Source organism: Shewanella sp. UCD-KL12 (genome assembly GCF_001957125.1).
Classification (GTDB): Bacteria; Pseudomonadota; Gammaproteobacteria; order Enterobacterales; family Shewanellaceae; genus Shewanella.
In genome coordinates this window covers 1-115,343 of the sequence record NZ_MPHJ01000015.1, presented here as the reverse complement: position 1 = coordinate 115,343, position 115,343 = coordinate 1, and the positions used below count along the sequence as shown (strand labels likewise).

General features: G+C 42.2%; 106 protein-coding genes and 8 tRNA genes (1 of these 114 running past the window's edge). 71 read left to right on the top strand and 43 right to left on the bottom strand.

What is annotated here, in order from left to right:
- Together BM736_RS20180 and corA are read left to right on the top strand one after the other, a co-directional pair.
- On the top strand, positions 1-109 hold the final stretch of the coding sequence (locus BM736_RS20180) for a hypothetical protein (RefSeq protein ID WP_076415491.1). Its footprint begins 251 nt before the window's first position; only the last 109 of its 360 coding nucleotides appear in the window; its start codon lies off the left edge, out of view; its stop codon occupies positions 107-109.
- A 129-nt stretch (positions 110-238) separates the two neighbouring features.
- Entirely contained in the window at positions 239-1,186 is a 948-nt protein-coding gene (gene corA / locus BM736_RS20175) for a magnesium/cobalt transporter CorA (RefSeq protein ID WP_076415489.1), read from the top strand.
- A gap of 7 nt (positions 1,187-1,193) precedes the next feature.
- Here corA and BM736_RS20170 read toward each other — a convergent pair whose 3' ends face one another.
- Both BM736_RS20170 and BM736_RS20165 read right to left on the bottom strand, forming a co-directional pair.
- Complete coding sequence (locus tag BM736_RS20170) at positions 1,194-1,511, bottom strand: DUF3135 domain-containing protein (RefSeq protein ID WP_076415487.1); 318 nt, start codon at positions 1,509-1,511, stop codon at positions 1,194-1,196.
- Between the two features lie 433 nt (positions 1,512-1,944).
- Positions 1,945-3,204: an HD-GYP domain-containing protein gene (locus BM736_RS20165; protein WP_076415484.1), complete on the bottom strand. Its 1,260-nt coding sequence runs from the start codon at positions 3,202-3,204 to the stop codon at positions 1,945-1,947.
- A gap of 153 nt (positions 3,205-3,357) precedes the next feature.
- Here BM736_RS20165 and BM736_RS20160 point away from each other — a divergent pair, with 153 nt between their 5' ends.
- Positions 3,358-4,056, top strand: a complete 699-nt coding sequence (locus BM736_RS20160) for a 2OG-Fe(II) oxygenase (RefSeq protein WP_076415481.1) — start codon at positions 3,358-3,360, stop codon at positions 4,054-4,056.
- Between the two features lie 74 nt (positions 4,057-4,130).
- Here the strand turns inward: BM736_RS20160 and BM736_RS20155 are convergent, their stop codons facing one another.
- Positions 4,131-5,483, bottom strand: a complete 1,353-nt coding sequence (locus tag BM736_RS20155; protein ID WP_076415479.1) for a sensor histidine kinase — start codon at positions 5,481-5,483, stop codon at positions 4,131-4,133.
- Entirely contained in the window at positions 5,474-6,148 is a 675-nt protein-coding gene (locus BM736_RS20150; RefSeq protein ID WP_076415477.1) for a response regulator, read from the bottom strand. Before BM736_RS20150 ends, BM736_RS20155 begins: the two co-directional genes overlap by 10 nt.
- A 228-nt stretch (positions 6,149-6,376) precedes the next feature.
- On the opposite strand from BM736_RS20150, the gene BM736_RS20145 reads away from it, so the two are divergent.
- Genes BM736_RS20145 through BM736_RS20135 form a run of 3 tightly spaced genes read left to right on the top strand, consistent with a single transcriptional unit; the run spans position 6,377 to position 9,484 of the window.
- On the top strand, positions 6,377-7,231 hold the full coding sequence (locus BM736_RS20145; RefSeq protein WP_076415475.1) for a putative selenate ABC transporter substrate-binding protein: 855 nt from the start codon (positions 6,377-6,379) through the stop codon (positions 7,229-7,231).
- Positions 7,232-7,242: 11 nt separating this feature from the next.
- Positions 7,243-7,932, top strand: a complete 690-nt coding sequence (locus tag BM736_RS20140; protein ID WP_076415472.1) for an ATP-binding cassette domain-containing protein — start codon at positions 7,243-7,245, stop codon at positions 7,930-7,932.
- A gap of 4 nt (positions 7,933-7,936) precedes the next feature.
- Complete coding sequence (locus BM736_RS20135) at positions 7,937-9,484, top strand: ABC transporter permease (RefSeq protein ID WP_076415469.1); 1,548 nt, start codon at positions 7,937-7,939, stop codon at positions 9,482-9,484.
- Positions 9,485-9,555: 71 nt separating this feature from the next.
- Here BM736_RS20135 and BM736_RS20130 read toward each other — a convergent pair whose 3' ends face one another.
- Both BM736_RS20130 and BM736_RS20125 read right to left on the bottom strand, forming a co-directional pair.
- Positions 9,556-9,900 (bottom strand): hypothetical protein, encoded by a 345-nt coding sequence (locus BM736_RS20130; protein ID WP_076415466.1) that lies wholly within the window; start codon positions 9,898-9,900, stop codon positions 9,556-9,558.
- A 223-nt stretch (positions 9,901-10,123) separates the two neighbouring features.
- The gene (locus BM736_RS20125; RefSeq protein WP_076415464.1) at positions 10,124-10,960 is read right to left on the bottom strand and encodes a hypothetical protein; all 837 of its coding nucleotides are present in this window, start codon (positions 10,958-10,960) and stop codon (positions 10,124-10,126) included.
- 371 nt (positions 10,961-11,331) lie between these two features.
- Here BM736_RS20125 and BM736_RS20120 point away from each other — a divergent pair, with 371 nt between their 5' ends.
- The 4 genes from BM736_RS20120 to BM736_RS20105 all read left to right on the top strand — a co-directional run bounded on the left by BM736_RS20120 (position 11,332) and on the right by BM736_RS20105 (position 17,368).
- On the top strand, positions 11,332-12,951 hold the full coding sequence (locus BM736_RS20120) for a HAMP domain-containing sensor histidine kinase (RefSeq protein ID WP_076415461.1): 1,620 nt from the start codon (positions 11,332-11,334) through the stop codon (positions 12,949-12,951).
- Positions 12,948-14,300, top strand: coding sequence for a sigma-54 dependent transcriptional regulator (locus BM736_RS20115; protein WP_076415458.1), 1,353 nt, complete (start codon positions 12,948-12,950; stop codon positions 14,298-14,300). Before BM736_RS20120 ends, BM736_RS20115 begins: the two co-directional genes overlap by 4 nt.
- A gap of 876 nt (positions 14,301-15,176) precedes the next feature.
- On the top strand, positions 15,177-16,451 hold the full coding sequence (locus BM736_RS20110; protein WP_076415455.1) for a magnesium transporter: 1,275 nt from the start codon (positions 15,177-15,179) through the stop codon (positions 16,449-16,451).
- Positions 16,452-16,495: 44 nt separating this feature from the next.
- Positions 16,496-17,368: a hypothetical protein gene (locus BM736_RS20105; RefSeq protein WP_143562448.1), complete on the top strand. Its 873-nt coding sequence runs from the start codon at positions 16,496-16,498 to the stop codon at positions 17,366-17,368.
- Positions 17,369-17,481: 113 nt separating this feature from the next.
- On the opposite strand, the gene BM736_RS20100 is transcribed toward BM736_RS20105, so the two are convergent.
- Positions 17,482-18,147 (bottom strand): LysE family translocator, encoded by a 666-nt coding sequence (locus BM736_RS20100; protein WP_076415450.1) that lies wholly within the window; start codon positions 18,145-18,147, stop codon positions 17,482-17,484.
- A 131-nt stretch (positions 18,148-18,278) separates the two neighbouring features.
- Positions 18,279-19,103: an AraC family transcriptional regulator gene (locus tag BM736_RS20095; protein WP_076415448.1), complete on the bottom strand. Its 825-nt coding sequence runs from the start codon at positions 19,101-19,103 to the stop codon at positions 18,279-18,281.
- Positions 19,104-19,288: 185 nt separating this feature from the next.
- Here BM736_RS20095 and nadE point away from each other — a divergent pair, with 185 nt between their 5' ends.
- The gene (gene nadE / locus BM736_RS20090) at positions 19,289-20,119 is read left to right on the top strand and encodes an ammonia-dependent NAD(+) synthetase (RefSeq protein ID WP_076415446.1); all 831 of its coding nucleotides are present in this window, start codon (positions 19,289-19,291) and stop codon (positions 20,117-20,119) included.
- 76 nt (positions 20,120-20,195) lie between these two features.
- On the opposite strand, the gene BM736_RS20085 is transcribed toward nadE, so the two are convergent.
- The gene (locus BM736_RS20085) at positions 20,196-20,681 is read right to left on the bottom strand and encodes a hypothetical protein (RefSeq protein WP_076415443.1); all 486 of its coding nucleotides are present in this window, start codon (positions 20,679-20,681) and stop codon (positions 20,196-20,198) included.
- Between the two features lie 132 nt (positions 20,682-20,813).
- Here BM736_RS20085 and BM736_RS20080 point away from each other — a divergent pair, with 132 nt between their 5' ends.
- Positions 20,814-22,283: a carboxylesterase gene (locus BM736_RS20080; RefSeq protein ID WP_076415441.1), complete on the top strand. Its 1,470-nt coding sequence runs from the start codon at positions 20,814-20,816 to the stop codon at positions 22,281-22,283.
- On the opposite strand, the gene BM736_RS20075 is transcribed toward BM736_RS20080, so the two are convergent.
- Entirely contained in the window at positions 22,280-24,454 is a 2,175-nt protein-coding gene (locus BM736_RS20075; RefSeq protein WP_076415439.1) for a diguanylate cyclase, read from the bottom strand. The genes BM736_RS20080 and BM736_RS20075 overlap by 4 nt on opposite strands.
- Positions 24,455-24,815: 361 nt before the next feature.
- Between BM736_RS20075 and BM736_RS25240 the strand changes: the two genes are divergently transcribed.
- Positions 24,816-24,977, top strand: a complete 162-nt coding sequence (locus BM736_RS25240; RefSeq protein WP_179079088.1) for a hypothetical protein — start codon at positions 24,816-24,818, stop codon at positions 24,975-24,977.
- 11 nt (positions 24,978-24,988) lie between these two features.
- On the top strand, positions 24,989-25,234 hold the full coding sequence (locus BM736_RS20070) for a hypothetical protein (RefSeq protein ID WP_076415437.1): 246 nt from the start codon (positions 24,989-24,991) through the stop codon (positions 25,232-25,234).
- An 89-nt stretch (positions 25,235-25,323) separates the two neighbouring features.
- Here BM736_RS20070 and yeiP read toward each other — a convergent pair whose 3' ends face one another.
- Complete coding sequence (yeiP, locus tag BM736_RS20065) at positions 25,324-25,899, bottom strand: elongation factor P-like protein YeiP (RefSeq protein ID WP_076415435.1); 576 nt, start codon at positions 25,897-25,899, stop codon at positions 25,324-25,326.
- A 93-nt stretch (positions 25,900-25,992) separates the two neighbouring features.
- Entirely contained in the window at positions 25,993-27,615 is a 1,623-nt protein-coding gene (locus BM736_RS20060; RefSeq protein ID WP_076415433.1) for an ATP-binding cassette domain-containing protein, read from the bottom strand.
- A gap of 575 nt (positions 27,616-28,190) precedes the next feature.
- Here BM736_RS20060 and BM736_RS20055 point away from each other — a divergent pair.
- Positions 28,191-28,415, top strand: coding sequence for a cytochrome c3 family protein (locus BM736_RS20055; protein WP_076415431.1), 225 nt, complete (start codon positions 28,191-28,193; stop codon positions 28,413-28,415).
- 201 nt (positions 28,416-28,616) lie between these two features.
- Here BM736_RS20055 and BM736_RS20050 read toward each other — a convergent pair.
- From BM736_RS20050 to BM736_RS20040, 3 genes are all read right to left on the bottom strand, one after another.
- Positions 28,617-28,693 (bottom strand) — tRNA-Pro (locus BM736_RS20050).
- 214 nt (positions 28,694-28,907) lie between these two features.
- Positions 28,908-30,689: a DUF3413 domain-containing protein gene (locus tag BM736_RS20045; RefSeq protein WP_076415429.1), complete on the bottom strand. Its 1,782-nt coding sequence runs from the start codon at positions 30,687-30,689 to the stop codon at positions 28,908-28,910.
- 101 nt (positions 30,690-30,790) lie between these two features.
- Entirely contained in the window at positions 30,791-31,006 is a 216-nt protein-coding gene (locus BM736_RS20040; RefSeq protein ID WP_076415427.1) for a YejL family protein, read from the bottom strand.
- 327 nt (positions 31,007-31,333) lie between these two features.
- Between BM736_RS20040 and yejK the strand changes: the two genes are divergently transcribed.
- The 6 genes from yejK (at position 31,334) to BM736_RS25325 (ending at position 35,438) form a co-directional block, all read left to right on the top strand.
- Positions 31,334-32,365 (top strand): nucleoid-associated protein YejK, encoded by a 1,032-nt coding sequence (yejK, locus tag BM736_RS20035; protein ID WP_076415425.1) that lies wholly within the window; start codon positions 31,334-31,336, stop codon positions 32,363-32,365.
- A gap of 272 nt (positions 32,366-32,637) precedes the next feature.
- Positions 32,638-33,519, top strand: coding sequence for a 6-carboxytetrahydropterin synthase (locus BM736_RS20030; protein ID WP_076415424.1), 882 nt, complete (start codon positions 32,638-32,640; stop codon positions 33,517-33,519).
- 193 nt (positions 33,520-33,712) lie between these two features.
- Positions 33,713-34,465 carry a M23 family metallopeptidase gene (locus BM736_RS20025; RefSeq protein ID WP_083700408.1) on the top strand — a complete coding sequence of 251 codons (753 nt, stop codon included), beginning with the start codon at positions 33,713-33,715 and terminating at the stop codon, positions 34,463-34,465.
- Positions 34,466-34,541: 76 nt separating this feature from the next.
- A complete protein-coding gene (locus BM736_RS20020; protein ID WP_076415422.1) occupies positions 34,542-34,892 on the top strand; it encodes a hypothetical protein in 351 nt (116 codons plus the stop codon).
- Between the two features lie 13 nt (positions 34,893-34,905).
- Positions 34,906-35,139 (top strand): hypothetical protein, encoded by a 234-nt coding sequence (locus BM736_RS25330; protein WP_218638773.1) that lies wholly within the window; start codon positions 34,906-34,908, stop codon positions 35,137-35,139.
- Positions 35,136-35,438: an MAPEG family protein gene (locus tag BM736_RS25325; protein ID WP_218638774.1), complete on the top strand. Its 303-nt coding sequence runs from the start codon at positions 35,136-35,138 to the stop codon at positions 35,436-35,438. The genes BM736_RS25330 and BM736_RS25325 overlap by 4 nt, the downstream gene beginning before the upstream one ends.
- Positions 35,439-35,586: 148 nt before the next feature.
- On the opposite strand, the gene BM736_RS20010 is transcribed toward BM736_RS25325, so the two are convergent.
- Positions 35,587-36,375, bottom strand: a complete 789-nt coding sequence (locus BM736_RS20010; protein WP_076415420.1) for a phytochelatin synthase family protein — start codon at positions 36,373-36,375, stop codon at positions 35,587-35,589.
- Between the two features lie 138 nt (positions 36,376-36,513).
- Here BM736_RS20010 and BM736_RS20005 point away from each other — a divergent pair, with 138 nt between their 5' ends.
- The 14 genes from BM736_RS20005 to BM736_RS19940 all read left to right on the top strand — a co-directional run bounded on the left by BM736_RS20005 (position 36,514) and on the right by BM736_RS19940 (position 49,506).
- Positions 36,514-38,604: a TonB-dependent siderophore receptor gene (locus tag BM736_RS20005; RefSeq protein ID WP_076415418.1), complete on the top strand. Its 2,091-nt coding sequence runs from the start codon at positions 36,514-36,516 to the stop codon at positions 38,602-38,604.
- 514 nt (positions 38,605-39,118) lie between these two features.
- Positions 39,119-39,727, top strand: coding sequence for an LON peptidase substrate-binding domain-containing protein (locus tag BM736_RS20000; RefSeq protein WP_083700402.1), 609 nt, complete (start codon positions 39,119-39,121; stop codon positions 39,725-39,727).
- A 60-nt stretch (positions 39,728-39,787) separates the two neighbouring features.
- Positions 39,788-40,414, top strand: coding sequence for a sigma-70 family RNA polymerase sigma factor (locus BM736_RS19995; protein ID WP_076415417.1), 627 nt, complete (start codon positions 39,788-39,790; stop codon positions 40,412-40,414).
- A complete protein-coding gene (locus BM736_RS19990) occupies positions 40,407-41,156 on the top strand; it encodes a ChrR family anti-sigma-E factor (protein WP_076415415.1) in 750 nt (249 codons plus the stop codon). Before BM736_RS19995 ends, BM736_RS19990 begins: the two co-directional genes overlap by 8 nt.
- 10 nt (positions 41,157-41,166) lie before the next feature.
- Positions 41,167-42,114, top strand: a complete 948-nt coding sequence (locus BM736_RS19985) for a YbgA family protein (RefSeq protein ID WP_372828709.1) — start codon at positions 41,167-41,169, stop codon at positions 42,112-42,114.
- The gene (gene phrB / locus BM736_RS19980; RefSeq protein WP_076415411.1) at positions 42,114-43,523 is read left to right on the top strand and encodes a deoxyribodipyrimidine photo-lyase; all 1,410 of its coding nucleotides are present in this window, start codon (positions 42,114-42,116) and stop codon (positions 43,521-43,523) included. The genes BM736_RS19985 and phrB overlap by 1 nt, the downstream gene beginning before the upstream one ends.
- Positions 43,524-43,550: 27 nt before the next feature.
- Positions 43,551-43,982 carry a nuclear transport factor 2 family protein gene (locus tag BM736_RS19975; protein WP_076415409.1) on the top strand — a complete coding sequence of 144 codons (432 nt, stop codon included), beginning with the start codon at positions 43,551-43,553 and terminating at the stop codon, positions 43,980-43,982.
- Positions 43,979-44,695: an SDR family NAD(P)-dependent oxidoreductase gene (locus BM736_RS19970; RefSeq protein WP_076415407.1), complete on the top strand. Its 717-nt coding sequence runs from the start codon at positions 43,979-43,981 to the stop codon at positions 44,693-44,695. Before BM736_RS19975 ends, BM736_RS19970 begins: the two co-directional genes overlap by 4 nt.
- 6 nt (positions 44,696-44,701) lie before the next feature.
- Positions 44,702-45,955 carry an NAD(P)/FAD-dependent oxidoreductase gene (locus BM736_RS19965; RefSeq protein ID WP_076415406.1) on the top strand — a complete coding sequence of 418 codons (1,254 nt, stop codon included), beginning with the start codon at positions 44,702-44,704 and terminating at the stop codon, positions 45,953-45,955.
- Positions 45,952-46,671: a DUF1365 domain-containing protein gene (locus BM736_RS19960; protein ID WP_076415404.1), complete on the top strand. Its 720-nt coding sequence runs from the start codon at positions 45,952-45,954 to the stop codon at positions 46,669-46,671. The genes BM736_RS19965 and BM736_RS19960 overlap by 4 nt, the downstream gene beginning before the upstream one ends.
- A 40-nt stretch (positions 46,672-46,711) precedes the next feature.
- Positions 46,712-47,974, top strand: coding sequence for a cyclopropane-fatty-acyl-phospholipid synthase family protein (locus tag BM736_RS19955; protein WP_076415403.1), 1,263 nt, complete (start codon positions 46,712-46,714; stop codon positions 47,972-47,974).
- On the top strand, positions 47,952-48,467 hold the full coding sequence (locus BM736_RS19950; protein WP_076415401.1) for a DUF2878 domain-containing protein: 516 nt from the start codon (positions 47,952-47,954) through the stop codon (positions 48,465-48,467). Before BM736_RS19955 ends, BM736_RS19950 begins: the two co-directional genes overlap by 23 nt.
- Complete coding sequence (locus BM736_RS19945) at positions 48,464-48,973, top strand: chalcone isomerase family protein (protein ID WP_076415399.1); 510 nt, start codon at positions 48,464-48,466, stop codon at positions 48,971-48,973. Before BM736_RS19950 ends, BM736_RS19945 begins: the two co-directional genes overlap by 4 nt.
- A complete protein-coding gene (locus BM736_RS19940; RefSeq protein WP_256717974.1) occupies positions 48,970-49,506 on the top strand; it encodes a DUF3833 domain-containing protein in 537 nt (178 codons plus the stop codon). The genes BM736_RS19945 and BM736_RS19940 overlap by 4 nt, the downstream gene beginning before the upstream one ends.
- An 81-nt stretch (positions 49,507-49,587) precedes the next feature.
- Here the strand turns inward: BM736_RS19940 and BM736_RS19935 are convergent, their stop codons facing one another.
- Together BM736_RS19935 and BM736_RS19930 are read right to left on the bottom strand one after the other, a co-directional pair.
- Positions 49,588-50,163 carry a VOC family protein gene (locus tag BM736_RS19935; RefSeq protein WP_076415398.1) on the bottom strand — a complete coding sequence of 192 codons (576 nt, stop codon included), beginning with the start codon at positions 50,161-50,163 and terminating at the stop codon, positions 49,588-49,590.
- Between the two features lie 27 nt (positions 50,164-50,190).
- The gene (locus BM736_RS19930) at positions 50,191-50,655 is read right to left on the bottom strand and encodes a murein L,D-transpeptidase family protein (protein WP_076415495.1); all 465 of its coding nucleotides are present in this window, start codon (positions 50,653-50,655) and stop codon (positions 50,191-50,193) included.
- 315 nt (positions 50,656-50,970) lie between these two features.
- Here BM736_RS19930 and BM736_RS19925 point away from each other — a divergent pair, with 315 nt between their 5' ends.
- Both BM736_RS19925 and BM736_RS19920 read left to right on the top strand, forming a co-directional pair.
- Positions 50,971-51,810 (top strand): ion transporter, encoded by an 840-nt coding sequence (locus BM736_RS19925; protein ID WP_076415396.1) that lies wholly within the window; start codon positions 50,971-50,973, stop codon positions 51,808-51,810.
- 54 nt (positions 51,811-51,864) lie between these two features.
- Positions 51,865-53,397, top strand: coding sequence for an MATE family efflux transporter (locus tag BM736_RS19920; RefSeq protein ID WP_076415395.1), 1,533 nt, complete (start codon positions 51,865-51,867; stop codon positions 53,395-53,397).
- Positions 53,398-53,530: 133 nt separating this feature from the next.
- Here BM736_RS19920 and BM736_RS19915 read toward each other — a convergent pair whose 3' ends face one another.
- From BM736_RS19915 to BM736_RS19900, 4 genes are all read right to left on the bottom strand, one after another.
- Complete coding sequence (locus tag BM736_RS19915; protein ID WP_076415393.1) at positions 53,531-53,761, bottom strand: DUF2986 domain-containing protein; 231 nt, start codon at positions 53,759-53,761, stop codon at positions 53,531-53,533.
- A gap of 125 nt (positions 53,762-53,886) precedes the next feature.
- Positions 53,887-54,327, bottom strand: coding sequence for a hypothetical protein (locus BM736_RS19910; protein ID WP_076415392.1), 441 nt, complete (start codon positions 54,325-54,327; stop codon positions 53,887-53,889).
- Positions 54,328-54,683: 356 nt separating this feature from the next.
- On the bottom strand, positions 54,684-55,040 hold the full coding sequence (locus BM736_RS19905) for a glutathione S-transferase N-terminal domain-containing protein (protein ID WP_076415390.1): 357 nt from the start codon (positions 55,038-55,040) through the stop codon (positions 54,684-54,686).
- 68 nt (positions 55,041-55,108) lie between these two features.
- Positions 55,109-58,171, bottom strand: coding sequence for a DUF748 domain-containing protein (locus BM736_RS19900; RefSeq protein ID WP_306170168.1), 3,063 nt, complete (start codon positions 58,169-58,171; stop codon positions 55,109-55,111).
- 169 nt (positions 58,172-58,340) lie between these two features.
- Between BM736_RS19900 and BM736_RS19895 the strand changes: the two genes are divergently transcribed.
- Entirely contained in the window at positions 58,341-59,357 is a 1,017-nt protein-coding gene (locus tag BM736_RS19895; RefSeq protein WP_076415386.1) for a 2Fe-2S iron-sulfur cluster-binding protein, read from the top strand.
- Positions 59,358-59,368: 11 nt separating this feature from the next.
- Here the strand turns inward: BM736_RS19895 and BM736_RS19890 are convergent, their stop codons facing one another.
- Positions 59,369-59,761, bottom strand: coding sequence for a VOC family protein (locus tag BM736_RS19890; RefSeq protein WP_076415384.1), 393 nt, complete (start codon positions 59,759-59,761; stop codon positions 59,369-59,371).
- A 227-nt stretch (positions 59,762-59,988) separates the two neighbouring features.
- Here BM736_RS19890 and BM736_RS19885 point away from each other — a divergent pair, with 227 nt between their 5' ends.
- From BM736_RS19885 to BM736_RS19870, 4 genes are all read left to right on the top strand, one after another.
- A complete protein-coding gene (locus tag BM736_RS19885; RefSeq protein ID WP_076415382.1) occupies positions 59,989-60,387 on the top strand; it encodes a GNAT family N-acetyltransferase in 399 nt (132 codons plus the stop codon).
- A gap of 160 nt (positions 60,388-60,547) precedes the next feature.
- The gene (locus BM736_RS19880) at positions 60,548-61,255 is read left to right on the top strand and encodes a DUF445 domain-containing protein (RefSeq protein WP_076415380.1); all 708 of its coding nucleotides are present in this window, start codon (positions 60,548-60,550) and stop codon (positions 61,253-61,255) included.
- Between the two features lie 103 nt (positions 61,256-61,358).
- Positions 61,359-61,709 (top strand): VOC family protein, encoded by a 351-nt coding sequence (locus BM736_RS19875; protein WP_076415378.1) that lies wholly within the window; start codon positions 61,359-61,361, stop codon positions 61,707-61,709.
- A 25-nt stretch (positions 61,710-61,734) separates the two neighbouring features.
- Positions 61,735-62,079 carry a 5-carboxymethyl-2-hydroxymuconate Delta-isomerase gene (locus tag BM736_RS19870; RefSeq protein WP_076415377.1) on the top strand — a complete coding sequence of 115 codons (345 nt, stop codon included), beginning with the start codon at positions 61,735-61,737 and terminating at the stop codon, positions 62,077-62,079.
- A 93-nt stretch (positions 62,080-62,172) separates the two neighbouring features.
- On the opposite strand, the gene asnB is transcribed toward BM736_RS19870, so the two are convergent.
- From asnB to BM736_RS19850, 4 genes are all read right to left on the bottom strand, one after another.
- Complete coding sequence (asnB, locus tag BM736_RS19865; RefSeq protein WP_076415375.1) at positions 62,173-63,846, bottom strand: asparagine synthase B; 1,674 nt, start codon at positions 63,844-63,846, stop codon at positions 62,173-62,175.
- 477 nt (positions 63,847-64,323) lie between these two features.
- On the bottom strand, positions 64,324-66,015 hold the full coding sequence (locus tag BM736_RS19860) for a M28 family metallopeptidase (RefSeq protein WP_076415373.1): 1,692 nt from the start codon (positions 66,013-66,015) through the stop codon (positions 64,324-64,326).
- Positions 66,016-66,164: 149 nt separating this feature from the next.
- Positions 66,165-66,911: an HAD-IIA family hydrolase gene (locus BM736_RS19855; protein WP_076415372.1), complete on the bottom strand. Its 747-nt coding sequence runs from the start codon at positions 66,909-66,911 to the stop codon at positions 66,165-66,167.
- Between the two features lie 281 nt (positions 66,912-67,192).
- Positions 67,193-68,569, bottom strand: a complete 1,377-nt coding sequence (locus tag BM736_RS19850) for a GntP family permease (RefSeq protein ID WP_076415370.1) — start codon at positions 68,567-68,569, stop codon at positions 67,193-67,195.
- 163 nt (positions 68,570-68,732) lie between these two features.
- On the opposite strand from BM736_RS19850, the gene BM736_RS19845 reads away from it, so the two are divergent.
- A complete protein-coding gene (locus tag BM736_RS19845; protein ID WP_076415369.1) occupies positions 68,733-69,251 on the top strand; it encodes a gluconokinase in 519 nt (172 codons plus the stop codon).
- A 13-nt stretch (positions 69,252-69,264) separates the two neighbouring features.
- On the opposite strand, the gene BM736_RS19840 is transcribed toward BM736_RS19845, so the two are convergent.
- Both BM736_RS19840 and BM736_RS19835 read right to left on the bottom strand, forming a co-directional pair.
- Positions 69,265-70,107: a universal stress protein gene (locus BM736_RS19840; RefSeq protein WP_076415367.1), complete on the bottom strand. Its 843-nt coding sequence runs from the start codon at positions 70,105-70,107 to the stop codon at positions 69,265-69,267.
- An 894-nt stretch (positions 70,108-71,001) separates the two neighbouring features.
- Positions 71,002-71,571 (bottom strand): TetR/AcrR family transcriptional regulator, encoded by a 570-nt coding sequence (locus BM736_RS19835; RefSeq protein WP_076415365.1) that lies wholly within the window; start codon positions 71,569-71,571, stop codon positions 71,002-71,004.
- A 141-nt stretch (positions 71,572-71,712) separates the two neighbouring features.
- Between BM736_RS19835 and BM736_RS19830 the strand changes: the two genes are divergently transcribed.
- Entirely contained in the window at positions 71,713-72,276 is a 564-nt protein-coding gene (locus BM736_RS19830) for a dihydrofolate reductase family protein (RefSeq protein ID WP_076415363.1), read from the top strand.
- Positions 72,277-72,306: 30 nt separating this feature from the next.
- On the opposite strand, the gene BM736_RS19825 is transcribed toward BM736_RS19830, so the two are convergent.
- Complete coding sequence (locus BM736_RS19825) at positions 72,307-72,711, bottom strand: NUDIX hydrolase (protein ID WP_076415362.1); 405 nt, start codon at positions 72,709-72,711, stop codon at positions 72,307-72,309.
- A 645-nt stretch (positions 72,712-73,356) separates the two neighbouring features.
- Between BM736_RS19825 and BM736_RS19820 the strand changes: the two genes are divergently transcribed.
- Both BM736_RS19820 and BM736_RS19815 read left to right on the top strand, forming a co-directional pair.
- On the top strand, positions 73,357-73,932 hold the full coding sequence (locus BM736_RS19820; protein ID WP_076415360.1) for a YdeI family protein: 576 nt from the start codon (positions 73,357-73,359) through the stop codon (positions 73,930-73,932).
- 129 nt (positions 73,933-74,061) lie between these two features.
- A complete protein-coding gene (locus BM736_RS19815; RefSeq protein ID WP_076415358.1) occupies positions 74,062-74,592 on the top strand; it encodes a GNAT family N-acetyltransferase in 531 nt (176 codons plus the stop codon).
- A 217-nt stretch (positions 74,593-74,809) separates the two neighbouring features.
- On the opposite strand, the gene BM736_RS19810 is transcribed toward BM736_RS19815, so the two are convergent.
- The 6 genes from BM736_RS19810 to purM all read right to left on the bottom strand — a co-directional run bounded on the left by BM736_RS19810 (position 74,810) and on the right by purM (position 80,071).
- The gene (locus BM736_RS19810) at positions 74,810-75,670 is read right to left on the bottom strand and encodes a PD40 domain-containing protein (protein ID WP_076415356.1); all 861 of its coding nucleotides are present in this window, start codon (positions 75,668-75,670) and stop codon (positions 74,810-74,812) included.
- A gap of 173 nt (positions 75,671-75,843) precedes the next feature.
- Positions 75,844-76,848 (bottom strand): LacI family DNA-binding transcriptional regulator, encoded by a 1,005-nt coding sequence (locus tag BM736_RS19805; RefSeq protein WP_076415355.1) that lies wholly within the window; start codon positions 76,846-76,848, stop codon positions 75,844-75,846.
- Positions 76,849-77,240: 392 nt separating this feature from the next.
- Positions 77,241-77,624 carry a hypothetical protein gene (locus tag BM736_RS19800; RefSeq protein WP_076415353.1) on the bottom strand — a complete coding sequence of 128 codons (384 nt, stop codon included), beginning with the start codon at positions 77,622-77,624 and terminating at the stop codon, positions 77,241-77,243.
- A 150-nt stretch (positions 77,625-77,774) separates the two neighbouring features.
- Positions 77,775-78,179 carry a hypothetical protein gene (locus BM736_RS19795; protein ID WP_076415351.1) on the bottom strand — a complete coding sequence of 135 codons (405 nt, stop codon included), beginning with the start codon at positions 78,177-78,179 and terminating at the stop codon, positions 77,775-77,777.
- Positions 78,180-78,389: 210 nt separating this feature from the next.
- Entirely contained in the window at positions 78,390-79,034 is a 645-nt protein-coding gene (gene purN / locus BM736_RS19790) for a phosphoribosylglycinamide formyltransferase (RefSeq protein WP_076415349.1), read from the bottom strand.
- A complete protein-coding gene (purM, locus tag BM736_RS19785) occupies positions 79,034-80,071 on the bottom strand; it encodes a phosphoribosylformylglycinamidine cyclo-ligase (protein WP_076415345.1) in 1,038 nt (345 codons plus the stop codon). The genes purN and purM overlap by 1 nt, the downstream gene beginning before the upstream one ends.
- Before the next feature lie 213 nt (positions 80,072-80,284).
- On the opposite strand from purM, the gene upp reads away from it, so the two are divergent.
- Positions 80,285-80,911 (top strand): uracil phosphoribosyltransferase, encoded by a 627-nt coding sequence (gene upp, locus BM736_RS19780; RefSeq protein ID WP_076415343.1) that lies wholly within the window; start codon positions 80,285-80,287, stop codon positions 80,909-80,911.
- 215 nt (positions 80,912-81,126) lie between these two features.
- Here the strand turns inward: upp and BM736_RS19775 are convergent, their stop codons facing one another.
- A complete protein-coding gene (locus tag BM736_RS19775; protein ID WP_076415341.1) occupies positions 81,127-82,446 on the bottom strand; it encodes a Na+/H+ antiporter family protein in 1,320 nt (439 codons plus the stop codon).
- Between the two features lie 331 nt (positions 82,447-82,777).
- Between BM736_RS19775 and BM736_RS19770 the strand changes: the two genes are divergently transcribed.
- Positions 82,778-83,383, top strand: a complete 606-nt coding sequence (locus BM736_RS19770; RefSeq protein ID WP_076415339.1) for a peroxiredoxin C — start codon at positions 82,778-82,780, stop codon at positions 83,381-83,383.
- A gap of 131 nt (positions 83,384-83,514) precedes the next feature.
- On the opposite strand, the gene rnt is transcribed toward BM736_RS19770, so the two are convergent.
- A complete protein-coding gene (gene rnt / locus BM736_RS19765) occupies positions 83,515-84,186 on the bottom strand; it encodes a ribonuclease T (RefSeq protein ID WP_076415337.1) in 672 nt (223 codons plus the stop codon).
- A gap of 141 nt (positions 84,187-84,327) precedes the next feature.
- Here rnt and BM736_RS19760 point away from each other — a divergent pair, with 141 nt between their 5' ends.
- The 17 genes from BM736_RS19760 (at position 84,328) to BM736_RS19680 (ending at position 96,516) form a co-directional block, all read left to right on the top strand.
- Complete coding sequence (locus BM736_RS19760) at positions 84,328-85,197, top strand: OmpA family protein (protein WP_076415334.1); 870 nt, start codon at positions 84,328-84,330, stop codon at positions 85,195-85,197.
- 633 nt (positions 85,198-85,830) lie between these two features.
- Complete coding sequence (locus BM736_RS19755; protein WP_076415332.1) at positions 85,831-87,981, top strand: prolyl oligopeptidase family protein; 2,151 nt, start codon at positions 85,831-85,833, stop codon at positions 87,979-87,981.
- 171 nt (positions 87,982-88,152) lie between these two features.
- Positions 88,153-88,551, top strand: coding sequence for a tol-pal system-associated acyl-CoA thioesterase (gene ybgC, locus BM736_RS19750; RefSeq protein ID WP_076415329.1), 399 nt, complete (start codon positions 88,153-88,155; stop codon positions 88,549-88,551).
- A complete protein-coding gene (gene tolQ / locus BM736_RS19745; protein ID WP_076415327.1) occupies positions 88,541-89,230 on the top strand; it encodes a protein TolQ in 690 nt (229 codons plus the stop codon). The genes ybgC and tolQ overlap by 11 nt, the downstream gene beginning before the upstream one ends.
- Complete coding sequence (gene tolR / locus BM736_RS19740; protein ID WP_076415324.1) at positions 89,230-89,664, top strand: protein TolR; 435 nt, start codon at positions 89,230-89,232, stop codon at positions 89,662-89,664. Before tolQ ends, tolR begins: the two co-directional genes overlap by 1 nt.
- Positions 89,665-89,667: 3 nt before the next feature.
- Entirely contained in the window at positions 89,668-90,627 is a 960-nt protein-coding gene (tolA, locus tag BM736_RS19735; protein ID WP_076415322.1) for a cell envelope integrity protein TolA, read from the top strand.
- 10 nt (positions 90,628-90,637) lie between these two features.
- Positions 90,638-91,966 carry a Tol-Pal system beta propeller repeat protein TolB gene (tolB, locus tag BM736_RS19730; RefSeq protein WP_076415320.1) on the top strand — a complete coding sequence of 443 codons (1,329 nt, stop codon included), beginning with the start codon at positions 90,638-90,640 and terminating at the stop codon, positions 91,964-91,966.
- A gap of 34 nt (positions 91,967-92,000) precedes the next feature.
- Positions 92,001-92,543, top strand: coding sequence for a peptidoglycan-associated lipoprotein Pal (gene pal / locus BM736_RS19725; RefSeq protein WP_076415318.1), 543 nt, complete (start codon positions 92,001-92,003; stop codon positions 92,541-92,543).
- A 19-nt stretch (positions 92,544-92,562) separates the two neighbouring features.
- Entirely contained in the window at positions 92,563-93,291 is a 729-nt protein-coding gene (gene ybgF / locus BM736_RS19720; protein WP_076415316.1) for a tol-pal system protein YbgF, read from the top strand.
- Between the two features lie 185 nt (positions 93,292-93,476).
- Positions 93,477-93,552 (top strand) — tRNA-Lys (locus BM736_RS19715).
- 117 nt (positions 93,553-93,669) lie between these two features.
- A tRNA-Lys gene (locus BM736_RS19710) sits at positions 93,670-93,745 on the top strand.
- A gap of 44 nt (positions 93,746-93,789) precedes the next feature.
- A tRNA-Lys gene (locus tag BM736_RS19705) sits at positions 93,790-93,865 on the top strand.
- A gap of 193 nt (positions 93,866-94,058) precedes the next feature.
- Positions 94,059-94,134, top strand: a tRNA-Lys gene (locus tag BM736_RS19700).
- A gap of 44 nt (positions 94,135-94,178) precedes the next feature.
- Positions 94,179-94,254: transfer RNA gene (locus BM736_RS19695), tRNA-Lys, on the top strand.
- Between the two features lie 45 nt (positions 94,255-94,299).
- Positions 94,300-94,375, top strand: a tRNA-Lys gene (locus BM736_RS19690).
- A 43-nt stretch (positions 94,376-94,418) separates the two neighbouring features.
- Positions 94,419-94,494 (top strand) — tRNA-Lys (locus tag BM736_RS19685).
- Between the two features lie 879 nt (positions 94,495-95,373).
- Complete coding sequence (locus BM736_RS19680; protein WP_076415314.1) at positions 95,374-96,516, top strand: DcaP family trimeric outer membrane transporter; 1,143 nt, start codon at positions 95,374-95,376, stop codon at positions 96,514-96,516.
- Positions 96,517-96,642: 126 nt separating this feature from the next.
- Here BM736_RS19680 and BM736_RS19675 read toward each other — a convergent pair whose 3' ends face one another.
- The 3 genes from BM736_RS19675 to acs all read right to left on the bottom strand — a co-directional run bounded on the left by BM736_RS19675 (position 96,643) and on the right by acs (position 101,151).
- On the bottom strand, positions 96,643-96,912 hold the full coding sequence (locus tag BM736_RS19675; protein ID WP_076415312.1) for a GrxA family glutaredoxin: 270 nt from the start codon (positions 96,910-96,912) through the stop codon (positions 96,643-96,645).
- A 154-nt stretch (positions 96,913-97,066) separates the two neighbouring features.
- Complete coding sequence (locus BM736_RS19670; RefSeq protein WP_076415310.1) at positions 97,067-98,809, bottom strand: DEAD/DEAH box helicase; 1,743 nt, start codon at positions 98,807-98,809, stop codon at positions 97,067-97,069.
- Positions 98,810-99,198: 389 nt separating this feature from the next.
- Positions 99,199-101,151, bottom strand: coding sequence for an acetate--CoA ligase (acs, locus tag BM736_RS19665; protein ID WP_076415309.1), 1,953 nt, complete (start codon positions 101,149-101,151; stop codon positions 99,199-99,201).
- Positions 101,152-101,328: 177 nt separating this feature from the next.
- Between acs and BM736_RS19660 the strand changes: the two genes are divergently transcribed.
- The 3 genes from BM736_RS19660 to BM736_RS19650 all read left to right on the top strand — a co-directional run bounded on the left by BM736_RS19660 (position 101,329) and on the right by BM736_RS19650 (position 106,995).
- Positions 101,329-104,751, top strand: coding sequence for a PAS domain-containing hybrid sensor histidine kinase/response regulator (locus tag BM736_RS19660; protein WP_076415307.1), 3,423 nt, complete (start codon positions 101,329-101,331; stop codon positions 104,749-104,751).
- Between the two features lie 165 nt (positions 104,752-104,916).
- Entirely contained in the window at positions 104,917-105,528 is a 612-nt protein-coding gene (locus tag BM736_RS19655) for a fumarylacetoacetate hydrolase family protein (protein WP_076415305.1), read from the top strand.
- Positions 105,529-105,705: 177 nt separating this feature from the next.
- On the top strand, positions 105,706-106,995 hold the full coding sequence (locus BM736_RS19650) for an FAD-binding oxidoreductase (protein ID WP_076415304.1): 1,290 nt from the start codon (positions 105,706-105,708) through the stop codon (positions 106,993-106,995).
- A gap of 56 nt (positions 106,996-107,051) precedes the next feature.
- On the opposite strand, the gene BM736_RS19645 is transcribed toward BM736_RS19650, so the two are convergent.
- Positions 107,052-108,254, bottom strand: a complete 1,203-nt coding sequence (locus tag BM736_RS19645) for an EAL domain-containing protein (RefSeq protein ID WP_076415302.1) — start codon at positions 108,252-108,254, stop codon at positions 107,052-107,054.
- Between the two features lie 2 nt (positions 108,255-108,256).
- Positions 108,257-109,921, bottom strand: a complete 1,665-nt coding sequence (locus tag BM736_RS19640) for a response regulator (protein WP_076415301.1) — start codon at positions 109,919-109,921, stop codon at positions 108,257-108,259.
- A gap of 172 nt (positions 109,922-110,093) precedes the next feature.
- On the opposite strand from BM736_RS19640, the gene BM736_RS19635 reads away from it, so the two are divergent.
- The 3 genes from BM736_RS19635 to BM736_RS19625 form a co-directional block, all read left to right on the top strand.
- Positions 110,094-113,498 (top strand): ATP-binding protein, encoded by a 3,405-nt coding sequence (locus tag BM736_RS19635; RefSeq protein ID WP_179079086.1) that lies wholly within the window; start codon positions 110,094-110,096, stop codon positions 113,496-113,498.
- On the top strand, positions 113,495-114,988 hold the full coding sequence (locus BM736_RS19630; protein ID WP_076415298.1) for a hypothetical protein: 1,494 nt from the start codon (positions 113,495-113,497) through the stop codon (positions 114,986-114,988). Before BM736_RS19635 ends, BM736_RS19630 begins: the two co-directional genes overlap by 4 nt.
- Before the next feature lie 139 nt (positions 114,989-115,127).
- The coding region (locus tag BM736_RS19625) for a transposase domain-containing protein (protein WP_179079089.1) at positions 115,128-115,343 on the top strand (216 nt) is incomplete at its 3' end.

Sequence of the window (115,343 nt, the reverse complement as noted above, 5' to 3'; positions counted from 1 at the left end):
TTACCAAGTAAGAAAGAAGGATATTTTGAATCAGCAGATCACGACTGTCGATGGCATTAACATACGGTTATCCAATCAAGAACGTGTCATTATCGCAAATGCTAAATAATTAGAATTTTATTTAGATAGTCGTTTTAAAGGCTTTTCAATATTATCGTTTGCGGTAGAATAGCCAAGTTTTTTACCCTGCGCTTTGAGATACTTACTCTTTTTTCAAAGTGTTTTTTCAGGAGGTACTATGATTACAGCTTATGTCTATGAAGATCGTAAATTATCGATCACAGAACTACAGATAGAAGATGGTGTCCCCCCCAGTACCTTGTGGCTAGACCTTTTTAAACCCACTGATGAAGAGCGTGATTGGTTAAGCAAGTACTCAGTTGAAGAAGTGCCTGAAGAGGATGATATCAATGAGATTGAAGCTTCGGCGCGTTTCTATCAAAACAGTGATGGCTTACATATCAACTCTCTATTCCCACAGCGAGTGGGACAAGATGTTAAAGGGGTCAATGTATCATTTAACTTAAGGCAAGACTTTCTTCTAACGATTAGAGAGGAAGATGTAGGCCTTATCCGCTTATTGCGTAACTATTTACGTCTTGGACGTATCGATGCAGCCACGCCTCAAGCATTACTACTCGAACTGTTTAATCTTAAAGTCGATTACTTGTCGGATCTTATTGAAGATGTTTATTCAGTTGTAGATGGTGTCAGTGAGTTAGTTTTTGATAATAATGAATTAGATGACGTATTTAAGCTGATCACGTTACAGGAAGACTCGAATGGTAAAATTCGCTTGAGCCTTCTAGATACGCAACGATCTTTGAGATATTTACAGCGCTATTATCGTGGCCAGTTAACTGAGGATAACCTCAAAGATCTGCGTGAAATGTTGCTAGATATTGAATCATTAATGCCACATAGCCAGTTTATTTTCGACAAGTTAAATTTCCTTCTCGATGCTGCAATGGGCTTTAGTGGGCTTCAGCAAAATAAGATCATTAAAATATTCTCAGTTGCTGCAGTAATATTCCTGCCTCCAACGGTTATAGCGAGTGCCTATGGTATGAACTTTGTCGCTATGCCTGAACTTGAGTGGCAGTATGGCTACCCGATGGCGATAATTATGATGCTTGCAAGTGCTGGCGGAACCTATGCTTTTTTCAAAAGAAAAGGTTGGCTGTAGCCGTTAATTAGCTTGATTTTTTCGCTGGTAACTCAAGAATTTCGGCTGTCTGCTGTCGAAACTCTTGGGGGTTATTCATTATGGTATTTAGAGCAAGAAATTTATCATTCATGATGCTGATAGCTAAGTAGCATCTATGGTAAGGGTTACTACAGCGGGATAGTTGCTGTTCAAGATGATGCTGCATTGAGATGAGTTGCTCTTTATTAGATTCAGGGCAGCAATCTATCGCTTCTCTGCACAATGTTCTTTGTAGTTCTTCTAACTCATCGGGCTCGTTTTCAGCGAGCCATTTCAACATATCGAAGTTCGGTAACTTTGTCATATCCTCTTCCCCCGGAAGATATCCTTACTTTCAAATTAGCCAATAGTTTTGTTTTCAGCAAGAAAACTTGTAAATAACAGTGGGGAATAACCGTTATTTATACCAATTGTACTAAAAGTTTGACCATTCAGCGGGAGTTCAAAGCGCTGTTAGCAAGGCGAGGGGATGAAGCTAATAGTTATTCTATAACGAAAACCCGTAACGAAGCTTAAAGTGCTTTGAAACCTGCACTGCGTGAGCGTCTCAAATTCTCCACTTCTGCTTTACATTAATTTAAAAGGAAATAGCCATTTCTTCATCAATGCGCCTTGAATTGAAAATTTGAGGAGTTCTGAATTGGTCAAATACTTAATACAATTCGTATTAGTTATAAGGACGCTTTGTCGATTTGGCTAGCTTGCTTGTTCAATTATCATTAAACGGCAATTCAGGGCTAAGTATCAGAACCTATGTAGTAGCTTACTCTTTCTCTAGGGTTCAAATATTTAAAGATTTTTTCAGGTAGCGCGGCAGGCTGAATGCAACGGACAATGCTGAGTCCTTCGACTTCGAGATCGACGATCGGCGCTTGATCTTTTGGTACCATCGCATCGTAAACTAAAATTCGTGGGAATAATATTTTGTCTAAATTCACTGACATCACCATAGCAAATTGCCCTGATGATAACTCAACGATGCTCCCTGGAGGGTAGATTCCAAGCATCTTAATCATTTTACCTGTCACTTCCTGATTAAGCTGGGTCTTATAGTTCTTATAGATATGACCTAACGCTGAATAAGGGGTGCGGGCTTTAGTATGTGCATCGGGGTGGCAAAGGGAGTCGTATAAATTGACGACGGTAACAAGTTGGCAGCGTTTATCTAATTTGTCAGCTTTAAGCCCCCGCGGATATCCTGAGCCATCTAGATATTCATGGTGGTTGAGTACAATCGGCGTTGCGCCTGCAGGAAAGTTCTCTGCCAGTTTGAGTAAATCTGCGCCCATAACAGGGTGCTGCTTCATAAAATTGACTTCAGGTGGAGTTAGAGGCGTTTTTTTTCTGAGCAGTTGCTGGGGGACTTTGAGCTTTCCTGTGTCATGAAAGAGTGAGCCCATGCCAACTAACTCGATATCAGATCTATCCCAGCCTAGCTCTTTTGCCATCAGCATAGATAACACTGCAACATTGAGAGAGTGGTAATAGATAGATTCATCATCTTTGGCTTCTCCCATCAAGTGAAGCACTAAATTGTCAGAGTTAAGTAACTGCTCACTCATTGAGGTGACAAGATCTTTAGCATCATCGATGGCATTTAACGGACGACTACGTAGCTTGGATACTAGATTACGCATTTTTGCGATAGAGCGATCGAACTCCTGTTCTGTTTTTTGAAGATCTCTGCGCATCTGTTTGAGTTTTTCTATTCGCTCATTTTTGGTTTTTAGCATCTCACTGGTGAGAGAGTCGAGGTCCTCTTTTTGTGGCGGCGGTGTATTCGTTTTTGCAACCTCTTCAGTAAGAGGGGGGATATCGCTGCGCTCGAGATCGACGAAAACATAGTTTATTGCGAGTTTTTTGATCAGCTCTATTTGTGCTTGCTGTTTCAACCTAAAACTACTGAACAGGAAGGGGTGGTCTTTCCATGAAACGGGAAGACGGATGAAATTACCGACTTGTAATTGGTTAACGGCTACTTTGCGGCTTTTAGTCATATTTTTCTTGTTATATTTCCCTTATCTTTTGAAGCAATTATTTCAGAATACACCCAAAAGTTGTAGCAATATTTTAACTGAAGTCGATGGCTTTACAATCACTTAACCTGTATGTCAGCATAGAGAGAACAGCAAATAGTCAAAGTGATACAGATGGACTTTATAGAAGTATACCCTAATGCTTTACCCGATGAGTTATGCGATCGCTTAATCAACTCCTTTGAAACTCATAGTGGTGTAAGTGAAGGCCGGACAGGCCATGGTGTTGATTTAGCGAAAAAGGTAAGCCGAGATTTAACCTTAGATAGCTTTGAAAACCTACAAGGCATTAGAAACGAGCTACTTGGATATACGCTCAAATACTCCTCTAAATATTTTAATCAATATGCTATGGCTTTGATGGGGGGCGTGTCTGTGCAGGTGGCTGATGAAGAAGGCAAAAGTGTCACCCTTACTCCAGAGAACTACGCACGTTTAGGTGAGTCAAGAGCTGAGGCTTTGGTTAAGTACCTTTATCGCAGTGGAACCATCAATATTCAGAAGTATCAGCAAGGTAAAGGCGGCTATCCTCACTGGCATTCAGAGCAGTTTCCTCAGTCAGGACATAATGAAGCGCTCCATCGAGTTGTACTGTATATGTTTTATCTAAATGATGTGGAGGAGGGCGGGGAGACAGAGTTTTATTATCAGAATAGAAAAGTTAAACCTGCTAAAGGAACGATGGTTATCGCTCCAGCTGGTTTTACCCACTCTCATCGCGGTAATACCCCTATCAGTCAAGATAAGTACATAGCAACATCATGGATGATGTTTAATCGTGCAGAACAGCTATATGCCCCGATTAAAAAGTGAAACGTATTCGACAAAGCTGAGGCTCATTGTTGTGAGCCTCTTCTTTAAGAGTGAGGTGGAAAGTGATACTCGCACTATATGGGAATAGTTATCCTAAACTTTGCTCCTTCAAGTTCAGAGGTTTCTATCGATAACGTGCCGTCATAACTGATGACAATCTCATTACAGACGGCGAGACCTATACCTTGCCCCGCTTTTTGCGTATCGGCTCTGACACCGCGTTGAATAATTTTCTGACGTAGGCTCTCTTCAACACCTGGTCCATCATCTTCAACAATAAGCTCAAATTCACCTGCATCGCTGTAACTTGCGGTAACCTTGACTTGGCTAATACAGAGTTTAAATGCATTTTCCATCAAGTTGCCGCACAGCTCCATTAAGTCACCTTTATCACCAGGGAACACATGTTCAATAGGGATATGGGACTCAAAAGTCACTTGCTTATCACGATAAACCTTGAACAACATCTGTGAAAGTTGATCGACCAAAGGGGCGACGAGTGTTTGCTCTTGTTTGAGGCCTTTACGGCCGAGCATGGCACGTTTTAACTGATATTTTACCAGCAGATCCATTTGACTGACCTGCTCCATGATGCGCTCACTCGCTCCCTGCTTATCTAAGGTCGCATCATCTGTGATGGCATGAACTGCAGCTAAGCGTGTCTTAAGACTATGTGCTAGATCGTTCATCGCATTTTGGTATCTTTGTTGCTGAGCACTCGATTGCGATAATAGTTGGTTTAGTGCTTGGGTAACACCTTCTAGCTCAACCGGATAATCTTGTGATAAAGCTGAAGATTTTCCGCTATTGACACTTTCAAGTTCATTTCTCATTCTGGCTAACGGACGCATTCCCCAATAACCCGCACTGATGAGTAATACGAGTGCTAAAGCGAGAACCATACCTAATCTAAAATAGGTCCGACGGCTAAACTTGTTTAGCTCCTCCTCAAGCTTTTCAGCATCTTTCATCACTAGCAAGTTGTACTTTATACCTGTTATCTCAAGTGAGAGTAGGTAGAGGAAATAACCTTTATCGTCGGCAAGTGTGAGGTAATAGGGGGGAGAATCGTTTCTTATCTCGTTGAAGCGTTCACACGTATCAAAAAGGCCTTTATCGACAGCGAGTGATGAGGTCCATACTTGCTTATAGTCGATGTTACAGCTGGCAATAATATAACTTTCAGGGGTGTTGTTCTCATCTAACCATTCGTCACTACTTTCAGGAATGAGATCATGTTCTCTGAGCTCTGCCGCAACTTTAGGGATCTCTGCAATCAGTTGGGCTGTTTCTTCATTATAATTATCTTGGGCATGAAGGATATTGACTAGCCAAGCCAGTCCAAAGCCTACTAGCGCAATGATAGAGAGTGAGGTAAGAAACATCCGCGTGAGCAGACGTTTCTTAAATCTAAGCTTTAACTGCATGGTAAGTTAAACTTATAACCTTGGCCGCGAATGGTAGCGATGGGATTTTCAAGCCCATCTTTGGTGAGCTTCTTTCTAAGGCGAGAAACCATCACTTCTATGGTGTTAGGATCGCCCTCTTTATCACCATAAATCACATCGAGCAGTCGCTGCTTTGCTACAACTTCATGGCAGTGGCGCATCAGATATTCCAAAATGAGATATTCAAAGGCGGTCACTTCCATCGGCTCATTGTTCATGCTCACCTGTTTAGCCGCAAGGTCTAATTCCAGAGGTCCACTGGTAATTTGTGGTTTAACAAACCCCGCACTGCGTCTAACGAGTGCATCTAAACGAGCAACCAACTCCTCTTTTTGGAACGGTTTTACAAGGTAGTCATCGGCGCCTGCGTTTAAACCTTCAACTTTATCTTGCCAGTTAACCCGTGCAGTTAAGATCAATACCGGCGCCTTGAGCCCTTCATTACGTAGGTTTTGGATAAGACTAATGCCGTCTTGATCTGGCAGTCCTAAGTCGACGATAGCAATGTCTATGGGGTAATTGGTTGCTTGGTAAAATCCCTCTTTTGCCGTTAATGCTACTTGAACCTGATTCCCTAATTCACTCAGTTGTACTTTTAAGTGGTGAGATAAAATAGGATCATCTTCAACAACCAATATTCTCATAATTTAATGCCTTTATAATTCTTTTAAACAGTTTACTTAGATATAAGCTTAAAGCCAATATCGTTCTTTCCCATTATTTTACTTGGGCTTAACTTAATGCCAGCTGACTTGTTTTAATTTTAATTTGCCACAAAGCGTGAGCATGTCCTGTTTTTCCAATAAATTGCTTTGTTTCTCCCTGCTTTATCGTTAAGATCCTGCACAATTTTTACCTAAAGGAAACATTTCATGAGGCTAATGACCCTAGTCGTATTAACAATTTTAAGCACATTTTCAATCCGTGCTGATGCGACTGAATTTACTTTCACGGCCATTCCTGATGAAGATGAGAGTCAACTGAAAACACGGTTCGAAAAAGTGGCCGAATACCTTGAGTCCCAACTTGGTGTCGATGTGAGGTATATTCCTGTTAAGTCATATTCAGCTGCAGTAACCGCGTTTAGGAATAATCAGGTTCAGTTAGCCTGGTTTGGTGGATTATCAGGTGTTCAGGCTCGTCGCCTGGTACCTGGCTCTGAAGCGATAGCTCAAGGCTATGAAGATCAATTTTTCAAAAGCTACTTTATCGCACACCACTCAACAGATATTTTACCCTCTGAGAGTTTTCCAAATATCAATGGTTATAGCTTTACCTATGGTTCTAAAGGTTCGACATCAGGCCGCTTAATGCCACAGTTTTTTATCGAAAGAAACTTAGGTAAGAAAGCGGACGATGTATTTTCTCGCGTTGGTTTCTCTGGCGATCATAGCCGCACTATTGCACAAGTTCAGGCGGGGGCTTATCAAGTTGGTGCCGTTAACTATAAAGTGTGGGATAGGGCGCTTGCAAATGGGACTGTTGATTTAGATAAGGTTAAGGTGATTTGGCAAAGCCCCGCTTATCCTGATTACCAGTGGACAGTCCGTGAGGGACTCGATGACACATTTGGTGATGGTTTTAAAGCTAAGCTTAAAGAGGTTTTGATAGGGATGTCAGATCCTGAGTTACTCAATAGTTTTCCAAGGAAATCATTTGTAGAGGCTGAGAATTTAGACTATCAACCCATTGAAAATATTGCTAAAGCAATTGGTCTGATTGATTAAGGTGATATTCAATGATAACACTTGATAACCTCACCCTTAAGTACGCAGATAAGCTGGCTATTGATGAAATATCCTTAAGTATTAAAGCTGGTGAGAAAGTGGCTATCATAGGGACATCTGGTGCGGGAAAATCAACCCTGTTGTCTCACTTATATCAGCTGCTAAATGACAATGCTGCATACTGTTCTCAGAAACAGGGGCTTGTTGACAGCTTAAGTACTTTTCATAATATCTATATGGGTGCCCTTGATAGGCACCACTGGACCTATAACTTAGTTAACCTGTTACGGCCATTTATACAGCCTTTAACTGAAGTTACTGAGCTATGCCAGATGCTTGAATTAGATTTTCATACGAGTAAAAAGTTGTCAGCGCTTTCTGGCGGTCAACGTCAACGGGTGGCTTTAGCGAGAGCTATTTACCAACAAAAGCCAGTGTTCATAGGTGATGAACCATTCTCAGCTTTAGATCCTATAATGGGTAAGCGGTTATTGGATCTTGTTTTCACTAAACATGAAACTGTCATTATGGTATTGCATGATAAGTCGTCAGCGCTTGCGCATTTTGACCGAGTGATTGGTTTAAGCAAAGGTAAGGTATTACTCGATATTCCCCATGGGCAAATAACGGCAAATCATATCGATATACTTTACTCTGATCCCTCTGTGCAGGTCGCACCTGTGTCACTCAAGCAAGCTTAGCGCTATGTTTAAGCGTATTGCTAACTCCTTCCCTTTTATTGGCTATTGGCAGAAGTTAACGCTTAGTTTATGGGCGGTTGCTGTGATCTGCTTTGCATTTTCTGATGTAGAGATCATCTCACTTGATCCTTGGAGTGAGTTACTTAGGATAGTCAACGGGTTTATTCGTCCGGACTTTTTCGCCACTGAGTACCTACTTGATGCATTATGGCAAACGGTCTCCTTTGCATTATTAGGTGTGCTAGGAGGTTTGATTCTTGGCATCCCGCTATCATTTATCTATTCAAACCGCTTAGTTGCCGCATTCTGTGCCGTTATTCGCTCCATACATGAGATATTCTGGGCGCTGTTATTTTTACAAGTGTTTGGTTTATCTCCTGTCACTGGTATTTTGGCTATCGCGCTACCCTATGGCGCAACTTTTGCTCGGGTATTTAACGATATTTTACTGCAAGCGCCGGCATCGACAGTTGAAACTTTACCTTTTAAGACAGACAAGGTTAGCCGCTATATTTATGGGCGTATATGTCACGTATTACCTTCTATTTTTGCCTATATACGCTATCGCTTTGAGTGTGCGCTAAGAAGCAGTGCAGTCCTTGGTTTTATCGGTATGCCCACGTTAGGCTTCTATCTAGAAACCGCATTTAGACAGGGCAACTATCATGAAGGAGCAGCGTTACTTATTCTCTTTATCGCCTTGATTGGCACCATACATTTATGGTGCAGGCCTAAGTTATTGCCTTTATATCTGCTAGTTGGGCTAGTTACACTGCCAAGTATTCCCAATATTGACTCCATGTTATTGTGGCGGTTTATCACTGTTGATATTTTACCTCCTGCATTGCAGCAGCTTGAGCATTGGCAGCAGTTTGATTTAAGCGTGATTAATCAGCTTCTGTTATGGGCTGAGAAATTGTTATTTTCTCAAGCCTTACCTGGGATGCTTATAACACTTTTACTGGCTATATCTGCATTGGCTATGGCTCATGTTATCGCTTTAGTTTGCTCAACCTTGTCTTATAAAAACTTAACCGGAAGGTTCGTCTCAAGAAGCTCAAAGTTTTCGCTCTTGCTTCTCAGATCGGTACCTGAATATATCTTTGCTTTTATCTTTATGATGTTATTAGGTCCGTCTATGTTGCCCGCTATGCTTGCTTTAGCTTTGCATAACGGTGCATTAATCGCTTACCTAACGGTTAAACAATCAGACTCCTTAGCGTGCTCCTCTCACTTCAATAGAAAACTTGATGGTTACTGCTATGAGGTGCTTCCTCAGATATATCCAAACTTGATGGGGTTGCTGTTTTATCGATTTGAAGTGATCCTACGTGAGACGGCTATTTTAGGTATGTTAGGGGTTGCAACACTTGGGTTTTATATCGATAGTAGCTTTTCAGAGATTAGGTTCAGTTCAGCACTATTTTTAATGGCCTGTACGGCCATGCTCAATATTGTGGTCGATATGGTGAGTAGACGCTTATTAACTGCAAACATGAATCAACAGGTAAGCTGTAGTGGCAGCAATGACCGTATCTCTCCGGTAACTTAAAAGGCGATTGCTTTTTGCATTGTTTCAGTTGAGTCATATCCGCGGGGATATGACTCAACATTCATTTCATTTTAGTTTATGGACTTTGCTGTTAAGCGATTATGGATCACTCCATTACAACAGGCTGCGGCCAAGAGTGTAAATGCCACAACCCCGCTCATAATCAACGCAAGACGTAACCAAGGTTGCTCCATTCCTATTCTCATCTGTACGTATTCAAAACCACTTACCCCCCAAACCAACACAGCACAAACTAATAAAGCTATCTGTAGCAAGCGAGTTGCGATTTTATGGCGGATGAATAGCAATAGTGGGGCGAGTGCAAATACTGCACAGGTAATGGTATAACCGAAGCGAAGAAAGTGTGCACCAATCAGAATGAAAGCGAGTGAGATAATTAAAATTCGCCACCACATAAGAGGCTCCTAAATTCAAATATTTGATATTAAGAGCTTACTTATATGTGAACCATGTTACTGTCGGCTTGTTCACATTTCGATAATCGCAAGGCTAATATATGGGGTAATACCAATCAGTATAAGAAAGCGATCACTCTTATACTGATTGGTATTACTTACGACTTTTTGACTGTATTGGGGGGACGTAATCAATTTGTCCTTTGAACATCGATAATGAAGGCTAGTTAAGTGCGTCCCTAATAGCTTGCTTCTGCGTTTCACTCAGGTTGCTGTGCTTGATTGACTCAATTAAATCTTCGGCAGCATCTGACTTTTCATTACCCTGTATAATAAAAACATGTTGGTTACCGCCATCATCATCTTGTTGAATAAATTCAACTTGGACATTGGTGTATTGTGACGCAATGTCAGACACATCATCAGCGAGGCGATCCATTACCATCTCTAATTCTTCTCCATGTTTATCAAAATAGACTTCTAATTCCATCGCTTTGCTTTCCATCTCGTCCGCATGGGACTCTAACTCTGCGATGTGAATATCAAACTCTCTCTCCCTTGCGTCTAGCGCGGCTTCGTTTGTTGCCATTTTTGCTGCGTGAGCTGTCATTTCAGCGATATGTACCTCAAGTTGTTTGGCCTTTTCCTCCATCTCACGGCCCTTTATTTCCATGTGGCGGGTCATCTCTTTAATCTTTATACGTGCTTCGGGATCAAGCTCTTTCTCTATATAAACATCAAAACCAAGTTTGCTGCGCTTGTTTATTCTGTTAAGCAAATTAGCAATCTTATCTGCAGAGCTAGTGGGGAGGCTGCTCAGTTTATCTTTGATGACTTGCTGATCGTTAAGTTCATCCTGAGTAAAGGTAAAGGTAAAGGTTTGCTCCTCATTCGGTAGCTTAACGTTAACTTGAGTGAGTTCATTTTCATCTCTCACAATTTTGGTAATTGTCGTTTTATCTTCAAATTCAAGTTGATGCAATTGGGTGGGCGCAGCAGCAACATTTAAAGTAAGCAGGCCTGTACAAGCTAATGCGATAGCAATATTTTTGAGTTTCATAGGAGATCCTTACGCAATTTAACGCTTTAAAATTATTTTCTTATTGTTCAACGATGAGTATTCAACCAAGAGTGTTCAGCTAAGAGTGTTGAATACCTGATTAACCTAATAGCGAGGATTGTGCCAAGTTGATATTTTCCCATTATTACAATGTGTTAGTTTGTTTTGTCGTCGGTAGGCATACTCAATATGAAATTTCATTATGTAAACTTGCCCGATATGGGCAGATGACCTCCTTAAATGAGGATTTTTGTTAAGAGTATGATAATGTTTCTCTTTAAATGACTGTTATTGTGCCAATTATTAACTTGGTACTTTTTTTGAATAAGCTGTAACTGAGTATTGTGATAAATAGGTAATTTGGAGCGGGTATGTCGATAAAGCGATATGTGTTTTTTCTGTTTGGGGCCTTAATTATATTGTTGGGGATCAGTCAATTACTGATTTCTCAATACTATAAAGGGGAGCTGCAGAGTGAGTTAAGTGAAACCTCACGTGCTCTTTCGCAAAACTTAGTTAAAGTGTTAATTGATAATGTGGGCAGCGAGCAGGAGTTTTTTATAGAGCTGGCAGATGAAGAGGTGCAGGAGGCGATAGCCGATATCGAAGAAATGAGAAATGACTTTCAGCAGGATATCAATGAGATAAGTCATGAGATAGGTATGCTAAGTGAAGAGATCTTGCTCATTGAAACTCGAAACCCACAGGATTTTACACCTGAGGAGCGCAGAGATGTTCGCCATGCGTTAAAAGAAAAGCAAGCTGAATTACAAGCGCACCTATATGAGATGGCTGCTCATGAAAAAGAGCTAGAGAAATTACAGTCTGAAAATATTATTGAAGTTCGCAGAGAAGCTAGGCGCGAGGCGGCTTCCAGTTATCGAGAACGTCTTCATGAAGCTGTTAGTCAGATTGAGATTGATACCAATAATTGGTTAGAACAAGGCAATGTGGCTATTATCGAAGCGCCCACTTTTCCAACGAGTGGTGAAGTGTCAGTTCAATATTCACATGACATAGCGACTCCCAATAAAAATACCAATAACCAATTGGAACGATTCAGTGAGTCCATGCTTGGGCTCATACTATTGACCTCTATAGTCGCGTTAATTTTAGCTTATGTGCTGAGTCATTATATTAGCTCACCGTTAACTAATTTGGCGAAAGGTCACCAGAAACTGGGTGATGGTGAATTAGGCTTTCAAGTTGAAGAGAAAGGTGTCAAAGAGCTTAAAGCCATTTTGAATGGTTTTAACCGTATGAGTCGTAAGTTAGCTCAGCTTAGCGAAAAAGAGCAGTTAATGACTCAACAGCAGCAGCTTGCTGAGTTAGGTGAGGTTACCAGAGGCATAGCACACAGTTTACGTAACCCATTGCATACTGTCGGCTTGCTGTCAGAGGGCGCTATGCAGGCTCAGAGTAAAGAGGAGGGCGCTGAGCTGTTACAAAAAATTCAGCAAAAGATAGCGATGATGGATAAAAGTATCCAGTCGTTACTGACCCTATCAAGCAATGAAGTTAATCGTACTCATTTAGTGCCTATTAACCCTATCGTGCATGATATTTTGCTCGAGCTTTCTATTACTGGCACTAAACCAAAGATTAGCTTCGACTCTGCGCGTTTATCTGCATCAGTAAATGGTGCAGAATCTGAGATCAGGAGCATTATTCATGCGGTTTTAATTAATGCCGTTGAGGCAACGCCCGATGATGGTTACGTAGCGGTGTCTTTAGAAAGTGAAGAGGATCATTATCAAGTTGTGGTTAAAGATAGCGGTAAAGGCATCATGCCTGAAGTCAGAGACAGATTGTGTCAGCCGCATGTTACGACGAAAACGGAAGGGACAGGCATGGGAGTGTATATCGCGGAGCGTCTGATAAAAGGCCATTATGGCGGTGATATACGCTTTGAAGATAATCCTAGTGGGGGCACGATTGTGACATTAACATTCTCTAAGTTAATTAACTCAGCGTCAGGTAGTACAGTATGAAACAAGAGCAGTTAAAAATTCTAGTGGTTGAAGATGAACCTGATCAGCGTAGCTTAATTTCACAAATGCTAGAGGCCAACGGCTACTTAGTGAGTAGCGCTGATAGTGTTGAATCCGCGATTTTAATGCTAAAACAAAGTACGGCAGATTTGGTATTTTCCGATTGGAAGTTAGGTCAGTTAAGTGGCATGGATTTACTCAATTATGTCAGACGAGAACATCCTGACATGGGCTTCATTATTGCGACTGCGTACGGCACGATTACCCACGCCGTTGATGCCATGCAGGCTGGTGCAGATGATTATTTGTCTAAACCATATCAAAGGCAATCGCTGCTGCTAGCTATTGAAAAGGTAGCTAAATCTTTAATCCTGAAAAAACAAAATCGCAGGTTAACCACTGAGCTTTCTCAGCAACAAGAGCTGGTGGGCTTAGTGGGAAAAGCGGCCTGTATGCAGAAGGTTTATAGCCGTGTTCAACGAGTCAGCGCCACAGATGCAACAGTTTTGATTGGTGGCGAGAGTGGTACAGGTAAAGAGTTGGCAGCGAGAGCACTGTTCCAATTGTCAGAGCGAAAGCATAAGCCGTTTATTGCTATCAATTGTGGCTCAATCCCTGAATCACTCGCAGAAGCTGAGCTTTTTGGTGCAGAAAAAGGGGCATTCACAGGTGCTACAGCACTTAAGATAGGAAAGCTGGAAGCGGCTGATGGTGGTACGATTTTCTTGGATGAAATTGGTGAATTACCCCTGTTACAGCAAACCAATCTGTTACGTTTTTTGCAGGAGGGAGTCATTAGCCGTTTAGGGCAAAATGGTGAGATAACGTTAGATGTGAGGGTTATAGCGGCTACCCATAGAGATTTAAAGCATGAGGTGGCAGAAGGACGGTTTAGAGAAGATCTCTACTACCGACTTAATGTGGTTCCGATCAATATGCCACCCTTAAGGGAACGCCAAGAAGATATTGGTAGATTAGTAGAGCATTTTCTTAAGTTACATGCAGGCCAATATAAAATGGATCAGCCTAAACTGACTGCTAACACGTTAAAACAGCTACTTGATCATCCTTGGCCAGGTAATGTCAGGGAGCTTGCGAATCGAATTGAACGCTTTGTCTTGCTTGGTGATGAAGATGAAATGATTGAAGAGCTGGCAGGACAGCCTAAACCACTTAATACCAATCAGTTTTCATTGCCGGACGAAGGGATAGAGTGGGAGGCCTTCGAGAAAAACTGCTTAGAGCAAGCGATGAATAAACATCAGGGGAATCGGACCAAAGCAGCGAAGTTTTTAGGGTTAAGTTATAAGGCTTTCTTGTACCGACTTGAAAAGCATCAACTGGTGTAATCGATTATTGGTACTTTAATAAAGATCATCTATCTCCAGCCGCTAGTGCTTTACCATATTTTTAATAAATACTAGCGGGTTTAATTTGGACGGATATATTAATGAATGTTAGTTAATAGCTTTCGTTAATTGGCTTTTTAAATTGTACCTTTTATTGGCTTATTTAATATTAATCGCTTTAATTCTGGCTCGTTTAATTAGGTTTGCCGTACTGTTTAAACATGGTTTTATTAATGTTTAATTAAGCTTGAGGCTTATATTTTAATAATGTGCTGTTTGTTGTTGACATCTTGTCGGATGCTCTTATAATTTCGCACAAATTATTAGAAGAGGCCATTATATGGATACTGACAGTTTAAAGGGAAGTTGCACTTGCACTTTGAGGAGCCGTTTCTGATAAAAATAATTTAAGACTATTTCATTCAGTTTCCTCCCTCTTTACCGCTCACTGCACATCCCCTAATCCAGACCTGTAAAAACTTAAATAGACTAGTGATGAGTTAGCTAACTCAACGCTTATGTGGCTATCTACTTATTGAACTTAAACTTATTGAGCCGAATCGTTTAGCGTTAAGGTAATGATAAGTTTTGATGGCGTAATGTCTTCATCGCTTGTATGCCGGTGACTAAAACAAATAGGAATGACCAATGGAAACCGATATCCCTCCGAGTAGAGTAAACGGTGTGGCAGGAATTGTATGAATCAATTTAGTGATATGAACGCTTAACTCTGCAATATATTATTCCCACCTCGCTGTTAACTCCCGCTTATAAATAAAATAAAATTCATTTATATTCTATTAACTATATTTTGAAAAATATTTTAATGGTCTTGTGAATGTCTTGAAAAATATCCTTTTTTTGGGAGGACTACACATGTCCGAAATCACAGCAGAAATTTCAACACGTATCAACGACAACTTAACTTTCGACTTATTTAATAAAAGCCAAACTCATCAAGATTCAGAGAGTGGTAAATTAGAAGTTGTTCAGTTTATCCAAAAACAAAATACCCATGTTATTCAACGTTGGCTAGATAGCTTGACATTAATTCAGTGTGTCCAAGTATATCGCTGCCTACCTGAAGCTGAAAAGCTGCTTGTCATTGGCCTGATACCAGCGAGGTTTATGACTGATTTAGAGAGAATCAATGATGAAGCTCACCCAGTTATCGCCGTAGCATCGACAGATGAATATCTACACTTTACGGCAGATACACGAGTCGATGAGGCTATTTCTCAGCTGCAAAGGTCAAGTGATAAGTTTGATAAACAAATTGCGTTTATTACTGACGAGCAAGGCTGCTATCAAGCCATGCTTGAATTGCATCAACTGCTTATATTGAGTGATGATGAACTGCTCGAAGGGATTGCCGAACATGTCAGCCCCTGCCATGTCAGCACTGATAGGGAGGAGGCTGTTTCATCGCTGCAGCATAGCAGACACGACTATGTACCACTGGTCGATCAGTGGGGCAGGCCTGTTAGTGTGATTAATGCTAAACAGGCTATGTCTGTACTTCAGCAAGAGCAAACACAAGATGTAGAGATGCTGATGGGGATACAGGGAGCACACGATAATACTCCTTACCTTGAAACATCAGTCTTTGAGCATGTTCATAAACGCATATATTGGATCTTGGGTTTAGCTGCGGTTGGGATCCTTTCTGGTATGGTTATTCAGAGCTATGACGATGCCATTATGGCATTAACCATTTTGGCGTTATATATGCCTATGGTTGCTGATACTGGGGGAAATGCGGGGAGCCAAGCATCAACGGTGATAGTGCGCTCTATGGCTCTGGGTGAACTTAAACTGAAAAACTGGTGTGATGTGCTCTGGAAAGAGCTGCGGGTGTCTCTGTTTATCGGTTTAGGGCTTGCCGCGGTCTCATTTGCAAAAGTGTTATTTCTTTCTCAAGGCACGACGCTGCCTGAAAGTATCACCCTCACCATGTTAGGCTGTGCGATTGCTTTAGCACTTTTTTTTCAGGTCGTGACTGCAACTGTGATTGGCGCGGCTTTACCGTTAGTGGCTAAATTGTGTCGTCAAGATCCTGCTGTGGTGGCAAGCCCAGCTATCACAACCATAGTCGATGTCACGGGCTTACTGATCTATTTCTATATTACCTCTTTAATTTTAATCAACTAGTTCTAGCCTAACTTGCTCTTACCTCATGGGGAAGAGCAAATCTCATGGGGTTTAGTCCCGATAAGTATTTACACGATATAGGAGGACAAGCCATGTCCTACCAACAGCAGACCTATGGTCTTTTTATATGTATAAGCCGCTTTTTTGCTCACATGCTAGCAAAATTCTTAGTGTTAGTTTCAGTGACCGTTTTGATGTTAGTTTTGGTGTTATTTTCAACGGCCAGTCAGGCATTTACAGCGGCATTAGAGGGGGCAGAAGATAATCATCTGCAGCAGATGAATAGAGAATTTGAATTTGCTGTCGACGTTGAGTCTCTGTACATGGCCCAAGGCCGTAATCAATTAGACAATGGAGGGATAATCTGGACAGAGGCACAATTACAGCAAGAAGCGCTCACTCTCTCTTTGGCCTTAGGCAGAGGAGTGATTGAAGATTATACAGAGCTAAATTTTGGTGTAGGGTTCGACATTCCTACGCCTCCTCAGTTTGAGCTATCAATCGGGCTACAATTTATCCAGGTGTATGGCACTGAGCGTGACAGGGATACTGAACTGGTCTCCCAATGGGTGTATACCGCATCTCAGTGGTTTACCCCTTCCATTGACTATACCTACTCCCTGCAAGCTGGTGGTCACTTTGTTGAAGTCAGCATACACAGTAACAGCTGGTGGCTGACTGATGAGACATCTCTTAGCATCTATGGGACACAGGCTGTCGACTTTGGTTTTGTTATTGATGACTATTCAGGTCCAAGTCACTTTCAACTCGGTTTAGAGGCGATGCATGTCATTAACGATCGTTTGCAAGTTCAAGGTCACCTGAACCATATAACGCCACAAAAAGGGTTAAAATCTGATGAGATGAAGCAGGGAAAGCAACTTTATGCTGGTCTGAGGATAAGTTGGTTGTACTAGTCATAAAATGAAAATGATAAAAATAAGCGACGCTATCTAATGCGTTTATCTGATGAGTTATATGATGGTTATTTTCCTTGCTTAGCGGCCAAATCGCTAAGCAAGGTGTTTGTCTAGATAGCGCCTTTGACGATAACAATAGCAACAGATACAAATAGCAGTCCTGTGACTAAGTTTATAATAGGACTGGCTTGTCTGACCCTCAGTTGAATATTGGGTTTTGATAACACTAACGCGATAAACACAAACCAGATTAGTGACAGCAGAAGCATTATCGTCACAGCGCTGACTTTTGTAATAAGGTTAATATCTGGCGTAATTAAGGCAGAAAACAACGTGATGAAAAACACCATGGCCTTAGGGTTGAGCAGGTTGGTATAAAGCCCCTGCATAAAGCCTTGTTTTATGGTGAGCCCATTGCAAAGCGGCTCATTTGCCTCACCATCAAGGCGCTGAGTGGACGACGTTTTGCTCCACACCTCTTTGAAGTGCGCTATAGCGCTGCGGATCGCACCTAGCCCCATCCAGCCCAGATAAGTGGCACCGATTAACTGGACTGACATAAACAGTATCGCAGAGCTTTTTATCACTAAACTCACCCCAGTAAGACTGAGTAAACTATGCAGCAAGATGGCGACCGAGATCCCAACAGCTGAAGCAATGGCTGTGGCGCGACTTTCTTGACTTGCCATTTTAACCACGAGCGCAAAGTCAGGCCCTGGGCTTGCTAATGCCACTAAATGAATAATAGCTAATGAGAGAAGAAGATTCAGTTCCATATTGCGGTCCAAGTGACTAAGTTAGGCCTATCATGACCGATAGCGAGGCTAGGGTATTGTAAATTATTGCAGCTACTCATCACTGTAGCATTTTTGCGACTCACGCCAAGTGCGCTATAGGCGAGCTGAGGTTATATCACTCGTTTTTGAAAGTGGGAAGGCGTAATAAGAAATGCACTTTTGAAGGCTTTATTAAGATGGCTTTGATCGAAAAACCCGACTTGCTGGGCAATATCTATGGCCGCTTGCCCTTTGGCTAAGGCTTTTTTGGCATACTCAAGCCTGATCCTTTTTAAATAAGCGTGAGGCGTCATGCCAGTCGCAGATTTGAACTGACGTAAAAATTGAAACTTGCTTAACCCCGCTGATGCAGCTAAATCATCAAGTTGAAACTCTCTGTACAGCTCATCGTGAAACTGACTTTTAATATCAAGTAACTGCTGCGCACTGAGTTTATGGTTAACAGTGTCTCCAGTTTTGACAGAGCCAAAGCGTGTGAACAACTCGGTTGTTAAGGCCAATAGGTGAGTTTCAATAGCAAGGCGGTTTTGGCTCATTTGCTGGCAAGTGAGAGAGTGATGCAGCTGAGAAAAGGCTTGATGCAGATCGGGCGCCCAAACAAGAGGGTCGCGGAAGAACTGCTCCTTAAGTTTTAGCTCACTGGCCACGTGATTAACGTACTCAACTGGAATCGACATAATACTGGCTTGATAGCCCTGTTCTTGGGTACTTTGGCCATTATGGGCTTCATCTGGATTTAACGTTGATATAAAGCCTTTATCCAATTGATAACTGCTACCTTTATGTTGGTACTTTTGCCCACCTTTGGTGACCACGCCTATGTGATAATCGAGATGGACATGTTGGTCGAATTCGAAGTGCTGAAAACTGGCTCTGCTGAGCTCGATTTCAGGTGCAATTGGATTATGCCAATATTCAATTTTTTCTTCGAGCATCAAGTTGCACCAATCAAAAGCGATTCTGTTGAGTTATTTTCATTTTAGCGGCTAGCTAATTATATAAGCTAGTAAAAAATTGCAGCCTTAAAATATGTTGCAAGATAACACTGTATTAATCAGCATTTTGGCTCATAATAGCAAGCTCATTTGCTAAATATCGTATTTTGATTGGAGCTCAGCTTGTGAAAGGACAGATTCTACGTGAAATGAAGGTTCAACCCGCTATTGAGCCAGAGTATGAAGTGCAAAGACGTGTGGCTTTTATCAAACTTAAACTCAAGGAATCACACTGCCACAGTATCGTTTTGGGGATAAGCGGTGGTGTTGACTCATCACTTACCGGACGATTGTGCCAGCTCGCAGTTGATGAACTCAATCAAGAAGTAGGCGAAGGTACTTATCAGTTTATTGCTGTTCGATTACCTTACAATGTTCAAAAAGATGAAGATGAAGCACAGTTGGCTTGCCAGTTTATTGCTCCCTCAAAGCAGGTGACTGTCAATATTCATGAAGGTGTTGCAGGTATTCATAACAACACGCTTTCAGGCCTAGAGGCTGCAGGAATTGCTATTAGTGATACCAATAAGCTTGATTTTGTAAAAGGCAATGTAAAAGCAAGAATGAGAATGGTTGCTCAGTACGAAATAGCGGGGTTAACTGGAGGCTTGGTGGTCGGTACCGATCATAGCGCTGAAAACATTACTGGGTTTTATACTAAGTGGGGCGACGGTGCTTGTGATTTGGCCCCTCTATTTGGGCTTAATAAGCGACAAGTTAGGCAGCTCGCCGGTTTTCTAGGAGCGCCAGATATCTTAGTACATAAAGCACCAACGGCCGATCTTGAAGATGATAAGCCACAGCTGGAAGATGAGGTCGCATTAGGCCTGACTTATGATGAGATTGATGACTTTCTCGAGGGGAAGGTTGTCGATGCAGTTGTAGAGGATAGACTTGTGGCTATCTATAAGTCGACTCAGCATAAGCGTGAGCCGATACCAACTATCTATGACTAATATGAATGATTAATGTGAATGGTTAAATTATTCTAGCTGAGAATTAGTTTGATAAAAAAGCGCTTAGGCGCTTTTTTTAGCTTTTGTTATTAGCAGCTAAGTGGTTTCTTGTTTGCTCTATGAGTATATTTGGAAATTGTCGATAATCTAAATAGGGGCAGAGGATAACATCACTGCCGTTTGAACTAACTTTTTCTTGCTCATCTATAGCCTTAAACTGAGCGTTGTGATGACTCAGGGCGAGTTTTTCTGCCGATACAGAGCCGATAACTAAGTGTAAGTCAGCACTGCTGTTTAGTGATGTGGCGCCAAAAAGAATCTGTTCATTTTGTTTTAATAACTCGCTATCTCTATAATTCTTCCAATCAGTGCCAATAACACTAAGCTTAGCCATTATGGTGAAAATCTTTCGCCAGTGATTACCGTTTTCTGCAATCAATTGAGCGATGGCATCAGCTGAATCTAGATGCCAGTTATTGGGAAGCGAAGGGCAGTTTGGCAGGTAGTAACAGTGTTTAGCAGTCTGACAACCAAGCGAATGAAGAGTAGAGCGCTCGTCCATTTTTTCTCACCAATTTGAGCCGATTCAAGTATTGGTAGATTTTACCTCGCAAAAGCATGTAAGTTAACGGAAATAATTGATTTTTTGCTGAGGCTATATCTGCAAGCCTAGCGGGAAACTTATTGGGAAAATATGAAAACCATTGTTATTGGCTCCACTAAACACCTTGTCATGGCATTAATTTATGCTTCTATAGGGATCTTTATTGCCCTGTTAGCGACGGGAGTTTGGCTACTGAACTCAAGACCAGATCTGGATATCTGGCACACGGTTGATTTAGAGTCAGAGTATAATAGCAGCTTGGCCATTGAGACTTTTTCTCAATATATCTCTCTAGAGCAAAAGCTTTTCGAGGAGGTCGAGCGCAAGATCTACGATCAAACTCAAGCTCCTCACCCATCTGTTTTAAATCGGTATGTAAGGGGTAGTTTAGCTGATCCACAAAATTGGCGTATCGATTGGAACAAAAGCTATGAGTGGTCAAAGGAAGACGCTGATTATGGCGTGCTCTTGCTGCACGGTATGTCGGACTCACCTTATGCACTTTCTCATGTTGCTAAACACTTCAAGGGTAAAGCCCATATTCTTGGTCTAAGACTTCCTGGGCACGGGACTATCCCATCGGGTTTAGTCGATGTTAAGTGGCAAGATATGGCTGCTGCAGTATCCCTTGCTTCAGAACACTTGAACAAACAACTTAAGGGAAAGCCCATTTATGTGGTTGGGTTTTCAACGGGAGCGGCACTGGCGTTAAACCATGAATTGGAGCGTGTCTTAGCTCAGCAAAAGCCAGATTACTCCGCCATGGTGTTTATCTCCCCGGCTATTGGTTTACCCCCCGTCGCAGCAGGCGCGCAGTGGCAGGCTAAACTCGGTGAGTTATTAGGGCTAGAAAAGCTGAGTTGGAACAGCATTCAGACAGAGTATGATCCCTTTAAATATAACTCTTTTGCTGTTAATGCTGGCGATGTTGTGTATCAGCTAGCCGAGCGAAATCAGCATATTTTGCAACAGCTGACAGATGAGCAATTGATGGCTTTGCCCTCGATATTAACCTTTCAGTCCTTGACGGATGATACGGTATCAACTGAGGCTGTGTTTACAGGGCTTTATCACAAACTCCCTAAACATAATCATCAGTTGGTGGTGTTTGATATTAATCGCACTGACATCAATATGGGACTCATACCTGAAGATCCTATGCTTGATCACTTAGGTTTATTTAATACCCAGTACTTAGATTATGACTTGACCCTCGTACATAATAATTTAGCAACCCATGAAAACCTGAGAGATGTTGAAGCGGAAACTTACTTTGCTAATGGAGATACTGAGAAAGTCAGTTTGGCAACAAGCTGGCCCTATAACGTATTTTCACTGTCTCATGTGGCTTTGCCATTTCCTATTGAGGACAGCTTGTACGGCCCTGAAGGGGTCAATTATATTGAGAGAATACAGATAGGAGCGGCTTCTTCAAGAGGTGAGCGGGGAGTGTTAGGGGTCTCTGCCGACGAGATCTTAAGGCAAAAATGGAACCCTTTTTTCCCCTATATGATTGAGAAAGCAGATGACTTTATCTCAGACATTCATACATCGTTTTAGTGCTCTGATTTAGGCAGTGGCATAGAGATAATAACCTTATCTCTGCCCTCATCTTTTGCACGATATAGATTGAGATCAGCTTGTTTAAACCAGTCATCTAGTTGAGTACTGAAACTCGCATTATCGATGAGGGCTCCGATGCTGACAGTCATGGAAATAGGGCGCTTGTCGTAAGGATTCTCTATGGTTAGTGCCTTCACCTTGAGGCGTAATTCATTTAAATGTTTCTCTATCATCAATACATTGCAGAAGGGGAGTATTAATAAAAACTCTTCACCACCGTAACGAGCAATAACGTCAGTGTCGCGTTTAAAATAGCTCGTCATCTCTTTGGACAGCTGACGCAGACATTCATCACCGCCAAGGTGGCCATAGGTATCGTTAATGGCTTTAAAGTTATCAATATCTAGGATAACGAGAGCCATGACCTCATCACTACGTTGGCAAAAGTCTTGTGTCGACCTAAATTTTGCTTCGGCATAACGTCGGTTATAGAGCGAGGTTAGCTCATCTTTTTCCACTAAGGTCTGAAGTTTTATATTGGCTTTTTCAAGCTCAAAGGTCCTTAAGGCAACTTTCTCTTCTAGCTCTAGCTGATAAGAGATAAGCTCCTGTTTACTGCGTTTAATACTCTTATATAAATTTAAGAACTCAATCGGAGACTCTTCATTGATATGGTAGTCCTCTGCTTTAGAGTGTCCCTCTTTGGCGAACCTTTTGGCAATGACGCCAAGTGGCTGGGTCAACCTACTACTGAGCACTCTCGTTACACCGACAGTGATGACGATGGACAGGATTAATAATGCAAATGTCGTAAGAAATTGCGTCTGTAATACGATAAGCAGTGGTGAAAAAGGCTGGACAAGGAAGAGCTGCCAATCATTGGTGAGAATATAACGATCATAGACATATTCTGGATTCGGGTTTTCAATGTCGTGTAGGTTTAGCATCGGCAGTGTGGTTTTGTAATCTTTACCACTTAGCGCCCATGTAAATAGTGATAAAGGAGTCAGGCCTAATTGCTCTGATGCATAGATAACCCTACCAGTTTCATCAATGATAATCATAGATTGCTGTTGGTAGACTTTATTTTTATGCTCAATATGAGCAAAGTTTGTTAAATCAAAAGACCCTTCAATGATCCCTGTGGGCTGCTTTTTATCCTCGCTACCATATATTGGTGCACTTATAGCAACGATGGGATCACTGCCAAAGCCCCTGCCAAGAAAGGCGGGCGAGATATAGGTGATCTGGTTAAAGTATGCTTCTTTAAAGTAATGCCTATCGGCAATGCTTATCTCTCTGTTTTTGACCTTCTCTATACCAAGGTTCGAAAGCGGGCTAGCAGCAGTAATGCGTGCATCAGCATCTGTGACCAGCATAGTGGCAAAGCCGGGATAGCTTTGATGCAGTTTAGCCAGTTTACGTTGCCAGTCAGATATGTCTGTGCTTGAAAGACTTAACCAATTAGAAGCATTATCAATAGCCTGTTTGTGGGTATCTAAAAAAGCCTCTGTAGCTTGCCCTAAGTGAGTCACTGAGTCTTGCAAATTGCGTTGTAAGCTCTCTTGTTGTTTTAAGATCACTTGATGGTTGAATATTAATGCTGAGCCTAATAAAGAGATCGTTAACACTAAAGCAAAGCTATAGGTCAACTGAGCGTTGAAGCTACGTCTTTTTTTATCTTTAATCTTATCTTCAAAATGCCATAAACCTGAAAGTACTGTGACGGCAAGTGAGCCAATAGCTGCACAAAATAAACCATTAATCCCTTGTTTTAGCGTAATAAAAGTGAGGTGGCTTTCAGGAAGCGAAGAAAATAGATAGACATATAATACAAACAGCGGCATGCCTAAAATAAGCCAAAACCCAATGTCTGCATATAGAGAATAGATATCTTTTCTTCTAGCAAGTCCCAGCCAGACGGCTTCTAAACAGAAGATAAGGAAAACATGAGGACTGGCCCAAGAGACATATAGCCCAATCGCGCAGAGAAAAGCCGTTACTAAGGCGTAGCTAGGACCAAGAATAATAGCAGCAACAATGAAGCTTGCGTTGCCTAAAATTAGTTGTACATTGCCAAACAGGGGAATGGGGTACAAGTTAACAATTAGGCCGATTACACCTAAAAGTAGAGAAAGTTGAAGATGCTTATAATTTATCTTGAACATTAATGCCTTATATTCATCACCATTGCGGCTATATATAGATGCTAGCGGCTTATATCTCTTTCCTCAACAGAAATGTAACAAAATAAAGCGTCATGCTGGTTATTTAGGCAAAGTTACCCTTAAGTAACTTGTTTAGCTGAAGGTGTAACATTCGGTTGATGCCTTTGTTTCTTTTTTGACTGTCAGGTGATCGCTTTGCAGTTAATTTGGTGGGGTAGGTTTTACCTTGGTTAATGCATTGCAGTCTTTATCGCTTGCATTGTCGCTGTTGTGATCAGTTTAAGTTTATCTTCATTGTTGTCGCTGATAATTCATTAAGTGCTTATAAATATAAGCGGTTGATAACTTAATGGATGTTGAGATGGACAATATTATCACTGAGCACATTTTTAAAGTCGGCATTGGTTTGTTCATACTACTGTCATTTATTGTGTATGGAATAACTAAAGATATTCGATTACAGAAGCAATTAGCAGAGCAAAGAAAACAGCAAGAAGAAGCCGATAAAGCCTTGTCATTGTGATGGAGTAAGCCATGGTTTTAGAGACTAAGGTGATGAGTCAAACATCAGTTTTTGAACGCTCAATATGTGAAAGAGAGCTGAATAGTTTGCTAAAGAATAATCTTGAAGGCGCATATCAGGCATATTGTGAGCATCAAAGCGCACTATTCCTAAATGGCGTTGAGGTGAGAAAACACAGTCGTCAGTATTGTTCATTTGAGGAATATAACGATATGTTGAAAAATACCCGCTGTAGGCAAGTGCTGATAACCTGCTAGCGCACACTGGTAAATTTAGACCAATATCATAAAAAAACCTCCTAAATCGGAGGTTTTTTTTATGATATAACAGCTTTGGTAGCTAAAGATTATTTAGAGTCAGAACGGCTCATAAACTTCTGTTCAGCAGTATTAATCTTAATCTTTTCACCATTGGCAATATACTCAGGGACTTGAACTGTTAGTCCTGTTGAGAGAGTAGCAGGCTTAGTACGCGCACTTGCTGACGCCCCTTTGATTGACGGGTCGGTTTCAACAATCACTAAATCCACATGAGATGGCAACTCTATCGCCACAGGTGCACCATCGACGGTGAGCACATGTAAACCTTGAGTTTCCTCTGTGATAAAGAGTAGCTCTTCCGCTATCGCCTCTTTGTTAAAGTGATAAGGCGTATAGTCAGCGACGTCCATAAAGACATACTCATCACCATCGATATAAGAGAAGGTCACATCGTGATGGCTTAAGTCAGCAAGGCTCACCATCTCATCAGCTTTAAAAGTGTGGTCTACTTTAGAGCCTGTAGCGACATCGTACATACGCATGCGGTATAAGCTACCACCAGAACGTCCCTGTGGAACAGAACGCTCAATATCCCTAATAATGTAGACATTATTATTAAATTCGATGGCGATATTTTTTTTGATATCACTTGCCTTTGGCATGATAAAAGTCTCGTAATGTTAATGTGGTCAGTAAAATATCATAAGCATGAAGGGATACCAATCTTGCAAGGGTAAAACAGTCACTAGATTTAGTTATCTTTGTGATTCGGTTAATCCTTCTACATTTTCTTTGCCTGTTAACTCGATGGTATGAGTCACAACTGAGCCTTTGATGAACTGACTATCATGGCTGACCAATATAAAGCTGCCTTGATACATGCTTAGCGTTTCGCTCAGCTGAGTCTTAGACTCTATGTCTAAGTGGTTGTCGGGTTCATCGAGTAAGAGTAGGGGGACTGGTGTTTGGTGGGAGACAATAAGCATGCAGAGTTTCATCTTCTCACCGCCACTGAGTTTGCTCGCTTTTTTATGTACACTTTGACCACGAAAGCCAATGCCTGCTAATAAAGTGTGACTCTGTGTTATTGGCTGATTTAAACAATAATGACAGAGGTGCTCGAGTAGTGAGAGCTCTGGCTTGATAAGGTCAAAGTGTTGATCTAAATAAAATAGCGGCGCACCACGATAGACTTGACCACTTTTAGACGACTGATTGCCTAGAATAACTTTCATCAATGTGGATTTACCGCAGCCGTTATGACCTGAAAGCCAAAGTTTATCTCCACTTAACAGCTGAAAGTTTAAAGGGGGATTATTAGTATAGGGGAGCTTTAGCGCCTGAATGCTAAGCAGACACGATCGCTTTTGTTGTATGCCCTTTTCCGCTTCTTGAAAATAGAGCTTTTGCGGTTTCACTGACTCTTTTTGGAGTGATAACTGATTCAAAGTGTCACGGTTCTGTGCGAGCAAGTGTCCACTCTGTATTTTACGGGATGATGCTGATTTCTCAGCCTTATCCCTCATGGTGTTGAGGAGAACTTTTGCTTGGCTTGTCGATTTTCTCAGACGCTTTCCACTTGAAGCCCTTTGCTGTGCTTTTTCAAGGTTGAGTTGTTTGAGGCGAGTTAGCTGCTTCTGCCTAGAATGAGCATCTGTAAGTTTACGTTCAAGGGCTGCTAAATGGGTTTGTTGGCATGTTTGGAAGTGATGGTAATTACCCAAATACTGAGTTAAACCCAAACTGGTTAGCTCAAAGATAATATCCACATGATGGAGGAGCGTCCTATCGTGGCTAATAAGCAGCACCTTCGCTCTGCACTTCTTAATCTGTGATAAAAGCCATTGCCGGCTAATAGCATCCATATGATTCGAGGGTTCATCTAAAATGAGAAACTCAGGTTTTGAGTTAAATAGTTTTAGCAGGCGAAGTTTAGCTTGCTCTCCACCGCTAAGTTGTGAATAACGAGTTTCTAATGTAGATGTGATGGCTATTTCACCTAATGCTCTGATTAAGTGCTCACCTGCTTGCCAATTATCACCTATTAGCGTTAAGTCCTCTGTGGAATACTGGCCTGACTCGATTCTGGTGATAGCTTCAAGTGTTGTCGCCACCCCCATAAACTGGGCAATGCTTTGCTCTGTATCTATGTCTTGAGATTGTTGGCTAAAGTAGCCTAGGTGCTCAAAGGGTTGAGAAACTTGTCCTGATTCGGGCCGTAACTTGCCAGCCAGTATCGATGCAAGTACTGATTTCCCAACGCCATTTCGGCCTATGATTGCCGAAAATTTGCAATCAATAGATAAGGAGATGTCACTAAACAATGATTCTCCCGTGGGTAATGTAAAAGTAATTTTTTGAGCATTCAGTATGGGCATAGTGCCTCCATTAATGGTGGAAGCAGGGGAGGCGAGCTTTTATCATTTTCTGCCATTAGCAATATATTTGCAGTTCATAGTTTTAAACTATAAATCAGACATATATTCAACGTGCATAAAGTGAGTGCGTAAAGCATAAAAATATTGCATTGAGCAGATAGAGCATCGCCGTCTAACCCTGGGTTCCAGATAAAGAGATAACATTGGAAAACAGGTGTTAGTTGTTCATTGAGGCAAATGCTCCTTGAGAGGGAATACTGATTTTATCAAAAGACTATTTAGCGAAATCAGCTTAGAGGTTTCTGTTTGAAAAGTAAACATAATACAATCTGCTTTGATAACGTTATTGTGTTGAATATCGCTATGCTTCTGACCTAAGTCACAATTTCGAATTCTAAAAGATGATCCGTTAAGCAAGTATTCAGAATAGTCACCCAAATTAAGATTCGATTAATACTAATCGATAAAATTGGAGGTACAAGATGCAATGTGGTTAGTCAAAGAGGTGTTAGCCTCTTATGCAAGCCGTTTAAAAATTAGGCTTGGGGAATATCCCAAGTTCAAGAGGTATAGAGATGAAATATTTAACTATGTTCGCCGCGCTCGCATTCGCAGGTTCTGCAATGGCTGTTGATTGCACCGATTGTCACGAGAAGATCGACGTAACTATGCATACTGAATCAGAAGCGACGATTGCTACATGTAATGATTGTCATGATATGGGCAGTGCACATGAGCTTGATATGGAAATGCACACACCAGATATGAAGATCACTGAGTGTGCTGATTGCCACGAGTAAAGATGATTTAGCAGCTCTCTCCCTGGGTCTCATGTTTATTGTATAGAGGTCTGCTAACTTTACACTCCAGTGAAAGCCAGGCATCAATTGTCTGGCTTTTTTGATCTTGCTAGCTCATAAGTAGGTATAAATTGTGGGGCAAGGGCAAGATGCTAGAAAGCAAAAAGCCAGACTTACTGAGTAAGTCTGGCTTTTTTAATGTGGTCGGGATAGCAGGATTTGAACCTGCGATCTCTTGTCCCCCAGACAAGCGCCTTACCGGACTAGGCCATATCCCGAGATGCTTCTTAGTAAGAACTAAGATACCTAGACAGTTACTTGGGGGCTCTCTAGGTGAGGCAGAACTTTATCAATTCACTTAAGGTTCTGCAAGACAATAGTCAATATGAATGCGCTAATTGCTTAGTTTGTAAGCTTTTAAAGTGATGGGTATGCAAAAGGTAGCCAAAGCATAAGCGCTACCTTTTATTTTGTTGGCGTATTCGTCAGGTGTTAATGGTTATACATCCGGCGACCTTCACGCATGACCTCAATCAGTTCTGGTGCACTCATTTTCTTGCGAAGGCGCTGTTTATAATCGTTATCATAAATTCGATATTTACCATGTCTGTCGATAACGGTTATCTCTGACTTTTGGTAGATGCCAAAGGTTCTATTATCACCGACATAGATCCAGGACTCTTCATCTGGCTGTTGTAAGCTACGTCCTGCACTATAATCTGAAGTTACATTCGTACAGCCAAGTACTTGTGTCATTAGGGTTGGGGCAATGCCGTAATGACTAGTACGGTAATTGATATCTTTGGCTTGAGCTTGCGGCCAATGAATCACTAAGGGAACATGTACATTGGCAGGTGACAAGTTACTACGCGCTTCGTTAGGGTTACTGGTAAAGAGTTTGCCGCTAACACCAGTAATGATCACTATTGTGTCTTCAGGCAATGAAGTCACAATTTTCTCAATCTCTTGATCAATAAAATTCAGCGACTGACGATACTGATTAAACAGTACCCGTTGAGCGGGTTTTAATTTCTCTTTTGCTTTAACCGTCTCAATCCCTAAGAAACCGATAGGGGTATCGTAACTGTCAGGGGCTTTAAGGTTAATCAAGCCAAACCAAGGTGTTTGTTGCTTTGATTGCCACTCTTGAAAGTGTACTACTGATTGAATGTCTTGCTGTGCACCACTGTCGTTGGGAGCAGATAAGATTTGCTCAAAATCATTAAAACTTGCATGGGGCATTTGGGAGAGTTCTGCGGCAGCAAATAACCCCAATTGATAGCCTTGCTGTTTTAATGTTTGTGTCAGTAATGGAGACTTTTCAGATAGGCCTCTTGCATTAATGTAGCTACCTTGAAGACCATATAAGATAGAAAACATTCCGCTATTAAACTGGTTGCCACCGCTTATGTGGTGATGAAATGCTTGGTTATTGTCACTGTACTGACTAAGGAAAGGCATGGTTTTATTATCCAGCATATCCGCTCTTAAGCTGTCTACAGTCAGTAATAGTATATTTGTTTGTGCCTCAACGTTGGCGGTACATTGCAGCGGTTTTACTGGATAGTTCAAACTACTTTTGAGAGAACTCTTTGGTTGCTGTGTACTGTCAATGCCATGGCTTTCCATAAAAGATCTAGCCGTGGCAGGGTACGACAAGGGGTAGGCATCATCGAAACGGGTTATCTCTCTTACGTCAGTAGCATCGGCCCAAACATGAATGATATGACTACTGATAAAGCAAAGCCCCACAAAGGCGACAACCTTATTACCACAATGAACCTTATGTATTTTCTCTATTCGCTTCCAAAGAAAGTTTGCTGCGGTTAGCTCTAAAATAAGAATGCCAATAGGGGTGACAATATAAGATGTGCCACGTAAGAGGGCGTTTAGATCGGCCCAAGCCAAGTCAAAAACAAAGGGGCTGAGGTGTAAGCCGTAATCATCATAAATGATGGTGTCATACAGTAAGATACACAGGCTTAAAGTGGCCACAACGGCTGCAAAACCACGGAGAATTTTAGAATAAGGCAACAGCAGAGTGACTGGAAACACTAAAACTAGGTAAACAATAAATGCTAAAAAGCTGAAATGGCCGATGGTGCTTATGGCAAGGTAACCCCAGCCAATCAGAGTTTCGGGGTAGCCAACGCTATCGAGATAGCGCAAGCCTACGATCATAGCAAGAAAGCCGTTGAAGAAGGCAAACCAGTGCCCCCAACTTACTAGGCGTGATACGCGATCACGCCCCATCTCTTTTTTACGCTCGACCATGTGGCTCCGCTTACCGTTTTAGATGTTTGTTTATTAAACACTAAAGTATCTTAAATGTTTTTAAACTATGTTTGCTAATTTTTCAATCAGTAAAGCAGGTATTAACCTTTTACTGATTGCGCTAAGGCTTTAGAAAACTGCTCTGCAACTTGTGCTCTAGCCTCTTGAGGAACCTTACGTGCAAGCAGGTCAGTCACACAGTTACCTAGTACCATCAATCTAAGATCTGTAGGTGCTTGATGCTTATCTAGCACAGCACTGATTTCTGCGATAATAGATTCAACTTGTGTGTTTGAATATTTAGATTGTATAGCCATATTTAAAAAGTGTTTCTGTTCATTAGATATTTGGCGCCTATGATAACCGAAATTCACACCTAGCACGATATCAATGGAAGACAATGGGCGAATTGAGCAGTAATTTTATGCATGAATCACAGAAAGTAACCGATTTTTTCGTGTGCTTATGGATAAATAGTTCTGGGATTTAACTTTGCTATCTTATTGTTGAAGCGTTATTGCAAATCGGGCAATATAGGTGGCAATTTTAAGGTTAGGTTCTGCTCTAATTATGAGCGGGCCTGGTCACCTTATTCAAAGGTGACACCGCCATTACTTTAAACCACATTATCTTTATCGAGGCTTATGAGTATTAACGTCGAACAAGCAATCATCCACTCAATTTCTCAAGACACTGAAGGACAGTTGAGCTGTCGTCTACGTCCCCAACCTCTGTTAAATGGTGAAGCCGTTGAAGCTATGCTCGATGAGCTGCATCAGACTTACACGACGAAGGCGGGTAAAGGCTTTGGTCATTTTGGTACTCATGGTGAAGATGGTGAGGCCAACCCTAAGTTTATGCAGGCGTTGACTGAGTATAGAAATGGTGAGCTTGGCTTTGTTGAATTTTCAGGTATAGCAGGGAAATTACTGCAAGAGGAGCTGGCTAAATATGATTTTAGTCAGGGAGGATATTTACTGCTTTCCTGTTATACCCATATGACCAGTGATTATTTATATGTCTCTTTGCTCAATGCAAAGTCGTCAATGACAGTACTTGATGATATGGAGCTCTCGCAAAATACCCATCTAGACCTTAAAGATGTTCAACTTGCGGCGCGTATTGATCTTACTGAATGGCAAGCAGATGAAGATTCACGAAAATATATCTCCTTTATTCGTGGACGTGCAGGCCGTAAAGTCGCTGATTTCTTCCTCGACTTTATGGGTTGTGTCGAAGGCGTGAATACCAAAGCACAAAATAAACAGTTGATGAATGCTGTTGAGGATTTTGTGTCTAGCAGTGAGCTGACAAAGGATGAGCGTCAGCAGTGCCGCGAGAAAGTATTCGATTACTGTACTGAACGTTGCGATGTAGGTGCAGATATAGAGATAAAAAATTTAGCCGATGAACTGGCCGATAGTGGCATGGATTCATTTTATGACTTTGCTCAGAGTGGTGAATATGAGTTAGAAGATGAGTTTCCTGGCGATAAACCAACATTGCGTCAGCTGAAAAAGTTTTCCGGCACTGGTGGCGGTGTGACCCTGAGTTTCGATGGTGCGCATCTTGGCGAAAGAGTCATGTATGACCCTATTTCAGATACCATAATGATCAAAGGTGTCCCCGCAAACTTAAAAGACCAACTTGACCGTCGCTTGAAAGGCGGGCAATAGCAGCTGTTTTAAATCACGGTTTGCAAGAGAGTTAAGGCGCCTATGGCGCCTTTTTACTTTATCTGTTCTTGATACTTATATTGATGGCAAATTAAGCGTACTTTTCAACTTTACCTTCAGAGGGAATAAACGGGTCGAAAAAAACAGTGTTCGCATGTAAACTTGCCAGAACTGATAAGGTGATTTGAAATCATTTTTGAACAATTTTGTCTTTCGGCCCCTGCCGAATGGGCGTAAAAAAAGGTGGACTGTTTTTCTACCTAGGAGCGTAAATGCAACTTTTTGTTAGAGATTTAACCGTTATCGATTTTTCTTATTTGTGTCCAATTCGCGGCATGGTAGGCGAAAGTTGGATTGTGGATGTTTTGCTTGATGGCGGCTTAGATGAACAAAACATGGTGTTGGACTTTTCAAAAGTAAAACGCACGATCAAAGACACCATTGATAATGTGGCCGATCATCGTTTACTTATTCCTACTGCGTACAGCGAAGTTCGCTGGCAGCAGCAGGGCGATAAAGTTTGGATGGATTTTAATAGTTTAAAAGGTGATATTCACTTAGCTTGCCCAGCTCAAGCTTTTGCACTGATCCCTAGTGAAATTATCGATTTTGAGAGTGTTAACACGTTTCTGCAAAAGGCGCTGAGAGAAGCGTTGCCTGAAAATGTTGAGGGTATTGCTCTGACACTGAGAAATGAGTTACACGATACGCCTTTTTACCATTATTCCCATGGTCTTAGAAAACATGATGGCAATTGTCAGCGTATTGCTCACGGGCACCGTAGCCCGATTAATATTTTTGAAAATGGTATTGCTGCGCCACATTTAGACGAATATTGGGCTGAGCGCTGGAAGGACATATATTTAGCCACTCAAGAAGATGTGGTGCCAGTCGGTGAACTTTCATTATCACCACAGGCGAGTATCAATGATGAGAGCCATTATGGATTTTGTTATCAGGCACCACAAGGTGAGTTTCAACTCGCTATGCCTAAGTCCTCATGCGAGGTGATCCCTCACGATACAACGGTTGAGCTACTCGCCGAGTTTGTTGCTAACACTCTGGTCGCTCAATCACCTGAAAAAACGTTTAAAGTTATTGCTTATGAAGGGGTAGGTAAAGGGGCTATTTCAGTCAAGGGCCCTAACGTATAGCGATAATCAATCTTGTGCGGATTAGGGTTTAACTGATCCGTTACGGCATCTATCAGTAAACTCATAATAACTTTCCAACAAGGAGCTCTGTTTGACGATTCTTACCAGGTTTAAAGCTTTGCTGTTAGTCTCCTTTATTTCAGCTTCTGGATTGTCTGCTCAGACATTAGCTCAAGTTGAACTGACTGGCAAGATGGAGCAGGGCGCCTTGATCCGTGCTCAGGTTGAACCAGGCACTCAAGCATATTTAAATGGCGCTCCTATTCAAGTAACCCCAAACGGTCAGTTTGCCTTTGGTTTTGCCCGCGACGCTGAATTAGAGCAAGAATTAAAGCTGATTTATCCTGACGGACTGACTCAAATTAAGCCGCTTTCGATAGCAACGAAAGAGTATAAAATTGATCGTGTTAATGGGATCAGTAAAAAGATCATGACGCCTGACCCCGAAGCACTCGCGCGTTCAGCTAAAGACAGCAAGCAAGTCAAAGCTGCACGCGGTCAGTTCTCTGAGATAGAATCTTTCAATCAAGACTTTATCTGGCCACTGACTGGGCGTATCTCTGGGGTGTATGGTAGTCAGCGTGTCTATAACGGTAAGCCAGGTAACCCGCATTATGGTGTCGATGTGGCAGCTAAGACGGGAACTGTCGTTATTGCACCTGCTGATGGGGTGATCAGTCTGTCTGTGCCGGATATGTTCTATTCAGGTGGGACTATCATTCTCGATCATGGCTATGGGGTCAGCTCAAGCTTTCTACATCTTAGCAAGCTCTATGTGAAAGTAGGGGAATCTATCAAACAAGGCCAACCTATAGCTGAAGTGGGGGCTACAGGGCGAGTCACAGGTCCACACCTTGACTGGCGAGTGAACTGGTATCAAATGCGGCTCGATCCGGTAACGATAGTGCCAGATATGAGTGAAGTGCTTAAAAGGGATAAGAAATAGCCATTAGAAAGTGTGAAATTTAAGTTTTAACCGATGACTTAATGGCCATGATGCTTTTTTGGTAAAAGGAATTACGGTGAAATACTTATTAGTTATCGGCGTGTTAGTGGCGCTCTATCAATATTTCAATAGCAAGTGTGCCCCCGAATACACTTCTTGGCATGAGATTATTAATAAAGTAGAGCAGGAAGGGGCGACGCTTAGCGAGGTCAAATCCGGTGCCACCATACTTGCAAAACAGTTATGTAACGATGAAAGTTTTCAGTCTAGTGGCAGCCAGACCCTTGATTCATGTCACCGAAGCTATCAAAAAAGACGTAAAAACTGCGATGAGATAGTTTTTAGCGATGCGCCAGAGACATTCTTAATCAAGAAAGAGGTGTCTACTTTAGCTAATCGTTACCTTTTATGTGTCGGTGCAGTATGAAGAGGCGAGTGAGATGGCGTTAACAGTAAAACAATTGGGTGTATTTAAAGGGATGGTATCAGCGATGCTGCTCTCAATTTTGAGTATCTCTTTAGCTGTTATCTATGATCCATTTAACTACGTAGAAATTAACCACTATTCACAAAGGCTTGAGGTGCTTGGGGGAACGCTAATTTTACCCATACTTTTGTTAATTGTGTCCATTGGCGACTCGCTAAATATCGATTTTTTAGCCCAGAAGATATAGATGGTAGTGGGCTTACTTCAGGCTCTCAACAAGCTGGAATATTACAAAGCCTGCTGCAAAATACCTTAGAGCAAATTGTTATCGCGGGTTCTGTTTATGTTGCTTGGTGTCTCTTGATGCCTGCTTCATGGTTATCTACCGCGCCTATCTGTTCAATATTGTTTGCCATTGGGCGCATAAGTTTCTTTATCGGTTATCACAAGGGCGCACCGGCTAGAGCGTTTGGCTTTGCGCTTACATTCTATTCAAGTGTTTTACTGTTTGTGACCCTGGTTGTTTATCAAGCCGTCATCGCCTAGGGGAACCGACCTAGTGACAACATCTATTCAACCCACTTAAAGCCACAAGGATGTGGTGAATGTCTATATTGCAGGAGCAAATATTGCCCTTGCCTACAGCGGTTTTAACTCCCGCTGAATGGTTAACTCTTTTATGGAAATGGTATTATTAAGCTTCAGACAGGATAACAAAACCTCTAGAGGTATCTTTATCTTTCTTAGCCATGGCGTTAAAAAGTGCATCGGACTCTACCCATACCCAAGTTTGAAAGGTATTAGACACATCCATAATTAAAAACGAATCAGAGTCTTTGTCATAAGCAACGACCGGGGAGAAGTGCCCGCTACCAGCTTGGTTTAACACAACGCGTGAGTAATTAATTATGGCGTATTTATGCGGCGCTGATAATGTACTAATAAGCGCTGCTTTCTGTTGTGTTTTGTCTTGCAAATTATTGGCGAAAAACACTTGGGTTATTAACCCATGATTCGTCGCTAGACCTGAAAGGTTTGATAGGCTGAGTCCATAGTCATTGCCCCCATCCTTTGAGGGTTTCCCCATTATTTCGAGCTTACTTTTTGGACTGAGTGCTACCACAGTGCTTTGACTGTATCGGTTAAACAGCGGGCTCCAGCCATTTTGTGGAAAATAAACCCTTTCATCTTGTGCAATAATCGACTGATCTGATGCAATGATATGTTCATCTTTGCCCACTCTCAGTGCATTTAAAACGATTGTCATGGAGGCGACACCGCAATAGACCTTGTTCTCTTGCCCTTCAAAGTGTGGGGATAAACTAAAAAAATCTTGTTTGACCTTTGATTCACTTAGCCTGTGTATTCCCTCTGTGCTATCCCAATCAACAAGGGACGTCGCGAAGGCTGGCGTGTTATTAACTAAATAGCCTATGGAGAAAAATAACACTGTTATCAGCGATCTTCGGATTATGGTGTTCATAAGAGTGGCCTCAATGACTTGCAATACTGATAAAGCTTATCGGTATGAATGTCACCAAGCATTTATATCTCTCGTAAAAAAGCCTAGTAATAACTCGCTCTATAGGCTGAGCGAAATTTCAGACTACCTGGCCTCTTTATGTTCTCTAAGTGCAGTGTTGCTTTATCCATTTTAGCAGCGATTAACCCCATCTTTGTTTATGCTCACGACAAGCATGACGATATAGAGATTATTAGTGTGATGGGTATTAGCAAGCCGATTGCGTCGAATAGTTCAGCGATGAAAATGGATATGAGTCAGCTTGAAACGCCTGGTTCAATCTCGGTATATAGCAAGGAGTTAATCGAGGCTCAACGCGCCAGTTCTCTTGGCCAAGTATTAAGAAACGATGCCAGTGTCTCTGTTGGAAATGTACGACGCAATCGCGAACGATTTTATATGCGTGGTTTTGTACTGGAGCCAGATCAAAGCTATATGCGAGATGGTCAGTATCATCTATCTCGTTATGCTCAACCGATTGAGCTTTACGAACGTGTCGAAGTCCTTAAAGGACCATCGGCTCTGCTTTATGGAAAGTCGACGCCTGGCGGAATGATAAACTTAGTAACGAAGAAAGCCCATGATGAGATGCAGTTTAATCTGTCTCAGGAGTATGGCTCATTTGGTTTTAATCAATCGCTGCTTGATGCTGGTGGTAGTTTGAATGAGTCTGGTAGCATTCGCTCTAGGGTGATTTTATCTAAATCGTCGCAAGATGGATGGCGCAGGTATAAAGATGGTAGCTATGCTGGTCAAGAACGTTTTGTCGGAGCATTAATGCTTGAGGCTGATTTAAGTGAAGATACGACCTTGAGTCTTAACTATGATCTTACTGATGATGAGGGCAGGATTGAGATGGGGCCACAGCATCTTAAGAATAAAGCCTCGGGGAAATTTGAGTTAGCAGGAAAGCGGGATTATATCTGGGATATGCCTTGGTCTAATCGTAAATCACAAGTAGAGAATAGTGGCTTCACGTTTAACTCTTACCTTAATGATGCTTGGTCAATCAATATGGGCTTTAATCAGCAAAGGCATCAGCGACAGACTCTTGAAAGTCTTTATGGCAAAGTACAAAACGTTGATTTAGATAAGGGAACATATTCACTTCGAGGCCGTGATACCTTTGAGAGGTTCGACGTTACAACAGCCTTTTTTGACCTTAAAGGCGATTTTTATACTGGTGATATACACCATAGGCTGCTAGTTGGAAGCAGTATTGTAGATTACGATCGAACTGGGCAACAGATGAAGATGGCTATTGCTGGGCGAGCGAGTTTCAATGATCGACATATTATAGAGCGACCTAAAGAGTTGGATTATCGCAATGGCGCTGCTATGACTCATGTACAGCGTCATACCTATGGGTTATATGCTCAAGATATGATTGAGTTTAACGACAGCTGGCATCTGTTAGCGGGGCTACGCTTTGATAGAGAGCAGACGACTCATGAGACTCGTCATAATGTCTTACCAAAGCTTGGTATCATCTATCACCCAACTGAAAATACCTCTATCTATTCGACCTATAGTGAGAGTTTTGAACCTAAAGATCCAATCTCTAACAGTGATGATGTTAACTACGGAAAAAAGTTACAGGCTGAACGTGGTCAATCTTTTGAAATTGGCGCTAAAGGTGAATTTTTAGAGGGCGCTTTATATGTTTCTACAGCGCTTTTCTCTATCGAAAAAAACAATAAAGTTGTCACAGATAAACGTGATGATAAGCCTGTCACCACTCAAAATGGCAAAGCCTTACATAATGGAGTTGAGTTGACGGTCGAAGGTAAGTTAACCCCGTCACTATCTATGCTTACCTCCGTGATGTATCTAGATGCAAAAATTATCAGCGATCCGCTTTATACAGGTAAACGGGCTAAGGATACGCCAGCGTTCACCGCGAGCACCTGGTTTAACTTTGATGTGACCGAACAAAGTCAGCTCTCTGTTGGCGCTGTCTATGTGGGAGAACGATTTGGTGATACACCTAACGACTTCTTAAAAGAGGCCTATGTTAAAGTTGATTTGGGCTATAGCCATAGTGTGCACTTTTCTAATCAGCACCTAGCTGTTTTTCGTGTCAATATTGATAATCTATTTGATACTTATTACCTCAGAGGCGGCTGTAGCAACAGCGCTATGTTCTCCGATGGGCGCGCGATAAAAGCATCACTGCAGTATAAGTTTTAATGACTAGGCTGTCGAAAAGACAAAGGCGAGTCAGGGCTCGCCTTTATCATCCCGTCACACTTTACATCCTATTTAACTGCTAATCCGGATATCTGATGTGATCACCGCTTTGAAACCTTGTTGGCGAACTATGGAACCGGAATCACTTTTTTGAAATACGATGTTCGGGTTAGTCAGTCGTTTGTGATCCCTTTGTCGCGAGCTTATTTTTACCTGTAAAATGGCTATGATTGTGATTGCAAGCTTAAATATATGCCGTGACTCTATAGCTTGTTTGCTTTAGGTGATTTGAGTTTAATTCACTATCACATACTGCCTAATCTCACTTATGTAGATATGGCCAGTAAGTTCCACTTTTTTCCTAAATTCAGATTAAATGACTCCACTCTTATAAGGTCGCTTAATCAATTAGCAGATTTATTTTCAATTCTTGAACTGATTAGCCTAGCTAACAGATCTAAAACACTATCTACAGCGTATTTATCTGTACTTAAAATATAAATGGGCCGTTAATGTGAAAGATATTAATCCTTTACAGGTTAGTCAGTTTGCAAAGCACTTGCCGGTAATGCCGCTACCAATGGTGATATTGCCAGGTGGAATACAAAGATTAAAGATATTTGAACCTAAATATATCTCTATGATAAAAAAAGCGATTAAAGGTGATGGTTTTGTAGTTTGCTTGCAAAAAAAACACTCACCATACTCCTGTTCAAATTGGGGGGGGCGGGTAAAGATTATTGATTTTAATTTAGCTGAAGGGAACATTTTGCTCATCGACATTCAAGCATTAAACCTAGTAAAACTAGGGGAAGTAGAGCGAGATATTGGTGGATTACTCAGCGCTACATTCACTCCTTTATCCCATTGGGGCTTTCGTGAAATCAGTTCTGAGACACGTGAATTAGCTGAATCTCTACAAGACATTTTTCAATCCCATATCAGTTTGCGAGACCTTTATAAAAAAACGTATTTTCATGACGCTAATTGGGTTTGTGCAAGGTTTATAGAGATCTTACCTTTATCATTGAATAAAAAAGAAAAATTTATATTTGATTATAGCTTTGACCAAATCGAAGGTTTTTTACATACTTTAATTCAAGGAAAAGTTAAAAACAGTTGATCCTTTTCGGTTTGGGTTACGTATAGATGTAAATAGTGCTGAAATAATGAGTACACCAATATGCTGAAAACTGAGGGGATACAACGCGTTGTTGAGGTTAATAATATCATCTCTAAACAAACAGAAGAGCAGGTTCCTACTGAGTTAAGTGCTTGGATAGTGCTTGTTGCTACACAGCGTGATAAGCGTGCATTTACTGCTATTTTCACCTTTTTTGCACCCAAGATTAAGCGTTTTGGCATAAAACAACTCAACACTGATGCCATGGCGGCAGAGCTGGTGCAGGAGACGTTGTCACGTGTATGGAATAAAGCTTCTCTTTATGATCCAAGCAAAGGCGCGGCAACCACTTGGGTCTACAGCATCATGAGAAATGCCGCTTTTGATATGTTACGAAAAATCAAAGTTAAGAATGAGCTGCTACTCGGCGACGATATCTGGCCAATTGAAGCCGAGGAATATAGCGCCAGTGAAGAGTTCTCTGATCATTTGATGGACAGACAGATAGCTGGTTATGTTGATCAGTTACCAGAAGCTCAAAAGTTAGTCGTCAAAGGGGTATATTTTCAGGAGTTATCTCAAGAGCAACTTGCTAAACAGCTCAATATTCCAATCGGTACCGTCAAATCCAGATTAAGATTAGCCCTTGCGAAGTTAAAAGAGCAGGTAGGAGAGTCACATGATTAAATTACATCCTAAAGAGTCGCTTCTGTCATCATTTGTAGAAGGATCTTTGCCTGCTTCGCTCTCTGTCGTGATTGCAAGCCATGTTGAGATGTGCCCTGAATGTCAAAAGCAGGTTGAAAGTTTGACAGAGCAAGCTGCGAATGCTTGCTTTGGTGAAGGTTCAAGCTCAGCTACGCAGTTTGGCTTAGCGCCTCAAGTGGAGATGCTTTGCGAAGAGCTAATGGATTTTGACTCTGACGTTGAAGCTTCACTCAATGACAGTGAATTGTCTATGTTAGAGGCGATAACGTCTGCTACCGAGGAGGTTGAGCACGTTGCAGAAACTGTAGATTTGGCGGCCATTACAGATAAAGAAATTGAGGTTTCTGGTGCTAAATTTAAAGTACCAAGGGCGTTAAGAAACATTGAGATAAAACCGTTTCAGGGGTTGGGGAACCTTTCTCGTTCTCGTTTGAGTATTGAAGATGGTGACTTAAGAACCAGTCTGCTGCATATCGATAAAGGAGGAAGTGTACCGACCCATACTCATAAGGGGTTTGAAGTGACTTTGTTACTACAGGGCAGCTTTGAAGATGAGATGGGTGTTTATCAAGCAGGTGATTTTATTTGGCTTGACGCTGAGCACACTCATCAACCAGTGACTAAAACAGGATGCGTGTGCCTCACTGTTTCAAATGACGCGATTCACTTCACCAAAGGGGTCAGTCAGTTACTTAACCCTATTGGTCAGTTTATCTATTAGTGGGGAGATGATGATGGATAAAAAATTAACGATTGGGATCAGTGCATGTGTGATGGGTGAAAACGTCCGTTATGACTCAGGCCATAAACGCTCACAATTTTGTACAGAAGCATTGTCTGAGTTTGCTAATTTTAAAGCATTCTGTCCAGAGGTCGCTATTGGGCTACCTATTCCGCGTCCCACAATCCGCCAGATAATAAAGGATAACATTATTACCGTTTCTCGCCCTGATGGCAGTGGCGATGTGACTGAAAAATTAACCGCATATGGTAAACAAGTTGGAGAGCAGATAAGAAACCTGAGTGGTTTTATATTCTGTGCTAAAAGTCCTAGTTGCGGTATGGAGCGAGTTAAGGTCCACCACCATCACGGTAAAGGTTCTGAGTCCAATGGCATCGGTTTGTTTGCTCGTGAGGTGATGAAGGCTAACCCTCTGTTACCTGCAGAGGAAAATGGCAGACTTAATGATGCAGTGATACGTGAAAACTTCATGACAAGAGTGTTTACCTATCAAAAATGGCTAGATTTAGCCGCCAGTGGCATAACAAAGCACAAGCTTATTCAGTTTCATAGTGAGCAAAAGTACCTAGTGATGAGCCACCATATTGAGAGTTATCGTCAGCTAGGGACGCTACTTGGAAGTAGTGATTTAGCCCTTGATGAGTTAGCTAACCAATATATCGCAGGTTTAATGGAGGCACTTAAAAACAAGGCATCACGCAAGAGCCACACTAATACATTACATCATCTGCAAGGTTACTTTAAAAAACAGCTTGATCATGCAAAACGTCAAGAGCTAACAGATCAGATTGATACTTACAGATTGGGGTTGACACCACTATTGGTGCCACTGACCTTAATTAAGCATTACTTACTAGAGTTTCCTAATGATTACTTAAAGCAGCAAGCATACCTTAATCCTCATCCTAAGGAGCTAAGGCTAAGGTATGGATATTAATGATATTACTTTGGATCCGCAGAGATCTAAGATGCTTTGATAACCCAGCCTTAATGAATGCGGTAGCAAATGGCTGCCGCTATGCACTGTTTATTTCAACCCCGCAGCAGTGGGATTTACACCACGAAGCGCCGATTAAGCTAGATTTTATCCGTAGGCATCTGTTGCAACTTGAGCAACATCTTACTGAGTATGGAATTAAACTTATTCACCTAACCTCAACAGATTTTACCGCGCAAAGCGAGCTGTTAATTCGTTTTTGTCGTGAACATCATATCCACCGCGTATTAGCTAACTCAGAGCCTGAATTTAATGAGCAGCAAAGAGATAAAGCAATGCTTTCAAGTGGTTTAGATATTGAGTTTTATGATTGTGATGTTATCGCTCCAAGAGGAAGAGTACTGAATCAATCCGGCGAAATGTTTAAGGTGTTTACCCCTTTTAAAAAAGCCTGGCTTAAACATGTACGAGAGTTTGGGGTTGAGTGTACGGGAAGGCCTCAGCACAAAAGCAAGGCTTTATCGTCACTCTGTTGCGACTTTACAGGTGGAGGGGACCCGTTACCTTCTTTAATAAAGTCTTCATCATTATCGGCTTCTTGGCCATTGGCGGATGAGGTAATGGAGAAGGTAATCCCGAATTTTTTAAGCGCTAAAGTGAATGACTATGAAGAGCGAAGAGATTTCCCTGGGATCAAAGCTACATCAGGTTTGTCTCCTTATTTGGCCATTGGGGCATTGAGTCCAAGAACCCTATATCAACAGCTTATGGCGCGCTATCCTCTGTTAATTGAAGATGTCAATCACCCTGCATTTTGTTGGCTTAATGAATTGATTTGGCGTGATTTCTATAAGCACCTGCTATTTCATTATCCTAGACTATCTAAGCAAACTCCCTTTCTTCAAAAGTATGCTCAAACCCTGTGGCCCGGAAAGCAAAAAGAGTTTGATGCATGGAGCAAAGGTAAAACTGGTTATCCGCTGGTGGATGCAGCGATGAGGCAGCTTATTAATACAGGGTGGATGCATAATCGGTTGCGCATGGTGGTTGCGAGCTTTTTAACTAAGCACCTTTTAGTGGACTGGCGCAAGGGTGAGCAGTTTTTTATGTCGCATCTCATTGACGGTGATCTATCTGCCAATAATGGCGGCTGGCAGTGGGCTGCAAGTACCGGTTGTGATGCTCAACCCTATTTTCGCGTATTTAATCCAATACTTCAGAGCCAAAAGTTTGATCCAAATGGTGACTTCATTCGTAAGTATCTACCAGAGCTTAATGATATTCCTACAAAATATATTCATTTTCCCCATGACTACATGGAGAAGCATGGAGTATCAGATATTTATTGGCCGCCAGTCGTAGAGCATAAAACCGCTAGATTGAGGGCTATCGCATTTTATAAGGGGTAATACGTTAGGTATTACAAAGGGTAAATTATGGTTCAGGCCTTATGGCTTCAAAATTTTATATCTGTTTATAGTGATTTAGGTGTTGGCAATTTAACTTCGCTTCAACAGGTATACCATCGAGAAATCGAGTTTAGTGATCCACTACACCGTGTAGATGGACTTGACGAATTGATGAACTATTTCGACTCCCTTTATACACATATTGAGGAGTGTACTTTTCATATCGATTCGGTTTTTTCTTGTGATAACCAAGCTGCTATTTATTGGACCATGATGTTTTGTCATCCAAAGCTAAATGGCGGTAAGCAGATAGTGGTTGAAGGGCATTCTCACCTAGTAGAGAGAGATAACAAAGTTGTTATGCACAGGGATTATCTCGATGTCGGTTCTATGCTGTATGAACACATTCCCCTTCTAGGTAAAGCGGTTAAAGCAGTCAAGAAGAGGGCAATTAGATGAGTACAGTGATGATAACAGGCGCCTCTTCTGGGATAGGGAAAGCCTTATCGCAACACTATGATAATTTAGGTTGGAAAGTGTTGGCTTGTGGTCGTGATCAAAGTCGGTTAATGGAGGTTGCATCGTCTGGCCAAAAGATACAAACCATTGCGTTTGATATCACAGATAAAGAACAAGTTCAGCAGGTGGCTTCTGATTTACCCGTACTGGATATGCTTGTTTTTAATGCCGGAAATTGCCGTTATATCGACAACGCCATTGATTTTGATGCTGATAGTTTTGAAGATATTATTCAAACAAACCTTATTTCAGTGGCTTATGGGCTCAAGGCCTGGCTTAAGCATATTAAAAAAGGGGGCAGAGTCGTATTTGTGAGCTCTAGTGCTGAGCTGCTAGCTCTGCCTAGGGCCGAGGCTTACGGGGCATCTAAGGCTGCGCTATCTTACCTTGGAGAGTCCTTGAGCATAGATCTCGCGCAACATGATATTGAGGTTAGTATTGTTCGTCCTGGCTTTGTGAGCACCCCTTTAACGGCAAAAAATGACTTTCCAATGCCGATGCAGATCACCAGCGAGCAGGCTGCTGTTTGCATAGCTAAGGGGTTAGCTAAAGGTAAGCATCATATCGATTTTCCCTCCCGTTTTACCTTTTTAATGAAGCTATTGGCTTGTTTACCTTTCAGCGTTTGGCGTCGTCTCGCCATAAGGATGTAGTGCCTGATGAAAAAGATTGCCGTTATCGGTTCCGGAATATCGGGATTGACCAGTGCTTACCTTTTAGATAAAAGCCATAAAGTCACTGTATTTGAAAAGAATGATTATGTTGGCGGACATACCGCGACGGTCGATATTGAGCATAGTGGTAAAAGCTATGCCATAGATACAGGCTTTATCGTATTTAATGATAGAACTTATCCGCGTTTTAATAAGCTGTTACGCCGTTTAGGTGTTGAAAGACAAGAGACGGAGATGAGCTTTAGTGTGCATGACAGAAGCACAGGTTTTGAGTATAACGGTCACGGTATCAACTCGCTATTTGCACAGCGCCGAAACATCTTTAGGCCTAAATTCTGGCGATTAATTGCCGATATCATCAAGTTCAATAATCGTTGCAGGGCACTGCACGAATCAAGCACTATTCCTGAAGGACTTACACTCGGTGAGTTCTTAGCTGAACAACAATTTTCCACCACTTTTAGTCAGCACTACATTTTACCAATGGGAGCGGCAATTTGGTCCACAAGCTTGGCAAAGATGCAATCCTTTGAGCTGTCTTTCTTTATTCAATTTTTTTATCACCATGGCTTGCTAAATATTGTTGATAGACCTCAGTGGTATGTGGTACCTGGCGGTTCTCGCTCTTATGTCAATAAGTTAACCGAGCAGTTAACACAGCAAGTCGTTCTTAACGCTAACCTCATCGGAGTGACTCGTAAAGAGGAGCAGGTTCAGCTCTATTTCAATGATGGGCGAGTAGAGGTGTTTGATGAAGTGATTTTTAGCTGCCATTCAGATCAAGCACTGTCACTACTGATGGACCCATCTGAGAAAGAGACTCAGGTGTTATCAGGGATACCTTATCAGAGCAATGAAGTGGTACTACACACAGATGAGTCTTTATTGCCTAAACGAAAGCTAGCATGGGCAAGCTGGAACTATATGCTTGATGGTAAAAAGGATGCTTTAGCTAATGTGACTTACAACATGAATATATTACAGGGAATTGAATCCGATAGTGCATTTTGCGTGACCTTAAATCAAACCGCTTATATTAATCCTGAGAAGATTATCAGACGCTTTGAATATGATCATCCTGTGCTAGACAGTAATACTGTTAGTGCTCAGAAGCGAAGGGGAGAGATCTGTGGTAAGCATCATACCCATTTTGTTGGCGCCTATTGGTATAACGGATTCCATGAAGATGGCGTTCATAGTGCAGTAGATGTAGCTGAACGTTTTGGGTTTGCTTTATGAAAAGTGGCATCTACCAAGGGCTGGTGTATCACCGCAGACAAGGTAAGTTTGAACATGAATTCACTTACTCTATTTACATGATGGCTATCGATATTGATGAACAGGAGCAGGTGTTCCATCAAAGTTGCATTTTAGGGCTTAATTGGTTTAACCCCATACGTTTTCGTGAAAAAGATTACCTTGAAAGTGAACCAGGAGAGCTTAAAGAACGTATTGCAAATAAAGTTGAGCAGTTAGGTGGTAAAACAATAGATGGGCGAATATTGATGTTAGTTCAGTGTCGATGTTTCGGTATCTATTTTAGCCCAATTAACTTCTACTTTTGTTACGACAAAAACGATGATTGTCAGTATATGCTTGCTGAAGTAAGTAACACTCCTTGGGATCAGCGTCATTACTACCTTATTGATATGGCAGGAGATATGGTAATAGATAAAGCATTTCATGTGTCGCCGTTTATGGAGGTGGATATGCGTTATCACTGGAGAGTGATCCCGCCTTCAGATAAAGCGTTTGTACGAATCGAGAATCATAAAGAGGGTAAGCAGTTCGAAGCCAGTTTGGCGTTGAATAAAAGAGAGATTAGCCGACGTCACTTATTTAAAACCTGGCTAAGCCTTCCTGTTATGAGTGTCAATATTGTACTTGGGATTTACTGGCAAGCCTTAAAGCTGTTCTTAAAAAAAGTCCCCTTTATTGCTCATCCTGAAGGGTAACTGACACTTTAAAATTATTGAATATACTATCGAGGTCACAATGGAAAGTACGCAAAGATCGATCTCCCTGGTTAAGTCATCTTGGTTAATTGACCGGTATAGACTGTTATTGCATAAAGTCTTATCTCGACTTGAAGGTGGATATGTTGAGATAGAGGAAGCGGGTTGTATTCTGGGGTTTGGAGATATTAACTCAGAGTTACAAAGTAAAATAGTGGTACTAGACAGCGAGTTTTACAGTGCACTTATTCAAAATGGGAGTATTGGAGGTGCTGAAAGTTACATTGCACATCAGTGGAGCTGTAGCAACTTAACGACCTTGATTCAGATAATGGCAAGAAATCAGTCTCAATTGGATGAGTTAGACAGCAAGACTCAATGGTTGAGTAAGCTAAAGCATCAATTTTTACGCTTTCAAAACGCCAATACAGAAAAAGGTTCAAAACAAAATATTCTTTCTCACTATGATATTGGTAATGATCTCTATACGCGCTTTCTTGACCCTGAAATGCTCTACTCTTGTGCCATTTACAGTGATAAAGCTCAAGATTTAGATAGTGCGCAACTTAATAAAATGGATGAGATATGCCAGAAACTGGAACTTAACTCATCAGATCATCTGATTGAAATAGGCACAGGCTGGGGCGGCTTGGCGGTACATGCTGCTACAAATTATGGATGTAAAGTAACGACTACGACGATTTCTGATGAACAATATCACTATGCTAAAAAAAGAATAGAGGCTTTGGGTCTGTGTGACCAGATCACCTTACTTCAATCTGACTATAGAAAACTAGAAGGGCAATATAGCAAACTCGTGTCTATAGAGATGATAGAAGCGGTAGGTCATGAGTATTTAAAAGGTTTCTTTAGTATTTGTAGTGGTTTGTTAAAGCCAGATGGCAAGATGTTGATACAAGCGATTACTATCGCCGACCAACGCTATGATAAATACCGCAGCAGTATTGATTTTATTCAGAAATATATCTTTCCTGGTGGTTGTCTACCCTCAGTTAATATCATGGCGCACCATATAGCTAGTGATACGGATATGGTGATTGATGCAATGGATGATATTGGTGTTCACTATGCCAGAACATTAAATGACTGGAGAGAAAGATTTGAGCGTGAGTGGCATCAACTTGCTTTATCTGGATATAGCGAAGAGTTTAAGCGGTTGTGGTTGTTCTATTTTGCATATTGTGAAGGGGCGTTTATTGAGAGGGTGATCAGCACTCATCATTTAATGGCCAGAAAGCCAGAGCATATAGGTTATAAAAATGAAACGATTTTGGCTTATTAATCTTGTTTTGTTTCAAGCCACTTGGTTTGTATCGGCAATTTACACTGATAGAGCATGGCCTTACTTACTCGCTATTGTTTTAGTGCATTTTTTATTATCGCCGACCACAAAGAAAGATAGTCGATTACTTATTTTGATGCCAATTGGTGTGGTAGTAGACAAGGTGCTGATGGATTTAGGCGTATTTTACACCTCTGCTGAGGTTTTCCCGTTTTGGCTAATGCTAATTTGGTGCATGTTTATTATCAGTTTCAATCACAGCCTAAAGTGGTTAATGGCTATGCCACTTGCACTAAGCGCACTCATAGGTGCAATTGCTGGCCCGTTAAGTTATAGACTAGGTGCTGAGCTTGGGGCACTTGAGTGGGGAGTTGGTGAGCTTAATGGTATTTTGATTTTAGCTGCAATCTGGGGAGTGTTGCTCCCCTCTTTAGTGTGCGGGTATCGCTACCTGAACTTAGAGTTTGACTTGGCCAGTAAGGGGGAGTTATGAAAATGCTATACCTAGCTTTATCGATACTTTCACTGAGTGTGAGTGCTTCACCCTTTCCTCAGCTGATCAAATCCGGTGAAGGCGAGATGGATTATCTTTTTTGGACCATCTATCGAGCAGAGCTCTATATTTCCTCTATGCCTTATCAAGAGGAAGCCTATCCTAAAGCAATGAAGATAGAGTATTACAGAGATATTGATAGCGATGATTTAATTGATGCGACAAAAAAGCAATGGATTCACCTTGGAATTAATCAGGAAAAAATTACTAAATGGTCTGCAAAGTTACCCACAATCTGGCCCGATATCAGTAAGGGAGACGAACTTATTATTTATGTAAACAAAGAAGGTGAGAGTACGTTTTATTCGGGGCAAGAGGGTCAAACGGTCAAAAGGCTGGGTCAGGTTGATGATCGACAGTTTGGTAGAGCATTTTTAGATATCTGGCTATCAGAGAAGACGACGGAGCCAAAGTTAAGAGCGAAGTTAATGGGGAGCGTAGAGTGAACATATTGTTTAAAAAATATCTATTGGGAATGCTTGCTCTATGTCTGACAGCTTGCAGTACACCCAGCATAGAGGATTATAAGGAAATCAGTCCAGATCTTCATTTAAATGAGTTTTTCAATGGTAAGTTAGTTGCTTACGGGATAGTCCTTGATCGCTCCGGTAAACTACTTCGCCGTTTTAAAGCCGATATTGACGCTAATTGGCAAGGCGATAAAGGCGAGATTAAAGAGTGGTTTGAGTTTGATGATGGTGAGAGAACTACTCGGATTTGGCAACTGACTAAAACCGGAGATAACCTTTATATAGGTGAAGCAGGTGATGTGGTCGGAAAGGCGTATGGGGAAACTAGTGGTTCAGCACTTTTTTGGCAATATGATCTTCAGATAGTCGTGGATGGAGATAGTTTGCAAGTAACACTTGATGATTGGATGTTTCTGTTTGATGAGCAACGTTTATTTAATAAAACTGAGATGAAAAAGTTCGGTTTTAAGGTGGGAGAAGTGATACTTTACATTGAGAAGTTAGAGTAATCAGCATTAGAACAAGAGAAAAAGGTGAGCCTAGGCTAGCCTTTTTCTGCATCTCGTTACGGTTAACATACTATTTAACTGTTAATCAGCTTGCTCTGATGAAATCACCGCCTTGATACCATGTGGGTGGATCTTGATACAGATATTATCTCTTTTAAAAGCGATTGTTGGGTTTGCGAGTCTTTCATGCTCTCCCTTTGGAGAACTTAATTTTACCTTTATTTCAGTCTCCCCATTAAACACACGTTCAAGCTGCGGAGCTTGCTTTAATAACTGAGTTTGCAGCTCTTCACAGCTGGTTGCATCACATGGAAATACCAGTTCGATATGTTCCCAACCTTCAACGGGGTAGCACTTATTACTTGGGTATGGCAGCTCAACACAATCAATGGTTAACTCTCCCAAAATCAAAGCTTTTTCAAGTTCAAAGATTAAGATAGGGCGGCCATTAATTATATTATTCGAGATGATGCTAGCGTGCTGCTCGAAATGAAATCGAAGTAAATCTGCACTATTGTGACTATTTACTCTCAGTGCGACATGGTCACACTCTAGTCCTAGGTTTGATAGGCCAAGGTCTTGTAGAAACTGATTAATTCCGTCACAAAATTCTGCCCAGGTGTCAGTTAATACCTGTTGTGATATCGTCGTTGTCATCAATAATTTAAATCCGAAAATGGTAAGTTAGGGTAATATCTCAATAGGGGTTCCCTCATCAATGGCTTGCCAAAGCTCATCCATCTGAGGGTTGGTAATAGCAATGCAGCCATCAGTCCAGTTATACTTTTGCGCTTCTTCTGCGGTGAGATCTGAACGGGGATTTTGGCCATGGATCATGATCTGACCACCAGGAGGAATACCTAAGGCATCTGCTCGTAATTTATCTTCTTCATTAGGGTAGGAGATATGAATAGCGCGGTAATAAGCACTGTCTGATTTTTTATAATCTAGGATGTAGCGCCCCTCAGGCGTTCGTTGATCGCCTTCAGTTAATTTGTGGCCGATAGGGCTATCACCAAGTGCGATTCGGTAACGGCGTAGCACTTTCCCATCGCGCATCAAGGCCATTGTCGCGGTCGATTTGGTCACGACGACAAGATCAATTTTTCCAATGTTGGCAACCGTCGAGCTAGATAGCGAGTTCTGCATAGACGCTACAGCCAAAACAGGTTGAGAAAAACAGACAATAGAGCTGTATACAATCAGAGCGAAAAATAAACGCATTAGGAGATAAAAGCTTATCAAGTAGTGAATGACCTAGCTTAATAATACCTTAATCTGTCAATAATCAAAGCCTCTACATGCCTGCTTAGTTTGGTATTGGCATGAATAAGTGGCAAAATAACCGATTACTTCGTCATCTGCTTAGTTAATATCAAGCCTTGAGGAGTGATGAGCTTGGGGAAGCTCAGTGACATCTTGTCATCAAGTTTTACTTCATTAGATCAAGGAAAGTGTGATTCCATGCAGCAAGAGAAATCATCTGATACTGAGGTGTCTATTCGTCTCAAACTTCGTCGAGTTATTTTTGGCACCGATACAAAGCTTGGGCGATATTTTGATATCGGGTTAATTGTCTGCATTATTCTTAGTGTGGCATTGGTATTTTTAGATACCGTCGCCAGCATACATGAGCAGTATGGTCAGATAATTAATGTATTAGAGTGGGGGTTCACCCTCATTTTTACGCTTGAATATATACTCAGGCTCTATTGCTCTGCGCACCCAATAAGGTATGCCCGCAGCTTTTATGGCGTGGTAGATCTGTTATCAGTACTGCCTAGTTATCTGGCGCTGTTTTTTCCTGGGGCGAACTTTACGCTAGTGATCAGGATATTAAGGCTGTTTAGAATTTTTAGAGTCCTTAAATTGTTACGATATCTTAGCGAAGGCAACATCTTGTTAAGGGCTATGTTACATTCTGGGCGTAAAGTTTTTATTTTCTTCTTTTCAGTGAGTCTCATCGTCATGGTGCTGAGCGCTGTGATGTATGTGGTTGAAGGTCCTGCAAATGGATTTACCTCAATCCCTAAGTCTATCTATTGGACCATAGTAACGATTACCACAGTTGGTTATGGCGACATTACTCCAGGTACCAACTTAGGTCAGGCGATAGCGGCATTTACTATGCTATTAGGGTACTCAATCATTGCGATACCCACTGGAATTTTGACCGCTGAAATCTCTCAAGAGATAAGCAAAAGTAAAGATTTGAGGCGTTGTAGTAATTGCCTGAAAACGGGTCATGAAAGCGATGCGGTTTTCTGTGACCATTGTGGTAGCGAGCTAGAAAAAGAGCTGTAAGCAGCAAAAAGACCATTATTTAAATTTTATAAATGTAAGAAATCAGGGAAAGGAATGACGACAGCTAAATTTGTACAAGGCTCCATCATGCGACATATTTTTGTGATGAGCTCTACCGCCGCGGTCGGGATATCAGCACTCTTTGTTGTCGACTTGATAGATATATTCTTTTTAAGTTTGCTGGGTGAGCAGGAGCTCGCCGCTGCAGTTGGTTATGCAGGGACAATCTCGTTTTTTACCACTTCTATAGGTATCGGGCTATCCATTGCATTAGGCGCGCTAGTGTCGCGGTCTATTGGCGCTAAGGATCATGAAGCGGCGAAACGCCTGTTACTAAACAGTGCCATTGTTACCTTATTGATGGCTTTGATTGTTTCGGCGATAGTCACAGCGTTTATTCCTGAGCTTTTGTCACTTGTTGGTGCTCAAGGACATACGGCTGAGTTAGCTGCAGGTTATCTGTATATTCTTGTACCTTCACTGCCGTTTATCTGTTTAGCAATGGCGCTAGGTGCAGCATTGAGGGCTGTAGGTGATGCAAAGCTATCGATGATGTCCACCTTAGCTGGTGGCGGGGTCAATCTGGTACTTGATCCTATTTTCATTTTTGCATTGAGTATGGGGATTGAAGGCGCGGCGGTAGCTTCTGTGTTTGCCCGCCTAGCAGTACTGGTGATTGCTGCACGGGGCGTCATTATTAAACATAAACTATTCGGTCAATTTCATTTGCCTCACTTTATTGAAGACTTGAAGCCGATTTTTGCGATTGCCGGACCTGCTATGATGACCAATATTGCGACCCCAATCGGTAATGCTGTGGTGACTCGCGCAATAGCAGATTTTGGCGATGGTTATGTTGCAGGCTGGGCAGTGCTGGGCCGTATTATCCCTGTATCCTTCGGAATGATATTTGCCTTATCGGGGGCAATAGGGCCTATTGTTGGTCAAAACTACGGCGCTCATGAATTTGACCGGGTTAAAGAAAGCCTGACTAAGGCACTGCAGTTTTGTGCCCTGTATGTCATTGTTGTTTCATTGATCTTAATGTCACTGCAGGAGCAGATCATATCAGTGTTTGATATGAGAGGGGATAGCGCAGAAATCATTCGTTTCTTCTGTACTTATATTGCCGTCTTCTTTGTATTCTCTGGTGCACTGTTTGTCGCTAATGCCTCGTTTAATAATCTCGGCAAGGCGAAGTACTCAACCTTTTTTAATGTGGGTAAGGCTACCGTTGGTACAATCCCTTTTGTCTATTTTGGTGCGAAGTGGGGCGGTGTTGAAGGCGTATTAATTGGCCAATCAATCGGCGGGGTCATCTTCGGTGTGCTCGGTGTGATGATGGCCTATCACTGGGTTGAAAAGGTGAGAAATATGACCTTAAATTCATTATCTGAAACAACGTCTGAAAAAGAAAAAGCAGAGTTAAGAGCTCAAGAAGAGCTAGATGCAGATATGAGCCCCAGTAGTCCCAACCCACTTTCTTCCTCGTGTGCTCAAATGGCACAGATAAGCGAGGAGCAAGACTGTGAAGCAAGTAACAAAGTCACTGAGGCCCTTAAGGTTTCAGAGAATAAGGCAAGCTAGTGTTGTGTGAGTAGTTGAGTGAGTATTTGAAGCTTAAATACTGACAGCGCCAGAGATTGACGGAACTAGCGTCTGATAAAACAAAAGGGAGCCAATGGCTCCCTTTTTAGTCAATCTTGTATCAGTTGCTGAGTTACTCTTTCTCTTCGGTAACTTGTTCTGGCTCTGATTGAGGTTGTGAACTTGATTCACCCTCGGTAGAGTCTGTTGTGGCGTTTAATGCGGCTTGCGCTTGCTCTTGAGCGAGCGCTTTGGCGCGATCAGCTTTAGAGATATATTTCTTGATGGTCGGGGCAGTGTGCTTATTCTTACGAGCCTTGGCGCGTTTGGCCGTTAACTTGATCATTTTCTGTTTTTTATTCATGGCTCTCTACCGACAAAATAGTAATCTACCACTCCTATAGCAGTAGATTTAAAACTGGGAGCGGATTTTAACTTAATCTGCATCTCCAATCCAGTCACAGTTCGCTGAGTTATCATTTATGCCGATTATGATGAGAACTTACTTCTATCTTCATCTGTGGCGCCTTCATTACACTCACCACGGATCTCACCCCGTCCAACCTCTATAATACGGCTTAACTCTAAATAACCCTCTCTGCAGTAACCTGTCATATCTAAGGTTTTATTGAGTCCTAGCTCTATCTGTGCCGTCCAATCACTGAGGTCGACTTCATAGCGTTTGGAGTTAGCGCGTCTTGAGCGATTAACTTGACTGATACGCTCTTGGTGCGGCAGCTGCGTTTTTATATCATCAGGTGCTGCAAGCTTTGCCTGATAGGTAAATAGCTTTATACCATTAGTGCGAATATCAGTTTTGAATTTGTCTTTTACTTTTACATCGAAATCAGCAACCTCTTTTTTTGAGGCTGCACAGCCTGAGATGGCAATTAAAAAAGCGGTAACGTAAAGAGTTTTACTACTTAGCATAGGGGTTCTTATTCTAGTTCTAGTATGAATCCTGTCTCACGCATAAATTTGTGAAATAGATTTTTAAGTACAAGTTAGTAAAAGCAGAATAACGTAAAAGCATTATTCATGCAGCATCTTATATTAAGCTGCATACAGATGTAGCCGCCTCCAGGCGCTTTTTGGGCTTCCTACTTCTTCGTTGAAAAATTTCACAACCATTGCATCACTTATTCAACTTGAATGAGTTCGCCAAAAATAGCGCTGAGTAGACCAATTACTTATGCAGATTGGTATTAAACAAGATAAGTGTTACTGAGGGGAGAGACTGGCAGCCGTAGGGAATGACTGCCAGTGAGCATAAAATGAGCTGGGAATTATGCGAAGCGTTTATCTAAGTAATTGATAATATCTGAAGATTCGTACATCCAACGAGTCTCGCCATTTTCCTCGATACGTAAGCACGGGACTTTAGCTATGCCTCCTTGCTCAACCAGTGTTTGCTGGTGAGTATCTTGTTTGGCATCAATTGTCGCAATGTTTAGCCCTTGACGTCGCATCGCGCGGCGGACTTTGACACAAAATGGGCATGCCTTATATTGATATAGAGATAAGAGTTTAGTTTCATTATCAATTTTAACTTGCTCATCCGCAGGGCGTTTACGCTTTTTGGGAGTAAAGATGAAATTAAGTATGAGAATGATACGGCCTAAAATCCAACGAACAGCAAACATGAGCTACCTCTGATAGTGTCAAAATCGGCCAGAGTGTAACCCATGTCGGTCCATTATTAAAACTTTGTTTAATCAGCGCCTAAAGTTAATACTGCCTCTTGCGCTTTTTTATTGATATCCACCCGACTATCTAGTAGGAAGACTCTTTCTGGGGGAAGCTTGTTGACCTCCACTAAGTGGGCCTTGATCACTCTTGCTCGTTCACTGGCGAGCGTGCCTAATGCGGTATCATCAACTTCTTGCTTCTTCAGACAAAAGTTATAAAGGGCGATGTGCCACTCTTTGTCGAGCTGCTGCTCACTTAAGCTTTGCTCTTCGTGCTCTAGGGCTATCTCTTTTTTAAGCGCACTGGCCTTACGGTTATAACCTGATTCATAGATAGCGATTAAGGCCTCAGAAAGTGGTCCTTGATTGGGGAAGCTACTCGCAGAGAGCGTTTCAGGCATATCTGATGGTTCACTCTGGCTCACATGCGCAATTTCTTGCTCAAGCAACATCTCTTTAAGTACTCGACTGTCACTAATCGCAGAAACATTACCTTTCACACTGAGTGTTAAGCCAGGCCTTGCCTGCATCCCTTTTGCTAAGGTTTCAAGTTTGTTTTTTTCTGCGTTTGAAAGTGTAGCTAAACCGCTCTCAAAGCTGATTTTGTCAAGCTCCTCATCTTCACCAAACATTCCTGCAAGCAGTGAGAATGGTGCGGTAACGGCTTTCGTGATCAGGTTACCAAATGCAGTCATTACAATACTACCAAAACTAAAATCTGGTGAGTCCAAATCGCCTGACACCTGAAGGCCAAGGTCGATAACACCGTGTCTGTCTTGTAGCAGTGCAATGGCAAGTGTTACGGGCATGGTGGTTGCTAGACTGCTGTCACTGGGCTCTCCAAGCTTAAGTTGATCCACAACCAAATGGTTATCGCCTATAAGCTTGTTATTATCCAATAAGTAGTTTAACTCGAGTGATATCTGGCCTTTATCAATGTAATAGCCAGCATAAGTGCCAGAATATGGGTTAATTGAAGTGAGCTCTACACTATTGAAATCAAGTTGCAGATCTAAGTAAGGTTTATCTAGCAGCGGGTTTATCTCACCTTTTAATGATACTGGGGCGTAGCGATCAATCTTACCTGATATATCAACTTTGGCAGGCTCTTGTTGGCTTGAAGATAGTTGACTGATGCTACCCTCTAGCTGCTCGATGCTTGCTGCAAAATTGGGGGTAAGTGAGTTATCTGCAAAGAAGGTCGACCCATCACTGAAATTGATTGAGCCTACTTTAACGGTTAAAGCTGGTACTGGGCTAGCAGTCTCTTTTGCTTGTATCTCTTTTCTTAGAGCGATATCGGAGTGCTTAGCTGGCACACTGCTCGATGGCTTGGAATTCCCCTTAGTTGCTGGCTCACTGCTTGAGCTTACAAGCAGCTCTTCGAAGTTAGTGCTTCTGTCTTCGGCAATAATGATACGGCTATAGGGCTGTTTAAAGTTAATATTATCCAGGCTAATGCTATTAGCAACATTATCAAAGTCAATTCCTTCGACCTGCATCATGTCCCATTTGAGTAAGGTTTTTTTGTGTAGGTTATCTTTAATGAGCAGATCGTCTACCTCTAGCGCCCCGGTAAATGTTATTGCTTCAGGGGATGATACAGTGATATTACCTTCAGTATTAAATTGGCCCTGTTTTAAGGTGATATTGAGGTAGGGGGATATATAATCTTGTAGCTGGGTTAACGCAAAGCCTGAGAGGGCAACCTTGGCATCTAGTTGCTGAGAGTCAGCCACAACGGAGCCTGTAGACTGAAAGTGTCCTCGCTTATTGATGTCAACATCCAGTTGATATTCGATAGGAACTGCTAAGTTTGAGCTAATTGATCTGGTGCTCAAGTTTAAAGGGGCTAGATGCCACAAAGTGCTATCGGTGAGTAAACGTTCGGTCACCTTGATGTCATAACCTTTGAGTTCGAGGCTATTAAGGCTAGCTGTCCATACTGGCGAAGCGGCTTCGGCAGGCTGAGTCGAATCATTATGGTTAGTTGAACTGGTCTCTTGCTGCGCTACCGTGCTTGGGATAAACAGTGGCAAGATATCAAGTCCATCAGCTGAGATGTTGGCTTCAATGTTGAAATTTTCACTGTAGATTTTATTGGCAGTTAGCTGTTTATTTTCAAGGTCGAGTGATATGCCATCAATAGTAAAAAGCGGCAGAGAGAGTAGCTGCGAGTCATCATGTGAAAAAACAATCTCCTCAACGGCAAGCTGACCATTATCTGTAGTGAATTGGAGTGAGTCATTATTGCCTTGAGGGCTAGGTAGCAGCTGGAAGTCAGTATGAAAACTCATATGGCCGCGACTAAGTTGCGCTTGAAAGTCCTCTGATATAAATGACCAAAATTGGGGGAGTTGAATCTTAGTGAGTTTAACTTCTCCGACAATACGTAAAGGCTCCACTTGAAGGTGACCCTGAGTGGATATTTCACCGCCTTGTTTTCCAATAAATTTTATTGAAAAGTGATTTTTATCAAGATTTTGCTCTGCTTCAATCATGTTAAGTGTGTCAAAGCCTACGACTTTAAGATCCATTGATGGGTAATGCAGGTAGCTGTTGGTCACGAGATCTTGATAGATGAGATCTGCGTTGATGATTTTCAGGTTATCAAGGATCAGGTGTGGAATTTCAGCGGGTTCTTGAATATCACCTTTTGTGTCATCTTGGTTGCTGGCTAGTTGTTGAATAATATCAGAGAAATTAAATGGTGCAGTTTCGTCATTGTTACGCTGTATAAACAGGTGAGGTTGCTGCAATTTCAGATCGCATAAACTGACAGCGCCGTTAACGAGTGAATGCCAAAAGCGTATTTCAAATGAAAACTGGTTAAAACCAGTAAATTGGCTTGTGTCTTTCTCCTTTATCTTAAAGCCACTAATAGAGACTTCGAAGGTAAAGGGGTTAATTGAGACTTGTTCTATTTCAACGGGTCTATTGAGTAAGGCGCTGAGTTGTTTTGGGGCTTGCTTAGTGATGATGTAGGGGGTCAGCAAACCAAGAATAATGGTAAAGGATGAATAAATAATTAACAAAATACACAGATATCGTTGATACTTAGGTAACTGGTGGTATTTGTTTGACAATGAACTCAATTTTTTCGATATAACAGACATACTTACCTTAGGCGAACTTAGATGAACTCAGCTTGTCATTATTCTATCTAACTTTATAGAATTGTTATGTAAATGTAGTTCAATTTTTAGCCGGTTGACCATTCATTTTGGAAATAGTTAAACGGAAACCTAACTTACGATGACAAGATTTTTTTATGATGGCCAAGATTGTGAATCACTAAATGGTGAGTCGGTTCTAGATACCTTGATCCGTGAAGGGCACCAGGTTAATTACTCATGTAAAAAAGGTGCCTGTAAAACCTGCTTAGTTAAGCATGTTGAAGGTGAGCTATCGACAGGCTCGCAAAGAGGATTAACCGTTAACCTGAAGAAAAACCATTATTTATGTGCCTGCCAATGCAAACCGACCCCAGGGTTAAAACTTAAGTCGGTACTGGCACAAGATCTATTTATACCCGCCCAGATCCACTCTAAAGAGTATGTGTCTGAATCAGTGGTTAAATTGCAGATATCTTCGTCAGAGTTACTCAATCATAGTGCTGGTCAATATATCAATTTACGCCGGTTTGATGGCTTAACTCGCAGTTACGCGGTTGCTAACGATCCTGGTAGTGAACTCATTGAATTACATGTTAGGCGAAAATATAACGGGCAGTTTAGTGATTGGCTTTTTAATCATGCCAGTATTGGTGAAAGCCTCCTTCTTCAAGGCCCATGGGGGCATTGTTGTTACTCTAGTGCTTATGTTGATGATGATTTAACACTGATAGCTAGTGGCACAGGGCTTGGCCCTATTTATGGAATTGCAAGAGATGCGATTAAAAATGGTCATCGTGGTGAGATAAATTTGTATCACGGTGCCAGAAGCAGTAGTGAACTTTACCAACATGCCAGCTTGTTGCAGTTGATGTTAGAGCATAGAAACTTTACTTATCATGCGTGCTTACCTTTGTCGCAAGTTGAGGGGGAGCAGCAGTTAAGTCGAGTTCAGTTTGGTGATCCATTTGATATAGCAACAGCTCACAAACCCATTAAAGAGGAGTTAAATTCGACCTCCCGTCATAGAGTGTATCTTTGTGGAGAGCCAGACTTTGTCACTCGTGGTCAAGCATCAGCATTTTTAAATGGTGTCCCGCTTAAAAGAATGCATGTACTTTCCTTCGAGTATAAAGATCTAAGAACAGTGCCTAGGTGATTCTTTCTGTTTTAGATCCACTTATCAGGATTGTGATAACTAATCGCGGCGATGATGGCCCCTTCTGGGTCTTTAATCCAACAAAAACGGCCTACTTTTGGGATATCTTCAGGTCCATAAAGCAGCTCGCCGCCCATCGTTTTAGCTTTAATCGCAACATCGTCTACATCTGAAACTGTAATATAACCAGTCCAATGGCTGGGGAGCTTTGGGCATGGATTTGGCGCAATACCACCAATATGGGCACCTTGATTTTCAATAATGTAATAGGGCCCTTGTGGCATATCCATAGTTTTAAACGTCCAACCAAAAATCTCGCCATAAAACTGCATAGCTGCTTGGCAGTTATTTGATGTTAATTCATGCCAGCTTAACGCCCCCGGCGTAGTAAAGGGTGAGCCCATCTGAATCTCCATTATTAAGGTTGCAGTTGAAGATAGCACTAACAAAATTGGTGTACGTTCAAAGTGTAGTCCACCACTATTTTTTTAATGAATTAAATATCCTGAAAATCGTGGTTAACATTTACACTTTTGTGTTAAGGTTATGTAACTGAAAGGGAAGTTAGTGGCATGGCCAGATGTCATTACTCGGTTTTTTATTTAGTCAGACATGATTTCAAGGAATGAAGATGCACATTAGAATCGCCATCGATGAAGACTTACACTTCTTAACTCCACTTTTTGACAGCTTTCGTAAAAGTTTAGGCAAGCCCTCTGAACCAGGTGCTTGTAAAGAGTTTATTCAAAGTCGATTACAAGAAAATGACTCGGTGATATTTATTGCCTTTCTGGTAGACGTTCCAGTTGGATTTATTCAACTTTATCCCTCTTTTTCATCAGTTCTGCTTAAACCCTTATGGTACTTTGACGATCTTTATGTCTCTGAGCCTTATCGAGGGCGCGGTATCGCTACCGAGTTGGTTAATAAAGCCAAAGAACTTGCTGATGAAACACAAGTGCTTGCGGTGCGTAGAGATAAACTAGCAGGTCAAGGATTTGTGCCGATAGAGTCATTCGAGTCGTCATAGCTTTAAGTTGCACTAAAAATAATATTCGAAAACAATTTGTGTCAGCGCTAGTTTAGCCATCAACTAACATTTAAATGCTCAGTGTAATATCCAGAGATCAAGTCATTGATTATGATATTATACGGCGTTTTGTTTAATTTTATAAATGTTGGAGTACGGGTTGAATAAGAGTGTTATCACAAACCTGATCGCTGCTATTTTGCTGGCATCAGGCTACTATTTTTCGTCGGCCATTGTCCTTAGCGTGGGGCTATTTGCCCTGTCGGGGGCGCTCACTAATTGGCTGGCCGTTCATATGTTGTTTGAAAAGGTGCCGGGACTTTACGGATCTGGTGTTATACCGTCTCGTTTTGAGGAGTTTAAGGCGGGTATCTCTCATTTGATGATGACACAGTTTTTTACCGATGAGAATATTGATAGATTCCTCTCTGATCAAGGTGATAAAAAGTCCCCCATAAACCTTCAACCTGTTATCGAGCAGGTGGATATGGCGCCAGCATTCGATGCTTTGGTGACTACCGTTGAGCAGTCATCCCTTGGTGGTATGCTTGCTATGTTCGGTGGCAGTGAAGCCATTACGCCTTTGAAAGAACCCTTTATCGCTAAAATGAAATCATCTTTGGTGGAGATCTCCCAAAGTGAAGATTTCTATGAGCTACTTAAAACAGAGCTTGAGCAACCAGATGTGCTCGCGGACATGAAGACTAAGGTCAGTGAGATTGTTACTCAGAGACTTAATGAGCTAACCCCTGAACTTGTTAAAGAGATTATTCAAGAGATGATCCGTGAACATCTTGGTTGGCTTGTGGTTTGGGGCGGTGTGTTTGGCGGGATCATAGGGTTGGTTGCTGCACTTATCCAAGCATAATCAATGTATACCATTATCAATAGGGAGCTTAATGCCTCCCTATTTTTTTGGATTAAAAATATGCTTTAATGTCTGAAAGTGGATTAATTAAAAGGATATTATTATGACGGCTCACCATTCAATCAACTACATAGAGATGCCTGTTAAGGACATCACAACGACTAAACAATTCTTTAGCCAAGTGTTTAACTGGGAATTTGTCGATTATGGTCCTGAGTATACCTGTTTTACTAATGCGGGCATTGCTGGTGGCTTCTTTTCATCTGAGCAGACATTTGAGCTAACTAACGGTATGCCTTTACTTGTCATCTACTCCTCTCAGCTAGAGGCCACTATGGCTAAAGTAGAAGGGGCAGGCGGCGCGATCACTAAAGATATCTTTTCATTCCCCGGTGGCAGACGTTTTCATTTTAAAGACCTCAATGGTAATGAGTTTGCCGTTTGGTCTGAGTAATCCCCTTTTATAGAGAGTAATATAAATGCCTCACTGCACCATAGAGTATGCATCCCCGCTGGCTAAATTGATTGATATTGCCGAGCTAGTTAATGACACCCATAAAGGGGCTATTGCCTCTGGTCTGTTTGAACCAAAAGCGGTTAAGACACGGGCCCATTGTTGTGAGCAGTTCTTTGTCGGAGAGGAGTGCACCAACTTGTTTGTGCACATCACTATTTCGATAATGCCTGGTCGAAGTGATGAGCAGAAAGCTGGACTATTAAAAAGCGTGGCGGAGCAATTAACCAGGTTAACGACGCATGTACAAAGCCTGACGATTGAAGTGAGAGATATTAATCAGCAGCACTATTTTAAGCAACTTGTTTAAGCAGCTGGTTTAAGTAATAAGTCGACAGTTTTCGATAGATTTGAATAACAAAAAAGCAGCCTAAGGCTGCTTTTTCTTTTACTAATATAGCGATTAATAAGCGCTATCGTGTACCGATTGAACCGCACGTCCTGATGGGTCGATAATACCGCTTAAGCTCTCATCCCAAGCTAACGCTTCTGGTGTCGAGCAGGCGACTGACTTGCCGCCAGGCACTGTTTCGGCAGCTGTTTCTAATGGAAACTGCTCTTCAAAGAAGCAACGGTAGTAATAGCCTTCTTTAGTATCAGGTGTGTTGTACGGGAATCTAAATTTAGCGTTAGCTAGCTGTAAGTCATCGACTTTCTCTGCCGCTAAATCTTTCAGGCCGTCAATCCAAGAGTAACCTACGCCATCACTGAACTGCTCTTTTTGACGCCATGCAACCTCTTTGGGTAATTTATGCTCAAAAGCCTGACGAAGAATATGCTTTTCAATACGGCCATCCTTTGACATTTTCGCCTCAGGGTTGATACGCATTGCCACATCCATGAACTCTTTATCTAAGAAAGGTACACGCGCCTCTAGTCCCCAAGCGGCCATCGCTTTGTTTGCACGTAGGCAATCAAATAGGAAGAGTTTATCAAGTTTTCTAACTAGCTCTTCATGGAAAGCTTGTGCGTTTGGTGCTTTATGGAAATAGAGGTAGCCACCAAATAGCTCATCAGCACCTTCTCCAGACAATACCATCTTGATGCCCATAGCCTTAATTTTTCTAGCCATCAGATACATAGGTGTCGCGGCGCGAATAGTGGTGACATCATATGTTTCAAGGTGGTAAATCACATCTTTAATCGCATCAATACCATCTTGGAAGGTAAAGGTAATTTCATGATGGATAGTGCCGATTGCGTCAGCGACCTTTTGCGCAGCAATTAAATCTGGCGCACCTTCAAGACCCACAGCAAAGGAGTGAAGCTGTGGCCACCATGCGTTACTTTCACCGTCATCTTCAATACGGCGCTTAGCAAAAGTTTGAGTGATTGCAGAGATGACTGATGAGTCGAGCCCACCAGACAGTAATACACCGTAAGGAACATCAGACATCAGCTGGCGTTTAACAGCGGCTTCTAGTGCGTCGCGAATTTCGTCGACGCTAGCAGGGTTATCCTGAACGGCTGAAAACTCGCGCCAATCACGTTGGTAATAAGACACGTAACCGTCTTCAGTATCTGCTTGGTTGCAAAGGTAGTGGCCTGGTTTAAAGACCTCTACTGTTTTACATACAGGCATCAAGGCTTTCATCTCTGAAGCGACATAGAAATGACCTTCGGCATCTACACCGGTGTAAAGTGGAATAATACCCATATGATCTCTACCAATCAGATAGAGGTCTTTTGCTTTGTCATATAGGACAAAGGCAAAGATACCGTTGAGTTTATCAAGAAAATCAACGCCATATTCTTGATAAAGGGACAGGATCACTTCACAGTCCGAGTTAGTTTGGTATGAGTATTTATCACCAAGCTGGGCCTTAAGCTCTTTATGGTTGTAGATCTCGCCGTTAACTGCAAGAATGATATTTTCATCGCTGCTTAGAAGTGGCTGAGCACCATTATCAATATCAACAATAGCTAAGCGCTCGTGCGCGAGGACTGCTTTGTCACAGCTATAGATCCCAGACCAATCTGGGCCGCGGTGACGTAGTAGTTTTGACATCTCAAGTGCGACTTGGCGCAATGGAGTCGAATCAGACTTGATATCTAAAATGGCAAAAATTGAACACATATCTTAGCTCCTACAACTCAGTGTAAATCTCAATTGAGTATCACTGTGCCAGTAAACGCACCTTTTGCCAAATCATAAATTGATTAAAAACGAATAAAACCGACTGTTTTAGATGGATCTACAAAATTTAAACGCGTCTTAAATGATGATTAACTAACAGATTTGCAGTATTGTTGAATATAATTCGTTTTCACCATGTGGTACATGGTTAGGATTGACAATTTGTCAGTTGAAATTGTTTAATGCCATTTAATCAAAAATAACGAAAAAAATATGGTTTTACTCTAATTACAGAAAGTCAGTATGTTGGTATCTAGTAAAATGGCCCCCAACGAGTGGGAGCCATTTAATCCGTTTCTCAATAAACACTTAGATGTTCAACTTGCCGGTATATGCTATGCATGACGGTGAGTTAACCTTTATGATTTAATCGTTAACTGTTCATATCATCGTGCTTATTCACTGTTCAGTGGCCGTTTATTCACCAGTTTGGGTGTTAGCTGCTCGCAGTGAGTGAAACTCAGTACCTTCGAAGTAACCAGGCCAATCTTGACTGTTGGCTAACCGCTCAGCAGCGAGATAGTAGATGGCGAGATCTTCAAGTGCGCCGCTTAAGTCCCAATCTGAGCGGTATTGATCGCATGTATTGTGGTAACACCCCTTCATTTCAGCTTTCATCATGGTTTTGTATTGGGCTGTTGCTTCATCGACAGGTTCACTCCCGCCGCCAGCAAAGACCGCTGGTACACCTAATTTGGCAAAGCTAAAATGGTCTGAACGGAAGAAGCCTCCAGATTCTGGACGGCTCTCTGCTTTTGCGACACGGTTTTGTGACTTCAATGCATCTACAAGGTAGTTCTCTAGCTGAGACTTACCTTTACCTATGATTGTGTAATCTGATGTACGCCCATAGATGTTTGTACTGTCTAGGTTGAATACAGCCACAGACTTATCAATTGGATAGATAGGGTTTTCGGCATAATAGCGTGAACCTAATAGCCCTTGCTCCTCACCTGTTGTGGCGATAAAGGTCAATGAACGTGCTGAGGGATTACCGCTTTTAGCCTGTTGAGCAAATTGACGTGCAATTTCGAGAATACCCGCTGTTCCTGAAGCATTGTCCAGTGCACCATTGTAGATCTGATCGCCATCTTTACTTTCATCGATGCCGATATGATCCCAATGGGCGGTAAATAGGACTTGTTCGTCAGGCTGCTTACTTCCTGGCAAGGTTGCCACCACATTATAGCTATTGGCATAACTGGCGGTATTGGTAAACTTGATATCCGCTGATTGATTTAACGGGATATTGATAGGACTGCTAGCAGCACGGTCGATAAGGTTGGCTAACGTCAGTCCAGACTGGTTAAATACAGCGTGTGCTGCATCCATGGTTATCCAGCCTTCTATCTGTACATGTTTATCTTGTACCGCTTTATCGAAAACTAAGTCCTGTTGAGGGCCCGTCCAGCTATTTTCAACCACGGACCACGGGTAAGAGGCTGGAGCGGTATCATGAATGATGATGGCACCTAATGCTCCTTGCTTACTGGCCTCTTCAAACTTATAGTTCCAACGACCGTAGTAGGTCATTGCTTTACCATTAAATTTACCAGAGTCAGGCTGAGAAAATCCTGGGTCATTAACTAACATGACCGCAATTTTTCCTTTCATATCTAGGTCTTGATAATCATTCCAGTCGTATTCAGGGGCATTGATGCCATAACCAACAAAGACCAAAGGTGCATCTGTGATATCGACGCCACCGTTATCGTGTCGACTACCCAAGACCACATCTTTACGGTGTTGAAATGGCAAGTCTGCCAAGGTTATCGTTTGTTGCTCTGACGCGAGATAGGTCACCATAGGTACAGCTTGTAGGTAATCGCCTTTATTCGCCCCCACTAACCCCATCTCCGCAAAGGCTTGGGTGAGGTAATTAAGGGTGAGTGTTTCACCTTTTGTGGTCGGCGCACGGCCTTCAAACTCGTCAGATGCTAATGTTTTGATATCTTGTCTGAAACGTTGCTCATCAAATTGAACGCCAGTGCTAACGTTGCTGTTAACAGCTGGTGTAATTGTTGATGCCATATCGGTTGAGTTTTCTGTTGGTTGCTGGCTACAGGCACTAAGCAGTGCAAGTGCGCATACTGGAGGCAGTAATCGCATTGAAAGTCCTATTATTGTTTTTGTTATAGACGATAAAATTTGGTTAACATCATGAATGAAGTAGGCCCACTTTAGCAAGTGGGCCTAAGGCTTTAAATCGGAGAAAGTTGTTTCGTAATATTTACTGTTTGAGTGTAGCTAAACCTGAATCAAACAATATCGATATCACCCGCACAGGCGAAGACATGGTTTGGACGGAAAGGCTCTTTGTCAACATCACTAAGTTGGCTCACACCGCTGGTGACTAAAATCGTTTCTAAACCCGCCTGAAAGCCTGCCAGTATATCGGTCTTCATGTTATCTCCGATGATCACAGTATTGTCAGAGTGGCCATCGATATGGTTAAGTGCTGAGCGAATGATCCATGAACTTGGCTTACCGACGTAAAATGGCATACGACCACTGATACGCTCGATAGGGGCACATAGCGCACCACATGCTGGACTGTGTGCAGGGCCGTGTGTGTCAGGATTCGTGGCGATAAATCTTGCGCCATTAACTACAAATTGCGCAGCCTTATGGATCATCTCCCAATTGTAGGAGCGTGTTTCACCGACGATGACAAAATCTGGATTTATGTCGGTGATAGTAAAGCCAGCCTTGTACAGTTCATGAGTCAGTGCACCTTCACCGATCACGAAAGCTTTACTGCCTGTTTGATGCTTGAGAAAGTCGGCTGTTGCCATTGCTGAGGTATAGAAGCACTCTTCTGGGACTTTGATTCCTGCGGCGCCCAGTCTGTTTTGCAGATCTTTCCCAGTTTGGACAGGGTAGTTGGTTAAGATGACCAAGGGATTACCTTGCTCTAGCACGCGGTGAATAAATTTATCACTACCAGGAATAAGTTCATTGTTGTGCAGTAACACGCCATCGATATCACAAATAATATTTTTCATTTATCAATCTCGGTATACAAAAGAATTTATTGCTAACGTCAAGTGAACCATATAAAGCCAATCTGACCGTGATTACAATGATTTTTCTCTGATATTTACTTAGTTAGGAGGGAGTTAGTCGACAATATGTGGAGAAAGAGAGGAGCCAGTACTGGTTCACAGCCGTGTAGTAACACGCCACCGGCCATCTATAACACAAGCAGAATAATATTTTTCATTTAACAGAGATTTTGATTCAGACCTCCTTGTCTAAATCTTTTCATTGATTCTGAATCAAATAATTAAAGCAGCATGCTTAGTAATGCGACTATGATAAATGCAATCGAGCCTAATAGGGTTTCCATAACCGTCCAGGTTTTAAGCGTGGTTTTCTCATCCATTTCCAACAAGCGTGAGACCAACCAAAATCCTGAATCATTGAAATGCGATAGTACTGTCGCTCCACCCGCGATAGCAATGACGATGAAGCACAGATCAAGCTCTGATAGACCAGTAGTCGCTGCAACGACTGGGGCTATCAAGGCCGCTGTGGTTGTTAGCGCCACGGTGGCTGAACCTTGAGCTACGCGCAGGCAAGTTGCTATAACGAAAGCCGCCAAAATGACTGGCATACCCGTATCTGACAATACTCCAGCGAGTGCATCACCAATACCGCTAGCGCGGAGAACACCGCCAAACATGCCGCCAGCACCTGTGACTAGAATCACCGCACAGATAGGGGCTAATGAGTCACCGCAAAGCTTCTCTAGTTTTGCCATTCCAAAGTCTTTGGCGAATATGACAAGACAAACCAATAAGGTGCTCATTAAAGCGATGGGCGTCTTGCCCAGCATTCTTAGAAACTCGACAACTGGCGATGAACTATCGAGTAAGCCTGCTACGGCAAGGGTATTTAGGCCCGTATCCATAAATATGAGTACTAAAGGGAGTAGCAAAATACTTATGACAGTAGAGAATTTAGGTAACCTTGATTCATCGATAATGGTGTCAGTATTGAAGAAGGCTTTAGAGAGGGGAATGTCGAACTTTTTACCTGCGTATTGCCCGAAAAGGTATGAACCGATATACCAAGTCGGTATTGCGACTAAGATACCAACAAACAGTAACAAGCCAATATTGGCGCCTAATAAGTCAGCCGCGGCGACGGGGCCGGGGTGAGGTGGCACAAACCCATGCATTACAGCAAATGCTCCTGCAGATGGCAGGGCATATTTCAGCGGGGAGCCGCCAAAGCGAGCTGCGACACTAAATATAATGGGCATCATCACAATAAGGCCTGCATCGAAGAAGATAGGGAAGCCAAACATTAACGATGCAATACCTAAAGCCAGTGGAGCACGCTTCTCACCGAAACGACCAATGAGGTTATCAGCGAGTACTTTTGCCCCGCCAGTGACCTCTAATATCTTGCCTATCATAGCGCCAAGGCCAACGAGTAAGGCTACAGAGGCTAATGTGCCACCAAAGCCGTTCATCATAGTAGGGACAACATCTTGTGATGAAACTCCGGTCACAATGGCTGTAGCAAAACTCACTAAAGTAAGAGAAACAAAAGCATGGATCTTTAACTTAATGATTAAGATGAGTAATGCAACGATAGCAAGTACCGCGACAGTGAGTAGAAATGTTGGATCTGCTGTTTGAGCCATCAGGTTCATAATGATACCTATCTCATGTAAAGGGTAAGTTTGTTCGTGTTTTAGTTCACAAATCTTTTGGTTACGGGTAACATGTTACCCGTAACACTTTTTGTATAAAGTACTATTTTTAAGCTGAATATGAAAGTGTGACTTGCATCACTTTATAGGTCGAGGAAATTATATGCTTGGTAAAAGTATTATTGTTATGGGCGTTTGTGGTTGCGGAAAAACCACTGTAGCGAGCGAAATTGCGCAAAGACTTAATGTTAAGTTTATCGATGGTGACGATCTACATCCTAAGGCAAATATCATTAAAATGGCGAAAGGAGAGCCGCTAGATGATCTTGACAGAGCCCCTTGGCTAGAAAGAATTAGAGATGCAGCGTACAGCATTGAAACTAAAGGGGAAGTCGGAGTCATAGTCTGTTCAGCATTGAAGCGTAGTTACCGAGATCTCATTCGTGATGGCAATCAAAATGTTTACTTTGTTCACCTTGAAGGTGATAAAGCACTGATTATGGCCAGGATGCGTCAGCGAAAGGGCCACTTTATGAAAGAGAACATGGTGACTAGCCAGTTTAATACCTTAGAAGATCCACGAGCCGAATCTAAAGTGATGGTCGTGGATATAGAGGGGTCTCAAGAGCAAGTTATTAGCCGTGCTATGGCAGCATTGCATACTGCAAGACTTTCACTTTAGCTTAAGTACTTATTTAAGCTGCGCCGATAATCAAACAATCAGTTCGTAAATGATGTAGGACTTTTTCTGCAGTATTTCCCCACAACAATCCGCTCATGCCTTCACGGCCAATAGTTCCCATTACCACTAAATCAGAGTGCAGTTCATTGGCAACATGCGGAATGGTCCGAGCTGGGGGGCCCGCTGTAATATGGCTCGTCACTGACTCCAGCTTACACTGTTCTAATAAGCTGTTCATTTTTTGTTGAGCTTGGGCAGCATTGTTTTGTTTAACAGTGTGTTTGTCGACAATATCAAGCTCTAATAATGTGTTAGCAATAGGGATACTGTACATGGCATGTAGCTCAGTATGGGTGACTTTAGACCAAGTTTCTCCCCAATTTAGCGTCAGGTTATTAAGCTTTTGATGCATAGTTTTGTTTCCAGATAAATCAACAGTGAGCAAGATATTAGCTTTACTTTTCCACTTCACATGAGAAGCGATAAGTATTGGGCAAGGTAGGTGTCGAATTAACTGCCAGTCGCATGGGGTATGAAACAATGACTCACTACGATGTCCAGTTTTGATCACAAGGTCGACTGCTGTTTGCTGGCAGCGGGTGACGACCCAGTCGGCAATGTCATCACTATAAATGACTTGGCTAGATATCTCTGAAGCATCATCAAAAACCTCATTCACCGTAGCTTTGAGTGACTTTTCAAGTTGCTCGAGTGAGGTCTCTAATGTGTCGTTGCTGTGAAGAAACTTAACGACCTCCACTGAAGCATCGAAGGGGTGAATAATATCTCGCGCTTTTTCTAGAGGAAGTAAATCATCACTTTTGATATTTGTTATCACCAAAATGTGCTTTTTCATGATTCAAACTCCTCTATGCATCCATATACTGTGAGTGCCATTGCAACTAGGAGATTGCAAAAGCCATGCTGCTTTTTAATAAGCAAAGTCATAAAACGGAAGTGGTAATTAATACGTCAAGTTATAAAACGCGTAAAACAACAGAACGTTTAGCCATAAAAATAAGGTTGAAAATCAGAGGTCCATCCAGATTTTCTGCGAGTATCAAAGTAATTAAAGGACATGGATTTGGGGTTGTCAATTGCATCTAAATGAGCCCTAAAGCGCATTTAGGTGAGCGTTGCTGGACTTTTCCCTGTCATTGTAAAGGGCTTATTGGCGCTAAATCAGTGTAAAAGGTGACATTAATAAGGTGTGGTACAAGGTGTTCTTATGAGAGATACACTCAGTTTATCTCTGACGTTAACCACTTTTTCTATGCTTTGTGCTGCAGATACTATAAATCTGACATTGAAGCTGCAGCTGTGCATTGTTCCCCCTTTACCCTATATAGCCAAACTCTGAAGAAGCTTAATCATTGTGAGGCTGTTTCTTTAGGCGATACCTGGCATCTCTCAGTGTGAGTAAAATAACGTCTTATGTTGAAGCGAATACTTGATTGGCAACTCTGCTCCCCAATTGAACCACTGGGGAACGGTTAACCATTTTCCTCTAGATGATAGGTTGTGAACCCAAATATTCGTAAGAGAGGGAGCTGTAATATAGGAATAAATTTGTTTCCATCTCACCACATTACTCATCCACTGAATTACTACAAGTGGCTAACCGCGAGGGCTTAAGGGCTTAAGGGCTTAAGGGGTTGTAGTTGATTGTCGTTTTGAGTATTCATCTGATTCTGAACAGTAATCTGATTCTGGATGTTATTTCCAATTTAACGGTATTTATTAGATGAATTTATTCATGTTTAATATTTTCTAATGCAATACAGTACAGATCTAACGGTCCTTTTATCATATCAATATTGAGCTCAATTTGAGTCTGGTTATTGTTCAACGCTAAAGCATATCCATGCAGGTAATCAACCAGCAAGCTTAGTGCATTAATACTTGCCTCTTGGTCTAGATTGAGTGGTTTAATGACGTCATCGAAACGTGCGCTAAATACTTGAGAAGGGCCTAATGCATCCATAGAAAGCAGCGTTTCAAGTAAGCCCGGGTAGTTATTGAGTAATGTCAGGTAACTGGTAGATAGCTTAGTCAGTTCGCTCTTCCATTCATTCACCGTCACTGGTTGATAGATGTCCGAAATTAAAGAAACGGTTATTGCTTCTAGCAGGGCGTTTTTATTGTCAAAATAATGATAAATGGCCATAGCATTAATATCTAAGCTTGATGCAAGCTTTCGAATACTGGGGACTTTTCCTTCATGTTGCATCAATGTCTTTGCCTTATCTATTATTGATAATGCGGTAAGTTGGCTACTTGACCCTACCGGACGTCCTCGCTTTTTGGGCTTGACAATCATCTTTCTCCCTCGTTAAAATTACAATTATTCTACAGTGTAGAATAATTGTAATTGATATATAGCCCAATGCCAAGGGCTGGCTGATATGAATTATAAAGAACCGAAATTTGCTAGATACAGCGTGTAAAAGAGAGTCGAAAAATGAAATGTTCAGTGTTTATTGCAACCAGTGTTGATGGTTTTATTGCTAAAAATGATGGCAATGTTGATTGGTTACATACTGCAGGAAACTCAGAAGCTGATATGGGCGAGCATGCTGATATGGGCATGACTGAGTATATGGGAGCAGTCGATTGTATGATCATGGGGCGCAAATGCATGGAGATGATTTCGAGCATGAACTTAACTGCAGAGCAATGGCCTTACGGTGATACACGGATTATCGTACTGAGCAAGACGTTGAATTATGCTCCTGATAATGTAAAAGATAAAGTAGAGCTCTACTCTGGTGAGTTAAAAGCTCTTATATCAAGCCTTGAACAAGAAGGTCATCGACATGCTTATATAGATGGTGGCGCAACGATTCAATCATTTATCAATCTCAAACTCATCGATGAGATGACCATTACACGTGCGCCAGTGTTATTGGGGGAGGGGATTGCACTGTTCGGCAAAACCTTTAAAGATATCAAACTAGAGCAAGCACAAGTTACTGCTTACCCTAATGATTTTGTACAGGAAAAGTATAGGGTGAGTTACCTATAGCACAGTTTTTCAGCTAAGTATTTCAACTAACTATTTCAACTCTGGGTTTTCTTGCAGTAGGTTAGTGAGTGGGAGAAATAGTGGCTCAGGCAGGTCGTCCAATGCACACCATTGCCACTGCAGACACTTATTAGGCTCTCTGATTTCAGCTTCCCCATCTTCGCAGTTGGCAATGACAAACAGGGTGATATAGTGCTTGTCTTCTGCGGCAAAAATGTCATTAGTGAATCCAAGCTTTTTGATCCTACTAACAACTAGCCCTGTTTCCTCTAAAGTTTCACGTATCGCACACTCTTCGATACTCTCGCCCAGCTCAAGGTGACCTCCTGGGGTTGCCCAAGTATGGGCGCCATGTGCGCCGATACGCTCACCCAATAAGATGCGATTATTCCTAAAAATAATGACTCCAACCCCAACGCGTACCTCTTTACTCATGGTTTTAATCTCACTTAATGGTATTTTTTAACTGGAAGATCTTTCAGATACGGTATTCTAGATGATACTCGTTTTTGATGACATCTCTATTCCCCTAATACGTCTTATAAATTGACTTGAGCTGTGAACATAGATTGCTAGAAAGCGAAAGAGTGGTGCTTGAGTTTAGCTAATCTTCTTTGTGTTTTGTTAGTCACCGTAAATACCTTATTGTCGGATAACAAGTTAATTAAATATTCTTTGAATAGGGGCATTTGGCTAGTTTGATACCTAGCCGTTTTCAAGTCACCAATACAGTATTATTATCAAACGCAAGCCCAGCGAGAGATTTTCTTCTTACTTTGATAAGGTTCTGCGGCACGCCGTGGCTTTTGATTTCATGTAGAGTATCCCAGCGGGCTTTGTCATGACATTCAAATCACGGAAGGCCACAAGTGTGCTCACAGCGGAATGTATGCCTCTTCGATTTGAGTTTCTTTTTTAGAAGCGGTCTGTAGGCATTTAGCTCATTTCTGGACAGGCGTAGTTAAGTGCAAAGGGTCTAAAAGCGAGCCGTGGAATTAGGAAATGTATACTGCTTAAATAAAGTTTACACTGACCGCACATATTCTTATCAGAGCGTTAGGCCAAAGAGGGTTTCACTATATGCCTGAGCCAGATCCATTGAAAGTTATGACATTTGCAACGCCAAACGAACTTAGTGAGTGGCTTAAGCTCAATCATGCGACTGAGCGTGAACTGTGGGTAAAAATATTTAAGAAAAACACTGGGGTTCGAAGTATTACTTGGAATGATCTGGTGATAGAGGTTTTATGTTGGGGGTGGATTGATGGTGTAAAAAAGTCAATTGACGAACATGCTTACTTTCAACGTATCACTCCCAGAAGAGCACGGAGCAATTGGTCCAAAAGGAACACAGAGCATATTGAACGTTTGATAAGTGATGGTCGGATGGAGGAGCCGGGCCTTTTACATGTGCGTGCCGCTAAAGCTGATGGTCGTTGGGAAAACGCCTATGTGGTAAGTGAAATGGAGGTGCCTGCAGACTTCTTAGCTGCACTGGACAATCAACCGAGAGCTAAACAGTTCTTTGAAACACTGAATAAGTCGAGCCGTTATGTCATCGCTTATGGATTAACAAGTGCAAAGAAGCCTGAAACCCGACAAAGGCGATTTACAAAGTACATGACAATGCTTAATCATGAGGAAAAACCTACATAAATGCCATTTGCACACAAATGAGTCAAACGTATGTAAGCTAGTGGGCTAGCAAACGTTCCACTAGTTTTTGTTAGCCATTTCGTGGCAAATAACTCAGCGCAATAAGCTATAGATTGGACAATAAGATTGATGCAAACAGAAAGACTGAAACTGATGCCTCCTTCAATGGATTTGCAGCCTTTAATGCTTGAAGCAATAAGAGAAAGCAAGAGTGAGCTGAGTGTTTATCTTCCTTGGGTTCCTTATGCACTGACTGAAGCGGAGTCTATTGAAAATACAAAGCAGGCGATGAGCAACTTTAAGAATTTCGAAGGTGAATTACGCTACTCAATCGTCGAAAAGCACTCTGATCGTTTAATTGGTGCCATAGGGCTGATTATCCGAGATAAATCTATTCCGTTTTTTGAGATTGGCTACTGGCTTCGTAGCTCATTTGTTGGCTCTGGCTTCATCGTAGAAGCAGTTAAAGCCCTTGAGAATTACGCATTTCTTAAGCTGAAAGCGAATCGGTTAGAGATCAAAGCGGCAGAAGAAAACCTCAAAAGTCGAGCTGTGGCAGAGCGTTGTGGGTATCAGTTTGAAGGTATGTTACGCAATGACCGTAGGCTTCCATCTGGTGAGCTAAGTAATACAGCGATTTATGCTAAAACGGCCTTATAACTAGCCTTCATAAATATGAAGGCACAGCTTTCAATAGCACACCCCAAACGCTAGATGTGGCTGAGAGTTTAGCTGCATGGACACTGCCGAAGAATCGACAGGGGAATAGCACACTGGCTCTTTTGTATGGATGCATTTGTCGAATCAGACTTAGCGGGGCATGGACGCCCCATTGTCGTCGTTAGACCGTTAACCTATGTGGAGTGGAGTTAACGACTTACTTTGTCCTTAAATCTTCAATGATCTTTGCATCAGCCCAATAGATATCAACATTGCCGTCATCATCAATGCCTCTGTTAAAAAGGATGAACTTACCGTCAGGTGTCACACTCGCGTAGGCGTCCCATTTGTCAGAATTGATATCTTCACCCATGTTGATCGCAGGGCCCCAACTACCGTCTGTTTGGCGAAAGCTGATATAGAGATCTGAGTTACCAAATCCTTCAGGTCGCTCACTGTCCCAGATGAGATAACTTTCATCAGGTGCAATGAAAGGATGGGCGGTCCATTTACCTGTATTGAAGTTGGCGCTCATCTTTTGTGGCTGAGTTCGCTTACCGTTCTCGAACCTTGAGATTCGAAGAACATCGCTACTTTTATAATCGTCGAATACATAGGTCTCTTTTTCAGAAGCAGATAGGCGCATAATGCCCCAATCCTCTCTATCAAACATAGGTCCAAGGGTTTGGCGCTCTGACCAACCATCGTCTAAGCGATCTTTATAGCCATCAGCCATATGCATACGTTGGCCGTCTGGGGAAAATGTTATTTCACCTTGCCGAGGGAACTCAAGGTACTTGGTCCACACGTTATTGTGTTCACGGAAGCCAATAACGATAATTTTTTTGCTGTCAGCACCTCTTGTTGTGTAATAGAACTCTCTCATTCCCGGTGCAAACACACCTTCAATTTCCCACCCCTCTTTGGAAATAGTACCTGGCGCGAACGGCTCTGCTATTCGCCCTGGTGGTTTCTGTCCCATATATGGACCTGTTAAGACCGGGAACGTGTCTTGACTAAAGCTGCTATTGCTCATCAAGTAAGAGAGCAGTAGCGCAATTGAGATAAAGTATTTCATTTAGAACTCCATTTCAGGTTACCACACTAGCGGTACCATTTTATTGTTATAGCAACGCCCAAGGATGTTGACCTCAAGGTGTGTAAACAAGCCTAAAATAGAGAAGTTTTTCCATCAAAGCCATTGCACATCTGTAACAAAACAATACCGCGGACATATGACTTATAAAGTCATCACAAACTTCCACCTGCTGAGATACTGTAGCCAAGATCGTAAACTTTCTGTTCTGATGGAACGCCGGCTAAGGCACTAATAATTAGCTCAGCGCTTTTTTGTCCAATTTCAAAGCGGGGGGAGTCGATACTGGTGAGGGAGGGGCTCATCACAGTGCCGATATCCAATGCGTTGTTGCCCACTACAGCTAATTGATGAGGAATCGATATCCCTTGTTGCTGCGCCGCCAACATGATGCCAACGGCAATATCATCATTGGTACAAAAGGCGCCGTCTAAATCGCTATGCTGGTTCAGTGCTTGCTCTAGCAGGTTCGCGCCAATTGAGAAGCTTGAGTGGGCCTCTGTTAAGATGTAGATGGGCTTATGACCTTGCGCTTCTACCGCTTGGGTATAACCTTGCATTCTTAACTTGGTTCGGCTGTCTAATCGCGCACCAAAGTAGGCGATCTGTTTCTTGCCAGAGTTGAGCATCTGAGTGACGACATCATAGGCTGCAGCTTGATGGTTTAAGCCCACTGCCATATCGATAGGAGTGTGTGGTAGCTCCATGGCTTCCACTACTGGTATGTTCGCCGTCCCTATCATCTGTAGGGTACGGTTAGTATGTGAGGTTTCAGTTAAAATCAGTCCATCGACTTGATAGGAGAGCAAGGAGGCGATTTTACTCTCCTCCTCTAAGTCGCTATAACCAAAATGGGCAATTAAGGTTTGGTAGCCATGGCTGCTTGCAACCTCTTCAATGCCTTGGGCAAAGCGGGCAAATACTTGATTAGAGAGTGAGGGCAGTAAGATACCAATCGCCTTGCTTGAAGCTTTAGACAACATGGCTGGTGCGCGGTTTTGAATATAGCCTGTAGCCTCAATCTCTTTGGCAATCTTTTCTCGGGTGCTAGCAGCGACAGAGTGTGGATCACGCAGATAACGGGACACTGTCATCTTAGTGATGCCTATCCTGTCAGCAATATGTTGCAGAGTAGGTCTGGTTTTTTGTGTTGCGCTCATAGATGATCTCACTTTAATGTTACAGGTAACATTAACAGTTAAACTAGGTAGATACTATTGATAACGCGAACGTTTCTTTAAGATTATGAGGGGAGAACAGCTTGATGGTAGCCAGTGTCACCTTAATGAATGACTTAACGGCTCAACATGTCGTGAATCTCACTAAGGGAGGTCACTAACAACTTGATGAACAGTGATGATGGTTTATCCCTTATGTTTATCTCTCAAGCTTAGTCACTAGCTTAGTCATTATAATAAGTTAACTTCGATGCTTTCATAAGCTAGGCGATTTAGTTATGCGGCAAAGTTATGCGACTAAAGTTATGCGACTAAAGTTATGAGATTAAAGTCATGAGATTATAGCAATGCAATCCAAGCTTGAGTTCCCTGCTTTAGCTTCTGTTCGGACGTACCTCAAACTTTATATCTGCGCCATGGTGTATCTCTTCAAGCTCAGCCTCACCTAATCGAAACTGCTTCATGTCGCCTTGTTGTACCACGACTCTTTGCCGCCCATCAGCATGCTCAATACTAATTTTTACTCCCTGTCGATGATCTGAAACGACATCCCCGATAATCGCACCTCCTAGTGCACCAATAGCAATGTCGCCCCAGCTGTCACCAGCGACGGCACCTGCAACACCTCCTATCATGGCGCCAGAGCCTGCATGGCGCGAGCCAAGGTTAATATGGTCTACAGAGGTGATATTGACGGGCTCTGCGAGTGCAGAGAATGTGACCAATGGTAGGAGCAAGCTAAGTAATATACGTTTCATTAAGTTATCCAAGTTTATCGTTCTTTGGGTTGAGGTCTAACTATGGGGACGAGCTAGATGTCGAGAAATGGTTTAGCACCATAAGAAATTAAAAGAGTCGTCACTCAGCATGAAACTGTTAATCGTTAACATTGACTAAAGTGACTGAGACTAGTCAATTAAACGGGCGACTAATTTTGCTTCAAACTGCTCAATACCTAATTGATGACAGCTATCAATCAAATACCGCTTGGAGTCGTGGAAGTGATAGCGGAAAAATTGAGAGAGGCGAGTATCTTCAATTTCGACCATTTGAGTTGCCCAGTGATTAAATACCATCAGGCTTATGTAAGCACCGAATGCCTTAGGTGAAAGTTCAGTATCGATATATTGAGTTTTCACCCGGTACTTTTCGGGAGAGTCTGGGTATGCCAAGAAGTGATAACCCTGGCAGACAAGACATTGCCATTGAGTTTGTGTGTAGTTAGCCGCAGATGATATGGCAAACTCATGAAAGCTTTTTATCAGCCTTATATGCATCATGCCTGGCAGTGCTTCACTAAATCTTGAGAACATTGGGTTTCCGATAGTGATCGATTGAAACCTAATATTAAAGAGTTTGGGCTTATTAATACTCACTAAGGGGTTTAGTGTCTTTTAGTATGAGCAGCCCTGATAAGTAACATTTGGTAAATAGCAGGTGCCGGGTTGTGAGGGGGATACAAAAAAGGCTCTGAACTTAGTTCAGAGCCTTTTCATTAAGCTGTCATGAGTAATAAAGCTGCTTTAATCTGCAGCGTAACCCATTACATCAAGCGCTTTATCATCAAGGTGAGCCATACCATCTTTCATCGCTAGTCGATTCTGGCTATACCATTTCACGACTAAAGGATAGATTGAGTGCTCTTGTTGATGGACACGCTCAGCTAAAGTCTCTGCTGTGTCTTCATCATATACAGGCACTTTTGCTTGTAATATCACAGGGCCAGCATCAAGTTCAGGTGTCACGAAGTGAACACTTGCACCATGTTCACTATCTTTTGCATCGATAGCACGCTGGTGGGTATTTAAGCCTGTGTACTTAGGCAGAAGAGAGGGGTGGATATTGATCATCTTCCCCTCAAAGCTCTGTACAAATTCATCACTGAGAATACGCATAAAGCCTGCTAATACGATAAGTTCAGGTTGATACTTATCGATTGCAAGTTTTAATCGAACATCATATTCACTGCGAGATTCACCTTTGCGAGCTATCACACAACTCGTATCAATTTCACTTTGATGAGCACGAATTAAGCCATAAGCATCAGGCTTATTACTTATTACGCCGACAACTTCACCTTCAAGGTGGTCGTCACAACTATCAATAATGGCTTGTAAGTTACTACCATTACCAGAAATTAAGACCAATATGCGACAGCTAGCAGACATTACAGAATCTCCACTTGCTCTTCGTCACCATTGCGCTTGGCAATGTTACCGATTAGCCATGCTTTCTCGCCTTCAGCATTAAGCAGCTCAAGTGCTGCGTCAACTTTATCAGATGGCAACGCGACAACCATGCCCACACCACAGTTAAAGGTACGGTACATCTCAAATTCAGCGATGTTGCCGTTTTCCATTAACCAGTTGAAAACCGTTGGCCACTGCCAAGAGTCACCTTTTACAACAGCTTTACAGTCATCAGGAAGGACGCGTGGGATGTTTTCCCAGAATCCACCGCCTGTGATGTGTGCCATCGCGTGAACTTCAGTCTGTTCAAGTAGCTTAAGCAGCGACTTAACATAAATTTTTGTAGGTTCAAGTAAGTGATCGATAAGTGGCTTACCCTCAAGATTTTCTTGTGGATCAGCTTTGCTCACCTCAAGCACCTTACGGATCAATGAAAACCCGTTTGAGTGTGGGCCGCTTGCACCAAGTGCGATAAGCGAGTCACCAGCGACAACTTTAGTGCCATCGATGATATCTTCTTTTTCAACGACACCGACGCAGAAACCAGCAAGGTCATAATCATCACCTTCGTACATACCTGGCATCTCGGCAGTTTCACCACCAATGAGTGCACAGCCAGACTGTACGCAACCTTCAGCAATGCCTTTCACTACAGATGTAGCAGCATCAACATCAAGCTTGCCTGTTGCATAGTAATCAAGGAAGAAAAGTGGCTCAGCGCCTGATACGATTAAATCGTTTGAGCACATGGCAACAAGATCGATACCAACTGTGTCGTGCTTCTTATAGTCGATAGCTAATCTTAATTTGGTGCCAACGCCATCGGTACCAGAAACAAGCACTGGGTGTTTGTACTTAGTTGGTAGTTCACAAAGAGCACCAAATCCACCTAAATTGCCCATAACTTCTGGACGGTGGGTACGTTTCACGGCTGTTTTTATATTATCAACTAGTGCATTTCCGGCGTCGATATCGACACCTGCATCTTTATAGCTAAGCTGGGTAGGAGTGCTCACGAAGATCCTCTCGGGTACAGAATGGTTATTGGATTTTATGCGGCGCTATTCTACCAGTTTGTGGCAGGCCTCGAAAGCGAAGATTTTGCTATTTACAGCGGACTTGGCTCACGATTTATCGTGTTTTTAAAACTTTATGTTTGCCAATGTGGACAAATAAACTAAAATCTCGGGAATTTGCTTGAAATAATGCCAGATAATCAGGAGAAAAAGATGAAAGTCGTTGAGGTTAAACATCCTTTAGTACGTCATAAAATAGGTCTAATGCGCGAAGGTGACATTAGTACTAAACGTTTCCGTGAGCTTGCTGCGGAAGTGGGAAGCCTACTAACCTATGAAGCCACTGCTGATTTTGTAACAGAGCCTGTAACCCTAGAAGGTTGGAACGGTCCTGTACAGGTTGAACAAATTAAAGGTAAGAAAGTGACAGTGGTTCCTATCTTACGTGCAGGCCTTGGCATGATGGATGGCGTACTTGAGAATATTCCAAGTGCACGTATCTCTGTTGTGGGTATGTACCGCGATGAAGAGACACTAGAGCCTGTGCCTTACTTTGAAAAGCTTGCCAGTGATATGCCTTCTCGTATCGCGCTTGTGGTTGACCCTATGCTTGCTACTGGTGGCTCAATGATCTCTACCATTGATCTATTAAAAGAGCGTGGTTGTACTGCGATTAAAGCATTGGTATTGGTTGCTGCACCAGAAGGTGTTGCTGCTCTTGAAAAAGCGCATCCAGATGTTGAGCTATATACCGCTTCTATCGATGATTGCCTAAACGAGCAGGGATACATTCTTCCTGGTCTGGGTGATGCTGGCGATAAGATTTTCGGTACCAAGTAGACTCAATTAACGAGTTTCTATTAGGCTAACCAATAACAAGCTGTTTAAACTGAACAAACATTGTACGTTAGCTTAAAAAGAAAAAGGAGCCAATTGGCTCCTTTTTTGTTTTCACTTTTCTCTAACTTCAAAGCTCAAAGCTCAAAGCTCAAAGCTCAAAGCTCAAAGCTCGAAGCTCAAAACTTGAACCTCGAACCTCGAACCTCGAATTTTTCCTAAAGTACCATGGCCGCTATCCATCCAAATACAAGTAGTGGGATGTTGTAGTGAATAAAGGTTGGGATCACACTGTCTTTAATATGATCGTGTTGCCCATCGGCATTCAAACCTGCTGTTGGACCTAAGGTTGAGTCAGAGGCTGGTGAGCCCGCATCCCCCAATGCCGCAGCAGTACCTACTAGGGCAATCGTAGCCGTGACAGAGAAGCCAAAGCTCATGGCTAATGGCACATAGATAGTGGCGATAATCGGTATGGTTGAAAACGATGAGCCAATGCCCATGGTAATAAGTAGACCGACGATTAGCATCAAGAAAGCAGCTAGAGCTTTATTATCACCTATGATGTGAGTTAACGAGTCAACGAGAGAACTGACATCGCCTGTCTCCTTAACAACTGCGGCGAAACCTGCGGCTGATATCATGATAAAACCAATATTGGCCATCATACGCACACCTTGATTAAACACATCCTGATCGGCAACGTGTTTTAGTGCGCCAGAGAAGCTAAAGATAATGAAACCAATTAAGGCACCAAAGATCATTGAGCCTGTAAATAACTGGACGGTCAATGTTGCAACTATAGCAACAAGGGCAATAGCGATATTCTTGCTATTGACTCCCTCTTCAGGTTCAGCAGCTAATATCAACTCCTCTTTATACTCACGAGGTTTTCTGTAACTGATAAATACCGCGACCAATAATCCAGTGATCATGCCAAGTGCTGGGATCAACATCGCTGTTGGGATCTGCTCTCGCACTGCATCAAGGTTATTACTGTTGAGGTTAGCCAGTAAGATATCGTTTAAGAAAATACCGCCAAAACCAACAGGTAAGATCATATAGGTGGTGACTAGACCAAATGTCAGTACGCAGGCCACAAGACGTCTATCTAGCCTAAGCTTTGACATGACATGCAAAAGTGGCGGAATTAAAATGGGAATAAATGCGATATGGATTGGTAGTAGATTCTGTGAGGAAACCGCCATAGCTAAAATAGCTAATAACAGTGTCCAACGAACACGGTTCATATTCGTGCTATTTTGCTCTTTCCCTAAGCTTGAGATAACCCGTCTAGAGATAAGCGTCGTTAAGCCTGAGTGAGATAATGCAACGGCAAATGCACCGAGTAGGGCATAGCTTAACGCGATTTGTGCACCACCACCTAAGCCAGTGTTAAAAGCATCTACGGTATGTTGAAGATCCATGCCCCCAACAAGTCCTGCGACAAGTGCACTTACAGTAAGCGCGATAACAACATTCACCCTAGCTAAACTGAGGCCTAGCATTAGGCAAACTGCGATAACAACAGCATTCATATCAATTGATTCTTTCTTTTCTTTAGTTTGGCAGCCATTTTTGCGCAGCAAGGCTAGGCTTGTCCAGCTTACAGAGCATTTATCTGATAAAAGCCATTAGATGTAAAAATGATGTGGGTATAAATAAAATGAAATGTGAAAGCCTGTTGTAGATACTCATATTTGTAAGGGACGTGCATTGATCTATGGTGAGTTATTCGGCGCTTAGATGAATAATTAATTAATAAAGGTGATATTCATCTCAAAAAGCTTGTATGCAGTCAAACACTGCCTATAATGCCATAAGATTTATAACGAAAACGTTTTTTCAATCCATAGATGGAGATATAAAATGAGCGTATTAGTAGGCCGTCCGGCACCTGATTTTACTGCAGCAGCTGTACTTGGTAATGGCGAAATCGTTGATAGCTTTAACCTAGCTGAAGCCATTCAAGGCAAGCCAACGGTAATTTTCTTCTACCCACTTGATTTCACTTTTGTTTGCCCATCTGAGCTGATCGCTTTCGATCACCGCATTGAAGAGTTCAAGAAGCGTGGCGTAGAAGTGATTGGTGTTTCTATCGATTCACAGTTCACTCACAACGCATGGCGTAACACTCCTGTCGATCAAGGTGGTATTGGTCCAGTTCAGTACACACTAGTTGCTGACGTTAAGCATGAGATCTGTAAAGCATATGATGTTGAGCATCCAGAAGCCGGTGTTGCTTTCCGTGGTTCTTTCCTAATCGACAAAGAAGGTCAAGTTCGTCACCAAGTGGTTAACGACCTTCCACTAGGCCGTAACGTTGACGAAATGCTACGTATGATCGATGCACTTCAGTTCCACGAAGAGCACGGTGACGTTTGCCCAGCGGGTTGGGAAAAAGGCGACAAAGGTATGGATGCGAGCCCAGAAGGCGTTGCTTCTTACCTAAATGATAATGCAGACTCTCTATAATCATTTTTGATTTTTGATTGTCATAGCATAATGAAAGCCGCGTTTATCGCGGCTTTTTTGTGTCTGTCATAAAGTTAAGCCATAAAAAAACGGCCAAAAGGCCGTTTTGTCGTTATAAGCGTTAACCATGGTTACTTTGTTTCAGCTGCCACTTCGTCACTATCGTGGTTCACGGCTAATGGCCAACCGCCGAGTGCTTTCCATTTGTTGACAATATGACAGAAAAGCTCGGCTGTGCGCTCTGTATCATAAAGGGCTGAATGGGCTTCGCTATTATCAAAGTCTATTCCGGCAATCGAGCAGGCTTTAGCCAGTACCGTATGACCCAGTGCTAAGCCAGAGAGGGCGGCTGTATCAAAAGTTGCAAATGGGTGAAACGGGGTGCGCTTTAGGGCACAACGTTCAATCGCTTGAGAGACAAAGCCATGATCGAAGGCTGCATTATGAGCCACAATGATGCTTCTATGACATCCAGCTGCTTTTTGCGCTTTTTTTACCTCTTTAAATATCTCTAAAAAGGCTTCTTTTTCGCTAACAGCGCCACGGAGTGGGTTAGTTGGATCAATACCATTAAAGGCAAGTGCATCAGGCTCTAAGTTAGCACCTTCAAAAGGCTCTATGTGATAGTGAAGAGTTTTGTCTAAGCTTAGTACACCTTCATCATCCATTTTCAGCATGGTGACGGCAATTTCAAGCAACGCATCTGTTTGGGCGTTAAAGCCTGCAGTCTCGACATCGATGACAACAGGGAAGTAGCCCCTAAAACGGTGATTTAATTTATTGGCGTCGCAAATATCGCTCATTAAAGTGTCCAAATAGTTATCAGGCCGCTATTATGATCTAACTGTTTATTGCTGTCATGTCTGAATGGCTACTTTATAAGCTAAAGGTCTGTAAAAGTGTGCCGATAGCATTAAGTAATAGAATTAACATGAGTACTTGGTATGTGGCTTAGAGTATTGTTAGCGTCAACATTGTGCCTGCCCTTTTTTGCGACTGCAGAATTGCGTCACTATGTTGCCTCTCTCGATCAATCTCAATGGAAGTTGAGTGGTAACTCACCGATCATATGCCGTCTCGAGCATGATATTCCCTCCTATGGAAAAGCCGTTTTCACGAGTACCGCCGGTAAAGACCATAATCTAGATTTTAGTTTAGATATGTGGGTAAAACCTGATCAAGTGACTCAGGCAACATTAATGAGTATGGCGCCAGCTTGGCGTCCAGGCATTCTATCTAAATCAATTACTGAGCTTACCTATCAAAAATACTTTAGTGGTGAAGTGCCTCGTAATGCGGCTTGGTCAATGTTAGCCGAGCTTGAACGTGGTATGCAGCCTACTTTTTATTATGCTGATTGGTATAACGAAGCTAATAAAATTGCAGTAGGTTTATCAGCAGTTAATTTTAATCGTAAGTATGGTCAGTTTAAGGCGTGCTTAGCTGGCTTATTACCTTATAGCTTCGATGACATTGCATTTACTGTTTTAACCTATGAATTTGGTGGCTCTGAGCTAACTCGGTATGCGAAAGCACAAATGGCTAAAGTGCAGGAGTATCTGGCTTATGATCCCGATGTTGAGGTGGTTTTGATTGATGCTTATACCGATAGTTATGGTGGACGCTCGGTCAATAAGAAGATTTCAGAAGATAGAGCTGATTCTGTTAAAGAGTTCTTTTTAGCTGCAGGCATAGACCAAGAACGGATCTATACAGTCGGACATGGTGAGAGGCGTCACGTTGCATCAAACGATACTATCGATGAACGTGCAAGAAACAGACGTGTTGTCATTAGGATTAGTAAACCTTTATGAGCCATTTAATCCTTTAAATAAATATTGAATTAAGTTTCATCTGTTATACGAGCCCAGCTTATATGCTGGGCTTTTTATTTACTTCAGTTTGAAAACGGTACGAAGGTTTTAATAAGTTGCTAAATTTCAGGCAAAAAAAAGCCCGCTTAATAACTTAAGCGGGCCGCAAATAATATATTGCAATCAACAAATTGAAGGAAGGAAGTCAAGCATAAGAACCAGGGATAAATTCACGTGTTAGACACGGGAATTAAGAGTTCTTGTTTTCATATCTGTAAAACAGATACTTCCTGAAAACGAGATAATTATAGGGCCGGAGCTAAAAACTCGCAAACTAGAAAAAATACCAGTTCGCATTAGTAAATCTAATCTAGTTAAGTGTGATCTATATTCATAAATGCAGTAATTCAAAGCTTTTACGAGTGATTAAGCAGTTTACTTGCATAATTCTACGCATTATTTAATTAAACCGTGTTACAGGATTATTAACATTCACGCTTGCTAAATTTCTAGTCATAAATTTTTCTTTGATTGATTCACTCATTATTACTTGTATAGTGGCATCCATGCTGAGTTTATGACTCAGACAGGAAGATAATAATAAATAATGATATCAGCAGCAGGAAGGCAACTATGATATTTAAAAGTAAGATGAAAAAGCGTCATTTGGTTCTCGCAGGTTTAACCTTGGCATTAATGGGGTGCCAAGCAACTCAGCAAGAAACTGAAGAAGTTTCTCCTCTCGTTGCTATAGCAGGGGATACCGTTGAATCCATTCATGGCGTAGAGGTTGCGGATCCTTATCGCTACCTTGAAGAAGAGTCAGCACTGACAACAAGCTGGGTAAAGGCGCAGCAAGCGGAAGGTAAGGCTTATTTATCAGGTATTACTAATAAGCAAGCCGTGGTCGATCGTATTACTGAACTTTGGAACTATGAGAAGGTATCGGCACCATTTGAACATGGTGATAATACCTTCTTCTATCGTAATGATGGTCTTCAGGCGCAATCTGTTCTGTTTGTAAAAACAAAAGATGGCCAAGAGAAAGTGGCACTAGACCCTAATAGTCTATCAACTGATGGCACCGTTGCTTTGTCAGGGGTATCAGTGAGTGGCGATGGTAAAACCTTAGCTTATGGCGTATCTAAGTCTGGTTCAGATTGGCAACAGTGGCAATTTGTCGATGTTGAGAGCGGTGAGGCACTTAGCGATGAACTCAAGTGGATCAAGTTCTCTAAAGCCGTATGGAACAAAGATAATACGGGTGTTTACTATTCTCGTTATGATGCACCTGAAGGCGGTAACGCGCTGGCTGATGTGAACTTTAACCAGAAAGTTTATTTTCATAAGCTAGGTACCGAACAGTCGCAAGATGCACTTATCTATGAGCGCCCACAAAATAAAGATTGGGGCTTTGGTGCTGATGTCTCCGAAGCTGGTGACTATCTGCTTATTTCTGTGTGGCAAGGTACCGACAGTAGAAATCGTTTCTTCTACAAGCCTTTAGATGGGAAATCGGATGTTGTTGAGCTTATTATTAACCTAGAGGCTGAATATAGTTTTTTAGGTAACGATAAGTCAGTCTTTTATTTTAAGACAGATCTCGATGCGCCAAATGGCAAAGTTATCGCTGTAGATGTTAATCAGCCTGAGAAAAGTAACTGGAAAACCATCGTTGCTGAATCAAGCGATCCTATCAGTGATATTGCCATCATTAATGACCACTTAGTCGTTAGCTACCTACACGATGTGTTAGGAAAACTGACCATATTCAGTATGAATGGTGAAAAGCGCCAAGACGTTTCTTTGCCTGGTAAAGGTAAAGTTGCGGGTCCTTACGGTAAAAGAAGTAAAGATTACTTCTACTATGTCTTTAATAGCTATGTGCAACCAAAGACGACCTACAAGTTTGATTTTAAAACCGGTAAGTCGAGTTTATTTGCTGAGCCTAAGGTGTCGTTTAACCCGGAAAACTATGTGTCTGAGCAGGTTTTCTATACCAGCAAAGATGGTACCCGTGTCCCTATGATGATCTCTTATAAAAAGGGATTAAAGAAAAACGGCGCCAATCCAACATTGCTCTATGCATATGGCGGTTTTGCTATCTCTCTAACGCCAAGGTTTAGCCCTGCAAACATTGCCTGGATGGATATGGGCGGCATTTATGCTGTGCCAAACCTGCGAGGCGGTGCTGAATATGGTGAAAGCTGGCATAAGGCTGGAATGTTAGATAAGAAGCAAAATGTGTTTGATGACTATTATGCTGCTGCTGAGTATCTCATTGATGAGAACTACACTAACAAGACTAAGCTAGGTGCTTATGGCCGTAGTAACGGTGGATTATTGATGGGCGCAACGTTAACTCAACGCCCTGATCTGTTTTCTGCTGTGTTACCTGCGGTAGGCGTTCTCGATATGCTTAGATTCCAAAAATTTACCATCGGTTGGGCTTGGACAAGTGAATACGGAAGTGCGGATGTGGCTGAGCAGTTCCCTGCATTATTAGCGTACTCGCCATATCACAACGTCACCGAGCGTAGCTACCCAGCTACTATGGTGATGACAGCGGATCATGACGATCGTGTCGTGCCTCTTCACAGCTTTAAATTTGGCGCTATGATGCAGGCTAAACAAACGGGCGATGCACCAGTCATTATGCGCATTGAGTCAAAAGCAGGTCATGGAGCAGGTAAACCTACGTCGATGAAAATTGATGAGTTTGCTGATATCTATAGCTTCCTGTTTGAGAGTTTTGGTTTAAAAATACCTGCAAAAGTTAACTAATAATCTCAGTTAAGTGAAAGGTGTTATCAAAGAGGAGCGATTGCTCCTCTTTTTTTATGAACAAATATTTATGAATATAGTGATCCTGTTGAGCTGAGAAGCATTCACAATTGGTTTTGGTCTAGGTATAGTAGGCCTCTATTTTATCTCAATGAATGGCATCTTAAATTCATGTTTCGTTGGCCCATTTCAGTCTATTACGAAGATACTGACGCCGGTGGCGTTGTATATCATTCAAATTATCTTAATTTTTTTGAGCGTGCGCGCACCGAGTGGTTAAAGGCCATTGGTGTGAAACAAACTGCTTTGTTGGCCGAGGATATCGCCTTTGTTGTTAAGAAGGCTGAATTAGATTTTTGCCGTGCAGCCAGGTTTGAGCAGAACCTTACCGTCGAAACTGTTGTCATAGAAACCAAGAAAGCATCTTTGACCTTTCAGCAACGTTTAGTTGATGAGCAAGATGTTGTGTATTGCGAGGGTAAGATCTTGGTTGCTTGTATCTCTTTATCTCGTATGAGGCCCCGTGCCATCCCACAAAATATAGTTCAGGAGTTTAATCGTGGAAGCTGATATTTCATTTATAGGGCTATTTTTACAAGCCAGCTTATTAGTTAAGTTTGTTATGCTCACCTTGCTGGGCCTGTCAGTGATCTCTTGGGCGGTTATTATTCAACGTCGTCGACTACTTAACGCTGCGAAGCAAGACTCAATGAAGTTTGAGGATAAGTTCTGGTCAGGTGTAGACCTGAATAAACTTTATAAAGAGATTTCCGCGAGACAGGATAACAATGCAGGCCTTGAAGTCCTGTTTCATACTGGCTTTAAAGAGTATGCAAGATTAAGTAAGCTTAATGACAAAGTACCAGGTGCTGTCATGGACGGTACATACCGTGCTATGCGGGTTTCTCTTTCTCGAGAAATGGAAAAGTTAGAAAAAAACCTCCCTCTATTAGCCACTATCGGATCAACCAGCCCATACATCGGCTTATTTGGTACCGTATGGGGGATCATGAACTCCTTTATTGCACTCGGCGCCGTTGAAAATGCCACCCTTGCTATGGTCGCTCCAGGCATTGCCGAAGCTTTGATTGCAACCGCTATGGGTCTCTTTGCTGCGATTCCTGCAGTTATAGCCTATAACCGTTTTACTACCCAGGTTGATAGTGTCGAAATGTCTTATGCGAACTTCATGGAGGAGTTCTCAAGTATTTTACACCGCCAAGCGTATACAGATAGGGAAGAAGGCTAATGCAACAGGGCTACCAGCGAAAGCGTAGACGTCCAGTTGCTGAGATCAATGTTGTACCTTATATCGATGTGATGTTGGTGCTATTGATTATCTTTATGGTGACTGCACCGATTGTTACCCAAGGGGTTAAAGTTGACTTACCACAAGCAACCTCTGAATCTCTTCCTGCTGACAGTAAACCGCCTGTCGTTGCCTCTATCGATGCTGATGGAGATTACTTCTTAGATGTTGGCAGTTCGAGTTCAAAAGAGACGTTAGATCTTGAAGAGATAGCGATTCGAGTGGGGGCGATTATCCAACTTGAACCTGAGCGCCCCGTTGTGGTTAAAGCTGACCGGGCTATTGCCTATGAAAGAGTGATTCAGCTTATGGTGACACTTCAAGGAGCAGGCGTTCCATCGGTTGGTTTGATGACAGATACACCAGAGGAGTAGTCGGTGGCTGATAAATCGGATTTTACGTTACCTTTAGTGATTTCAGCTGGTATTCATATTGGCGTGCTAATTGTGCTTATCGTCGGGGTAGATTTTTCTGAAAAGCCTAAACCGCAGCCTCAAGCGAGTGCGCCTGCAGTTCAAGCTGTTGTTGTCGATCAGAAGATGATTGCGCAGCACGTTGAAAAGCTGAAAGCGGATAAGCGAGAGAGCGAGCGTAAAGAAAAAGCACGTCAAGATGAGCTCGAGAGAAAAGCGCAGCAAGCTCGGCAGCAAAGAGAGCGCGAGCAAGCGCAAATTAAGAAGCTTGAAAAAGAGCGTAAGCAAAAAGAGATTGAGACTAAAAATGCAGCTGCTGCAGCCAAAGCTGCTCAGTTAAAAGAGAAGCAAGAGAAAGAGAAAGCCCAAAAGGCTGAGGCTGACAGAAAGCAAAAAGAGAAAGAGCGTAAAGCATCGGAAGAAGCGGCTAGAAAAGCGGCTGAGAAGCGTAAGCAAGAAGAGGCTGCTGCTAAAAAGGCTGCCGATGAACGTAAACGCAAAGAGGAAGCTGAGCGTAAACGTAAAGCGGAGGCTGAACGAAAGCGATTGGCCGAAGAGAAAGCTAGGCAACAGCAAGAGCAGATGATGCAAGATGCACTTGCAGCAGAACAAGCGGCGCTGTCTCAGACTCGCAATAAACAGGTAATGAGTGAAGTTCAGCGTTATACCAGCATGATAAGAGCAACGATTCAGCGTAATTTGGTTGTTGATGAATCTATGCGAGGTAAAAGCTGTCGAGTCTTCATTCGATTAGCCAGTGATGGGTTTGTGACTGCGACTAAAACCTTATCTGGCGATGCGGTAGTGTGTCGTGCTGCTAAGGCTGCGATCAACAAGGCCGGACGCCTTCCTGTATCTGCCGAGCCTGATGTATATAACAGACTCAAAGAAATTAATTTAACAGTTCAACCGGAATTCAATTAATAGAGGTCCTATGAAGATTTTTGGGAAATGGCTCTTTTTAGGCCTGATAATTTTAAGCTCACCAGTAAAGGCCGCGTTAGACATAGTGATCACCGAGGGTGTTGATGCGGCAAGGCCTATCGCTGTGGTGCCATTTGTGTGGCAAGGTACAGGAGTCGCGCCTGAGCAGATCTCAGATGTAGTTATGTCTGATTTGACCCGTAGCGGGACGTTTAATCCGCTCGATGAACTGAGCTTGCCTCAAAGAAATATCAGTAGTGTGTCGCAGTTTGTGGCAAAGGACTGGTCTAACATTGGGGCTGAAGCGGTCGTTATGGGCGCTGTTAAGCCATATGGGAATGATCAATACTTAGTGACTTTCGACTTAATTGACCTTGTAAAAGCACAGATGCAACAAGGTAATGGGCCACAGTCTAGCAGTGAATATTTAATCGATAGTAGAGAGACTGTCATCTCAGCCGCTCAGTTTAGGCAGTATGGCCACAGGATCAGCGATCTTGTTTATGAGCAGTTGACTGGGATCCGTGGTGCCTTTTTAACACGTATAGCTTATGTCGTGGTTAAGCATGGTGAAAAATCTCCCTATCAGTTGATGATTTCAGATTACGACGGTCATAATGAGCAGATGCTGTTACGCTCACCAGAGCCATTGATGTCACCTTCATGGTCTCCAGACGGACGTAAGTTAGCTTATGTCAGCTTTGAAAATAGAAAAGCTGAAGTATTCGTACAAGATATCTATACCCAATCTCGTAGTAAGATCACGAGCTTTGACGGTATCAACGGTGCGCCAGTCTTTTCTCCAGATGGTAAAAAGCTGGCTCTGACGCTGTCAAAAGATGGTCAGCCTGAGATTTATGTTGTCGACATCAATACTAAAGCGTTAAAACGAGTGACTAACCATTATGCAATTGATACTGAAGCATCTTGGTTCCCAGATGGTAAGTCATTAATTTTTACCTCTGAGCGTGGCGGTCGTCCGCAAATTTATAAGGTGACACTGGCGTCGGGTAAAATACAAAGATTAACGTTTGAAGGTGAGTGGAACTTAGGTGGTTCTATTTCGCCTGATGGTCGTAGTATGGTTTTTGTAAATCGTACCAATGGCAAATTTAATATTGCAAGAATGGATCTCGAAACGCGCTTTATGCAAGTGTTAACCACAACGCGTCTCGATGAATCACCGAGTGTCGCACCAAATGGTACTATGGTGATCTATGGAACAACACATCAAGGTAAGCAGGTATTAGGGGCCGTTTCTACGGATGGACGATTTAAAGCGAGATTACCTGCGGGGCAGGGGGAAGTTAAATCTCCTTCATGGTCACCTTTTCTATAAACAATTTTAACTAAAATAAATTAAGGATTTTAAAATGGATCTCAATAAGCTGTTTAAGGCTATGTTGGTTGCGCTTCCAATTATGGCGCTGAGTGCTTGTAGTTCAACTTCTGAATCAGAAACTGATTCAAGCAGCTCAAGCTCAACTTCAGGTTCAGGAAGTGAGTTGGCTACTGGCGGTGTTGAAACAGGTGGTGTAGCTCCAATTTTGACTCCGGAAGAGCAGCAGCGCTTAAAGTATCAAGAACTGCGTAAAGAACACATCATCTACTTTGATTTTGACCGCAGCGCTGTGTCAGCTCAATTTGCAGAAGTCCTTCAGGCTCACGGTAACTACCTAGTAGAACATCCAAATGTGCGTTTGATGATCGAAGGACACGCTGATGAGCGTGGTACTCCTGAGTACAACATCGCACTGGGTGAGAGACGTGCTAAGGCCGTTGCTAAATACCTTCAAGGCATGGGCGTTCTTCCTAGCCAAATGAGCATCGTTAGCTATGGCGAAGAGAAGCCATTAGATATGTCTCGTACAGATGATGGCTTTGCTATCAACCGTCGAGCTGTTTTAGTTTACTAATCGTTTGGTAGGTTTATCCATGAAAAGAGCCGTATTAACAGCGGCGATTCTTCTCAGTATAGGTGCGGCGAATGCTGCACCAGCACCTGTTGCTGATGCAACAGGTAATTCTACTGAAGATAGAGTTGCACGTTTAGAAAGGATCCTTCAAGCAAAGCAGCAGTCAGAATTTCAGACTCAACAGCGCTTGGATACATTACAGCAGGAAGTACTCGATCTACGCGGCCTTAATGAGCAGCAAGGTTATCAAATCGATCAGATGCTACAACGTCAACGTCAGTTGTATGAAGAGATAGCTAATCTGTCAGCAAAGCCTGCGCAATTACCTGTAGTAACAACTCCTCAAAGTGGTACAGCTTCTCCAGTTTCGACTTTAGGTGAAACTGCAAGTTATGAGCAAGCTGTTAATTTGGTATTGAAGCAGAGAAAGTACGATGAGGCGATCCCTGCCTTTAAATCATTCATACAGCAATACCCCGATTCGACTTATGCTGCGAATGCGAATTACTGGTTAGGTCAACTGTTATATAACAACAGCGACTTTGAGCCAGCAAAGCAAGCCTTCGATACAGTTGTTCATAGTTTTAAAGATTCAAACAAGCGTGGCGACAGTTTAGTTAAACTTGGCATGATTGCTGAAAAGACAGGTCAGGTATCCTCTGCTAAAGTTTACTACCAGCAAGTCATCAAAGAGTATGCTAATAGCGCTGCAGCGCGCCTAGCGCAACAGCAGTTGTCTGCTCTTTAATCCTTATTTATCCAAAAAACATACTCTTAGTCTGTTTTTCATGCAAACAGCAAAAAATGCAAAATTTGCACTTGCATGCGAAGATGAAAAAGGTATTATAGGCGCCCTCAGAGCGGCAGAGTCGCTTGAGGGTCTAGAGTTAATCAGTTTTCAAATTGTTTAACAACAGATTTTGCTACTAAAATGGGTCGTTAGCTCAGTTGGTAGAGCAGTTGGCTTTTAACCAATTGGTCGAAGGTTCGAATCCTTCACGACCCACCACTTTTTTGAAAGTGTGCGAAATACGTTAAGTATCAGTCGCTAAACTCAAAACCACTCAACTGAAAGTGGACTCGCTTATTGAGATAGGCAAGCAAATTCAGATAGCAATACCGAGATGGGTCGTTAGCTCAGTTGGTAGAGCAGTTGGCTTTTAACCAATTGGTCGAAGGTTCGAATCCTTCACGACCCACCACTTTTCTAAAAGTGGCTAAAGAATTAGAAACAGTCTTACCAGACGGGTCGTTAGCTCAGTTGGTAGAGCAGTTGGCTTTTAACCAATTGGTCGAAGGTTCGAATCCTTCACGACCCACCACTTCTCCTAGTGGTAAAATTGGAGATGAAAGGCTAGTTCAGTTGATGCTTTAAATAAGCACAGTTGGCTTTATTCACTTTTTTTGAAAGTGTGCGAAATACATTGAGTATTAGTCGCTAAATTCAAAACCACTCTTCTGAAAGTGGACTTACTTATTTGATGAGTAAGCAAATTTAGAAAGCATTACCGAGATGGGTCGTTAGCTCAGTTGGTAGAGCAGTTGGCTTTTAACCAATTGGTCGAAGGTTCGAATCCTTCACGACCCACCACTTTTCTAAMAGTGGCTAAAGAATTAGAAACAGTCTTACCAGACGGGTCGTTAGCTCAGTTGGTAGAGCAGTTGGCTTTTAACCAATTGGTCGAAGGTTCGAATCCTTCACGACCCACCACTTTCTCTAAAAGTGGCTAAAGAATTAGAAACAGTCTTACCAGACGGGTCGTTAGCTCAGTTGGTAGAGCAGTTGGCTTTTAACCAATTGGTCGAAGGTTCGAATCCTTCACGACCCACCACTTTTCTAAAAGTGGCTAAAGAATTAGAAAAGTCTTACCAGACGGGTCGTTAGCTCAGTTGGTAGAGCAGTTGGCTTTTAACCAATTGGTCGAAGGTTCGAATCCTTCACGACCCACCACTTATCTTCGATTTTTCCCTAATTAGTCAATCTTTCTATTATCCTATGTCCTAAAACAGGTCGATAGCTCAGTTGATTCTTTATAAATGATTAGGCATTTAGCTCGATCATCTGTTTCATATAATAAAGTAGCCAAATAGTCTAAGTTTCGAATCCTTCCGTTCCTTATAACAGACACCACTTCCTCTAGTTTTTCCCTAATTAGTCAATCTTTCTATAATACTATTCTCTAAAGCAGGTCATTAACTCCCTTGATTTTTTTATCGTTAAACCGGCAATTGGTTTTGCTCACCTTTGCTTGTAAGTAGTCAGATCAGTTAGAGACTCAGATCTTTCCGTGACTTGAACCATCTGTGGGTCTTAAGATATATAGTTAAGAGACATAGTTTAGAGGCGTCGCTTTCTCAATATCTCATCTCTCCAGAGCTTGTTACTGCGCTTATCCCTGTTCCATTGAACTTTCGTCTTTCTTAGTGACTATTTTTCGCTATTTAACGCAAGGCGAGTTGTATCAATAGCTTGTTTGATTGTGCTTACTTGTCAGAAATTATGCTGTTTTGAGCAGTTTAATCGTTATAAATGAACGCCTAAACGAGTTTTTATTAGTGATTATTCCTATAGTTTTCCTCTTAGGGAGTGTTTGTAATACTTGTGCATAGTCAGTAGGTTAATTGCTAACCTACTGTTTATTAGCATATATATTGATTTTTAAACGTCCAGTTTATATTTGGCTCATGAGCTAAGTTATTGACGTAGCTTATTGTTTTAGAATCCGCTGTTATACTTTTGTCTCATAGACGTATTGCTAATGTTGTTCGATTGTTAACTCCGTCATATTCTTTTTGATAAAAAATAATGAAATGATATGGGAGAGAGATAATGAGACAAGCAAAAATAAGCCTTGTTGCAATGGCGACTATGCTAGCAGTCAGCTCTGGTGCACAAGCAGGCGATACAGAATTTAAGTTTGGCGGCTATGTAAAAACAGATGTTATGTTCAGTGATTACAGCAATGGAGCTCCAGATTCAGGCAATCTTTCTAGGCAGTTCTATGTACCAGGTACGATTTATGGTGACTCAAGTAACGGCAATCAAGTCGTTGACTTCCAGGCACGAGAGTCACGTTTTAATTTCAAAACAAGTACAGATCTCGACGGCCACAAACTCAGTGGCTTTATTGAATTAGACTTTATGACACATACTGATGGTAACGAGCGTGTGTCTAATAGCTACTCTCCACGTATCAGGCATGCCTTTGTGAGTTTTGATAATTGGACTGTGGGTCAAACTTGGACCACCTTCCAAAACCCTGGCGCACTGCCTGAGAACCTTGACTTTGTTGGTGCTGCTGAAGGTACACCTTTTGTCAGACAAACTATGGTTCGTTATACCAATGGTGGCTTCCAGTTTGCTGTGGAGAACCCAGAAACGACCGTTACTCCTCACGGTGGTGGTGCGAGAGTTACCAGTGGTAGCGGCATGGTGCCAGACTTTGTTGCTCGTTATAACTTTAAAACTGAAGGTGGTGCTAAATTTACCGTTGCAGGTTTAGCGAGACAGTTAAATATAGAGAAAGATGAGCTTGATACTCAAGAGATGGGTTACGGTGTCAGCTTTACTGGTGTTATTCCTGTAGGAAATGATGATATTAAGCTATCAGCGACTGCAGGAGATGGCTTAGGGCGTTATATGGCGCTTAACTATGCTAATGCTGGGGTAATTGATGAAAATGGTGATATAGAGACTATAAGCTCCTATGGCGGTTTTGCATCCTACCGTCACTGGTGGAATGATAAGTGGCGTTCAAGTTTTACCCTTTCAGGGTTTAAAGCTGATAATAATGAAACGTTAACAGGGGGCTCTGTCAACAAAGAGTCTTACTCAGGGTATGTAAACTTGCTCTACTCACCTGTTAAGCCTTTAACTGTGGGCGTTGAGTATATGTACGCAGAAAACACTAAGCAAAATGGTGATAATGGTGAGCTAAACCGAGTCATCTTCTCTGTGAAGTATGTGCTTTAACTCGTAGATTATCAGCAACTGCTATCTGTACTGATTGGTATTCATTACTGTAGAAAGCAAGATTGCTTAGATCAAAAAAAGGAGGCTTTAGCCTCCTTTTTTTATGTTCGTTAAACAGGTGCTGTATTAGACTGATGCAGCTAAAAGCTGATTGTCTCTTACATACTGTTCAAACTCAGTACAACCGCCAACGTGCTCTTTGTCTACGAATATCTGTGGCACTGTTTCAACAGGTTTTCCGACTGTTTTTTCAAGATCTGCTTTACTGATCCCTTCTGCATGAATATCAACATATTTAAACTTAAAGTCTTCACGAGACTCAACAAGTTGCTCAGAAAGTTGGACGGCTCTAACGCAGTATGGGCAGCCTGGACGGCCAAAAATTACAACAAACATATTAACTCCTGAAAATTTAATCGAGGCTTTTATACCATAAAAAGGTATAAAGTGCCTAACACTAACTGTAGAAAAAACGACCAACCCTTACGATGGAAGCGTTTCGTTATTGCTGTGTCTTTAATAAAACGAATGCTAAAAACCTAGGTAGGTATCAATTGATAAAGTTATTTTGGGTCTGATAGCGGCCAACATAATCAAAGAAACTATCGACTAGCTCCCAGCCTTTTTTCTGTTTTTTGAGGAGTAATAAGTCCGGCATTTTAAACTTGTCTCTATCGGCGATAACCTGTTTGATACTGGTGTAATGAGGATGTTTTATTCCGGGTGTGCGGGTATGGCTCAGTATAAAAATAGCGTAAAAAGCGCGGATTTGTGGCTTAGTATCAAACTTGAAATAGCGACAAAAGTCATTGCCATCTATGTCTATATACCTCACTTTTAACCTTTTCTGGTCCTCTTCAAATAGCATAGCGTCACATTTAAATAGGTGATGGTGACGTTGTTGTAGGACCTCTTTAAGGCGTTTATCTGGGTCGATGAGCACACTGTCGCAACTGTGGCAGATCCTAGCCGCGATATCGTTTTCTTCACCGCAATTGGGGCAGGCTTTAGATCTAAACCTAAAATCGCATTGCTGCTTTTGCTCATTGTTATCAACAAGCGCCTGACATCGACGGCCAAAGTGTTCGATGATATCGCCATCATCGTCGACAAGTCCCCAAAAGATGTTAGCAAAGTTGCAGACTGGGCAGTGCACCTGAACCGGAACACTCTTACTATTTGCTTTATTTTGACCGACTTCGGGAAAGAAAAGGTCGTAGCCATTAGCTGCATAGTCGATGACTAAGCACTCTGTTTTACCTTCACAAATTCTTAAACCTCGTCCAACCATCTGCTGAAACAAGCTTACTGAAGCCGTTGGCCGCAATATGGCAATAAGGTCAACATGCGGGGCATCGAAACCCGTTGTCAGCACGGCAACATTAATAAGAAACTTAATTTCTTTGGCTTTAAAGCTATTGATGATGCCATCTCTCTCATCAGAGCTGGTATCACCTGTTATTAATGCGGCTTCTTGTGCGGCTAATAGTTTTTTTATCTCTTTAGCGTGGCGAACAGTGGCAGCAAAAATGATCACGCCTTGGCGGCTACGACCAATTTCAATCAATTGGTTCACAATGGCTGTGGTCGCTCTGCCGCTATGGCTTAGGAGGTCATTGACTTCACTTTCTTGGTATTGACCTGCTTTAGAGGCTGACAGTGCGCTAAAGTCATATTGAGCCGAAAGGCCGTCGAATACTTTTGGTGTACTTAAAAAGCCTTGTTTAATAAGGGGGCGCATCGGCAATTCAAAAATGCACTGCTCAAATACGGCTTTTTCTGGGTTACCTATTTTTCCATGGTAGTGGTACCGATAGATCCAGCCCAAGTCTAAGCGATAGGGCGTGGCTGTTAAGCCCAGTAATCTTATCTTAGGGTTGACGGTCATAAGGTGCTTCAATAGCTGGTGATACTGGCTATCTTCATCTTTGCTGACCCTATGACACTCATCAATGATAACTAAGGAGAAAGGCTCGCTAAATTGCTTAGGGGCTCGAACTGCTGATTGAATGCTGGCGACGACTGTTTTGTGTGTCGTTGATTTCTGTTTGAGGCCTGCAGAGTAAATACCTGCAGCGGTTGTCAATAAGCCGACTTTTTCAGCATTTTGTGCGACAAGCTCTTTTACATGAGTCAATACTAAAACACGACCATTAGCGATTCTGGCAAGCTCAGCGATGACAATACTTTTCCCTGCCCCCGTGGGGAGGACGAGTACAGCTGAATCATGGCTTTTTTTAAAATGTTTTACTGCAGAGTCGACAGCTTGTTGTTGGTAATCGCGTAGTTGCACAAAATTCAGTTGTTAATCATGTTAGCGCACAAGCATAGCAAGACATGCTAAGAGTTTAAATATAATACCAACCAGCATAAGAAAGTGATCTACTCAGAGTATTTTTTGGCAACTAATTCAAGGCGAATAGCTGATGGAATGGTTATTCCCTTGTGGAGCTATTCAACGAGGAAGTAGGCAGCCAAAAACACTCCTGAAAGGCGAGTTTTAGCGCTTCATATGCTGTGTTAACGAGCTAGCACGTAGAATAACTATGCGCTTCACTCGTTGTCTTGCCTCTGAAGCGCTAATATCTCGCTGAGCGATCACATCTTTATGCTGATTGGTATAAGCCCCTCATGAGAGGGGCTTGATAGAATAACTTACGTTAACGTTTGTGAGTTTGGGGGTTACTCACTGCGGTTAAGGCGTGATTCAATAAGCGTATCAATCACTGCAGGATCTGCCAATGTTGAAGAGTCGCCCAAGTTTGTGACTTCATTCGCGGCAATCTTTCTTAAGAAGCGGCGCATAATCTTGCCTGAGCGAGTCTTAGGTAAGCCGCCAGCCCATTGAATAAGATCGGGTGTCGCCAAGGCGCCAATCTCTTTACGTACCCACTTTCTTAGGTCTTGTCGAAGCTCTTCGGTTTCAACTGTGCCCTTAGTTAGTGTCACGTAAGCGTAGATACCTTGGCCCTTAATGTCATGAGGGTAACCAACAACAGCGGCTTCAGCGACAAGCTCATGAGATACCAGTGCACTTTCGACTTCAGCTGTACCAAGTCTATGGCCTGAGACATTGATAACATCATCAACGCGACCAGTGATCCAGTAGTAACCATCTTCATCACGTTTAGCACCATCGCCGGTAAAGTACATACCGCGGAATGTCTTAAAGTAAGTCAAAGCAAAGCGCTCATGGTCGCCAAATACTGTTCGCATCTGTCCAGGCCATGAATCAAGCATAACCAAGTTACCTTCAGCAGCACCTTCTATGATGTTACCCATATTATCTACTAACGCTGGTTGTACACCGAAGAATGGGCGAGTAGCCGAGCCCGGTTTTGTATCTGTCGCGCCAGGAAGTGGGCTAATTAAAATTCCGCCAGTTTCTGTTTGCCACCATGTATCAACAATAGGGCACTGCTCGTGACCAATGACTTCGTTATACCAGCGCCATGCTTCAGGGTTAATTGGCTCACCAACAGATCCCATAATACGCAGTGAACTACCATCAAAATCAGTAAACTGCTCTTTTCCTTCAGCCATAAGTGCACGGATTAAGGTCGGGGCGGTATAAAGAATATTAACATTATGACGGTCTATAATTTCACCTAAACGTGACGGAGTCGGGTAGTTAGGTACCCCTTCATGGATAAGTACCGTTGCGCCATTAGCTAGCGGGCCATAGACCATATATGAGTGACCGGTGATCCAACCAACATCAGCAGTACACCAGTAAACCTCGCCATCTTTATAATCGAAGACATATTCATGGGTCATGGCAGCGTAAACCATGTAACCACCAGTAGTATGAAGCACACCTTTAGGGTTACCTGTTGAGCCTGAAGTATAAAGTAGGAATAGTGGGTCTTCTGCGCCCATCTCTTCAGCAACGCAATGCTCCGATGCAGTCTCCATGACAGAGTCCCACTTGATGTCGCGTCCCTCTTCCCAGTTGACTTCATTACCTGTGCGTTCAAGGACAATGACGCGCTCAACACAATCTACATCTGGATGTGAAAGTGCTTCATCGATATTGGCTTTTAGCGGGATAATGCGTCCTGCACGGACACCTTCATCAGCGGTGACAATGACTTTAGATTTACCATCAATAACACGTGATGCAATCGAGTCAGGTGAGAAACCACCAAATACGACAGAATGGATGGCACCTATACGGGCACAAGCAAGCATGACAACTGCAGCTTCTGGTACCATAGGCATATAAACAGTGACAACATCACCACGTCTTACGCCTTGGCTACGTAGTGCATTGGCAAACTTACAGACATCTCTGTGAAGCTCACCATAAGTAATCTTTCGTTGATCTTTTGCATCATCACCTTCCCAGATGATGGCAACTTTGTCCGCATCTTTTTCAAGGTGTCGGTCTAAACAGTTTGCTGAAGCATTCAGTGTGCCGTCATAAAACCAGTTAATAGAGAGGTTATGATCGTCAAAAGAGGTCTTTTTTACCTTAGTGAAAGGCTTAATCCAATCGATACGTTGACCGTGCTCTCTCCAGAAACCTTCAGGATTAACAATCGACTCTTGGTACATCTTTTTGTATTTTTCTTCATTGATATGTGCGTTTTCAGCGATTTCGCTTGAAACTTTGTAGAGAGACTGCGTGCTCATGGGGCTTCCCTTAATCTAATAGTGCGTGTTATGAGTATGAAGTCATTAGGCCTATTAGCTCTATTAGACCTTGGTCTAGTAACTGTTTTCCCTTAATTTTTAATCTGTTGAAGCATTAGTCTAGGCTAGATATCTTAGGTTAGATGTCGCACAATAGCCTAAAAAGATGAGATTTATATGAACTTGACGATTTTTGTAGGCGTTATTGCCGTTTTTTACGTGTTCTTACTATTTACTTTAGCGTGGGGAGCGGAGCGCTGGTTTAGCAAGATCACAAAAAAGATCCAAGTTTGGATATATGGACTTAGTCTTGCCGTTTACTGCTCATCTTGGAGCTTCTTAGGCACTGTTGGTCAATCCGCGCAGGATTTGTGGTCATTCCTCCCCATCTTTGTCGGCCCCATATTGATTTTTACCTTAGGTTTTGGCCTGTTGCGTAAGATGGTCATTGTTACTAAGACCCACAATATCACTTCGGTTGCTGACTTTATTGCGGCGCGTTACGGCAAATCTCAATTGCTCGCCGCTATTGTTACGCTTATTGCACTTTTTGGCATCATGCCTTATATCGCCCTACAACTTAAGGCGATGGTGTTCAGCTTTAACCTTTTTCAACCTGAAGACTCTCCCTTTGATGGCGCTAAAATATCGTTAATCATAACGGCCGTGTTGGCGATGTTTGCTATTCTTTTTGGCACAAGAAAACTCGATGCTACAGAACACAATCCCGGCATGATGTTAGCCATTGCTTTTGAGTCACTGGTTAAATTAGCGGCTTTTTTGCTGGTTGGAGTGGTGATAAGTTTCGGTTATTTTGATGGTTTTGGTGATATCTGGCGTCAAGCTGCTGAACGAGACTTGATCAGCAACCCTGTTATGCGCATAGAGAGCTTGATGCCTCAACTACTCGTGGGCATCGCCGCATTCTTGTGTATGCCAAGACAATTTCACGTGATGATGGTGGAATGTATCGATGAAAAAAGCCTATTAAAAGCCCGCTGGATCTTCCCACTTTACCTACTACTGTTTGGTCTGTTTGTTGCCCCCTTAGCGTTAGCGGGGAAAATCATATTAGGCGATAGCGTATCCGCTGACACCTATGTCATTAACTTGCCACTGGCACTCGACCAACCTTTATTAGCCGTTATTGCTTTATTAGGTACGCTCTCTGCGGCCACGGGAATGGTCATTGTTGCGGTCGTCACTATCAGTGTCATGGTCAGTAATGAGTGGTTAGTGCCGGTTATGCTGCGCACTGGCAAGATAAAACAGAAAAACTTTAGTCAGTTTTCGCAATTTCTACTTAATGCTCGCCGATTATCTATCATTATCATCTTGGGCTTAGGCTATTTCAGTTACTTGTCCTTTATGGATAGTGACTCACTATCGGCTCTGGGGATGCTCTCATTTGGCGCATTTGCACAACTCGCTCCAGCGCTTATTGGGGGCATGTATTGGAAGCATGGTAACCGCTCTGGGGTACTTGCTGGATTATTGGTTGGTTTTGGTCTCTGGTGTTTCATCTTGGTACAAGGGGCTAGCGATGCCAGCGTGGTATTTGGTAATGATTTTGGCTTGCTAGAATCTATCAACCCCAATGTGAGAGATATACTCACGGCGCTGCTTGCTAATTTAGCTTGCTATATATTGGGCTCTATGTGGTTTAGAGCTGGCGTTGCTGAGCGAATTCAAGCCAGTGAATTTGTCACTCCCGGTGAGCTAAAAAGCAATAGCATCCGTAAAGTGGCAACGGTTTCACAGCAGGACTTATTGATATTAGCAAGCCGGTTTATCAGCCCGACTCGTGCCTATGAAAGCTTTTCTAGATTTTCAGAAGAAGCAGTCAAAAGCGATAGCTGGCACAAGGCGGCGCCTGATGAGTTAATTGCTCATACTGAACATATTTTAGCGGGAGTTCTGGGTGGCTCAAGTGCCGCTTTAGTGATGGACTCAGTTCAACAGGGGCGTGATTTAGCGCTTGATGAAGTTTTCAGCTTAGTGGATGAAGCATCTTCGAAGATTATTTTAAGCCAAGATATGCTCAGGGGAGCGATTGAGCATGCCTATGAAGGCATGAGTGTGGTGGATAAGGACCTCAACCTTGTTGCCTGGAACCATAGATACTCTGAGCTTTATCAATACCCGGAAGACTTTCTTAAAGAGGGGATGCCGATTAGTGAGGTGGTTCGTTTTAACGCTGAACGTGGATTTTGCGGATTAGGCAACATCGACGACCAAGTCGAAAAACGGGTTCAACATATGCGCAATGGCACCGCACATGTGTCAGAGCGAGAGAGACAAGATGGCAAGGTGATCAAAATTCAAGGTAATCCAATGCCAGGCGGTGGCTTTGTGATGACTTTTACCGATATCACTCAATATCGAGAACATGCTAAGGCACTGCAGGAAGTTAATGACTCTTTAGAAGCTAGGGTAAAGGAGCGAACTTACGAGCTTGCATTGCTTAATAGTAAGTTATTAGAGGCCAAGGCGCAGGAGGAGATGGCAAATGCATCTAAGAGTAAGTTCTTAGCCGCCGTCGGCCACGATCTGATGCAGCCGCTCAATGCTGCCAGGTTATTTACCGCATCCCTATCTCAATACCCAAATCTGGATCAGGAGGGGAGGACAACTTTATCCCATGTGAACAGCTCTCTTAAGATCGCAGGTGAGCTACTTACCGATCTACTTGATATCTCTAAACTCGACTCAGGCATGATTGAGCTTAATAGACGTGACTTTGCTGTGTCTGAACTGCTTGATGGCTTAGCGGTAGAGTTTGCTGCGATGGCTAAAGATTATCAGATTAAATTCAGTATGGTGCCTTGTAGCGCTTCAATAAACTCGGATTTAAGTCTGTTAAGACGCGTACTGCAGAATTTTTTAACCAATGCTTATCGTTATGCAAAAGGTAATCGTGTCCTGCTAGGCTGCCGTGACCGTGGCGATGAGTTGGAAATTCAAGTACTAGATACCGGCTGTGGTATCGATGAAAGTGAAACGTTAGAGATTTTTAAAGAGTTTAAGCGTTTAGATAACCCTACCAGTAAGAGTGTGAGTGGCTTAGGGCTTGGGCTCGCCATCGCAGATCGTATTAGCCGCGTGCTCGAACATGAAATACAAGTCTCATCAAAACTTGGCCACGGTTCAGTGTTTTCAATTCGAGTTCCCAAAGGTAAAGCTATAGTAGAGCCACAAGTGAAGAAGACAGCATCTATGGTACAAGCACTAGCTGGAGTAAAAGTGCTTTGTATCGATAATGAAGAAGCGATTCTCGCTGGGCTTGAAAGTTTATTAAGTCGTTGGCAGTGCGAAGTGATTTGTGCAAAAGATCTAGCCGATGCTCGCATCAAACTCGGGCTTAAAGGGGTTGCGCCAGACATAGTGCTGGCTGATTACCACCTTGATAATGATCAAAATGGTGTTGATGCAATGGATGGGATTAGAGCCCTATATGGAAGCCATCTTCCAGGTGTCTTAATCACGGCGAACACCAACAAAGACCTTGTCGACGATGTAGAGCGTAAAGGCTATCGCTATATGGCGAAGATGGTCAAACCTGCGGCATTACGTGCGCTTATCTCTAGCTTAGTCAAGTGAGTGCTTTAAGGGCTATCTGAGTATGACAGGACATCTATGGGCTTAAAGATAAAGTGATAAAAAATAATGTGATAGAAAGCGTGAGTTTTGCTATAGCGTAAAACAGTCATACTCACTTTTGCTCTGTTATGATGAGAAAAATTTTGCTAAACACAGGAGTTGTTGATGAAAACGGTTGTGGTCGATAAACGAGTTTATACACCATCGAAAATTGTGTGTGTGGGCCGTAATTATGTTGAGCATATTAAGGAGCTTAATAACGAGACGCCAGATGAAATGGTGTTATTTGTTAAGCCTAATTCGGCAATCTCCACAGCGCTCAATAGTTTTCACCATGAAGCGCTTCATTATGAAGCCGAACTCTGTTTTATGGTTGAAAATAATCAGTTTTTCTCAGTAGGCGTAGGCCTAGATCTCACCAAAAGAGGCCTGCAATCTAAGCTCAAAGCGAAAGGTTTACCTTGGGAGCGAGCCAAAGCTTTTGATGGCTCTGCCGTGCTTTCTGACTTTGTTGCGATAGATGGTGTTAGCGAGACTTTGACATTTGAGCTGTGGATCAATGATGTCAGAGCTCAGTATGGCAATATTGCCCTCATGATGAATAAACCTGATGAAATAATTCAGGAGATATCCAATTTTATGAGCATCGAAGATGGAGACATAGTGATGACTGGCACCCCTAAAGGTGTGGGAGTCATTAATCGTGGCGATCTCTTTAGTGTTAAGCTTTTCGATAATGAGAGTTTACTGACACAAGCCCAGTGGCAGGCAATCTAGCTTTTGTAAAAAATAAATGACTATTCAGCATTGAAATAACTATTTTGTAAAATATTTAAATCATAACTGTTGACCGACAACTTCGCTCATATATACTGAAATTATTTACGGATGTAAAAAATATAACACACTCAGTGTGGAATAAGCACTGAATGAATGACCTGTCGGAGATAAATTATGCCTGAGCAACGCTGTGATTCCTATTACAACGCCACTATCAAAGATGAAACCAACTACCCAAGGCTTGAAGAGGAGCTAAGAGTCGATGTGGTCATTATAGGTGGCGGCTTCACTGGGGTTGCTACGGCGCTAGAGCTAGCAGAGAAAGGCATCAAAGTCGCTATTGTCGAAGCGAACAAGATAGGCTGGGGCGCTACAGGCCGAAATGGCGGACAAGTTACAGGTAGCTTGTCAGGCGATAGTGCAATGACTAAGCAGCTAAGAAACCAGATTGGGCAAGAGGCTGAGGAGTTTGTTTGGGATCTGCGTTGGCGAGGTCATGAGATCATTAAACAGCGTGTGGCAAAATATGATATCGATTGCGATCTAAAATTTGGTCATCTACACACCGCCTATAAACCTGCCCATATGGCAGAGATGCAGAAGACCTATGATGAAGGTGTAAAGCGGGGAATGGGGGATGAGTTACAACTTGTCTCTAAAACTGATATCCCTAAATACCTAGAAACACCTCTTTACCATGGTGGGTTACTTAATAAGCGTAATATGCACCTTCACTCGGTCAACTTGTGCATTGGTGAGGCGAGGGCGGCACATCGTCTAGGGGCTGTTATTTTTGAAAACTCTGCGGTGATTGATATTAGTGACGGTGTATTACCTGTAGTCAAAACTCAATACGGCTCGATAACGGCTAATAGCGTGCTATTAGCTGGAAATGCTTATCATAAGCTGGCACGAAAAAAATTAAAGGGCATGTTATTTCCAGCGTCTTTAGGCAATTGTGCCACGGTAAAGTTGTCACCTGATGTAGCCAAAGCATTAAACCCTCATGATGTTGCGGTTTACGATAGCCGCTTTGTGCTGGATTACTTTAGAATGACTGCTGATAACCGCTTAATGTTTGGTGGCGGTACTAATTACTCGGGTCGAGACTCAAACGATCTCGCATCAGAGCTTAGACCTGCCATTGAGCGAACCTTTCCCCGGTTAAAGGGAGTGGACATTGAGTTTCAGTGGACTGGTATGGCTGGCATCGTGGTTAACCGAATTCCGCAATTGGGCAAAGTATCAAGCAATGTGTTTTACTGCCAAGGCTACTCAGGCCATGGCGTGGCAACATCCCATATAATGGGGGAGATCATGGCTAATGCCATAATAGGCCAACTCACTGAGTTCGACCTATTTGCGAATATGAAGCATATTCGCATACCGATGAATGATTGGTTTGGCAACCAGGCTATGGCACTGGGGATGACCTATTACCGCATGTTGGAACATTTCAAGTAACACGACAAATATCCTGTAACTGATGTCTTATTCGGTCACTGAACTGGGCATGTCAATTAGGCTGGAATGCGATCCCTTGTTCGTTCAAGTAGATGAGAAAAATCGGTTTCAGCCACTGGCTTACTTATGAGATAACCTTGCAAAATATCACAACCTAGCTCTTTAAGTTTTTGTTTCTGCTCTATGCTCTCAACGCCCTCAGCGACAGATTTTAGCTCAAGCTGTTTAGCTAGCATGAGGGAGAATTTAACTGCTGCCATATGCTTATGACTTGTAAGCATATTCTTGGTAAAGGATTGATCGATTTTCAACTCACTAAATGGAGTATCGATAAGCTGCTTTAAACTGGAATGTCCAGTACCAAAATCATCGATTGAGATCTTTATACCATTCAGCCTCAATCGGCTGACGGTATTTAGCAGTGTGCCTATGTTTGAAGAGAGCTCTGTCTCTGTGATCTCTAAGGTTAAATACTTATTGGGTAGCTTACACTTGTTTAGTAATCTCAATAAGTTATCGGTAAAATCTTGTTTGTCTAAATCGCTTTGAGCTACGTTAACGGAGATATTTAGATTAAAACCAGCTTGATGCCAAGATTTACAGGCAAACACAGCTTGCTTAGTGATCACTTCCGTTAAAATTGAACTCAGTCCTACCTTCATCAAGGTATCAAGAAAATAGTAAGGAGACAGTAGTCCGTGAATGGGATGCTGCCAACGTACTAAAGCTTCTGCGCCCGTTATTCGATCTGTTTTAGCACTCAAGTGAGGCTGGAAGTAGGCGATAAACTCACCATTTTGTAAACCCTGATAGAGTTCAGACTCTGTTGGCTGATAGGCTAGTTTCTCTTTAGGTGAACTCATTGGCGCTAACATCTGCAGTTTCAGGGTTTCTGTAAGCTGCTTTGCTGTCACAGGTTTACAGATATTCGTGACGCGATTAAGGCCATATGAGTGAGCCATCTTTATCACTGAAGTCACTACGTCCTCATCGGCTGCGCTAATTAACGTGATAGGGCATTGGAGTTGGCGTTCAGATAAGCAGCGCAAAAGCTCTACGCCATCCATATGAGGCATATTAAGATCACAAAGGATAAGTTCAGGCACAAGCCCATTATCTAATTGGTTGAGCGCCGCAATGCCGTTATCTGTCAATATTATTTTGGCGCTTGTAAGGCGAGAAAGAATTTTACTAATCACTTGCTGCTGAAATGGATCATCTTCGATGACTAAGATCTTAGTTATGCTATTCATGTTCATATTTAGGCCGCTAGTTCAACAAGTTGGAGCTGTTTAGAGAGGGTTTCACAGTGCAGTTGATGTCGAGCACTTTTGGCAATATCTTCATGAAAGAGCAGCTCTTTACATCTTATCGCTAACTCCCCAACAGACTTTTTACTCCAACCTTCAGGCCAAGCATGTGTTAAGCACTCGATGAGCCTCAAGCAAGCCTCTGAGTCGGCTTGATTGAGCTCTACAGCTTTGAGCATGGCTTGAGTGGCCAATTTATAATTGCCTAGGGCAATGCTTTGCATCGCTTTGGTCTTGTTATTTTCGGCTTCGAGCCTAAATTGCTCTATTTGAGAACGCCACTGTTGAATGTATTGGATTAAACATAGGGTATTAACTGTGTCACTTTCTGCAGCAAGCTCAGATAAAAGTGAGTCGATGACCGCTTTATATTCGTTGGGCATATTGAGAAGGTAATAAACCTTGGCTAGCTCGAACTGCTCATATGAGTTGGCTTGATACTGAACATTATCGGTTAACCAAGCTTGGTATTCGGTAAAGTAGACTCTTGCTTTACTTATCTCACCTCTCACAGCATTGGCGCGGGCCAAAATGATTAGCTCAAACGCTTTATATTTACTTCTCGAGTAATTTGCACGCCAGCCAGTACAACACCTACTGACATTCATCAGTAGTTTAAGCCGGTTATCGGGCGATGTGAGTTGTACCTTGTCGAGTAAAAGTTGAACGTTCAGCTGGTGAAGCTCAATGGTTTCCCTAAAAGAGTGTTTGGCGCGTTGCATCGCAGAGTCCGCTGCGGTTACTGCATTATCAATATCAAAAACAGCCATAGCGATATGGACTTTACTGAGTTGTCGAGTGACATTTTTGGGTGACTTAGAGACTGAGGCTGAAATTTTATCGAGCGCCTCAACAAACTGATTTTGTCTTATAAATTGCTCAGCAGATAGTTCAAGTGCAGCAGCGCAGTTTATTGGGTCTTTCTCTAATGGAGTTAGCAGTGACTCACTGTGGGAATATTGCTTCTGAGCGATGGCAATACGCGCCAACTCCATCGTCACTTTTATTTTTTCTGAGCCTTGCCTTAGGCTAACCAGAATATTTCTAGCATCATTATATTGACCAAGTTTGGAGAGGGACCTTGCTTTAAGAAACTGCGTTGATTGATGGAGCTCCTTGGCTTTATTTATCGACTCTTCAGCTTGCTCGATAGTATCTTGATAATCGCCTTTAGCATAAGCCTCGAGCAAATTTCCAATCATACGTTTGCGGCGGGTGAATTTAGGTAACCGCTCTTGTAGTGTTTTAAAGTTCAAAGGTTTCACGAGATAACCATCTGCATCCAGCTCTGCAAACCCTCTAACGACCTCAGCTGAAGCGTCACCAGTGACAATAATGACAACGCAATCAGGTTGAAGCGCTTGATTATGAATAAGCTCGTCAAGTAGTTGATGCCCATTAGTTTTCTCGCCTAGATTGTAGTCACATAATACGAGTTGTATTGCATTTGTAATGCAAAACTGTTTAGCGGTGTAGGCATCTTTGGCCAGCAAGATCTGGCTTGCGGCTATCCCCATTTTTTGAAGCATTCCCTTCGCTGCCGTCCTATACATAGGGCAGTCGTCAATGACTAATATTGGTCGTTGACTCGACAGAGAATGTAAAACTTCAGTCATAGGGTTTCCTCGGTGATTTTAGCTAACGTGCAAAATAGATGCTGATTTTATCATCGAAAAGAATTAAAATACACCTGTATATTTATGTGTGTGGTTTGATGTTCTTTTTTTGAGTGTTGAGGAAATGAAAAATTTGAGACTTTCGGTAATAAGTAACCTATTGATTACTTGCTTGTTTATATATTCAATGTGTTTCTTCGCTTGGGCTGGGGAAAGTGCTAATCAAACGAAATTAACCAGCAGAAATCATGAAGCCCTTATCGTAGGCCTTCCTTATTTAGAGGGAGATAGTGATCTTCCAATCGAAGGTTTACGAGATTACTTAGAAAGCTTTTGGCGTGATTGGGGGCAAGCGTACCAGCACAAGATTGAATTTTATCCTGTTAACCTCCAAAGCGCTGCTAATGCGCTACAAGAGGGCCAAGTAGATATTTTAGCAACCTCTTTTTATCAAGCATCATTGGCAGAGTTGCAATATGTCAGCATTCCTTATGTGACTTTCTCAGGGGCTCTTTATAGGCAATATGCGAGTGCAACCCCAGCAAAAAGTGCAGCATTACACATACCGCTTGCTGAAAATGGCTTTGATAACCCCTTTCATTTAACAAAGACCGCTAACTTTTGCGAGCTAATCTCTGATGAGTCTGATATCGACTTAATTTATAGTTGGGCGCCATGGCTAGCGAGTGAAGAGCTTAAAAAACTGCCCCGTGGAATGCGTTTTCATAAGCTCCAAAAAGCGGCACCTAAACTTCATATGAGAGCTGCTGTAACACATGATAACCGAGATCTGATTCTAGAGATAAATCAGTTTATGCGCAGCTTTGACTCTGCGAGAGCAAAGCGACAATGGCAAGAACACTTTAGTGATAGTACTCCATTCTTTGATACGGCGCTGGGAGATTACGCCACTGATCTGCCAGCAGAGCTCCAACACTATATTGCTGATAACCCGATCAGCAGTTATGCCTATTTTGACGGTGGTTTTCCACCCTATTTAATACAAGGTGAAACGCAAGTTGTTGGTTATATTCCAGATCTACTCAATAGTATTGCTAGTCGTACAGGGCTCACTTTTCAAGCAAAACGATTTGGTACTGTAAATCAGGCCATTGATGGCATTAAAAGTCAGCAAGTGGATCTGCTCTCTAACCTTTTCAAAACCCCTCAACGTGAACGGGAGATGTTGTTTAGCCAGCCATTCGATAACTCCATGACAGTTATAGTGAGTAATCGACATGACCAATTTCTTGGTTTTCATGAGTTAAGAGACAAGGTTATCGTTGCGGCTGAAGGGACCCAAGTCAGTAAAAAGCTCAGGCTGCTGCACCCTAATGAACAGATATTGCTGGTTGATACTATGGATGATGCTTTACTGGCTGTGGCTGAAGGGGCTGCTGATGCGTTTATTGGCAATGGACTGAATGCAAGCTTTAAGATCCACAAACTCAATCTTGGGCACCTAGCTGTTAATAAGCCTCAAGGTTTTGATAATGATCAGCTGTACTACTTTGGCGTCGACAAAGGTAAACCGCAGCTCAATGCACTTATAGACATTGGTTTACATAGTATTGGGGATTTAGAGCTCGATCAGCTTCATCAAAAGTGGGTGAGCTCTGTGCTTGTACAGGGAGCGGATAAACGGTACGAAACACTCTATCGCCAGGTCAGTACTACAGGTCTTATTGCGCTATTAATCGCACTTTTTGTTGGCACAGCGATTCATATTCATCTTAAAAACCTGCGAAAAACAAAGGTAGAGGTGATTGATGCGCTTGCTCAAGCTGAAAAGTCGCGTGAGCATGCAGAGGTGTTAGCTAGAGCCAAAACAGACTTTCTGGCGAGGATGAGTCATGAAATTAGAACGCCCATGAACGGAGTGCTTGGTATGGCTGAGGCTTTGTCCTATACCAAGTTGAACCTAGAGCAAAAAGATCTATTAGACACACTTAATGGCTCTGCACAAAACTTAATGGCCCTGCTAAATGATGTATTGGACTTTTCAAAAATGGATGCGGGGAAACTGACCGTTGAGCTAACGCCTGTCAGTCTTAATGGTGTTTTAACCAATGTGATTGATAACTTCCGTCATAAGGCGAAATCCAGCGGGTTAGCGTTAAACCTACGTATCGACAAACAGCTGAGTGAAAACTACCTCACCGACCCAACTCGGATGATGCAACTACTCAATAACCTTATCTCAAATTCGATCAAATTTACCTCCAGTGGATTTATTGAGTTAAGTGCTCAACTGCTGAGTGTTGATAGTCATGAGCCAAGCTCACACACAATACGAATCGATGTCAGAGACACGGGCATCGGTATAGATAAAGATAAAGTCGCAACACTGTTTGATCCCTTTACTCAAGCCGAAGGAGATACAACGAGACGCTTTGGTGGTACAGGCTTAGGCCTAAGCATATGTAAAGAGATTTCAGAAGCCCTTGGTGGTGAAATTAAAGTGACCTCGATGCCAGGAAAAGGCAGTCTGTTCTCTCTCATCCTCTCATTGACTCGTACCGATGAAGCTGGACTACTCCATAGTAAGCCTGATGAACACTTGAGTGATAAGTGTCTGCTGGCAACCTTTTCTAATCTTAATATTCTGCTAGCTGAAGATAATCCTGTAAATAGAAAGGTGATTGGTGGACAGCTTGCGAGATTAGGCTTGGAGGTTGATCAAGCTGAGAATGGGCTTATCGCCTATCAGATGTATCAGCAGGGGGATTACGACATTATTATCTCTGATTGTCACATGCCGGAGATGGATGGTTTTACCTTAGCAAATCTTATTAGTGAATATAGAGAAGGGGTCAGGCCAAGATTAATTGCGATCACAGCTGATGCATTAAGTGGCGCAGAGCAGTCATGCCTGAGTGCAGGCTTTGACAACTATATTGCCAAGCCTTGCCCCATAGATATCTTAGAGCAAAAGTTATTATCAGAGATTGATAGGTTATTAGTGTCGTCTCCACTACTCGTTGTCACTAATGAGGAGCAAATTGACCTCAACGTGAGCGATATCCTAGAGAGTGAACATTTAGCTTCTCAGCTAAAAACTGCTGAACTCAACCCAGAGTTAGATGATTTTGCAGTGGCTGTACTTAACCAAGAGGCTGCTGGTTTTACATTAGCTGAAGATAGCAGCTTTGAAGAGAAGCATGCCCTTATTAGGGAGGGTAGTTCAGATGTTAGTCATGTTGTTTGCCCGCCATTAGAGATGACAAGCCCGTTTTTTGTACCTAATCATCTACTTGAGTTAAGCGGTGATGATAAAGAGATTGCCATTGAGATCTTAGAGGTTTATCTCGCTGGTACAGATGAGGACATTCGCCAAGTGCAATTACAGTTGGAAAATGCAGATTATCGGCTATTGAAAGATATCGCACACCGCATAAAAGGCAGTGTTAGGTATTTAGGGGCTGCCGAGTTAGGGGATCTTACTCAGTGTTTAGAGATAGCTTGTAATACTGAAGATAGTACTAACGTACAAACACTCTGCAAGGAGTTAATTACTGGGCTTGAAACAGTTAAGTGCGAAGTTGTTGAGTGGTTGGCACAAGAGGTAAATGTATGATTAAGCAGTTATGGGCTAACTCAATTGAGCGACGCTTACTGATGATGTTTTTTGTCTTCGCCGTTGTGTTATCAATTGTTGTGGCTGCATTTCGCGCTTGGGAAGTGACGAGTGAATTTACACGCTTGGAGCTTATGCAGGCTGAAAAATATGCCAGGATTTCAGTTGGGTATTTAGAGCATGAATTATCACACATTGATAATATTGATTTAGATACGATTGATTTAGATAGTATCAAGGCAGGTAGAATCAAGGTAGACAGTATCGATATAGGTAAAGCTTTCCGAAAGAGGGGGGATGATGTTGGTGAGCGAAGTAATAATTCCACAAGTCCGTTACTGACGCCATCGGTAATAACGCTTTCAATGTTAGAGCAAATAAAGCTTGATGCTTTATTTATACTCGATAGTGATAATCAAGTCATCGATGGCAGATCGAGTTTATCGTTAGATCAAGAAAACAATCTACTGAATAAAGTGCTTAACTTTGCTCCTCGTTTATCTGCTGAAAATAGCGCGAAAGGTTTATTGCTTGTGAATGAGAGTGCCTTTTTGTTTGCGATGAATAAACGCCCTCAGTTATCAGCAGAATATAATGCTCAACTTACCTACTTCACTTTTCAAAAGTTAGATCGTGAGCTTTTTTTAAAACTATCTAACGCCATTAATGAGAATGTCGAGCTGTTATATGACTCTCGAGTGTCGGCGGTGCAACCTGTATACCTGTTAAATAACAAACTGCAATTTTCACTCGACGCTATCTCAAGAGAAAATGAGCTAGTGAATGCAAACTTCCATCTTTACGATGCTAACGATACTCAAATAGAGCTGAGTCTTAAGCTTGAATTTAAAGCATTCAAAAGTCACTTCTATGGACCTCTGTTTACCTTGGTTCCGAGTTTAGTACTGACAATGCTAGTGAGTATATTTCTGCTCTTAGTCGTGAGGTTTTTTATCACTCAGCCTCTGTTGGCGCTGTCTGATAATCTACATAGGTTGAAAGGGGTTGACGGTAAGTTTAAACCTATGAAGGTACATAGAGATGACGAGCTGGGCCGATTAGTAGACGATATTAATAAGCTATTCTCTCGGTTGTATAAGAAGGAGCAGTTTAATAAATTATTATTAAGCTCTATTGATAACTTGGTTTTTGTGCTTGATAACCGAGGCCGGATAACTTTTGCAACTCAAGCATCTGCCGATTGGTTAGGCGTAGAGATTAGAGACGTTATTAATTTTGAGCTAGACTTTTTACTGACTAACGTCGCTGATGAAACGCCCTCTGTTTCAACTTGGTCTCATCAAATTCTGAATGAACAAAATAGTATTTCATATGATTGTCAGCTAAGAAGTATGACGAGCCCCGAGCATATCTATAAAGCTCAAGTGAGAGGTTATCCAATAGATTCCGAAGATGCGGAGCTTTCTGGTGGGATTATCATTATCCGCTTTAATGATAGCGATGAGTTTATTGATCTATTAGATGAGTAGAGAAAGTAAAGGCCACATCAGCTAGTTGTTTACAATAAAAAAGCCAATCAATAGGATTTAATGCCGATCGTTTAAGAGGACTTGAACGATCCTGCAGATGAAAGATAATCCCTACCAGTATTCTGGTGGGGATTTTTTTATGTTTGCGCAAGAGCTTGAGCTAGTTCATGAGTCTGTTGAAGAAAGTGGGTCTTATGGTTCTGTAATGGAGGCTATTGATTCAGAGTGGATAGAGCAGTCATTACTCACAGCCAACAAGGCAAGTATCCGTAATCGCCGTTTGCCTGCACAGCAGGCAGTCTGGCTCGTGCTTTGGATGGGGTTAATACGTAACCAGTCCATCAAAGAGGTTTGT

Coding starts and splice junctions, on each gene's coding strand:
- BM736_RS19840 (WP_076415367.1), bottom strand. CDS start 70,107: ATGAAAAAGCACATTTTGGTGATAACAAATATCAAAAGTGATGATTTA.
- BM736_RS19950 (WP_076415401.1), top strand. CDS start 47,952: ATGAAACGATTTTGGCTTATTAATCTTGTTTTGTTTCAAGCCACTTGG.
- BM736_RS20120 (WP_076415461.1), top strand. CDS start 11,332: ATGTCGATAAAGCGATATGTGTTTTTTCTGTTTGGGGCCTTAATTATA.
- BM736_RS19945 (WP_076415399.1), top strand. CDS start 48,464: ATGAAAATGCTATACCTAGCTTTATCGATACTTTCACTGAGTGTGAGT.
- BM736_RS20125 (WP_076415464.1), bottom strand. CDS start 10,960: ATGAAACTCAAAAATATTGCTATCGCATTAGCTTGTACAGGCCTGCTT.
- BM736_RS19935 (WP_076415398.1), bottom strand. CDS start 50,163: ATGACAACGACGATATCACAACAGGTATTAACTGACACCTGGGCAGAA.
- BM736_RS19770 (WP_076415339.1), top strand. CDS start 82,778: ATGAGCGTATTAGTAGGCCGTCCGGCACCTGATTTTACTGCAGCAGCT.
- BM736_RS19890 (WP_076415384.1), bottom strand. CDS start 59,761: ATGGGCTCACCCTTTACTACGCCGGGGGCGTTAAGCTGGCATGAATTA.
- BM736_RS20115 (WP_076415458.1), top strand. CDS start 12,948: ATGAAACAAGAGCAGTTAAAAATTCTAGTGGTTGAAGATGAACCTGAT.
- BM736_RS19920 (WP_076415395.1), top strand. CDS start 51,865: ATGACGACAGCTAAATTTGTACAAGGCTCCATCATGCGACATATTTTT.
- BM736_RS19885 (WP_076415382.1), top strand. CDS start 59,989: ATGCACATTAGAATCGCCATCGATGAAGACTTACACTTCTTAACTCCA.
- BM736_RS19855 (WP_076415372.1), bottom strand. CDS start 66,911: ATGAAAAATATTATTTGTGATATCGATGGCGTGTTACTGCACAACAAT.
- BM736_RS20135 (WP_076415469.1), top strand. CDS start 7,937: ATGTTTAAGCGTATTGCTAACTCCTTCCCTTTTATTGGCTATTGGCAG.
- BM736_RS20140 (WP_076415472.1), top strand. CDS start 7,243: ATGATAACACTTGATAACCTCACCCTTAAGTACGCAGATAAGCTGGCT.
- BM736_RS19990 (WP_076415415.1), top strand. CDS start 40,407: ATGATTAAATTACATCCTAAAGAGTCGCTTCTGTCATCATTTGTAGAA.
- BM736_RS19795 (WP_076415351.1), bottom strand. CDS start 78,179: ATGTTCTCAAGATTTAGTGAAGCACTGCCAGGCATGATGCATATAAGG.
- BM736_RS19985 (WP_372828709.1), top strand. CDS start 41,167: ATGATGGATAAAAAATTAACGATTGGGATCAGTGCATGTGTGATGGGT.
- acs (WP_076415309.1), bottom strand. CDS start 101,151: ATGAGCACGCAGTCTCTCTACAAAGTTTCAAGCGAAATCGCTGAAAAC.
- BM736_RS20155 (WP_076415479.1), bottom strand. CDS start 5,483: ATGCAGTTAAAGCTTAGATTTAAGAAACGTCTGCTCACGCGGATGTTT.
- ybgF (WP_076415316.1), top strand. CDS start 92,563: ATGAAAAGAGCCGTATTAACAGCGGCGATTCTTCTCAGTATAGGTGCG.
- BM736_RS20010 (WP_076415420.1), bottom strand. CDS start 36,375: ATGAACACCATAATCCGAAGATCGCTGATAACAGTGTTATTTTTCTCC.
- BM736_RS19800 (WP_076415353.1), bottom strand. CDS start 77,624: ATGAAACGTATATTACTTAGCTTGCTCCTACCATTGGTCACATTCTCT.
- BM736_RS19895 (WP_076415386.1), top strand. CDS start 58,341: ATGACAAGATTTTTTTATGATGGCCAAGATTGTGAATCACTAAATGGT.
- BM736_RS20110 (WP_076415455.1), top strand. CDS start 15,177: ATGTCCGAAATCACAGCAGAAATTTCAACACGTATCAACGACAACTTA.
- BM736_RS19995 (WP_076415417.1), top strand. CDS start 39,788: ATGCTGAAAACTGAGGGGATACAACGCGTTGTTGAGGTTAATAATATC.
- BM736_RS19925 (WP_076415396.1), top strand. CDS start 50,971: ATGCAGCAAGAGAAATCATCTGATACTGAGGTGTCTATTCGTCTCAAA.
- BM736_RS19655 (WP_076415305.1), top strand. CDS start 104,917: ATGAAAACGGTTGTGGTCGATAAACGAGTTTATACACCATCGAAAATT.
- yejK (WP_076415425.1), top strand. CDS start 31,334: ATGAGTATTAACGTCGAACAAGCAATCATCCACTCAATTTCTCAAGAC.
- yeiP (WP_076415435.1), bottom strand. CDS start 25,899: ATGCCAAAGGCAAGTGATATCAAAAAAAATATCGCCATCGAATTTAAT.
- BM736_RS19645 (WP_076415302.1), bottom strand. CDS start 108,254: ATGAACATGAATAGCATAACTAAGATCTTAGTCATCGAAGATGATCCA.
- BM736_RS19910 (WP_076415392.1), bottom strand. CDS start 54,327: ATGCTAAGTAGTAAAACTCTTTACGTTACCGCTTTTTTAATTGCCATC.
- BM736_RS19960 (WP_076415404.1), top strand. CDS start 45,952: ATGAAAAGTGGCATCTACCAAGGGCTGGTGTATCACCGCAGACAAGGT.
- BM736_RS19775 (WP_076415341.1), bottom strand. CDS start 82,446: ATGAATGCTGTTGTTATCGCAGTTTGCCTAATGCTAGGCCTCAGTTTA.
- tolB (WP_076415320.1), top strand. CDS start 90,638: ATGAAGATTTTTGGGAAATGGCTCTTTTTAGGCCTGATAATTTTAAGC.
- BM736_RS19820 (WP_076415360.1), top strand. CDS start 73,357: ATGCCTGAGCCAGATCCATTGAAAGTTATGACATTTGCAACGCCAAAC.
- phrB (WP_076415411.1), top strand. CDS start 42,114: ATGATATTACTTTGGATCCGCAGAGATCTAAGATGCTTTGATAACCCA.
- BM736_RS19835 (WP_076415365.1), bottom strand. CDS start 71,571: ATGATTGTCAAGCCCAAAAAGCGAGGACGTCCGGTAGGGTCAAGTAGC.
- BM736_RS19815 (WP_076415358.1), top strand. CDS start 74,062: ATGCAAACAGAAAGACTGAAACTGATGCCTCCTTCAATGGATTTGCAG.
- BM736_RS19630 (WP_076415298.1), top strand. CDS start 113,495: ATGATTAAGCAGTTATGGGCTAACTCAATTGAGCGACGCTTACTGATG.
- BM736_RS19675 (WP_076415312.1), bottom strand. CDS start 96,912: ATGTTTGTTGTAATTTTTGGCCGTCCAGGCTGCCCATACTGCGTTAGA.
- BM736_RS20105 (WP_143562448.1), top strand. CDS start 16,496: ATGGGGTTTAGTCCCGATAAGTATTTACACGATATAGGAGGACAAGCC.
- tolR (WP_076415324.1), top strand. CDS start 89,230: ATGCAACAGGGCTACCAGCGAAAGCGTAGACGTCCAGTTGCTGAGATC.
- BM736_RS20075 (WP_076415439.1), bottom strand. CDS start 24,454: ATGTTCAAGATAAATTATAAGCATCTTCAACTTTCTCTACTTTTAGGT.
- BM736_RS20030 (WP_076415424.1), top strand. CDS start 32,638: ATGCAACTTTTTGTTAGAGATTTAACCGTTATCGATTTTTCTTATTTG.
- BM736_RS19810 (WP_076415356.1), bottom strand. CDS start 75,670: ATGAAATACTTTATCTCAATTGCGCTACTGCTCTCTTACTTGATGAGC.
- BM736_RS20145 (WP_076415475.1), top strand. CDS start 6,377: ATGAGGCTAATGACCCTAGTCGTATTAACAATTTTAAGCACATTTTCA.
- BM736_RS19965 (WP_076415406.1), top strand. CDS start 44,702: ATGAAAAAGATTGCCGTTATCGGTTCCGGAATATCGGGATTGACCAGT.
- BM736_RS25330 (WP_218638773.1), top strand. CDS start 34,906: ATGGCGTTAACAGTAAAACAATTGGGTGTATTTAAAGGGATGGTATCA.
- BM736_RS19970 (WP_076415407.1), top strand. CDS start 43,979: ATGAGTACAGTGATGATAACAGGCGCCTCTTCTGGGATAGGGAAAGCC.
- BM736_RS19805 (WP_076415355.1), bottom strand. CDS start 76,848: ATGAGCGCAACACAAAAAACCAGACCTACTCTGCAACATATTGCTGAC.
- BM736_RS20160 (WP_076415481.1), top strand. CDS start 3,358: ATGGACTTTATAGAAGTATACCCTAATGCTTTACCCGATGAGTTATGC.
- BM736_RS20040 (WP_076415427.1), bottom strand. CDS start 31,006: ATGGCTATACAATCTAAATATTCAAACACACAAGTTGAATCTATTATC.
- BM736_RS20150 (WP_076415477.1), bottom strand. CDS start 6,148: ATGAGAATATTGGTTGTTGAAGATGATCCTATTTTATCTCACCACTTA.
- purN (WP_076415349.1), bottom strand. CDS start 79,034: ATGTCTGCTAGCTGTCGCATATTGGTCTTAATTTCTGGTAATGGTAGT.
- BM736_RS19650 (WP_076415304.1), top strand. CDS start 105,706: ATGCCTGAGCAACGCTGTGATTCCTATTACAACGCCACTATCAAAGAT.
- BM736_RS19660 (WP_076415307.1), top strand. CDS start 101,329: ATGAACTTGACGATTTTTGTAGGCGTTATTGCCGTTTTTTACGTGTTC.
- upp (WP_076415343.1), top strand. CDS start 80,285: ATGAAAGTCGTTGAGGTTAAACATCCTTTAGTACGTCATAAAATAGGT.
- BM736_RS19640 (WP_076415301.1), bottom strand. CDS start 109,921: ATGACTGAAGTTTTACATTCTCTGTCGAGTCAACGACCAATATTAGTC.
- BM736_RS20130 (WP_076415466.1), bottom strand. CDS start 9,900: ATGTGGTGGCGAATTTTAATTATCTCACTCGCTTTCATTCTGATTGGT.
- BM736_RS20005 (WP_076415418.1), top strand. CDS start 36,514: ATGTTCTCTAAGTGCAGTGTTGCTTTATCCATTTTAGCAGCGATTAAC.
- BM736_RS19760 (WP_076415334.1), top strand. CDS start 84,328: ATGTGGCTTAGAGTATTGTTAGCGTCAACATTGTGCCTGCCCTTTTTT.
- BM736_RS20085 (WP_076415443.1), bottom strand. CDS start 20,681: ATGGACGAGCGCTCTACTCTTCATTCGCTTGGTTGTCAGACTGCTAAA.
- BM736_RS19755 (WP_076415332.1), top strand. CDS start 85,831: ATGATATTTAAAAGTAAGATGAAAAAGCGTCATTTGGTTCTCGCAGGT.
- BM736_RS20095 (WP_076415448.1), bottom strand. CDS start 19,103: ATGCTCGAAGAAAAAATTGAATATTGGCATAATCCAATTGCACCTGAA.
- BM736_RS20070 (WP_076415437.1), top strand. CDS start 24,989: ATGGTTTTAGAGACTAAGGTGATGAGTCAAACATCAGTTTTTGAACGC.
- BM736_RS19845 (WP_076415369.1), top strand. CDS start 68,733: ATGCTTGGTAAAAGTATTATTGTTATGGGCGTTTGTGGTTGCGGAAAA.
- BM736_RS19875 (WP_076415378.1), top strand. CDS start 61,359: ATGACGGCTCACCATTCAATCAACTACATAGAGATGCCTGTTAAGGAC.
- BM736_RS19850 (WP_076415370.1), bottom strand. CDS start 68,569: ATGAACCTGATGGCTCAAACAGCAGATCCAACATTTCTACTCACTGTC.
- pal (WP_076415318.1), top strand. CDS start 92,001: ATGGATCTCAATAAGCTGTTTAAGGCTATGTTGGTTGCGCTTCCAATT.
- BM736_RS20060 (WP_076415433.1), bottom strand. CDS start 27,615: ATGCCCATACTGAATGCTCAAAAAATTACTTTTACATTACCCACGGGA.
- BM736_RS19905 (WP_076415390.1), bottom strand. CDS start 55,040: ATGTTTGCTGTTCGTTGGATTTTAGGCCGTATCATTCTCATACTTAAT.
- rnt (WP_076415337.1), bottom strand. CDS start 84,186: ATGAGCGATATTTGCGACGCCAATAAATTAAATCACCGTTTTAGGGGC.
- BM736_RS19870 (WP_076415377.1), top strand. CDS start 61,735: ATGCCTCACTGCACCATAGAGTATGCATCCCCGCTGGCTAAATTGATT.
- BM736_RS19860 (WP_076415373.1), bottom strand. CDS start 66,015: ATGCGATTACTGCCTCCAGTATGCGCACTTGCACTGCTTAGTGCCTGT.
- BM736_RS25240 (WP_179079088.1), top strand. CDS start 24,816: ATGGACAATATTATCACTGAGCACATTTTTAAAGTCGGCATTGGTTTG.
- BM736_RS19825 (WP_076415362.1), bottom strand. CDS start 72,711: ATGAGTAAAGAGGTACGCGTTGGGGTTGGAGTCATTATTTTTAGGAAT.
- corA (WP_076415489.1), top strand. CDS start 239: ATGATTACAGCTTATGTCTATGAAGATCGTAAATTATCGATCACAGAA.
- asnB (WP_076415375.1), bottom strand. CDS start 63,846: ATGTGTTCAATTTTTGCCATTTTAGATATCAAGTCTGATTCGACTCCA.
- BM736_RS19930 (WP_076415495.1), bottom strand. CDS start 50,655: ATGCAGAACTCGCTATCTAGCTCGACGGTTGCCAACATTGGAAAAATT.
- BM736_RS20045 (WP_076415429.1), bottom strand. CDS start 30,689: ATGGTCGAGCGTAAAAAAGAGATGGGGCGTGATCGCGTATCACGCCTA.
- BM736_RS20165 (WP_076415484.1), bottom strand. CDS start 3,204: ATGACTAAAAGCCGCAAAGTAGCCGTTAACCAATTACAAGTCGGTAAT.
- ybgC (WP_076415329.1), top strand. CDS start 88,153: ATGTTTCGTTGGCCCATTTCAGTCTATTACGAAGATACTGACGCCGGT.
- BM736_RS19915 (WP_076415393.1), bottom strand. CDS start 53,761: ATGAATAAAAAACAGAAAATGATCAAGTTAACGGCCAAACGCGCCAAG.
- BM736_RS20055 (WP_076415431.1), top strand. CDS start 28,191: ATGAAATATTTAACTATGTTCGCCGCGCTCGCATTCGCAGGTTCTGCA.
- BM736_RS19955 (WP_076415403.1), top strand. CDS start 46,712: ATGGAAAGTACGCAAAGATCGATCTCCCTGGTTAAGTCATCTTGGTTA.
- BM736_RS19680 (WP_076415314.1), top strand. CDS start 95,374: ATGAGACAAGCAAAAATAAGCCTTGTTGCAATGGCGACTATGCTAGCA.
- BM736_RS19830 (WP_076415363.1), top strand. CDS start 71,713: ATGAAATGTTCAGTGTTTATTGCAACCAGTGTTGATGGTTTTATTGCT.
- BM736_RS20025 (WP_083700408.1), top strand. CDS start 33,713: ATGGAGCAGGGCGCCTTGATCCGTGCTCAGGTTGAACCAGGCACTCAA.
- BM736_RS20170 (WP_076415487.1), bottom strand. CDS start 1,511: ATGACAAAGTTACCGAACTTCGATATGTTGAAATGGCTCGCTGAAAAC.
- BM736_RS20080 (WP_076415441.1), top strand. CDS start 20,814: ATGAAAACCATTGTTATTGGCTCCACTAAACACCTTGTCATGGCATTA.
- BM736_RS19975 (WP_076415409.1), top strand. CDS start 43,551: ATGGTTCAGGCCTTATGGCTTCAAAATTTTATATCTGTTTATAGTGAT.
- BM736_RS20100 (WP_076415450.1), bottom strand. CDS start 18,147: ATGGAACTGAATCTTCTTCTCTCATTAGCTATTATTCATTTAGTGGCA.